Source organism: Nocardia iowensis, from assembly GCF_019222765.1.
Lineage (GTDB): Bacteria > Actinomycetota > Actinomycetes > Mycobacteriales > Mycobacteriaceae > Nocardia > Nocardia iowensis.
In genome coordinates this window covers 2,348,653-2,462,114 of record NZ_CP078145.1, presented here as the reverse complement: position 1 = coordinate 2,462,114, position 113,462 = coordinate 2,348,653, and the positions used below count along the sequence as shown (strand labels likewise).

At 67.4% G+C, this 113,462-nt stretch carries 111 protein-coding genes, 1 tRNA gene, 1 other RNA gene and 1 pseudogene (2 of these 114 only partly in view); 55 read left to right on the top strand and 59 right to left on the bottom strand.

The window, feature by feature from the left end; translation table 11 throughout:
* Nucleotides 1-144 carry the beginning of a GNAT family N-acetyltransferase gene (locus KV110_RS11320; protein ID WP_218475732.1) on the bottom strand. The gene continues 462 nt to the left of window position 1, outside the view, so the window shows 144 of its 606 coding nt (coding positions 1-144); the start codon lies at nt 142-144; the stop codon falls past the left edge of the window.
* 112 nt (nt 145-256) lie between these two features.
* Here KV110_RS11320 and KV110_RS11315 point away from each other — a divergent pair, with 112 nt between their 5' ends.
* Entirely contained in the window at nt 257-1,057 is an 801-nt protein-coding gene (locus tag KV110_RS11315; protein WP_218475730.1) for a TetR/AcrR family transcriptional regulator C-terminal domain-containing protein, read from the top strand.
* Nucleotides 1,054-2,565, top strand: coding sequence for a leucyl aminopeptidase (locus tag KV110_RS11310; RefSeq protein WP_218475728.1), 1,512 nt, complete (start codon nt 1,054-1,056; stop codon nt 2,563-2,565). Before KV110_RS11315 ends, KV110_RS11310 begins: the two co-directional genes overlap by 4 nt.
* 181 nt (nt 2,566-2,746) lie before the next feature.
* On the opposite strand, the gene KV110_RS11305 is transcribed toward KV110_RS11310, so the two are convergent.
* Nucleotides 2,747-3,109 carry an oxidoreductase gene (locus tag KV110_RS11305; protein ID WP_218475726.1) on the bottom strand — a complete coding sequence of 121 codons (363 nt, stop codon included), beginning with the start codon at nt 3,107-3,109 and terminating at the stop codon, nt 2,747-2,749.
* A gap of 261 nt (nt 3,110-3,370) precedes the next feature.
* Here KV110_RS11305 and sucB point away from each other — a divergent pair, with 261 nt between their 5' ends.
* From sucB to KV110_RS11275, 6 genes are all read left to right on the top strand, one after another.
* Entirely contained in the window at nt 3,371-5,161 is a 1,791-nt protein-coding gene (gene sucB / locus KV110_RS11300; protein ID WP_218475724.1) for a 2-oxoglutarate dehydrogenase, E2 component, dihydrolipoamide succinyltransferase, read from the top strand.
* 38 nt (nt 5,162-5,199) lie between these two features.
* Nucleotides 5,200-6,108 (top strand): TIGR01777 family oxidoreductase, encoded by a 909-nt coding sequence (locus KV110_RS11295; protein WP_218475722.1) that lies wholly within the window; start codon nt 5,200-5,202, stop codon nt 6,106-6,108.
* Nucleotides 6,105-6,641, top strand: a complete 537-nt coding sequence (locus KV110_RS11290; protein WP_218475720.1) for a GNAT family N-acetyltransferase — start codon at nt 6,105-6,107, stop codon at nt 6,639-6,641. The genes KV110_RS11295 and KV110_RS11290 overlap by 4 nt, the downstream gene beginning before the upstream one ends.
* 81 nt (nt 6,642-6,722) lie before the next feature.
* Nucleotides 6,723-7,457, top strand: a complete 735-nt coding sequence (gene lipB / locus KV110_RS11285; protein WP_218475719.1) for a lipoyl(octanoyl) transferase LipB — start codon at nt 6,723-6,725, stop codon at nt 7,455-7,457.
* A gap of 78 nt (nt 7,458-7,535) precedes the next feature.
* On the top strand, nt 7,536-8,552 hold the full coding sequence (lipA, locus tag KV110_RS11280; RefSeq protein ID WP_218475717.1) for a lipoyl synthase: 1,017 nt from the start codon (nt 7,536-7,538) through the stop codon (nt 8,550-8,552).
* A gap of 179 nt (nt 8,553-8,731) precedes the next feature.
* Nucleotides 8,732-10,282, top strand: a complete 1,551-nt coding sequence (locus KV110_RS11275; RefSeq protein ID WP_218475715.1) for a serine hydrolase domain-containing protein — start codon at nt 8,732-8,734, stop codon at nt 10,280-10,282.
* 15 nt (nt 10,283-10,297) lie between these two features.
* Here KV110_RS11275 and KV110_RS11270 read toward each other — a convergent pair whose 3' ends face one another.
* Nucleotides 10,298-11,623, bottom strand: coding sequence for an MFS transporter (locus KV110_RS11270; RefSeq protein WP_218475714.1), 1,326 nt, complete (start codon nt 11,621-11,623; stop codon nt 10,298-10,300).
* A gap of 436 nt (nt 11,624-12,059) precedes the next feature.
* On the opposite strand from KV110_RS11270, the gene KV110_RS11265 reads away from it, so the two are divergent.
* Nucleotides 12,060-14,264: an elongation factor G-like protein EF-G2 gene (locus KV110_RS11265; RefSeq protein WP_218475713.1), complete on the top strand. Its 2,205-nt coding sequence runs from the start codon at nt 12,060-12,062 to the stop codon at nt 14,262-14,264.
* Between the two features lie 56 nt (nt 14,265-14,320).
* Here KV110_RS11265 and KV110_RS11260 read toward each other — a convergent pair whose 3' ends face one another.
* Entirely contained in the window at nt 14,321-15,217 is an 897-nt protein-coding gene (locus tag KV110_RS11260) for a tyrosine-protein phosphatase (protein ID WP_218475711.1), read from the bottom strand.
* A 369-nt stretch (nt 15,218-15,586) separates the two neighbouring features.
* Between KV110_RS11260 and guaD the strand changes: the two genes are divergently transcribed.
* Together guaD and KV110_RS11250 are read left to right on the top strand one after the other, a co-directional pair.
* A complete protein-coding gene (gene guaD, locus KV110_RS11255) occupies nt 15,587-17,035 on the top strand; it encodes a guanine deaminase (RefSeq protein ID WP_218475710.1) in 1,449 nt (482 codons plus the stop codon).
* 76 nt (nt 17,036-17,111) lie between these two features.
* A complete protein-coding gene (locus tag KV110_RS11250; protein WP_218475708.1) occupies nt 17,112-17,627 on the top strand; it encodes a cupin domain-containing protein in 516 nt (171 codons plus the stop codon).
* Nucleotides 17,628-17,707: 80 nt separating this feature from the next.
* Here the strand turns inward: KV110_RS11250 and KV110_RS11245 are convergent, their stop codons facing one another.
* From KV110_RS11245 to glnA, 3 genes are all read right to left on the bottom strand, one after another.
* Nucleotides 17,708-18,088, bottom strand: coding sequence for a DNA-binding protein (locus KV110_RS11245; RefSeq protein WP_246634473.1), 381 nt, complete (start codon nt 18,086-18,088; stop codon nt 17,708-17,710).
* A gap of 44 nt (nt 18,089-18,132) precedes the next feature.
* The gene (locus KV110_RS11240) at nt 18,133-18,420 is read right to left on the bottom strand and encodes a hypothetical protein (RefSeq protein WP_246634472.1); all 288 of its coding nucleotides are present in this window, start codon (nt 18,418-18,420) and stop codon (nt 18,133-18,135) included.
* A 108-nt stretch (nt 18,421-18,528) separates the two neighbouring features.
* Nucleotides 18,529-19,965, bottom strand: coding sequence for a type I glutamate--ammonia ligase (gene glnA / locus KV110_RS11235; RefSeq protein WP_218475706.1), 1,437 nt, complete (start codon nt 19,963-19,965; stop codon nt 18,529-18,531).
* A 287-nt stretch (nt 19,966-20,252) separates the two neighbouring features.
* Here glnA and KV110_RS11230 point away from each other — a divergent pair, with 287 nt between their 5' ends.
* The gene (locus KV110_RS11230) at nt 20,253-20,675 is read left to right on the top strand and encodes an RDD family protein (RefSeq protein WP_218475705.1); all 423 of its coding nucleotides are present in this window, start codon (nt 20,253-20,255) and stop codon (nt 20,673-20,675) included.
* Nucleotides 20,676-20,742: 67 nt separating this feature from the next.
* Complete coding sequence (locus KV110_RS11225) at nt 20,743-21,111, top strand: YrdB family protein (RefSeq protein ID WP_246634471.1); 369 nt, start codon at nt 20,743-20,745, stop codon at nt 21,109-21,111.
* A gap of 135 nt (nt 21,112-21,246) precedes the next feature.
* Here the strand turns inward: KV110_RS11225 and KV110_RS11220 are convergent, their stop codons facing one another.
* Both KV110_RS11220 and KV110_RS11215 read right to left on the bottom strand, forming a co-directional pair.
* Nucleotides 21,247-21,981, bottom strand: a complete 735-nt coding sequence (locus tag KV110_RS11220; RefSeq protein WP_218475703.1) for a DUF4191 domain-containing protein — start codon at nt 21,979-21,981, stop codon at nt 21,247-21,249.
* Between the two features lie 77 nt (nt 21,982-22,058).
* Complete coding sequence (locus KV110_RS11215; protein ID WP_218475701.1) at nt 22,059-22,508, bottom strand: TY-Chap domain-containing protein; 450 nt, start codon at nt 22,506-22,508, stop codon at nt 22,059-22,061.
* Between the two features lie 311 nt (nt 22,509-22,819).
* On the opposite strand from KV110_RS11215, the gene KV110_RS11210 reads away from it, so the two are divergent.
* Nucleotides 22,820-23,560, top strand: coding sequence for a DUF2334 domain-containing protein (locus tag KV110_RS11210; protein ID WP_246634470.1), 741 nt, complete (start codon nt 22,820-22,822; stop codon nt 23,558-23,560).
* Nucleotides 23,560-24,678: a glycosyltransferase gene (locus KV110_RS11205; RefSeq protein WP_218475700.1), complete on the top strand. Its 1,119-nt coding sequence runs from the start codon at nt 23,560-23,562 to the stop codon at nt 24,676-24,678. Before KV110_RS11210 ends, KV110_RS11205 begins: the two co-directional genes overlap by 1 nt.
* A gap of 16 nt (nt 24,679-24,694) precedes the next feature.
* On the opposite strand, the gene KV110_RS11200 is transcribed toward KV110_RS11205, so the two are convergent.
* Nucleotides 24,695-25,609: a DMT family transporter gene (locus KV110_RS11200; protein WP_246634469.1), complete on the bottom strand. Its 915-nt coding sequence runs from the start codon at nt 25,607-25,609 to the stop codon at nt 24,695-24,697.
* 163 nt (nt 25,610-25,772) lie between these two features.
* Here KV110_RS11200 and KV110_RS11195 point away from each other — a divergent pair, with 163 nt between their 5' ends.
* The 4 genes from KV110_RS11195 to KV110_RS11180 are packed head-to-tail and all read left to right on the top strand — an operon-like array spanning nt 25,773 to nt 30,159.
* The gene (locus KV110_RS11195; RefSeq protein ID WP_218475696.1) at nt 25,773-27,443 is read left to right on the top strand and encodes a CocE/NonD family hydrolase; all 1,671 of its coding nucleotides are present in this window, start codon (nt 25,773-25,775) and stop codon (nt 27,441-27,443) included.
* Nucleotides 27,440-28,816: a M20 family peptidase gene (locus KV110_RS11190; protein ID WP_218475694.1), complete on the top strand. Its 1,377-nt coding sequence runs from the start codon at nt 27,440-27,442 to the stop codon at nt 28,814-28,816. Before KV110_RS11195 ends, KV110_RS11190 begins: the two co-directional genes overlap by 4 nt.
* On the top strand, nt 28,813-29,697 hold the full coding sequence (locus KV110_RS11185; protein WP_218475692.1) for an alpha/beta hydrolase: 885 nt from the start codon (nt 28,813-28,815) through the stop codon (nt 29,695-29,697). Before KV110_RS11190 ends, KV110_RS11185 begins: the two co-directional genes overlap by 4 nt.
* A gap of 9 nt (nt 29,698-29,706) precedes the next feature.
* Nucleotides 29,707-30,159, top strand: coding sequence for a 6,7-dimethyl-8-ribityllumazine synthase (locus tag KV110_RS11180; protein ID WP_218475691.1), 453 nt, complete (start codon nt 29,707-29,709; stop codon nt 30,157-30,159).
* On the opposite strand, the gene KV110_RS11175 is transcribed toward KV110_RS11180, so the two are convergent.
* Nucleotides 30,160-31,614: a neutral zinc metallopeptidase gene (locus tag KV110_RS11175; protein WP_246634468.1), complete on the bottom strand. Its 1,455-nt coding sequence runs from the start codon at nt 31,612-31,614 to the stop codon at nt 30,160-30,162.
* A 162-nt stretch (nt 31,615-31,776) separates the two neighbouring features.
* Nucleotides 31,777-32,667 (bottom strand): endonuclease/exonuclease/phosphatase family protein, encoded by an 891-nt coding sequence (locus tag KV110_RS11170; RefSeq protein ID WP_246634467.1) that lies wholly within the window; start codon nt 32,665-32,667, stop codon nt 31,777-31,779.
* A gap of 282 nt (nt 32,668-32,949) precedes the next feature.
* Between KV110_RS11170 and KV110_RS11165 the strand changes: the two genes are divergently transcribed.
* Nucleotides 32,950-33,228 (top strand): hypothetical protein, encoded by a 279-nt coding sequence (locus KV110_RS11165; RefSeq protein ID WP_218475687.1) that lies wholly within the window; start codon nt 32,950-32,952, stop codon nt 33,226-33,228.
* A gap of 81 nt (nt 33,229-33,309) precedes the next feature.
* On the opposite strand, the gene KV110_RS11160 is transcribed toward KV110_RS11165, so the two are convergent.
* The 3 genes from KV110_RS11160 to KV110_RS11150 all read right to left on the bottom strand — a co-directional run bounded on the left by KV110_RS11160 (nt 33,310) and on the right by KV110_RS11150 (nt 39,370).
* Nucleotides 33,310-36,321 (bottom strand): bifunctional [glutamine synthetase] adenylyltransferase/[glutamine synthetase]-adenylyl-L-tyrosine phosphorylase, encoded by a 3,012-nt coding sequence (locus KV110_RS11160; protein WP_218475686.1) that lies wholly within the window; start codon nt 36,319-36,321, stop codon nt 33,310-33,312.
* A 77-nt stretch (nt 36,322-36,398) separates the two neighbouring features.
* A complete protein-coding gene (locus tag KV110_RS11155; protein ID WP_218475684.1) occupies nt 36,399-37,739 on the bottom strand; it encodes a glutamine synthetase family protein in 1,341 nt (446 codons plus the stop codon).
* Between the two features lie 80 nt (nt 37,740-37,819).
* Nucleotides 37,820-39,370, bottom strand: coding sequence for an alpha/beta hydrolase (locus tag KV110_RS11150; protein WP_218475682.1), 1,551 nt, complete (start codon nt 39,368-39,370; stop codon nt 37,820-37,822).
* 218 nt (nt 39,371-39,588) lie between these two features.
* On the opposite strand from KV110_RS11150, the gene panB reads away from it, so the two are divergent.
* The 4 genes from panB to KV110_RS11130 all read left to right on the top strand — a co-directional run bounded on the left by panB (nt 39,589) and on the right by KV110_RS11130 (nt 42,891).
* Nucleotides 39,589-40,443 carry a 3-methyl-2-oxobutanoate hydroxymethyltransferase gene (panB, locus tag KV110_RS11145; RefSeq protein ID WP_218478358.1) on the top strand — a complete coding sequence of 285 codons (855 nt, stop codon included), beginning with the start codon at nt 39,589-39,591 and terminating at the stop codon, nt 40,441-40,443.
* A gap of 134 nt (nt 40,444-40,577) precedes the next feature.
* Nucleotides 40,578-41,030, top strand: coding sequence for a hypothetical protein (locus tag KV110_RS11140; RefSeq protein WP_218475680.1), 453 nt, complete (start codon nt 40,578-40,580; stop codon nt 41,028-41,030).
* Nucleotides 41,030-42,007, top strand: coding sequence for a prolyl aminopeptidase (gene pip / locus KV110_RS11135; RefSeq protein WP_218475678.1), 978 nt, complete (start codon nt 41,030-41,032; stop codon nt 42,005-42,007). Before KV110_RS11140 ends, pip begins: the two co-directional genes overlap by 1 nt.
* A 2-nt stretch (nt 42,008-42,009) precedes the next feature.
* Nucleotides 42,010-42,891, top strand: coding sequence for a CHAD domain-containing protein (locus tag KV110_RS11130; protein WP_218475676.1), 882 nt, complete (start codon nt 42,010-42,012; stop codon nt 42,889-42,891).
* A gap of 84 nt (nt 42,892-42,975) precedes the next feature.
* On the opposite strand, the gene KV110_RS11125 is transcribed toward KV110_RS11130, so the two are convergent.
* Together KV110_RS11125 and KV110_RS11120 are read right to left on the bottom strand one after the other, a co-directional pair.
* Nucleotides 42,976-44,409 (bottom strand): RNB domain-containing ribonuclease, encoded by a 1,434-nt coding sequence (locus tag KV110_RS11125; RefSeq protein ID WP_218475674.1) that lies wholly within the window; start codon nt 44,407-44,409, stop codon nt 42,976-42,978.
* 16 nt (nt 44,410-44,425) lie between these two features.
* Complete coding sequence (locus KV110_RS11120; protein WP_218475672.1) at nt 44,426-44,755, bottom strand: hypothetical protein; 330 nt, start codon at nt 44,753-44,755, stop codon at nt 44,426-44,428.
* 429 nt (nt 44,756-45,184) lie between these two features.
* On the opposite strand from KV110_RS11120, the gene KV110_RS11115 reads away from it, so the two are divergent.
* Entirely contained in the window at nt 45,185-45,565 is a 381-nt protein-coding gene (locus KV110_RS11115; RefSeq protein WP_218475670.1) for a hypothetical protein, read from the top strand.
* Between the two features lie 191 nt (nt 45,566-45,756).
* On the opposite strand, the gene KV110_RS11110 is transcribed toward KV110_RS11115, so the two are convergent.
* Complete coding sequence (locus KV110_RS11110; RefSeq protein ID WP_218475668.1) at nt 45,757-46,692, bottom strand: slipin family protein; 936 nt, start codon at nt 46,690-46,692, stop codon at nt 45,757-45,759.
* 188 nt (nt 46,693-46,880) lie between these two features.
* Between KV110_RS11110 and KV110_RS11105 the strand changes: the two genes are divergently transcribed.
* Complete coding sequence (locus tag KV110_RS11105) at nt 46,881-47,417, top strand: hypothetical protein (RefSeq protein ID WP_218475666.1); 537 nt, start codon at nt 46,881-46,883, stop codon at nt 47,415-47,417.
* Between the two features lie 8 nt (nt 47,418-47,425).
* Here KV110_RS11105 and KV110_RS11100 read toward each other — a convergent pair whose 3' ends face one another.
* The gene (locus tag KV110_RS11100) at nt 47,426-47,857 is read right to left on the bottom strand and encodes a hypothetical protein (protein WP_218475664.1); all 432 of its coding nucleotides are present in this window, start codon (nt 47,855-47,857) and stop codon (nt 47,426-47,428) included.
* Between the two features lie 220 nt (nt 47,858-48,077).
* Nucleotides 48,078-48,491: RNase P RNA component class A (gene rnpB, locus KV110_RS11095), an RNA gene on the bottom strand.
* 76 nt (nt 48,492-48,567) lie between these two features.
* On the opposite strand from rnpB, the gene KV110_RS11090 reads away from it, so the two are divergent.
* Nucleotides 48,568-49,455 carry an alpha/beta hydrolase gene (locus tag KV110_RS11090; RefSeq protein WP_218475663.1) on the top strand — a complete coding sequence of 296 codons (888 nt, stop codon included), beginning with the start codon at nt 48,568-48,570 and terminating at the stop codon, nt 49,453-49,455.
* Between the two features lie 21 nt (nt 49,456-49,476).
* Here the strand turns inward: KV110_RS11090 and KV110_RS11085 are convergent, their stop codons facing one another.
* Nucleotides 49,477-50,133, bottom strand: coding sequence for a TetR/AcrR family transcriptional regulator (locus KV110_RS11085; RefSeq protein ID WP_246634466.1), 657 nt, complete (start codon nt 50,131-50,133; stop codon nt 49,477-49,479).
* A gap of 16 nt (nt 50,134-50,149) precedes the next feature.
* Here KV110_RS11085 and KV110_RS11080 point away from each other — a divergent pair, with 16 nt between their 5' ends.
* Nucleotides 50,150-50,848, top strand: a complete 699-nt coding sequence (locus KV110_RS11080; RefSeq protein WP_218475661.1) for a hypothetical protein — start codon at nt 50,150-50,152, stop codon at nt 50,846-50,848.
* 156 nt (nt 50,849-51,004) lie between these two features.
* Nucleotides 51,005-51,565, top strand: a complete 561-nt coding sequence (locus KV110_RS11075) for an NUDIX hydrolase (RefSeq protein WP_218475660.1) — start codon at nt 51,005-51,007, stop codon at nt 51,563-51,565.
* A gap of 10 nt (nt 51,566-51,575) precedes the next feature.
* Here KV110_RS11075 and KV110_RS11070 read toward each other — a convergent pair whose 3' ends face one another.
* The 4 genes from KV110_RS11070 to KV110_RS11055 all read right to left on the bottom strand — a co-directional run bounded on the left by KV110_RS11070 (nt 51,576) and on the right by KV110_RS11055 (nt 54,850).
* Entirely contained in the window at nt 51,576-52,718 is a 1,143-nt protein-coding gene (locus KV110_RS11070; RefSeq protein ID WP_218475659.1) for a hypothetical protein, read from the bottom strand.
* Nucleotides 52,719-52,753: 35 nt separating this feature from the next.
* A complete protein-coding gene (locus KV110_RS11065) occupies nt 52,754-53,788 on the bottom strand; it encodes a YihY/virulence factor BrkB family protein (protein ID WP_218475657.1) in 1,035 nt (344 codons plus the stop codon).
* A 60-nt stretch (nt 53,789-53,848) separates the two neighbouring features.
* Nucleotides 53,849-54,337: a GNAT family N-acetyltransferase gene (locus KV110_RS11060; RefSeq protein WP_218475656.1), complete on the bottom strand. Its 489-nt coding sequence runs from the start codon at nt 54,335-54,337 to the stop codon at nt 53,849-53,851.
* 102 nt (nt 54,338-54,439) lie between these two features.
* Nucleotides 54,440-54,850, bottom strand: a complete 411-nt coding sequence (locus KV110_RS11055) for a hypothetical protein (RefSeq protein ID WP_218475654.1) — start codon at nt 54,848-54,850, stop codon at nt 54,440-54,442.
* Nucleotides 54,851-55,021: 171 nt separating this feature from the next.
* Here KV110_RS11055 and KV110_RS11050 point away from each other — a divergent pair, with 171 nt between their 5' ends.
* Entirely contained in the window at nt 55,022-55,807 is a 786-nt protein-coding gene (locus KV110_RS11050; RefSeq protein ID WP_218478355.1) for a helix-turn-helix domain-containing protein, read from the top strand.
* A gap of 20 nt (nt 55,808-55,827) precedes the next feature.
* On the opposite strand, the gene KV110_RS11045 is transcribed toward KV110_RS11050, so the two are convergent.
* From KV110_RS11045 to KV110_RS11030, 4 genes are all read right to left on the bottom strand, one after another.
* Nucleotides 55,828-56,532 carry a S1 family peptidase gene (locus tag KV110_RS11045; protein WP_218475652.1) on the bottom strand — a complete coding sequence of 235 codons (705 nt, stop codon included), beginning with the start codon at nt 56,530-56,532 and terminating at the stop codon, nt 55,828-55,830.
* Between the two features lie 559 nt (nt 56,533-57,091).
* Nucleotides 57,092-58,237 carry a bifunctional RNase H/acid phosphatase gene (locus KV110_RS11040; RefSeq protein ID WP_218475650.1) on the bottom strand — a complete coding sequence of 382 codons (1,146 nt, stop codon included), beginning with the start codon at nt 58,235-58,237 and terminating at the stop codon, nt 57,092-57,094.
* A 43-nt stretch (nt 58,238-58,280) separates the two neighbouring features.
* A complete protein-coding gene (locus KV110_RS11035; RefSeq protein ID WP_218478352.1) occupies nt 58,281-59,018 on the bottom strand; it encodes a zinc ribbon domain-containing protein in 738 nt (245 codons plus the stop codon).
* 108 nt (nt 59,019-59,126) lie between these two features.
* Nucleotides 59,127-59,768, bottom strand: a complete 642-nt coding sequence (locus KV110_RS11030) for a hypothetical protein (RefSeq protein ID WP_218475648.1) — start codon at nt 59,766-59,768, stop codon at nt 59,127-59,129.
* A gap of 236 nt (nt 59,769-60,004) precedes the next feature.
* Here KV110_RS11030 and KV110_RS11025 point away from each other — a divergent pair, with 236 nt between their 5' ends.
* The gene (locus KV110_RS11025) at nt 60,005-60,205 is read left to right on the top strand and encodes a hypothetical protein (RefSeq protein WP_218475646.1); all 201 of its coding nucleotides are present in this window, start codon (nt 60,005-60,007) and stop codon (nt 60,203-60,205) included.
* Between the two features lie 86 nt (nt 60,206-60,291).
* Here KV110_RS11025 and KV110_RS11020 read toward each other — a convergent pair whose 3' ends face one another.
* Nucleotides 60,292-61,413, bottom strand: coding sequence for a Nif3-like dinuclear metal center hexameric protein (locus KV110_RS11020; RefSeq protein WP_218475644.1), 1,122 nt, complete (start codon nt 61,411-61,413; stop codon nt 60,292-60,294).
* A 58-nt stretch (nt 61,414-61,471) separates the two neighbouring features.
* Nucleotides 61,472-62,509: an Rv2231c family histidinol phosphate aminotransferase CobC gene (gene cobC, locus KV110_RS11015; protein ID WP_218475642.1), complete on the bottom strand. Its 1,038-nt coding sequence runs from the start codon at nt 62,507-62,509 to the stop codon at nt 61,472-61,474.
* Between the two features lie 44 nt (nt 62,510-62,553).
* On the opposite strand from cobC, the gene KV110_RS11010 reads away from it, so the two are divergent.
* The gene (locus KV110_RS11010; RefSeq protein WP_218475640.1) at nt 62,554-63,075 is read left to right on the top strand and encodes a low molecular weight protein-tyrosine-phosphatase; all 522 of its coding nucleotides are present in this window, start codon (nt 62,554-62,556) and stop codon (nt 63,073-63,075) included.
* A 106-nt stretch (nt 63,076-63,181) separates the two neighbouring features.
* The gene (locus tag KV110_RS11005; protein WP_218478350.1) at nt 63,182-64,081 is read left to right on the top strand and encodes an SURF1 family cytochrome oxidase biogenesis protein; all 900 of its coding nucleotides are present in this window, start codon (nt 63,182-63,184) and stop codon (nt 64,079-64,081) included.
* On the opposite strand, the gene KV110_RS11000 is transcribed toward KV110_RS11005, so the two are convergent.
* Nucleotides 64,060-65,001, bottom strand: a complete 942-nt coding sequence (locus KV110_RS11000; RefSeq protein WP_218475638.1) for a cobalamin biosynthesis protein — start codon at nt 64,999-65,001, stop codon at nt 64,060-64,062. The genes KV110_RS11005 and KV110_RS11000 overlap by 22 nt on opposite strands.
* Nucleotides 65,002-65,243: 242 nt before the next feature.
* Here KV110_RS11000 and sigJ point away from each other — a divergent pair, with 242 nt between their 5' ends.
* Nucleotides 65,244-66,203, top strand: coding sequence for an RNA polymerase sigma factor SigJ (gene sigJ, locus KV110_RS10995; protein ID WP_218475636.1), 960 nt, complete (start codon nt 65,244-65,246; stop codon nt 66,201-66,203).
* A 175-nt stretch (nt 66,204-66,378) separates the two neighbouring features.
* Here sigJ and ald read toward each other — a convergent pair whose 3' ends face one another.
* Both ald and KV110_RS10985 read right to left on the bottom strand, forming a co-directional pair.
* Nucleotides 66,379-67,494 carry an alanine dehydrogenase gene (gene ald, locus KV110_RS10990; RefSeq protein WP_218475635.1) on the bottom strand — a complete coding sequence of 372 codons (1,116 nt, stop codon included), beginning with the start codon at nt 67,492-67,494 and terminating at the stop codon, nt 66,379-66,381.
* 240 nt (nt 67,495-67,734) lie between these two features.
* A complete protein-coding gene (locus tag KV110_RS10985) occupies nt 67,735-68,505 on the bottom strand; it encodes an MBL fold metallo-hydrolase (RefSeq protein WP_218475633.1) in 771 nt (256 codons plus the stop codon).
* A 71-nt stretch (nt 68,506-68,576) separates the two neighbouring features.
* Here KV110_RS10985 and KV110_RS10980 point away from each other — a divergent pair, with 71 nt between their 5' ends.
* The 3 genes from KV110_RS10980 (at nt 68,577) to KV110_RS10970 (ending at nt 70,579) form a co-directional block, all read left to right on the top strand.
* On the top strand, nt 68,577-69,527 hold the full coding sequence (locus KV110_RS10980) for a GlxA family transcriptional regulator (RefSeq protein WP_218475632.1): 951 nt from the start codon (nt 68,577-68,579) through the stop codon (nt 69,525-69,527).
* A 100-nt stretch (nt 69,528-69,627) separates the two neighbouring features.
* Nucleotides 69,628-70,143, top strand: coding sequence for a gamma carbonic anhydrase family protein (locus KV110_RS10975; RefSeq protein WP_218475630.1), 516 nt, complete (start codon nt 69,628-69,630; stop codon nt 70,141-70,143).
* A 220-nt stretch (nt 70,144-70,363) separates the two neighbouring features.
* Nucleotides 70,364-70,579 (top strand): hypothetical protein, encoded by a 216-nt coding sequence (locus KV110_RS10970; RefSeq protein ID WP_246634465.1) that lies wholly within the window; start codon nt 70,364-70,366, stop codon nt 70,577-70,579.
* Nucleotides 70,580-70,602: 23 nt separating this feature from the next.
* Here the strand turns inward: KV110_RS10970 and KV110_RS10965 are convergent, their stop codons facing one another.
* Both KV110_RS10965 and KV110_RS10960 read right to left on the bottom strand, forming a co-directional pair.
* Entirely contained in the window at nt 70,603-71,598 is a 996-nt protein-coding gene (locus KV110_RS10965; protein ID WP_246634464.1) for a GAF domain-containing protein, read from the bottom strand.
* 110 nt (nt 71,599-71,708) lie between these two features.
* Nucleotides 71,709-72,521: an SDR family NAD(P)-dependent oxidoreductase gene (locus KV110_RS10960; protein ID WP_218475627.1), complete on the bottom strand. Its 813-nt coding sequence runs from the start codon at nt 72,519-72,521 to the stop codon at nt 71,709-71,711.
* Nucleotides 72,522-72,651: 130 nt separating this feature from the next.
* Between KV110_RS10960 and KV110_RS41395 the strand changes: the two are divergent.
* Nucleotides 72,652-73,242: pseudogene (locus tag KV110_RS41395) on the top strand (TetR/AcrR family transcriptional regulator); the annotation flags it as partial.
* Here KV110_RS41395 and KV110_RS41390 read toward each other — a convergent pair.
* Nucleotides 73,168-75,201, bottom strand: coding sequence for an Eco57I restriction-modification methylase domain-containing protein (locus KV110_RS41390; protein ID WP_246634463.1), 2,034 nt, complete (start codon nt 75,199-75,201; stop codon nt 73,168-73,170). The pseudogene KV110_RS41395 and the gene KV110_RS41390 sit on opposite strands and share 75 nt — an antisense overlap.
* Before the next feature lie 164 nt (nt 75,202-75,365).
* Here KV110_RS41390 and KV110_RS10950 point away from each other — a divergent pair, with 164 nt between their 5' ends.
* Nucleotides 75,366-76,061, top strand: a complete 696-nt coding sequence (locus tag KV110_RS10950; RefSeq protein WP_218475624.1) for a nitroreductase — start codon at nt 75,366-75,368, stop codon at nt 76,059-76,061.
* On the opposite strand, the gene KV110_RS10945 is transcribed toward KV110_RS10950, so the two are convergent.
* The 7 genes from KV110_RS10945 to aceE form a co-directional block, all read right to left on the bottom strand.
* The gene (locus KV110_RS10945; RefSeq protein ID WP_218475622.1) at nt 76,034-76,522 is read right to left on the bottom strand and encodes a winged helix-turn-helix transcriptional regulator; all 489 of its coding nucleotides are present in this window, start codon (nt 76,520-76,522) and stop codon (nt 76,034-76,036) included. The genes KV110_RS10950 and KV110_RS10945 overlap by 28 nt on opposite strands.
* A gap of 138 nt (nt 76,523-76,660) precedes the next feature.
* Nucleotides 76,661-78,094 (bottom strand): acyl-CoA carboxylase subunit beta, encoded by a 1,434-nt coding sequence (locus KV110_RS10940; RefSeq protein WP_218475620.1) that lies wholly within the window; start codon nt 78,092-78,094, stop codon nt 76,661-76,663.
* A gap of 118 nt (nt 78,095-78,212) precedes the next feature.
* The gene (locus KV110_RS10935; RefSeq protein WP_218475619.1) at nt 78,213-79,463 is read right to left on the bottom strand and encodes a KasA/KasB family beta-ketoacyl-ACP synthase; all 1,251 of its coding nucleotides are present in this window, start codon (nt 79,461-79,463) and stop codon (nt 78,213-78,215) included.
* Nucleotides 79,464-79,473: 10 nt separating this feature from the next.
* Nucleotides 79,474-79,776, bottom strand: coding sequence for a meromycolate extension acyl carrier protein AcpM (gene acpM / locus KV110_RS10930; protein WP_218475618.1), 303 nt, complete (start codon nt 79,774-79,776; stop codon nt 79,474-79,476).
* A 117-nt stretch (nt 79,777-79,893) separates the two neighbouring features.
* Nucleotides 79,894-80,808 carry an ACP S-malonyltransferase gene (locus KV110_RS10925; protein ID WP_218475616.1) on the bottom strand — a complete coding sequence of 305 codons (915 nt, stop codon included), beginning with the start codon at nt 80,806-80,808 and terminating at the stop codon, nt 79,894-79,896.
* A 128-nt stretch (nt 80,809-80,936) separates the two neighbouring features.
* Complete coding sequence (locus KV110_RS10920; protein ID WP_246634462.1) at nt 80,937-82,271, bottom strand: PucR family transcriptional regulator; 1,335 nt, start codon at nt 82,269-82,271, stop codon at nt 80,937-80,939.
* Nucleotides 82,272-82,282: 11 nt separating this feature from the next.
* The gene (gene aceE, locus KV110_RS10915; protein WP_393538823.1) at nt 82,283-85,195 is read right to left on the bottom strand and encodes a pyruvate dehydrogenase (acetyl-transferring), homodimeric type; all 2,913 of its coding nucleotides are present in this window, start codon (nt 85,193-85,195) and stop codon (nt 82,283-82,285) included.
* Nucleotides 85,196-85,429: 234 nt separating this feature from the next.
* Between aceE and KV110_RS10910 the strand changes: the two genes are divergently transcribed.
* The 4 genes from KV110_RS10910 (at nt 85,430) to KV110_RS10895 (ending at nt 87,166) form a co-directional block, all read left to right on the top strand.
* Nucleotides 85,430-85,987, top strand: coding sequence for a hypothetical protein (locus tag KV110_RS10910; protein ID WP_218475614.1), 558 nt, complete (start codon nt 85,430-85,432; stop codon nt 85,985-85,987).
* Between the two features lie 126 nt (nt 85,988-86,113).
* Nucleotides 86,114-86,536, top strand: coding sequence for a DUF3052 domain-containing protein (locus tag KV110_RS10905; RefSeq protein ID WP_218478338.1), 423 nt, complete (start codon nt 86,114-86,116; stop codon nt 86,534-86,536).
* A gap of 75 nt (nt 86,537-86,611) precedes the next feature.
* Nucleotides 86,612-87,076, top strand: coding sequence for a peroxiredoxin (locus KV110_RS10900; protein WP_218475613.1), 465 nt, complete (start codon nt 86,612-86,614; stop codon nt 87,074-87,076).
* An 18-nt stretch (nt 87,077-87,094) separates the two neighbouring features.
* Nucleotides 87,095-87,166, top strand: a tRNA-Val gene (locus KV110_RS10895).
* A 190-nt stretch (nt 87,167-87,356) separates the two neighbouring features.
* Here KV110_RS10895 and KV110_RS10890 read toward each other — a convergent pair.
* On the bottom strand, nt 87,357-89,063 hold the full coding sequence (locus KV110_RS10890; protein WP_478359938.1) for a phosphorothioated DNA-binding restriction endonuclease family protein: 1,707 nt from the start codon (nt 89,061-89,063) through the stop codon (nt 87,357-87,359).
* Nucleotides 89,064-89,215: 152 nt separating this feature from the next.
* On the opposite strand from KV110_RS10890, the gene KV110_RS10885 reads away from it, so the two are divergent.
* The 3 genes from KV110_RS10885 to KV110_RS10875 all read left to right on the top strand — a co-directional run bounded on the left by KV110_RS10885 (nt 89,216) and on the right by KV110_RS10875 (nt 90,488).
* Nucleotides 89,216-89,722, top strand: a complete 507-nt coding sequence (locus KV110_RS10885) for a DUF5753 domain-containing protein (RefSeq protein ID WP_218475610.1) — start codon at nt 89,216-89,218, stop codon at nt 89,720-89,722.
* Nucleotides 89,689-89,853, top strand: coding sequence for a hypothetical protein (locus tag KV110_RS10880; protein ID WP_218475608.1), 165 nt, complete (start codon nt 89,689-89,691; stop codon nt 89,851-89,853). Before KV110_RS10885 ends, KV110_RS10880 begins: the two co-directional genes overlap by 34 nt.
* Nucleotides 89,854-89,948: 95 nt before the next feature.
* A complete protein-coding gene (locus tag KV110_RS10875; protein ID WP_218475607.1) occupies nt 89,949-90,488 on the top strand; it encodes a DUF4352 domain-containing protein in 540 nt (179 codons plus the stop codon).
* Between the two features lie 111 nt (nt 90,489-90,599).
* Here KV110_RS10875 and KV110_RS10870 read toward each other — a convergent pair whose 3' ends face one another.
* Both KV110_RS10870 and KV110_RS10865 read right to left on the bottom strand, forming a co-directional pair.
* Nucleotides 90,600-91,133 carry a DUF3145 domain-containing protein gene (locus KV110_RS10870; protein WP_107654989.1) on the bottom strand — a complete coding sequence of 178 codons (534 nt, stop codon included), beginning with the start codon at nt 91,131-91,133 and terminating at the stop codon, nt 90,600-90,602.
* Nucleotides 91,134-91,227: 94 nt separating this feature from the next.
* The gene (locus KV110_RS10865; protein WP_218475605.1) at nt 91,228-92,061 is read right to left on the bottom strand and encodes a serine hydrolase domain-containing protein; all 834 of its coding nucleotides are present in this window, start codon (nt 92,059-92,061) and stop codon (nt 91,228-91,230) included.
* A gap of 42 nt (nt 92,062-92,103) precedes the next feature.
* On the opposite strand from KV110_RS10865, the gene KV110_RS10860 reads away from it, so the two are divergent.
* The 3 genes from KV110_RS10860 to KV110_RS10850 all read left to right on the top strand — a co-directional run bounded on the left by KV110_RS10860 (nt 92,104) and on the right by KV110_RS10850 (nt 94,278).
* Entirely contained in the window at nt 92,104-93,297 is a 1,194-nt protein-coding gene (locus KV110_RS10860; protein WP_218475603.1) for a serine hydrolase domain-containing protein, read from the top strand.
* 35 nt (nt 93,298-93,332) lie between these two features.
* Nucleotides 93,333-93,833: a GNAT family N-acetyltransferase gene (locus KV110_RS10855; protein WP_218475602.1), complete on the top strand. Its 501-nt coding sequence runs from the start codon at nt 93,333-93,335 to the stop codon at nt 93,831-93,833.
* 85 nt (nt 93,834-93,918) lie between these two features.
* A complete protein-coding gene (locus KV110_RS10850; RefSeq protein ID WP_218475600.1) occupies nt 93,919-94,278 on the top strand; it encodes an iron chaperone in 360 nt (119 codons plus the stop codon).
* Between the two features lie 59 nt (nt 94,279-94,337).
* On the opposite strand, the gene KV110_RS10845 is transcribed toward KV110_RS10850, so the two are convergent.
* The 3 genes from KV110_RS10845 to KV110_RS10835 form a co-directional block, all read right to left on the bottom strand.
* Complete coding sequence (locus KV110_RS10845) at nt 94,338-95,468, bottom strand: NDMA-dependent alcohol dehydrogenase (protein ID WP_218475599.1); 1,131 nt, start codon at nt 95,466-95,468, stop codon at nt 94,338-94,340.
* Nucleotides 95,469-95,614: 146 nt separating this feature from the next.
* Nucleotides 95,615-96,145, bottom strand: coding sequence for a DinB family protein (locus tag KV110_RS10840; RefSeq protein WP_218475597.1), 531 nt, complete (start codon nt 96,143-96,145; stop codon nt 95,615-95,617).
* 71 nt (nt 96,146-96,216) lie between these two features.
* Complete coding sequence (locus KV110_RS10835) at nt 96,217-97,281, bottom strand: phosphotransferase family protein (protein ID WP_218475596.1); 1,065 nt, start codon at nt 97,279-97,281, stop codon at nt 96,217-96,219.
* An 80-nt stretch (nt 97,282-97,361) separates the two neighbouring features.
* Here KV110_RS10835 and pabB point away from each other — a divergent pair, with 80 nt between their 5' ends.
* Complete coding sequence (pabB, locus tag KV110_RS10830; RefSeq protein WP_218475594.1) at nt 97,362-99,629, top strand: aminodeoxychorismate synthase component I; 2,268 nt, start codon at nt 97,362-97,364, stop codon at nt 99,627-99,629.
* 169 nt (nt 99,630-99,798) lie between these two features.
* Complete coding sequence (locus KV110_RS10825) at nt 99,799-101,811, top strand: TerD family protein (RefSeq protein WP_218475592.1); 2,013 nt, start codon at nt 99,799-99,801, stop codon at nt 101,809-101,811.
* Nucleotide 101,812: 1 nt separating this feature from the next.
* Here KV110_RS10825 and KV110_RS10820 read toward each other — a convergent pair whose 3' ends face one another.
* From KV110_RS10820 to KV110_RS10795, 6 genes are all read right to left on the bottom strand, one after another.
* A complete protein-coding gene (locus KV110_RS10820) occupies nt 101,813-102,538 on the bottom strand; it encodes a TetR/AcrR family transcriptional regulator (RefSeq protein ID WP_218475590.1) in 726 nt (241 codons plus the stop codon).
* An 8-nt stretch (nt 102,539-102,546) separates the two neighbouring features.
* The gene (locus KV110_RS10815) at nt 102,547-103,776 is read right to left on the bottom strand and encodes a cytochrome P450 (RefSeq protein WP_218478336.1); all 1,230 of its coding nucleotides are present in this window, start codon (nt 103,774-103,776) and stop codon (nt 102,547-102,549) included.
* Between the two features lie 119 nt (nt 103,777-103,895).
* Nucleotides 103,896-105,209 carry an epoxide hydrolase family protein gene (locus KV110_RS10810; RefSeq protein ID WP_218475588.1) on the bottom strand — a complete coding sequence of 438 codons (1,314 nt, stop codon included), beginning with the start codon at nt 105,207-105,209 and terminating at the stop codon, nt 103,896-103,898.
* A 109-nt stretch (nt 105,210-105,318) separates the two neighbouring features.
* Nucleotides 105,319-106,113, bottom strand: coding sequence for a phytanoyl-CoA dioxygenase family protein (locus tag KV110_RS10805; RefSeq protein ID WP_218475586.1), 795 nt, complete (start codon nt 106,111-106,113; stop codon nt 105,319-105,321).
* A 65-nt stretch (nt 106,114-106,178) separates the two neighbouring features.
* On the bottom strand, nt 106,179-107,600 hold the full coding sequence (locus tag KV110_RS10800) for a DUF1254 domain-containing protein (protein ID WP_218475585.1): 1,422 nt from the start codon (nt 107,598-107,600) through the stop codon (nt 106,179-106,181).
* A gap of 207 nt (nt 107,601-107,807) precedes the next feature.
* Nucleotides 107,808-108,101 (bottom strand): hypothetical protein, encoded by a 294-nt coding sequence (locus KV110_RS10795; RefSeq protein WP_218475583.1) that lies wholly within the window; start codon nt 108,099-108,101, stop codon nt 107,808-107,810.
* Nucleotides 108,102-108,382: 281 nt separating this feature from the next.
* Here KV110_RS10795 and KV110_RS10790 point away from each other — a divergent pair, with 281 nt between their 5' ends.
* Nucleotides 108,383-108,661, top strand: a complete 279-nt coding sequence (locus KV110_RS10790; protein ID WP_014982884.1) for a hypothetical protein — start codon at nt 108,383-108,385, stop codon at nt 108,659-108,661.
* Nucleotides 108,662-108,724: 63 nt separating this feature from the next.
* On the opposite strand, the gene KV110_RS10785 is transcribed toward KV110_RS10790, so the two are convergent.
* Nucleotides 108,725-110,029 carry a carotenoid oxygenase family protein gene (locus KV110_RS10785; protein ID WP_218475581.1) on the bottom strand — a complete coding sequence of 435 codons (1,305 nt, stop codon included), beginning with the start codon at nt 110,027-110,029 and terminating at the stop codon, nt 108,725-108,727.
* A gap of 141 nt (nt 110,030-110,170) precedes the next feature.
* On the opposite strand from KV110_RS10785, the gene KV110_RS10780 reads away from it, so the two are divergent.
* Nucleotides 110,171-110,737, top strand: coding sequence for a PadR family transcriptional regulator (locus KV110_RS10780; protein WP_218475579.1), 567 nt, complete (start codon nt 110,171-110,173; stop codon nt 110,735-110,737).
* Nucleotides 110,738-110,745: 8 nt separating this feature from the next.
* On the opposite strand, the gene KV110_RS10775 is transcribed toward KV110_RS10780, so the two are convergent.
* Nucleotides 110,746-111,288, bottom strand: a complete 543-nt coding sequence (locus tag KV110_RS10775; RefSeq protein WP_218475577.1) for an ATPase — start codon at nt 111,286-111,288, stop codon at nt 110,746-110,748.
* Between the two features lie 81 nt (nt 111,289-111,369).
* On the opposite strand from KV110_RS10775, the gene KV110_RS10770 reads away from it, so the two are divergent.
* Nucleotides 111,370-112,746 carry an MFS transporter gene (locus tag KV110_RS10770; RefSeq protein ID WP_246634460.1) on the top strand — a complete coding sequence of 459 codons (1,377 nt, stop codon included), beginning with the start codon at nt 111,370-111,372 and terminating at the stop codon, nt 112,744-112,746.
* Entirely contained in the window at nt 112,736-113,155 is a 420-nt protein-coding gene (locus tag KV110_RS10765; protein WP_218475575.1) for a MarR family winged helix-turn-helix transcriptional regulator, read from the top strand. The genes KV110_RS10770 and KV110_RS10765 overlap by 11 nt, the downstream gene beginning before the upstream one ends.
* A 24-nt stretch (nt 113,156-113,179) precedes the next feature.
* On the opposite strand, the gene KV110_RS10760 is transcribed toward KV110_RS10765, so the two are convergent.
* Nucleotides 113,180-113,462: the 3' end of a hypothetical protein gene (locus KV110_RS10760; protein ID WP_246634459.1), read on the bottom strand. The gene runs 401 nt beyond the window's last position; the window shows 283 of its 684 coding nt (coding positions 402-684); the start codon falls outside the window, past its right edge; its stop codon occupies nt 113,180-113,182.

The following is a 113,462-nucleotide window of genomic DNA, read 5'->3' as shown; positions in this document are numbered from 1 at the left end:
GGGCACGTACCGGGGACGGAACTCGTCGACGGGATATCCCGCCAATACCCACGCGGTGACCGCCTCGTCCACGCTGGCCACACCGAACGCCTCGATGACGGCGTCGCGATCCTGCTCGCTCGCCTGCCGAACTGTGAGCTCCATCCGTTGACCTTTCCCGAAGTGAACACTGTGTGCCCTCGCCAATCTAGGTACCCCACACAGGCGTTGCTAGAATTTCGTCACACGTGTTCGTGTGTCGAAATGGAGGCCCGGCATGACGTGCGAGCTCTGTGGAAGCGCCCTTGCCCAGCCGTCCCGCGGCCGCAAGCGCCGGTACTGTTCACGCTCCTGCCAGGCACGCGCCTATCGGGCTCGCCGCGACGAAGTGACCCCGCCACCGCGCACCGTCCGCCCGACCCGGCTCACCACGATCGGCATCCTGCGCGCCGCCGTCGACCTGGCCGACCGCGACGGCATCGACGGGCTGTCCATGCGTCGCCTGGCCAGCGAGCTCGGCGCGGCCACCGCCGCGCTGTACCGCCATTTCCCCGATCGCGAAGCACTGCTCGGCGAAATGGCCGAACTGGTGCTCGCCGAAATCCGCCCGCCCGCTACCGAACTCGCCGACTGGCGGGCCAGACTCGAACACGAGGCTCGCGAGGAATGGGCTCTGTACCAGCGCCACCCGTGGATGCTGCCGATCCTGGCACGCACCCGCCCACCGGTGGGTCCCGCACTCTTGGACATCCTCGAACGCTCCTTCGCCGCCTTGGACGAGCGCGGCCTGAGCCGGGAGGCCATGCTCGCGATCTACCTGTCGTTCTCCGGCTTGGTTCAGGGCCTGGCCTTGCTGTGGAGCTCGGAACGCGCCGACCGGATCCGCACCCCCGGACCGCGCGACCTACCCGCCGACTTCACCGAGCAGATCGACCCGGCCATCCGACCCGTCCTGCACCGCCTGTTCGCCGATGGCCCGCCCGGACCCGAGCTGGATTTCGATCGATTGATGCAGGCCGGACTCGCGCTGCTCCTCGACGGAATAGCGATCCGGCAGCCCAGTAACCTGTGGCCATGACCGCTGTTGCAGATCGCTCACTCGGACCGGAACTCGCCCGCACGCAGACCATCGGCGCGGACACCGATGTGCTCGTCCTCGGATTGACCTCGTCCGAGAACGGTCCCGCCATCGTGCCCGAGGACCTGTTCGGCGACGTACTCACCGCGGAGATCCGGGCGGAACTGCTGGACCAGCTCGGCGCGGTCGGCGCGAAGGGCAAGGCCGAGGAACTGACCAGGGTCCCCGCCCCCGCCGCCCTCGACGGTGTGACGAGCGTGCTCGCGGTCGGCCTCGGCGCCGCCGACAAGATCGACGCCGAGCAGATCCGCCGCTCCGCCGGCGTCGCCGCCCGCTCGCTGTCCGGCACCGAACTCGTGGTGACCACGCTGTCGGGTCTCGACCTCGGCGCCGCCGCGGAGGGTTTCTACCTCGGCGCCTACACGTTCACGCCGTTCAAGTCGGACAAGTCCGCACCGAAGCCGGACGAGCGCCCGGTGGTCAAGGTCGAATTGCTCGTGCCCGAGCCGGAATTCGGTGCGGAAGAATTGTTCCGCGCGCAGCTGATCGCCGAAGCCGTCGCTACCGCACGGGATTTCGTCAACACCCCGCCCAGCCACCTCTACCCCGCCGAATTCGCTTCCCGCGCGCAGGAACTGGCCGAGGCGGCCGGGCTGGAAGTCGAGGTGCTCGACGAAAATGCCCTGGAGGCAGGCGGTTACGGCGGCGTGCTCGGCGTGGGCAAGGGTTCCTCGCGGCCGCCGCGGCTGGTCCGGATCACCTACTCGGGCGGACCGAAGAAGGTCGCGCTGGTCGGCAAGGGCATCACCTTCGACACCGGCGGCATCTCCATCAAGCCCGCGCAGAACATGGAGAACATGACCTCGGACATGGCGGGCGCCGCCGCGGTCGTCGCCGCCACCTTGCTCGCCGCCCGGCTGAGCCTGCCGGTCACCGTCACCGCGACCGTTCCGATGGCGGAGAACATGCCGTCGGCCACCGCGCAGCGCCCGGGTGACGTGCTCACCCAGTACGGCGGCACCACCGTCGAGGTGCTCAACACCGACGCCGAGGGCCGCCTCATCCTGGCCGACGCGATGGTGCGGGCGAGCGAGGACGAGCCCGACTACCTGATCGACGTCGCCACCCTGACCGGCGCCCAGCTGGTGGCACTCGGCACCCGCACCCCGGGCGTGATGGGCACCGACGAGTTCCGCGACCGGGTCGCCCGGATCTCCCGCGAGATCGGCGAAAACGGCTGGGCCATGCCGCTGCCCGCCGAACTGCGCGCCGATCTGAACTCCAAGATCGCCGACCTGGCCAACGTCACCCCGCACCGGTGGGGCGGCATGCTCGCAGCCGGACTGTTCCTGAAGGAGTTCGTCCCGGAGGGCGTCCAGTGGGCCCACCTGGACGTCGCGGGCCCGGCCTACAACACCGGCGGTCCGTTCGGCTACATCGGCAAGGGCGGCACCGGCGTCCCGGTCCGCACCCTCATCGCCGTCATCGAGGACATCGCAGCGGAATAAGCCGCACGCGCCGTCCGGAGCCCTGCGCCCCGGACGGCGCACTCACCGACCACCTAGCCCCGCACACGTTCCAGCCGACGCCCCGGCGCGCTCAACGGCAAGCCGCTGCGCACCACGCCAATCGGTGCGCGGGACTCCGCCTACGGGCGATGCCGACCGGGTACCGCGAGCCTCGCAACGCCTACAGGTCGCGGAGTTCGGCTTCGAACGCGCGTTGCCGTTCGATGCGCTTGCGAGCGTCGTAGTCGCGCATCCGTTGTGGATATCCGGTCTTGCCGACGTCGTAGACCGGAATCCGCAAATCCTTGGCAAGCCGCTGTGCCCCGCGCTCGCCGACGATCCGGCGGGTCCACTCGCCGTCAGCGGCGATCAGCACAACAGTGACATCGGTCACGGTTGTTTTCGGCTCCAGATAGCCTTCGACGCCGGTGTGCGTGCGTACCCACTCGGCGAGATAGCGGGCGTCATCGCGACCCCCGGAAACCGCACGTCCCGCGCCACCACCCCGGGCCGCGCCGCCTCGGAAACGATCCAGCAAACCCAACGACGCGCACCTCCTTTCCAACCCCGGCGCATCGCTCGCGCCGGTCTCCCCATCTTGCCAGGTCAATTAAGTTCACTGCCCTTGTGCTACGCGCCGCACGGACGAGTGCAAGGATGGATCGCGGTACAAGAACCACACAGATCTCCGGTGCCACGCACAATGATCGGTGGCTTTCGGACTCGCGCCGCAACCCGCGACGGGTGTCCGCCGAGAGATCAACTGTTGTAGAAACCCGTCGAGCAGTCAGAGGAGTCAGAGGACATGGCCTTCTCCGTCCAGATGCCAGCTCTTGGTGAGAGCGTCACCGAGGGAACGGTCACCCGGTGGCTGAAGCAGGAAGGAGACACGGTCGAGGTCGACGAGCCGCTGCTCGAGGTCTCCACCGACAAGGTCGACACCGAAATCCCGTCCCCCCAGGCGGGCGTGCTGTCGAAGATCGTCGCCCAAGAAGATGATGTGGTCGAGGTCGGTGGCGAGCTCGGTGTGATCAGCGAGGCCGGTGAGGCGTCCGAGTCCAGCTCGGCTCCCGCCCCCGAAGCCGAGGCGCCCGCACAGGAAGCTCCCGCCGAGGAAGCGCCTGCCGCCGAACCCGAGCCGGAACCCGCCGCTCAGGAAGAACCGGCCAAGGCCCCCGCCGCCGAAGCCGCGCCCGCGTCGTCCGGCGACGGCACCCCGGTGAAGATGCCCGAACTGGGCGAGTCGGTCACCGAGGGCACCGTGACCCGGTGGCTCAAGGCCGTCGGTGACGACGTCGCCGTCGACGAGCCGCTGCTCGAGGTCTCCACCGACAAGGTCGACACCGAAATCCCCTCCCCGGTCGCGGGCAAGCTGCTCGAAATCACCGCGCAGGAAGACGATGTCGTCGCTGTGGGTGGACAGCTCGGCGTGATCGGCAGCGGCTCCCCCGCGAAGGCCGAGCAGGCGCCCGCGCCCAAGCCGAAGCCGGAACCCAAGCCTGAGCCCAAGCAGGAAGCAGCCCCTGAGCCCAAGCAGGGTCCCGCGCCGGAACCGGCCGCCAAGCCCGCGGCACCCAAGGCTCCGGCGCCCGCCGCGGCCAAGGCTCCCGCCGCCACCGCCACCGAGACGGATTCCGGCGGCAACGGCGCCACCCCGTACGTCACCCCGCTCGTCCGCAAGCTGGCCGACGAGAACGGCGTCGACCTGTCCTCGCTCACCGGTTCCGGTGTCGGCGGACGCATCCGCAAGCAGGACGTGCTCGCCGCCGCCGAGGCCAAGAAGGCACCGGCCCCGGCAGCCGCCGCTCCGGCCGCGCCCGCCGCCAAGAAGGCACCGGCCGCCCCCGCGGCCGCGCGCCCGCAGCTGGCACACCTGCGCGGCACCGTGCAGAAGGCGAACCGCATCCGTCAGATCACCGCGACCAAGACCCTGGAATCGCTGCGCACCACCGCACAGCTGACCCAGGTGCACGAGGCCGACATCACCAAGATCGCGGCGCTGCGCGCCCAGGCCAAGGCGGCGTTCAAGGAGCGCGAGGGCGTCAACCTGACGTTCCTGCCGTTCTTCGCCAAGGCCGTCGTCGAGGCGCTCGGCGTGCACCCGAACGTCAACGCCAGCTACGACGACTCGTCCAAGGAAGTCACCTACCACGCCGCGGTGCACCTCGGCATCGCCGTGGACACCGAGCAGGGCCTGCTCTCCCCGGTGATCCACAACGCGAGCGACCTGTCGCTGGCCGGCCTGGCACGCGCCATCGCCGACATCGCCAACCGCGCGCGCAACGGTGGCCTGAAGCCGGACGAGCTGGCCGGTGGCACCTTCACCATCACCAACATCGGCAGCCAGGGCGCCCTGTTCGACACCCCGATCCTGCTTCCGCCGCAGGCGGGCATGCTCGGCACGGGTGCGATCGTCAAGCGCCCGGTGGTGGTCACCGACGAGACCGGCGGTGAGTCCATCGGCGTCCGTTCGATGTGCTACCTGCCGCTCACCTACGACCACCGCCTGATCGACGGCGCCGACGCGGGGCGTTTCCTCACCACGATCCGGCACCGGCTCGAGGAAGCGGCGTTCGAGGCCGACCTCGGCCTCTGACCGCGGGCCGGACACCGCAGGAAGGTCATCATGCTCGCATGAAGGTCGTGATCGCCGGTTCGTCCGGACTGATCGGGACAGCGCTCGTCGCGGCACTGCGCCGCGACGGGCACGACGTCGCCCGCCTGGTACGCAGGCGGGCGGCGGGCCCGGACGAATTCGCCTGGGACCCCGTCCGTGCCGAACTGGACGAGCGGGCACTGCGCGGCGCGGACGCGGTAGTAAACCTGTGCGGCGCGAGCATCGGGCGGCGCCGCTGGAACGGCGGCTTCAAACAGGAGCTGCGCGACAGCCGGATCACCCCGACCGACGTGCTGGCCGATGCGGTCGTCAAAGCGGGTGTGCCGACATTGCTGAATGCCAGCGGCGTGCACTACTACGGCGGCGACACCGGCGACCGGGTGGTGGACGAAACCTCGCCCGCCGGTTCGGGTTTCCTCGCCACGCTGTGCGGCGACTGGGAGGCCGCGGCTCGCCCGGCCGCCGACGCGGGCGTGCGTACGGTGCTATTGCGCAGCGCCGTCGTGCTGTCCCGGCACGGTGGCCTGCTCAGCATGCTGCACCCGCTGTATTCGCTCGGCCTCGGTGGCCGCCTCGGCAGTGGACGCCAGTACACGCCGTGGATCTCCCTGGCCGACGAGGTCGGCGCGATCGTCTTCGCGCTCGGCCACGACACCCTCACCGGCCCGGTCAATGTGGTCGGCCCGGCACCGGTCACCAACGCCGAGTTCAGCCGCGCGCTCGGCCGGTCCCTGCACCGGCCGACGCCGCTGGTGGTCCCGGCCTTCGCGCTGCGGGCCCTGATCGGTGAATTCGCGCAGGAGGCGATTCTGCGCGGCCCGCGCGCAATACCCACGGCCCTCGAGGAGGCGGGCTATGAGTTCCAACACCCCACCATCGGCGCCGCACTGGCCGCGACGGTGGGACGACCCGGAGACGATCGATGACCGACCAACTCGACACCCGCACCGACACCCTCATCCGGGACGCGCACCGCGACGACCTGCCCGCCATCCTGGCGATCCACAACGCGAATATCGCCACCTCCACCGCGATTTGGGATCTGGAGCAGGTCGGCCTCGACGATCGCCTCGCCTGGTTCGAGGAGCGCACCGCCGCTGGCCTGCCGATCCTGGTGGCCGAGATCGACGGTGTGGTAGCGGGCTACGCAAGCTACGGTCCGTGGCGGCCCAAGGCGGGTTACCGCTTCACCGTGGAGAATTCGGTGTACGTCGACGAACGCTTCCAGCGCCGCGGCATCGCTACCGCCCTGCTCACCGAGCTGATCGAACGGGCGCGGCGGTCCGGCGACGTGCACGCGATCATCGCGGGCATCGAATCGGGTAACTCCGGGTCGATCCAGCTGCACGAGCGCTTCGGCTTCCGGACCGTCGGCGAGTTCCCCGAGGTCGGCCACAAGTTCGGGCGTTGGATGGATCTGACGCTCATGCAGCTGATGCTGCCCGTGCACGCGCGCTAGCCCGCCGCCCCCGCTAACCTGTGGCACTCACCACAGGACACTGCTGGATCAGCAGAACCCGCCCGGCGTACCGTCAAGGACGTGAACGACACGCGCACCACGTGGTCCGCCCGATTCGATACGACCCCGATCGTGGTCGAGGATCTCGGACTCATCGACTACCACAGCGCCTGGGATCGGCAGCGGACCATCGCCGCCGAGCGGGCCCAAGGCATCGGATCCGATCGCCTGCTGCTGCTCGAGCACCCCTCGGTCTACACGGCGGGCCGCCGGACCGAGGCCGAGGATCTGCCGATCGATGGCAGCCCGGTGGTCGAGGTGGACCGCGGCGGCAAGATCACCTGGCACGGACCCGGCCAGCTCGTCGGCTACCCGATCGTGCGGCTCGCCGAGCCGGTGGACGTCGTCCACTACGTGCGCCGCCTCGAGGAAGCCCTGATCACCGTCTGCACCGATCTCGGTCTCGGCTGCGGCCGGATCGAGGGCCGCTCCGGTGTCTGGCTGCCCGCGACCGACCTGTTCGCCGAGCGCAAGATCGCCGCGATCGGTGTGCGGGTGCAGCGGGGCGTTGCGCTGCACGGCATCTCGCTCAACTGCAATTCCGCCATGGACGGCTTCCAGGCGATCGTGCCCTGCGGCATCCGCGATGCCGGCGTGACCACGCTGACGCGCGAGCTCGGTCGCGAGGTGACGGTGGCGGAAGTGAAGCCGCTCGTCGCCGACGCGATCGCCAGAGCACTGAACGGTGAGCTCCCGGTGACCGACCACGATGTGCGCCAGCCGTCGGCTCTGCCGCGGCCCGAGACGGTCGAGTGACGGCGGGCCGGTATAGCGCGCGTCACACCGGCAGGAGGGGCGGCGAGCGCGCAACCCGGTAGGCGTAATGTCGATCTAGTGACCTCAGCTCAAGCACCGGCAGGACGCAAACTGCTACGCATCGAGGCGCGCAACGCGGAGACCCCGATCGAGCGCAAGCCTCAATGGATTCGTACGAAGGCCAAGATGGGCCCGGAGTATTCCGAGCTCAAGGGCCTCGTCAAACGCGAGGGCTTGCACACGGTGTGTGAGGAGGCGGGCTGTCCCAACATCTTCGAATGCTGGGAAGACCGTGAGGCCACCTTCCTGATCGGCGGCGAGCAGTGCACCCGCCGCTGCGACTTCTGCCAGATCGACACCGGCAAACCGGCCGCACTCGATCGGGACGAGCCGCGCCGGGTCGCCGAGAGCGTGCAGGCGATGGGTCTGCGCTACTCGACCATCACCGGCGTCGCCCGCGACGATCTGGACGACGGCGGCGCCTGGCTCTACGCCGAAACCGTGCGCGCCATCAAGCAACTCAACCCGAACACCGGCGTCGAGCTGCTCATCCCGGACTTCAACGCCGACCCCGACCAGCTGGCCGAGGTGTTCTCGTCGCGCCCGGAAGTGCTGGCGCACAACCTGGAAACGGTGCCGCGCATCTTCAAGCGCATCCGCCCCGCCTTCCGCTACGAGCGCTCCCTCTCCGTGCTCACCGCGGCGCGCGAGGCAGGCCTGGTCACCAAGTCCAACCTGATTCTCGGCATGGGTGAGACCCCGGAAGAGGTCACCCAGGCCATGCGCGACCTGCACGAAGCAGGCTGCGACATCCTCACCATCACCCAGTACCTGCGCCCATCCCCCCGGCACCATCCCGTCGATCGCTGGGTGAAGCCGGAGGAGTTCGTCGAGCACTCGAAGATGGCCGAGGAAATCGGCTTCGCCGGAGTGATGGCCGGACCGCTGGTCCGCTCCTCGTACCGCGCGGGCCGCCTGTACACGCAGGCAATGGCCTTCCACGGCCGCGAAATCGCCCCCGCCATGGCGCATCTCGCCAAGGAAGGCACCGCCTCCCAGGAGGCCTCGGCCGTCCTGGCTCGCTTCGGCAGCTGACCACGGTCGCACCCGGACCAGGCGGCACCCGCGCTGACGGGCACGCCTGGTCCCGGTGTGCGACGCCACGCGGACTGGTGGCAGACAGGTCCGCCCCTCTCCACGCTTCGTCGGTAAACGCGACCGGTAGCTCCGCCGGTACACAGATGTGCAGATTCGCAGAACGCGGGGATCGAAATATGCTCGGCAGTAACACCTTCGCTCGGCGCGTGCGCGCCGGTGCCGGTGCGCTCGCCGTCGCGGTGGTCGCCACCGTGCTGGTCGGCTGCGCTCCTGATGAATGCGGGTCCGGTGACAGCTGCGCCGTCTCCTTTCCGGCGGACGCGAAGAGCAAGATCGATGAGACCGTCCGCAAGAACATGGACGCGGGCTTGATTCCGGGTGCGCTGGTTACCGTGCACGCCCCCGGCCGCGGCACCTACACCCAGGCGTACGGCGTCGCCGATCTAGCGACCGGACGTCCGATGACCGTCGACGATCACGTCCGAATCGGCAGCATCACCAAAACATTCACCGCGACCGCGATCCTCCGGGCCGCCGACGAAGGCAAGCTTGCGCTCGACGATGTGCTGAGTAAATACGTGCCCGGCGTGCCCAACGGCGACACCATCACCCTGCGCGATCTGCTCGGCATGCGCGGCGGCGTCTGGGATCTGGTTGGCGACAGCGATTTCGCCGCTCAGCTGGTAACGAAGACACCGGGCGAATGGCGCGACGGCGATCGGCTGCGCGCGATCACCGCGCACCCGGAGCACGCCAAACCGCCACGCACCAACACGGAATACTCCAACTCCGAATTCGTCCTGCTCGGTCTGGTGCTGGAGAAGGTGATCGGCAAGCCGGTGCACGAGGTCCTCGACGAGCTCGCGCGAGCACACGGGCTTCAGGAAACCTCCTACCCCGTCGATGCCACCATCCCTTCGCCCGCAAGCCAGGGCTACACCTACTTCGACGACGCCGCCACGAATGTCACCAGCCGCAACAGTCCGGCGATCTTCGGCGCCGCGGGCACGATGGTCTCGACGATCTCCGACCTCGCCACCTACGCGCCCCTGCTCGCCAAGGGTGACCTGCTGAAGCCCGAAACCTCGCAGGCCAGACAGCAATTCACCAGCGGAACCGCGGGCGGCGCTCCCTTCGACTACGGCCTCGGACTGCAGCGCTTCGGCCCGTGGCTCGGTCACGCGGGCGGCGTGCTCGGGTACACCACGCACGTCGGTTACCTCCCGGACACCGGGGCCGCCGTCGCGGTCGCGGTCAACCAGTACACGGTTCCGCCCACCCTCCTGCGCATCACCGCGTCCGACATCTGGGGTTCCATCGTCGAGCAGCTGTACCCGGAATCGCTACCCGGCGACCGGCCGACACCCACGATTCCGTCCCCGCAACTGCCCGCTCCCGCGGACCTGAGCACCCACCTGCAGCAGGCCTTCGACACCACGCTCGCGCCCACCCAAAAAACCTTGCGCGTCGCAGCCGACGACAAAGACCCCGAGCTGATCACCAAGCTCGCGAAGGTCTACGCCGGATACTCCATGACATTCCGAGTAGACAAGCTCACCGATTTCGACGGCACCACCCTCCTCGCCACCACAACAGTCAGCTCCCCCGACAGCAAACGCCCCATGGTCATCCCCTTCACCGCCCACGACAACACCTGGCGCCTAGACACCAACTGGGTCTGCGAAAGCCTCCTCCTCGGCGGCGAATCCTCCCCCGCCTGCACCTGATCGCCTGGGTCTAGGTCAGTTGGAGGAATCCTTCTGTGCGCGAATGTCGGCCCGCTTCCACAACGCCAACACACCCGCGGCTGAGGCCACCATGCAGAAGCCGACGACCCACAGGCCCGCGCGTTGGGTGCCGGTCCAATCCTTCAGTCCGCCGGTGATATACGGTGCCGCGAAACCGCTGAGGTTGCCGATCGAGTTGATCAGGGCGATGCCGCCCGCCGCGGCGGCGCCGGTGAGGAAGGCGCTCGGCAGGGCCCAGAAGGTGGGGAGGGCGGCGAGTACGCCGACCGCGCAGACGGTGACCGCGACCATGGCCGCGAGCGGGTTTCCGAGGTAGAGCGCCACGGGGATGGCGAGGCCGCCGAGCAGGGCGGGGATGGCGACGTGCCAGGGGCGTTCCCCGCTGCGGTCGCCGTGCCTGCTCCACCACACCATCACCACCGCGCCGATGAGGTAGGGCACCGCGTTGATCAGGCCGCGCTGCACCACCGAATAGTGCGTGTCGTACTGCTGCTCGAAACCCTTGATGATCGTCGGCAGGAAGAACCCCAGCGCATACAACCCGTAAACGATCCCGCCGTAGACGAAGGCCAGGCCGAGCACCCGCGAGTCGGTGAGGGCTTTACGCAAAGTCCACTGCTCCGCCTTTTCCATCGCAGCCTGCTCGGCGGCGAGTTCGGTACTGAGCCACTGCCGTTCGGCGCGGGTCAGCCAGCGGGCCTGCGCCGGACTGTCGGTGAGGTAGAACCAGGTCACCACCGCGAGCACGACCGCGGGCAAGCCCTCGACGAGGAACATGAACCGCCAGCCACTGAGGCCGAACACCCCGTCGCCGTATTCGATGATCAGACTCGACACGGTCGAGCCGAGCGCGGTGGACAGCGGAATGGCGACCATGAACAGCGCCACCACTTTCGCCCGCTGGTTCTGCGGGAACCAATACGTGAGGTACAGCAGGATCCCGGGAAAGAAGCCCGCCTCCGCCACGCCGAGCGCGAATCGCAGGATGTACAGCACGGTTTCGTTGGGCACGAACGCCATCGCGGTCGCGACCACACCCCAACTGGCCAGGATCCGGGCAATCCACCGCCGCGCCCCGAACTTGTGCAGCGCCAGATTGCTCGGCACCTCGAGCACCAGGTATCCGATGAAGAAGATCCCCGATGCCAGCCCGAACGCCGTCTCGGTGAGCCCGAGGTCGGTCTTCATCCCACTTGGCCCGGCGAAACTGATATTGACCCGGTCCAGATAGTTCACGAAATACAGCAGTCCGAGATACGGCACCAGTCGAAGGGTGACCTTGCGCAGCGTCGCGCGAGACACATCGGATGTGACAACCATCCGCGCACTCTCGTCCCGCAGGCGCCCACCGGTCAAGTCCCGCGCCCGTCCAGGCGCACCACCTCGCAAGTCGTAGCGGGACTACACGTTTCGACATCTCCTCGACGGAAGCGCCCTGCCGTCCGGCCACACGCAGATCATCGAACGCTTCCCCGGCGTGCTCCATGCGCCCGGCCCCACCGACTCGCTGCTCCGCGTGCTGGAATGTTCCGACCGGCCATACGTCGGCTATCAGCACCCAGTCATCTCGCGCAGCCCGGCGAGGCCGCGGCAAGTCGTTTCGGCGCAGCTCCCGCCCGCCAGGTCGCCGAACGCGCCCGACGACGAACCGCGCAGTCCGCGGCATCGGATCTCGCGATCCGTGGACGCGCGGCGACCGCCGGTGGGAAGCTCGGAGTACCGCACGTGTCGGGGCGCGAGGGAAGCGAGACGCACAGTGGACAAGTCGAGTGGAACTGCTGGGGGCAACGGCAGAGTAGTTACGGCCGAACGGCCGGATCAAATACGCAATGTGGTGCTGGTCGGGCACAGCGGGTCGGGGAAGACGACACTGGTCGAGGCGATGGCGCTGACCACGGGGACGGTGAATCGGGCCGGACGGGTCGAGGACGGAACCTCCCTGTCGGACTACGACGAGATCGAACATCGGCAGCACCGTTCGGTGCAGCTGTCGGTGGTGCCGCTGGCCTGGGCCGGGATGAAGATCAACTTGGTGGATACCCCCGGTTACGCGGACTTCGTCGGTGAGTTGCGGGCGGGACTGCGTGCCGCCGACGCGGCACTGTTCGTCATCTCGGCGGCCGAGGGCGCGGAGAGCGTCAGCGGGGCGACCCGTGCGTTGTGGGAGGAATGCGCGGCGGTCGGGATGCCGCGCGCGATCGTGCTCACCCACCTGGACACCGCGCGAGCGGACTTCGACGAGATGACCGAGACCTGCCGCACCGTCCTCGGCGGCGGTGCGTCGGAAAACATTCTGCCGCTACATCTTCCGGTGTACGGCCCGAAGAGCCCGGACGGCCATCGCCCGGTCACCGGACTGATCGAGCTGCTACCGAACTGCGTGGTCGACTACTCCTCCGGCGAGCGGGTGGAGACCGAGCCGTCGCCCGAGCAGCTGCCCATGCTGGCGGAGGCGCGCAACCGGCTGATCGAGGGCATCATCGCCGAAAGCGAAGACGAAACACTGATGGACCGCTATCTCGGCGGCGAGGAAATCGACCACGCCACCCTCCTCACCGATCTCGAGCGGGCGGTGGCCCGGGGTAGCTTCCATCCGGTCCTGTTCGGCGCGCCCGCGCCCGAAGGGGCCAAGCAGGGCCTTGGCACCGTCGAACTGCTCGACCTGATCACCGGCGGGTTCCCGACGCCGGCGGAGCACATCGTCTCCGCCGTCACCGCCGTCGGCGGCAACACCCGACGCCAACTCGACTGCGACCCGGACGGCGTGCTCGCGGCGGAGGTGATCCGCACCTCCTCGGATCCGTACGTCGGCCGGGTATCCCTGGTCCGCGTCTTCTCCGGCACGCTGCGCGCCGACGACACGGTGCACGTCTGCGGTCACGGTCTGGAAGACCGCGGCCACGAGAGCCACGACGTCGACGAACGGGTCGGCGCGGTCTCCGCACCGTTCGGCAAGGGCCAACGCCCGCTCGGCCAGGCCATCGCGGGCGACATCGTCTACGTGACCAAGCTCAGTCGCGCGGAAACCGGCGACACCCTGTCGGGCACCGATAAACCGCTGGTCATCGAACCGTGGCAGATGCCGGATCCGTTGCTGCCCATCGCGATTACCGCACACAGCAAGGCCGACGAGGACAAACTCTCGCAGAGCCTGGCCCGGCTGGCGGCCGAGGATCCGGCCGTGCGGCTCGAGCACAACGCGCAAACCCATCAGCTGGTCCTGTGGTGTCTCGGCGAGGCGCACCGCGACGTCGCGCTGGAACGGTTGCGGACCAGGTTCGGCGTGCAGGTCGATGTCGTCGAGCATCGGGTAGCACTGCGGGAAACGTTCGCGGGCAAGGCAACCGGGCGCGGCAGGCATGTCAAGCAGTCCGGCGGGCACGGGCAGTACGCCGTCTGCGAGATCGAGGTCGAGCCGCTGCCCGGCGGTTCCGGTATCGAGTTCGTGGACAAGGTGGTGGGCGGAGTCGTTCCGCGCCAGTTCATTCCGTCGGTGGAGAAAGGTGTGCGGGCACAGGCGGCCCGCGGCGTGGCCGCAGGATATCCGCTGGTCGATGTGCGGGTCACGCTCTTCGACGGCAAGGCGCATTCGGTCGACTCCTCCGACGCCGCCTTCCAGACCGCGGGCGCCCTCGCGCTGCGCGAAGCCGCCGCGGGCGCGGGCGTCGCCCTGCTGGAGCCGATCGCCGACGTGTGGGTCCTGGTCTCCGACGACTACGTAGGTCCGGTTCTGAGCGATCTGTCCGGTCGGCGTGGGCGCGTGCTCGGCACCGAACCGCACGGCAGCGGCCGCACCAGGATCCATGCCGAAGTACCGGAACTCGAACTCAGCCGCTACGCCATCGATCTGCGCTCCCTCTCGCACGGCACCGGTGACTTCACCCGCTCCTACACCCGCCACGAACCGATGCCGGGCCAGCTGGCCGCCACGATCCGCGAGCAGGCCAAAAAGCAGTCCTAGCACCGGCATTCGGGCCCATCCACCGGAAGCGGATGGGCCCGAACACCTTTTCTCGACTAGGTGACCAGGTTCCTGCGCAGCTTCAAGATGGATCCGCCGTCCAGACCGAGACCCTGGGTCAGGTACTTGCCGAAATCGCCATAGTCCTGCTCCATCTTCTGGATTGCGGCGTCCAAGTATTCGTTACGAACTTCCTGAAGCGGGATCAACAGGTCCGGGTTCTGCATATAACCGGCTTGCTTCACCTGCTGCCGAAGCGCGGCGTCCGCGGCGGCGCGATACTGGTTCGACAGCAGATAGTCCTGCCGCGCAGTGCCTTCCGGCACGCCGACGGCGCGCAGCAGCACGTAGGTCAGCCAACCGGTGCGATCCTTACCCGCGGTGCAGTGGTACAGCGTGACCTTGTCGGTATTGGCGACATCCTTGATCGTCTGTCCGAACGCGGCACGGGACTGCTGGCTGCTGATGAACGTGGTGTACATGTTCAGCATGATCTGCTCGGCCTTGCCGTTGCCGAGTGCTTCCTCCTGCTTCTGCGGATCACGGGTCTGGATCACGGCCAGCATCCGCTGGAACAGGCCGGTGTCGTCGACCGGCCGGGCCACCGCCTGAGCGCCGGGAATCGGCTTATCCGCACCGGCGAACTGCACCTCGCCCGGTGTGCGCATGTCGATCACGGTCTTGACATTCAGGCCTGCCAACTTCTGCACATCGGCTTCGGTCAGCTTTTCCAGCGAGTCGGACCGAATGGCCTTGCCCGACTTCGTCCTGGCTCCGTCATAGGTGCGATATCCGCCGATATCGCGGGCGTTCACCGCCCCCTGCAAATCTATTCGGGCGGCGACGGCGGCCTCCGCTTCCGGTTGCGCGGTAGCGAGCGGTGGAGCGGCGGTCATCGTCAGGGCAAAGGTCGCCAGAGCGGCGGTAATCAGCGAAAGAACTGTAGTCTTCATGGCGCGGGACAGTAGAACTCGTTCCAGGTCGTGTGTCGCGGTTCCACCCAACTCGCCGCATCTGCCCCGCTCAGCGGGATTGATTTGGCAGTCAATGGGATTCGCGCTGGACTATTGGGGCGAATTGCCTAGCCTCCGCGGCTGTCGGAGCAAATTGCCGTCTTTTTGTCGGCGGTTTCGGCCATCGCGGGAGTGCAGCAACGGCCGAATAAGCGATCTTCTTTTCGATCATGGCGGTGTTCGCGCTCTTTGCCAAATCCACCGCCTGCGGTCGCGCCTAACCCGCTGACGGCGAGTGTGTCGGTGCTACCGCATCCTGATCCGGCGGGTTGGTTGGTTCGCACGGTTGCTAGTCGATAGCGTCGGAACATGGCCGAACGCACAGAATCGACGGAGAGTGCAGAAACGCCACGACTGGCTGACCGGACCGCGGGCAGGCCAGCCGTCAGAGCAACGACTCAACGGGACCCGGCGACAGGTGAGCTCCCCGCCGTTTTCCGCGGCACCATCTTGCACTTCTTGCGCGACCCCGGTGCCGACGACGACCCCGACGCGTGGGAGCTGTTCGAGGACGGCGCGCTCGCGGTCGGGGCGGACGGAACGGTGCGGTGGGCGGGCGAATGGTCGGCGCTGCCGGAACAGCATCGCGGCACCGTCATCGACCATCGGGGCAAGCTGATCGTCCCGGGTTTCGTGGACGCGCACATCCACTACAGCCAGTACGACATGATCGCGAGCTTCGGTGCGCAACTGGAGGATTGGCTGCAGGAATACGTGTTTCCGGCCGAGCGGCGGTTCGCCGACAAGGACTACGCCGAGCGGGTATCCGGGCTCTTCCTCGACACGTTGCTGGCCTGCGGGACCACCACCGCCAGCGTGTTCCCCAGCGTGCACGCGACCTCGGTGGACGCGTTCTGCGCGCAGGCGCGCCGCCGCGGCATGCGGATGACGTGCGGCAAAGTGCTCATGGACAAGCAGCCGGAGGCGCCGGACTTCCTGTCCGATGCCAGTCTCGCGCAAGCCGAGGAGCAGACCCGTCAACTCATCGCCCGCTGGCACGGAACCGACCGGCTGACGTACGCGATCACCCCGCGATTCGCGCTGTCCTCCACCGACGAGCAGCTGGCCATGGCCGCCCGGCTGTTCCACGAGTTTCCCGGTGTGGCGTTGCAGACCCATGCCGCGGAGAGCCTGCCGGAGACCGCGAGCGTGCTGGATCGGTTCACCGATGCCCGCTCGTACTTGGACGTGTACGACCGGGCGGGCATGCTCGACGCCCGATCCCTGTTCGATCACTGCGTGCACATCGACGACCAGGACCGGTCACGGATGGCCGCCACCGGCGCGGCCATCGCCTTCTGCCCGACTTCGAACCTGTTTCTCGGCAGCGGCCTCTTCGACCTCGCCGCCGCCCGCGACGCCGGTATCCGCGTTGGTCTCGGCACCGATTGCGGTGGCGGAACCAGCTATTCGCTGCTGCGCACCCTCAACGAGGCATACAAGGTGGTCATGCTGAAGGAGTCGACCAAGCCCGAAGACCAGCGCACCAGCCTCTCCGCCCGCCGCGGCTTCTACCTGGCCACCCTCGGCGGCGCCGAAGCCCTCTACCTGGACGACCACATCGGCAATTTCCGCCCCGGCAAAGAAGCCGACTTCGTCATCCTGGACTGGGCCGCCACCCCGGTCCTGGCGCGGCGCACCGAGGTGGCCCGCGACTTCCAAGAGCGCCTGTTCGCTCAGATGATCCTCGGCGACGACCGCTCGGTCGTAGCCACCTACGTCATGGGCCGCCGCGCGTACGCCCGCACCGCGGAGTAGCCGAGTCAATTCCCCTCCACTACTGCGCAACTCGGCAACCGAAACCTGTCGGACCCCCGCCGTAACGTAGACCGCTGTGCAGAATTTCGACATACCCGCGCTGCTGGCCGTGCTTCCCGGTGAGGGCGAGACCGTACACATTCCGGGCTTCGGCGCCACCTACAAGCTCTACGGCCACCAGACCAACGGTGCGATGTCCATCGTGGAGCACCCATTCGACGTCGGCACCATCACCCCGCCGCACATGCACAGCAGGGAAGACGAGTACTCGATCGTCCTGGCAGGCCGAATCGGCTTCCGCTCCGACGACACCGAGGTGGTCCTCGACCCCGGCGGGTACATCATCAAACCGCGCGGCGAAATGCACGCCATGTGGAACGCGGGTGACGTTCCAGGCCGCATCATCGAAGTCATCATCCCTGGCGGTTTCGAAACCTACTTCCGCGACCTGGCCGACCTGATCGCCGACACCAGCACCCCCGCCGAATCTTTCACCGAGCTCGCCTCCGACTACGGCCTGACCTACGGCCACCCCGACTGGCTCGACGACGTCATCGAGCGCTACCACCTCAACCCGCTCCCCCAACGCTGACCGCCGCTACTCTGCGTTGTCGAGCTCAGGGCGACCGCATCGTCCAGCCGGGCTGAGGTGTCCATTCGGACTGAATGCGGTCAGGTCGCGATCAGGCGCACCGATGCGCCACACAACTTACGCATGTCATCGACGTCGCTGGTGAGCATGACCACCGGGGCCTGCTGGCGCAGCGCCATTTCCGCGACAACGGCGTCGATCGCATACTTGTGGCCGTGCAGTCCTGCCTCGATGAGCAGTGCCGACGCGCACTTCGCGGCCGCATCGGCGACGGGCTCGACGCGCAGAGCGGACAGCAGCCAAGCAAGGCGGGCCCGGTCGGTCTTGCGGTGGGTGGCCTCGATGATGGTGAGCGCACTGATCACGACTTCCATGCCGCGGGACCGCGCTTCGGCGACGAGCGCGACCATCGACACCGAGTCATCGACGAGCCGGGACAGTCCGTCACAGTCCAGGACCAACGTTCCCTGGTTCAGCGTTGTCGAAGTATGGCGCGCAGGTCGAGTCAACTTGCTGTGTGCCACTGGCCCGACTCACCGAGTGCGTGATCGAACATCTCCCTAGCGCGTTGACGTTCCGCCTCGGGCAACGGCCCCATACGCCGTTCATGGTCGGCGATGTACTCGTCGAGCAGCATCCCGCGAAGTTCGCGCTCCACGGCGGAGGTGATGAAGGACGAGAATTCGCGCTTGCCCACTCGGCGCCGGATCGCTTCGGCGGTGCCTTCCGGCAGCGACAGACTGACCCGGGTCGCGGGGCCTTCCCCGATCCGATGCTCCGGCTCGTCGCTCATCTCGCAAGTTTATCAATTGAAGTAGGAAATCTCAATGATCGGCCGAAACGAGACGAGCCCTTCCGCACCGGGTGCGGAAGGGCTCGAAACCTCTTGCGGTACTGCGACTTACACGTCGAAGTACAGCTCGAACTCGTAGGGGTGCGGGCGCAGGTTCACCGGGGCGATTTCCTGCTCGCGCTTGATGTTGATCCAGGTCTCGATCAGGTCGTCGGTGAAGACGTTGCCTTCGGTCAGGTAGTCGTGATCCTGCTCGAGGCGGTCGATGACGGTGGCCAGGCTGGTGGGGGCCTGCGGGATGTTCTTGGCCTCCTCCGGCGGGAGCTCGTAGAGGTCCTTGTCGACCGGGGCCAGCGGCTCGATCTTGTTCTTGATGCCGTCCAGGCCCGCCATCATCATGGCGGCGAAGGCCAGGTACGGGTTGCCCGAGGAGTCCGGCGCGCGGAACTCGATGCGCTTGGCCTTCGGGTTGTTACCGGTGACCGGGATACGCACGGCCGCGGACCGGTTGCGCTGCGAGTACACCAGGTTGATCGGCGCCTCGTAACCCGGAACCAGGCGGTGGTAGGAGTTCACGGTCGGGTTGGTGAACGCCAGCAGCGACGGCGCGTGGTGCAGGATGCCGCCGATGTAGTGCCGCGCCAGATCCGAGAGCCCGCCGTAGCCGGCCTCGTCGTGGAACAGCGGCTTGCCGTCCTTCCACAGCGACTGGTGCACGTGCATGCCCGAGCCGTTGTCACCGAAGAGCGGCTTCGGCATGAACGTGACGGTCTTGCCTTCCTGCCACGCGGTGTTCTTCACGATGTACTTGAACAGCTGCAGATCATCGGCCGCACCGAGCAGGGTGTTGAACTTGTAGTTGATCTCGGCCTGACCGGCGGTGCCGACCTCGTGGTGGCCGCGCTCGAGCTCGAAGCCCGCGTTCTGCAGGTTGGTCGAGATCTTGTCGCGCAGGTCGACGTAGTGGTCGTACGGCGCGACCGGGAAGTAGCCGCCCTTGTTGCGAACCTTGTAGCCACGGTTCAGGGTGCCGTCCGGGTTGAACTGCGCGCCGGTGTTCCAGGAACCCGAGATCGACTCGATCTCGTAGAAGGCGCCGTTCATCTTCGAGTCGTAGCGGATCGAGTCGAAGATGTAGAACTCCGCCTCGGCACCGAAGTACGCGGTGTCGGCGATGCCGGTGCTCTTCAGGTACTCCTCCGCCTTACGCGCGATGTTGCGCGGGTCGCGGCTGTACGCCTCCCGAGTGAACGGGTCGTGCACGAAGAAGTTGAGGTTCAGCGTCTTGGCGGCACGGAACGGGTCCAGTCGCGCGGTGCTGAAGTCGGGCAGCAGCAGCATGTCCGACTCGTCGATCGACTGGAAGCCACGGACGGAGGAGCCGTCGAACGCTAGCCCTTCCTCTGCGAGGTCAGTGGTGAAAGCCTTCGCCGGGATCGAGAAGTGCTGCTGCACACCGGGAAGATCGCTGAAGCGGATGTCGACATACTCGACCTCTTCATCAGCGAGGTATTTGATGACCTCGTCGGCCGTGCTGAACGTCACTTGTTCTCCTTACGGATCGGTTCCCAGCCAGTGTTGATTGCTGGCCTTTTCGAGCGACCTGCAAGCAGGCGCTACGGTCGGGTTCGTCGCGTCCAGACGCTATGGACGCGGTGTTTCCCTGCAGTCAAGGCTGTGTTTCGCCAGTGTTACACGTGCCGCTGGCCGGGTGACTAGGCCCACCCAGGCTCCACCAGCATCGTAATCCTGCCATTCGACCAGGTGCGCACCGACGTGAACTCCCCTCATGCGGTGCCCGTCGGCCGGTCGCGCCCGCTTATTGTGGGGGCATGGCACCCATCGCGGACGAGCAGGCAAACCCCGAGTTCCCCGGGCAACATCTCGGCCTGCCGAAGTCCGGCGCCGGTTCGCTGGCCGGGATGGGCCGCCGGATCGCCGCGCTCTTCGTGGATTGGTTGATCGCGCTCGGCATCGCGGCGATGATCGTGCGCAGCGGCCAGGCCTCCAGCCTGACCCTGCTGATCTGGTTCGTGATCGGGGTCGGTGCGGTGACGCTGTTCGGCTTCACGCCGGGGCAGTACTTCCTGCGCCTGCGGACCGTCCGGATCGATGCGCCGGTGACCGTCGGTTTCGTGCGCGCGCTGGCCAGGCAGGCGCTGCTGGTGTTCGTGGTGCCCGCGCTGTTCACCGACGCCGATGGTCGCGGCATGCACGACCGGGCGACCGGCACCGCGCTCGTCCACTCCCGCTGAGGTCGGGCGCCTGGCCAGCCGCGGTTCGCGGACCGACGCTGTCGGTTCGACCGGTTACGCTCCGGCGGTGTCACTCAATCCGGCGATGCTCGCGATCCGGTTTCTGCTCGAGCTCGTCGCCATTTGTTCCTTTGGCGTCTATGGCTGGCGGGCCTTCGATTCGCCGTGGAAATTCCTGCTCGTAGCGGTGTTGCCGCTGGCCACCGCGACCCTGTGGGGCACCTTTGCCGTCCCCGACGACCCGAGCCGCGATGGCAACGCCACGGTCGCCGTCCCCGGCGCCCTGCGTCTGGCGCTCGAATTGGCGATCTTCGGCGGCGGCGCCGCGGCCCTCTGGGCGGCCGGCCTGCCCAAGTGGGCCCTGGCCTCGCTCGCCGTCATAGTCGTCTATCTAGCTCTCGCCTACGACCGCTTCGCCTGGCTCCTCAAAGCCTGAATCAACGGCACCTGGCGCCGAATAGGGCTCATCATCATGTGCCGTTGACCATGAAGCCGATCTGGCAGGCAGAACAACCCACACAGCAAAAGGCCCACATCCCATCAACTGGGATGCGGGCCTCTTGGGGCTGGTTCAGCGCCTGCGGATGGTCCGCTGGACGCCGCGCATCTTGGCGCCCGCGGGCATCGGACCCTTGGGCAGGGCCGGGCCGGTGCGGGAGCTGAGGGCGGTCAACCTGCCCTCGATGAGGTCCATGCGCTTGGTGTCGATGTTGCGAGGCAGCTTGGTCAGGTAGCGCTGCAGCTCCTTCAGCGGCACCTGGCCTTCGTCGTTGCCGATGACGATGTCGTAGATCGGGGTGTCGCCGATCAGCCGGGCGGTGCGCTTCTTTTCCTGCGCGAGCAGCGATTTCACCCGCTGCGGGGAGCCCTCGGCGACCAGCACCACGCCGGGCAGGCCGATCACGCGGTGCACCGCGTCGAGTTGGGTGGTCGCGGCGATGCCGTTGGTCACCCGCCACTTGCCCTGCAGGTTGTCCAGCACCCAGGCCGCGGCGCCCGCCTGACCCTCGGCCTTGCCGTAGACGCTCTTCTGCACCCGGCGGCCGAAGATGATGAACGCGGCCAGTGCACCGAGCACCACGCCCAACGGGACGAGGAACCAGGTCAGCCCGAAAATCAGGCCGATCACCAGGAAGACGGCGGTGATGCCGAGCAGCGCGCCGATCATCAGCGGCAGCAGCAGCTTGTCATCCTTGCGCTGCATCTGGAACGCCTGCCAGAGCTGCTGCCTGCGCTCTTTCGACTGCTGCTTGCGGGCCGCTTTCGCCGCGGCCTTCGCTTCCTTGGTGGGCTTACCTGCTGCCATGTCACTCAGGATAGTGCCCACGTGGGGCCGGTTCCGCCACGCCCGTCCCGGCGGGGACCATTGCCGCCGCTGCGGCGTCAATTCCAACCGCGGCGCGCCATCGAGCCGAGCACGGTGAGATCCAGATCACCGGACGCCTCGGTCCAGCCCATGGCGCGTAATTCCACCGGAGTCGCCACGCCGAGCGCGTCGCGGAAGCCGATGGCGACCGAGCGGGCGAACTCGACCAGGCCGCGCGGGGAGATGGGCCAGAACATGGTCCTGGTCCAGTTGTCGATCTCGCGCCGCAATACCGGCTCGTTCCAGCCGAGTTCACGTAGTTCTTGTGCGGCGGCATCCGGAATGGGCTGCGCCAGATAATGATCCCCCGCCAGCTCAGCGGACAATTTGATGTCGTACTGCATGAACTGGACAAACCGATTACCAGGCGCCGCGATGATCAACGTCGCCCGCGAAGGTAACTCGGACAGACATTGCGCCAGCGCTTGAACGAACTGCTCCCAGTCCGCGGTCACCGGCTCGCTCATTCTTCCCCCGGGCACTCGCACTGGCCCGATCATACGCCGCCCCGCCTGAGACACCAGGCGAATTACGTTGTCGGCCACACACTTCGCGTACTCCCGTTGAACGGGACATGACGGGGGCAAATAGCGAGTAAGCACACAAAGATGTCCCGCTCGGCGAGCAATGCAGCACGGGTCGGTGGATCGGGGGGTGCACAGGGTTCGTTCGGGCGGGGAATCAGGGTGTCGGGTGGGGGCGTTGGATCGCTGATCCGTCGGGTACCGGCACCGTGCTGTTCAGCTGGTGGCTACCGGGCGGTGTTAGCTTGCGGTGCGTGTGTGCGCGGTTGGTGGTGAGCGTCCATGACGTCGCACCCGCTAGTGCGGCGGCGACGGCGCGGTGGTGTGCCGATGCCGATGGGTTCGGGATTCCGGTGTCGCTGTTGGTCATTCCCGGTCCGTGGCGCGGTGCGGCGCTGGCTGAGCGGCCGGACTACGCGAGTTTTCTGCGGGAACGCCGCGCCGGGGGTGACGAGATCATGATGCACGGCTGGTCGCATCGGGCGGGACCGGAAGGGCGGTGGCCGCGACGAGCACTCGGCCGGGTCGTGGCACGCGGAGCCGCCGAGTTCGCCGCACTCGGTGCGGACGAGGCAGCCGCCAAGCTGCGCGCCGCCACCGCGGTGATGACCGAATCCGGGCTGTCCACAACGGGTTTCACTCCGCCGGGCTGGCTGGCCTCGCCCGCGGCCGAACGCGCCCTCCGCGCGGCAGGCTTCTCCCACACCACCGACCACTTCGGCGCGAAGGATCTGCGGACCGGTCGACGGCACCGTGGTTTCGCCCTCTCCCACCGCCCCGGCGGCGGCTGGTCCGAACACTTCGCCGCCACCATGCTGGTCACCATGGCCCGCCACAACGCGGCCCGCGGCGCCCTGGTGCGCCTCGCACTCCACCCCGACGACCTGCACCGCCCCGGCCTACGCGACGCCACCCTCCGCGCCATCGACGCGGCCCTGCACGCGGGCGCCCAGGCAACCACCTACGCCGACCTGGTCGGATCGGCGGTTCGCTAGTGCGCATCGTGCAGATCGCCAACTTCTATACGCCCGCCTCAGGTGGGCTGCGGACGTGTCTCGATGAGATCGGCCGCGGCTACCTCGCGAGCGGGCACGACCGGGTATTGGTAGTGCCTGGTCCTACCGACAGCGACGAGCAGACCGCGTCGGGGCGCCGAATTACGGTGCAGAGTCCTAAGTTCGGTGCGGGCGGGTACCACGTGCTGACTGCTCGCCGCACCCGCGGCGTTCTCGACCGACTGCGCCCCGATGTCCTGGAGTGCAGCGACAAGCTGAGCGTCCGCTGGCTCGCGCCGTGGGCGCGCGGCACCGGGGTGCCGCTCGTGCTGTTCTCCCACGAACGCATCGACGCCATCCTGCGCACCCGCGTCCCACCCGGCTTCCCGTTGAGCGCGGCCGCCGACCTGGCCAACCGCCGCCTCTGCGTGCGGGCTGACAAGGTGGTGGTCACGTCGAGCTTCGCGACGGCGGAGTTCGCCCGCATCGGAGCGACGAACGTGCGGCGGGTCCCGCTCGGCGTCGACCTGACCACCTTCCGACCAGCAGAACCGGGCGAGGCACCTCGGCCCGCAAGCGCTCCGGCCCGTCTGGTGCTGGTGAGCAGACTGTCGAAGGAGAAGCGCGCCGAACGCGCCATCGAAGCAGTGCGCGTACTGGTCGAGTCCGGCTCGGACTGCGAACTGGCCGTCATCGGCGACGGCCCCCTGCGACCGCGACTGCAACGCCTGGCCGCCGGGCTACCGGTGACCTTCCACGGCCACCTCACCGACCGCGCCGCCATGGCCGCCCTGGTCGCCGCCGCCGACATCGCGGTGTTTCCCTCCCCCGCCGAAACTTTCGGCCTCGCCGTCTTGGAGGCCCTGGCCTGCGGCACCCCGGTCGTCGTCCCCGCCGCCGGTGCCGCAGGCGAACTCGTCGACGCCCCCGGCTCCGGCATCGTCTCCGACGGCACCCCCCACGGCCTGGCCGACGGCGTCCGCGAACTCCTCGCCGTCCCCGCCCACCACCGCCGCCACGCCGCCCGCACCGCGGCCGAACGCTTCCCCTGGGCGGCCACCGTCACCGGCATGCTCGCCCTCTACGCCGACTACGAATCCCCGGTCCGTTCAGCCTGATCAGGGGCTGGGCCTGCTAGGAAACGCTCTCGCACGCTGGTCGGTTCGGAGGTTTCGAGAGCTGGTCCCGTTCGTCGTGCAGGGTGGGTGAGTTCGCCAGTAGCGCGATTCCGGCGATCACCAGTGCGGCAGCGAGGGTGAGCAGTAACGGGCGGGGGTGGACGGTGACCGCGAAGAGGGTGAGACCGGCCGTGTAGCTGAGGACCGGGTCGGTGATCGTCATCGCGGTGAGTGCGGTGGGTAGCGAACCGCGGGCGTAGGCCTCCTGGGTCAGCAGGCCGCCGAGGACGGTGGAGAGCGGGATGCCGAGCAGCGCCAAGCTCAGGTCGGGCAGCGCGGTGGTCGCGATGACCACCAGCACCGCGGTGGTCGAGAAACAACAGCCCGCCGCGACCGCCACCAGCGCCGAGCGCAGCTGAGTGGAGCGCGTCAGCCGGGACACCGCGGTCAACGCGACGATCGCGACGAAGACACCGATGCCGACGCCGGGCAGCAGGTGCGGGCGCACGTCCGCGTGGCCGGGCGCGCTCTGCCCGACGAGCAGGATCAGCCCGCCGCACACGAAAACGGTCCCCACCCAATCCCGCCCGAGCAACGTACGCCTGCGCCGCGCCGCCGCGAACGGCAACGCGAACAGCAGTTGCACCACCAACAGCGCCTGCACCACCGCGATCGCCCCGAGCCGCAACGCGACCGCGTGCACGACGAACCCCGCCACATTGGCACCTTGTCCGGCCAGCCACCGACGATCGGTGACCAGCCGACGAGCAATGCCAACGATCACCAGGAACCGCCCCTGCCCCGCTTCGGTCGCGGCCGCCCGCGCGGCCCCCTGTTGCAGCGCCGCCGACACCGCGAACAGCAGCGCCGCCAGCAAGGCGAGAGATATCGTCCCCACCGCGAACGCGTCGACAGGCGCGACATCCGGCATACCGCACATGCTCGCGGTCCGGAGTGAACACCGGGTGGCATCCGTCCGGCGGCTCGGCAACAGCTCTGCGGGCAACCTCGCTGATCACGCGGCTCCATGCGGTCGGCGAACACCACCCCGGTTCCATGGGCTGGACGGTCGTCCATGCACACTCGATAGTCCTATGGTGAGCGAACGAACCGTCCCGTTGCGGGCCCTGTGCGGACTGCTGCTACTGCTTGCCGTGATCACCCCGGTGACCGCGGGAGCCGAGCCGCTTTCGGTGCCGTTCCAGTGGAAGCAGGCGTTCATCGACGCGCCCGACGGCACGCGGTTGCACGCGGACATCTTGCGACCGCAAGGCATCGCCGACGACGTTCGCACTCCGGTGGTCCTCACCGTCAGTCCATACCGCGCCCACTTGGCTTACCTCAGCGAGCCGCGACTCAACGGCGGCCCGTCCACGGACAATCTGCAAGCGGACATGTTCCTGCGCGCGGGCTACACCTACGTCGTCGTGGATCTGCGTGGTTTCGGCGGCTCGTCCGGCTGCCCGGATTTCGGCGGCCCCGGCGAGCGCTCCGATGTCGCGACCGCGGTGGAGTGGGCCGCGAACCAGTCGTGGTCCACCGGCAAGGTCGGCATGTTCGGCGTCTCCTATGAGGGGTGGACCGGGTTGATGGGCCTGGCGACCAAGCCGAAGGGGTTGGCGGCGGTCGCGTCGTTCGAACCCGTGGTCGACCCGTACTCCTACCTGTATATGCAAGGTGTCTCGTGGAAGTTCTCCGGCAAGCCGATCACCGAGAGCGGTGTGCGCCCAGCGGATTTCGCGGGATTCGAGCACTTGCTGATCGCGTCCACCCCGGCCCGCCCGGACGATTCGCCCGAATACCAGGCCGCCGCAGCGCAATTGCCGATGCAGTGCTATCAGCAGTACCTGGCCGACACGACCGACCACGACGGCAATTCCGCCTTCTGGCGCGACCGTGATCTGGTTGCCCCGTTGCGCGGCAACACGATCCCGCTGTTCCTCGGACAGGGCTTCGTCGACTACAACACCCGCGCCTACCGGGTGTTCGATCTGTGGAACGGCCTCGGCCCCGGCGACCACCGGGCATGGTTCGGCCAGTGGGGTCACCGCACCTGCCACGACAAGTGCGGCACACCGCATTTCGACACCGAGCTGCTCGCGTTCTTCGACAAGCACGTCGCGGGCCGCGACGTCGAGATCCCCGGACCACGGATCACGGTAGGCCAGTTCGACGGCCGCTGGCGCGCCGAAACAGCGTGGCCGCCCGCCGATGCCGCTCGGGTGCCAGTCGAGCTGCGTCCCGGCGGCTACACCGACCGTGGCCTGCTGCCCGGACCCGACCGTGAATTCTGGTCGGTCTCCGAACCGTTGGCGCAGGATCAGCACCTGTCCGGCATACCGACCGCTTCCTTGAGCCTGAGCGGGCCCCCAACTGCCACGGTCACCGTCGAGCTCTACGACATCGCCCCGGACCACAAGGCCACCGTCATCACCCGTGGCATCGCGCCGGTCGGCGACGGCACCGCCGAAGTCCGCCTGCTGGGCCAGGATTGGCCGATCCCGGCGGGCCACCGGATCGGCGTGCGCGTCACCGACGTGGTCGACGACGTGTGGTCGCACACCCCGATCTTCGCCTCGGTCACCGTTACCCGGGCTCGCGTCGAACTCCCGATGCTGACTTCGCCGCGCACCCCCGACCTGCCAGGCAGCGTTACCGAGGGCATCGTGAAGTGGCGAAACGAGAAGACCATCATCCTGCCCCCCGGCGTGCTGAACAATGCGACAGTGTCCATGAATCTGCCGAACCGCACCGGTGACCGATGACCGAACCGGTTGACGACCGCACCGCCGAGCGCCTTGCCGCCGCATTGCGCTGCGTCACCGTGTCCACCGACGATCCGGACCAGGTCGACGACCACGCCTTCGCTCAGCTCTCCGCACATCTCGAGCAATCCTTCCCGCTGGTGCACGCCGAACTCGAACTCGAACGATTCGGCCACAGCAGGCTCTACCGCTGGCCGGGCGCCGAGCCCGAGCGCGTCGGCGCGATCCTGCTCGCGCACCAGGATGTGGTGCCCGTCGACGACCCGCAGCGCTGGACGCATCCACCGTTCGCGGGCGTGGTCGACGACGAATTCATCTGGGGCCGTGGCGCTATCGACGACAAGAGCCGGGTGCTGGCCATCCTGGAAGCGGTCGAGTCGGCGCTGGCCGCCGGAATCCGCCCGCGGCACACCATATTTCTGGCCTTCGGGCACGACGAGGAGGTGTTCGGCGACACCGGTGCGGTGCACATGGCGCAGCGGCTGCGCCGGCTCGGTGTGCACGCCGACCTGCTGCTCGATGAGGGCGGCATGATCACCGAGGGCGTCGCCGCCGAGGTCGCGCAGCCGGTCGCCAACATCATGGTCGGCGAGAAAGGCTATGTCACAGTTCGTCTTTCGGTTGACGAGCGGGGCGGGCATTCGTCCATGCCCGGCAAGCAGACCGCGGTCGGCCGGATCGCCCGCGCGGTGAGCCGGGTGCAGGACCATCCGATGCCGTTGCGGATGACGCCGGTGACCGCCGACATGCTGGCCAGGTTGCGCCAGGCGATGCCCGCCTCGCGCCGCCGACTGCTCGGCCTGGCCGGAATAGCCGGACCACTGATCACCCGGGTGATGGCGATGCGGCCGCAGACCGAATCCATGGTGCGCACCACCACGGCCCCCACAGTGATCAGGGGCGGAGTGAAGGCGAACGTGTTGCCCCAGCACGCCGAGGCGTTCGTCAATTTCCGCATCCTGCCCGGCGATTCGGTGCGCTCCGTGCTGGCTCACTGTCGGAAGGTGGTGCGCGACAACGGTGTTCGGATCGAACCGACAGGCGTGTCGTCCGAGCCCTCGGTGAACACCGATCCGGGCCCGGCGTTCGAGCTGATCGCGGATATCGCCAGAGCCATCGTGCCCGGCATCGTGGTCACCACCGGCATCGTCCCCGGCGCCACCGACTCCAGGCACTACCACGATCTCGCCGACACCCGCTGCAACTTCGCCCCGATCGTCCTGGGCGAACGCGATCTGGCCTCGATCCACGGAACCGACGAGCGGCTCTCCCGGGTCAACTACGCTCGACTCATCGAGTTCAACCGGCGGCTGATCGCGCAGTTCGCTCAGTCGTCGAACACCGCGCCGCAGACGTCAGGAGCCGATGCATGACCGAGCCGAAGGCCAGTGGGGACCCAGAGCCGACCGGACCGCGGATCCGCACGCAGACCGGCCAGTTCGACGGTACGGGCAGCGGGATCGCCTGGCGCGCATGGCTTCCCGACGCACCCGCGCGCGGCGTCATCGTTCTGGTGCACGGTGTCGCCGAGCACTCCGGCCGCTACACCCACGTCGGCCAGCGCCTCGCCGGCGCCGAGTTCGCGGTCTACGCGCTCGACCACATCGGTCACGGCAAGTCCGCGGGCGGCAAGGCCAATATCGGCTCGATCGACGGCGCCGCCGACAATGTGGCCGCCATGCTCGACATCGCGACCCGCGAACACCCCGACGCGCCCCGGTTCCTGATCGGCCACTCGATGGGCAGCCTCATCGTGCTGCACCTGGCCACCCGCGCACCGATCAAGGTCACCGGCATCGTGCTGTCCGCGCCGCCGCTGGACATCTCGGCGGGCAATCCGGTGCAACGCGCACTCGCCCCGCTACTCAGCAGGCTCACCCCGAATCTCGGTGTGCTCAAACTGGATTCGTCGCAGATCAGCCGCGACCCTGCGGTGGTCCGCGCCTACGACAACGACCCGCTGGTGTACCGCGGCAAGCTGCCCGCCCGCACCGCCACCGAGATCCTGAACACCACCTTCCTCGTCAAAGATCGGCTGGCCAGGCTCACCGTGCCGCTGCTGGTGCTGCACGGCACCGCCGACGCCATCGCCGCACCGTCCAGCTCCGATCGAATCGAGCAAGGCGCGGGCTCGAAGGATCTGACCGTGCTCCGCTACGACGGTCTCTACCACGAGGTCTTCAACGAACCCGAGCAGGGCAAGGTGCTCGGCGACGTCGTCGACTGGCTGGAGGCGCACGTTACCGGGAAGTAGGATTCGGGGATGGGAACCACCGGATCCGTCGCGTTCATCCGCGCCAGCTGGCACAGCTCGATCGTCGGCAAAGCCTACGAGGGCTTCACCTCCGAATACGCGGGTCTCGGCTACGACCCGGCTTCCATCGAGGTCTTCGAAGTGCCCGGCGCGTTCGAGATCCCGCTGCACGCACAGCGTCTCGCGCGTTCGGGCAAGTACGCGGCGATCGTCGCGGCGGCGCTGGTCGTGGACGGCGGGATCTACCGGCACGATTTCGTCGCGGCCGCGGTGATCGACGGCCTGATGCGGGTGCAGCTGGACACGGAGGTTCCGGTGTTCTCGGTCGTGCTCACCCCGCACCACTTCCATGAGCACAGTGAGCATGTCACGTACTTCACCGAGCACTTCGTGACCAAGGGAGCCGAGGCCGCCCGCGCGCTGGCGACGACGATCGACTCGCTGCGGTCGCTGCCCGTCTGATCACCGGTACCGGGCCGAGCAGGCTTGCTCGCCATTGAGGACGCCGGTGCGGAAGGCCTCCAGGCGCTGGTAGCCGCTCGGCACGGTCTCGCCGTTCACGTCGCTGGCGGCGAGTCCGTCGGTGAGCAGCCCGGAGACGGCCTCGTCGAGGTCACCGGCGGACAGGCGCGGATTGCTGTCCGGCTCACTCAGTTCGGTCGTCACCACGCCGGACAAGCACGCGGTGCGTAACCCGGCCGTGTCGGGGCCGGTCACGCTCAGCTTGCGGTCCTGTTGCACCGCAAGGACATACCGCGACACGAAGACGATGAAGGCGTTGTAGTCACCGTCCACCGCCGCCGAGAGCGGTTCCACTTCACCCCACATCTGCCCGGCCCGCCGCGCCAGGCCCGGTACGTCGGCACCGATCGTGTTCGAGTTCGGGCAGTACGACACCGGTTGAGTCGCAGTGACATTCGGGCAGTTGCGCACCACTCCGGAATAGTCGAACCGCGGCGGTCGGCTGGTCGGGAAGATCTCGAGCAGCGCCCGGCCCACCATGGTCAACGATTCGGCATCGACCGGAAGCTGGGCGAACTCCTCGCCGGGCAGGAACGAAACGGGCAGGGTGCCGCGGCGCTCCGCGATGTCGGTCGGGGTGATCTTCTTGCAGCCTTGCGCGCCGTCGGCGTAACCGATCTGCACCGCCGTCACCCGTTCGAACGCCGAACCGTGTGCGTTCTGTGGATCGCTCGGATCCTGGTCGCGAATGGCCACCGTGGCGGCCAATACGGCGTTGAGTCCGTCGGTGGTATTCAGCGTGAAGTGCGCCGAATCCCCTTCGGCCACATGGCGCAGGAACACACCGGCGAGACAGTCCGCCTGCTGCTCCAGAACGATTGTCGGCGTGCGCATTCCGGCAATCTTGGCTTGCCCCTGGATGGCGTGACCGTACTCGTGCGCGAGCACCATCACCACCGCCATCTCGCCGAACTTCGCCACCACCTGCGGCAGCAGCACCCCGCGGTCCCAGCCGATGGTGTGGTCGAGGCTGCAGTAGGCGGCATTCACCACGTGGTAGGTGTGCTCTCCGCAGAATTGAATCGCTTGCTGCCTGGGCGCCCGCGCGTCCCAGGAGTAGAACGTGGTCACCGGCGTGAAGCGGCCGGGGAAGTGCTCCGGATACACCGCCGTCCAGAATTCCTGCAGGTCGGCGAGGGAATTGAGCGCGAGCTTGTCGTACTTTCCGCCGTCACCGTTCACGGCTTCCAGCGGCGCGTCCGGCACACCCTGGCGCGGTCCGTTCGGCCCGTCGGCCGTCATCGATCCGGCGACCTCCCAGTCGGTCTCGGTAGTCGGCGCCGTAGCGTTCGGTGCGCTCGGGTTCTCCGTTCCCACACCGCATCCGGCCAGTGCCAGACCGAATACCGCTAGCACGGCGACCGCGCCGAACCGTAGCCGTTGTGTCCTCATCATCGCGTCTCCCCGACTAACCGGTGCGCTCTCGTCGCGCACGAGGGCCCGGAGCGAGTCATACCCGTGCGCCGAGCGTTCACACGGTCGTCGCCGCGCCACGGGTGCGGATCGAGAAGACCGGGAAACCCACGCGCGCTGCCGGTTTCGACCGTGCCTGCGAGATCAGTTCAACCGTACCCGGGCGATCAAGGCGCGATGGTCCGATCCGGGGACGCTGAGGGTGCGCACCTCCTGCGCCGTGGCATCGGCGAGCAACACGTGGTCGATGCCGATGATCGGTCCCCACCGCCGGTCGTTCGGGAACGTCGGCAACAGGCCCGCACCCACTTGGTCGGCCGCGGCGGCGAAGCGGCCGCGCAGCAGGTCGCGATACGCCGCGTGGTCGCGCGTCGCGTTGAAATCCGCGCCGACGATCGCGGGACCCTGTTGCGCGTCCAGGATTTCGCGGATCCTGCGCATCTCCACCAGCCAGTCCGCGAAATTGAACGGCGGCGGGATCGGGTGGAAGGCGAATACCGCGATCGGGCCGCGTTCCGGATGGTCCATCGTCGCGGATACCTGATTCAGGATGAAGCCGTCGTATTTCTTGGTGTCGCGCAACGGGTATCGGCTGTAGATCCCGGTGCCGCCACCGCCGTCGGCGGTGGGCTGGAGGTACGAATACGGCAGCACCGCACCGATATCCGCCGCCGCGAGCCGATCGACCGCGGCATCGGTGAGTTCGTTCACGGTCAGCACGTCGATCCGGTTGTCCCGCACCGCCTGCAACACCGCACCCACATCCGCCTGCCCGAACAGCAGATTCGACTGCATCACCCCGACTTCGGGCCCGCTCGCCGCCCGCCCTTCGGGCACGAACGCCGGAGCCAACGTCCACAACACCACACCCACCAGCACCCCGGCGACACCCGCACTGCGCCAGCCCCGCGCGATCAGGAAGAACACCAGCCCGACGATCGCGCCGACCATCAAGTACGACGCCCCCGACGCCAGCAGGGCCAGCGGCCGCCACTGCCACGCCCCGAAATGCAGCACGACCCCGACCGCTCCCATCGCCAGAGCGCACCATCCCACCCCGAGCGCTACTCTCTCCAACCATTTAGGCATGTCCCCGAGCCTATGTGCCGTGTGTGGAGACAATGTGTGCCCACCGTGAAGTTCCCGCGCGCACCCCTCTCATGATCAGCGGACGCATCCGCCGAGAATGGCTCGCCCCCATGTCCCGTTGATCATGAAGTCGACAAGGTGGGCCGACCCCTGCCGGGTAGCTGTCGACGGGAGGGGCATCGACCTAGACTCGGTCGCACGCGACGCGAAGCAGCGGGAGGTGGGCTGGTGTACATCGAAGAGTTCCGCGCAGCCGGTGCGCTCACCACCGAGAGCGCCGAAGAGCTGGCAGCAATGGCGGGCCGGTACACCTCGCGAATCGCCGTCAGCAGCAACGATCGCAGCGTGCACGCCCTCATCCTGCCGTGGTGCTGGGAGGAGCTGCGGCTACGCGCTGGCAGCCCCGTGACGGTGACCGCCGAGCAAGGCCACCGCCCCGACCTCGGCGAAGACCGGCAGGCGATCCGCGCTTTCGTCGACCGCTTTCAGGAACTCGTCGGCACGTAACCGCACAACTCACAGACGCTCCGCGCGCCCCACAGGTGATACACCATCTGTGCCCCGTGCAAAGTGTCTGTGAGATCGGCCCTATTGCCCGAAGACGCGCTCCACCACCGCTTTCGCTCTGCGGGTGACCCGCATGTAGTGGTCGAGGAATTCGCTGCCGTCGTCGTTGGGCCAGCCCGCGACGCGGGCGACGGCGGAGAGCAGGCGACCGGGGCCGGGCAGCTGGTCGGCGGGTTTGCCGCGCACCAGGACCAGTGCGTTGCGAGCCTTGGTCGCGGTGAGCCAGGCGTCCCTGAGCAGGGCGACGTCGGCGGCGGCGAGGAGTTCGTGCTGCTCGATGACGTTCAGCGACTCCAGCGTCGAGGTGTTGTGCAAGCCGATGACGTCGTGCGCGTAGCGCAACTGCATCAGCTGAACGGTCCATTCGATGTCGGCGAGACCGCCGCGACCGAGCTTGGTGTGGGTGGCGGGGTTGGCCCCGCGCGGTAGTCGTTCGGCGTCGACGCGAGCCTTGATCCGGCGGATCTCGCGCACCGCTTCGGCCGACACGCCACCCGCCGGGTAGCGCACCTTGTCGATGGTGTGCAGGAAACGCAGTCCGAGCTGCTGATCGCCCGCGACCTGGTGCGCCCGCAGCAACGCCTGCACCTCCCACGGCTGTGCCCACTGCTGGTAGTAGGCGGCATAGGCGGCCAGCGTGCGGACCAGCGCGCCGTTGCGCCCCTCGGGGCGCAGCCCGGCATCCACGTGCAGCGGCGGGTCGGTGCTCGGTGCGCCGAGCAATTGCTGCACCTTGTCGGCGACGTTGATCGCCCACTTCACGGCCTTGGTCTCGTCCTCACCCGGGCGCGGATCGCAGACGAACAGCACGTCGGCATCGGACCCGTAGCCGAGCTCCATGCCGCCGAGTCTGCCCATGCCGATCACCGCGAGGTCGGCGGGTGCGGGGGCGCTCAATTCGGCCTCGCTCGCCCGGATCACCGCCGCGAGTGAGGCTTCCAGCACCGCGACCCACACCGAGGACAGCGCCCGGCAGACCTGTTGCACGTCGAGCATCCCGAGCAAATCGGCCGAGGCGACCCGGGCCAGCTCGTGCCTGCGCAGCGAACGTGCCGCGGCCACAGCACGTTTCGGATCGTCGTAGCGGGCCGCGGCGGTCATGATGCCGCGCGCGACGTCTTCCGGCTGCGGGCTGAGCAGCAGCGGACCGCCGGGCCCGTCGGCGTACATCCGGATGGTGTCCGGCGCGTTGATCAGCAAGTCGGGCAGGTACTCCGAGGAGCCGAGCACGATCATCAGCCGCTGCGCTATCGCGCCCTCGTCGCGCAGTTCGCGCAGGAACCAGATCTGGTCGTCGAGCCCCTCGGACACCCGCCGGTAGGCGAGCAGCCCCGCGTCGGGATTCGGTGTCTCGCCGAGCCATTCGAGCAGGGTCGGCAGCAGCAGCGCCTGGATTCGGCCCTTGCGCGACACCCCGCCGGTGAGTGCTTTCAGGTGCCCGAGCGCGTGCTGGGGCGCCTGGTAACCCAGCGCGGCCAACTGCCGGATCGCCGCGTCGGGACTGAGCCGCAACGCGTCCGGCTCCATCTTGACCACCGATTCGAGCAGCGGCCGGTAGAACAGCTTGGCGTGTAATCGCCGCACCCGCACCGCATTTCGGCGGATCTCGGCGGCCAGCACGCCGACCGCGTCCTGCCTGCCGTCCGGCCGGATGTGCGCGGCGCGGGCCAGCCAGCGCATGCCCTCCTCGTCATCCGCGGCGGGCAGGGTGTGCGTGCGCCGCAACCGCTGCAGCTGGAGCCGATGTTCGAGCAGACGCAGGAACTCATAGGACGCGGTGAGATTCGCGGCGTCGTCGCGGCCGATGTAGCCACCGGCGGCCAATGCGGTCAACGCCTCGACGGTGCCCTGCACGTGCAGCGACTCGTCGACCCGTCCGTGCACCAATTGCAGGAGCTGGACGGCGAATTCGACGTCACGCAGGCTGCCGTGTCCGAGCTTCAGCTCGCGCTCGCGTAGATCGGCGGGGACCAGGTCTTCCACCCGTCGCCGCATCGCCTGCACGTCGGCCACGAAGTCGGGGCGCTCGGAGGCAGTCCACACCATCGGCATCAGCGCGTCCCGGTACTTCTCCCCCAGTTCCAGGTCGCCGGTCATCGGCCGGTTCTTCAACAGCGCCTGGAACTCCCAGGTCCGCGCCCACCGCTTGTAGTAGGCGACATGCGATTCCAGCGTGCGCACCAGCGCGCCCGCCTTGCCCTCCGGTCGCAGCGCCGCGTCGACCTCGAAAAAGGCAGCGCTGGCGACGCTCATCATTTCGGCGGCCAACCGGGTCGCGGTGGCGTCGGCGGGCTCGGCGACGAACACCACGTCGACATCGCTGACGTAGTTCAACTCGCACGCGCCGCTCTTGCCCATGGCGATCACCGCGAGCCGCACCGGCACCGGCCCGTCCCTGCAGACCCGGGCCACCGCCACCGCGAGCGCCGCGGTCAGCGCCGCGTCCGCCAAGGCCGTAAGGTGCCGCCCGACTACCTGGTACGGAAGTACCGGCTCGTTTTCGACGGTGGCGGCGAGGTCGAGCGCCGCGAGCAGCATCAGCTGATCGCGATACCGCTTGCGCAGCAGCGCGACCACCTCGGGACCCGACTGACCGGCCCGGAACAGCAACGGCCCCGCATTGGGTCCCTGCTCCGGCACCGCGTCGACCGTGTCGAGCAGGTCCGCGATCAACTCGTCGCGCGTCGGCAGGCCCTTGCGGCGCAGGATCTGCCAGGCCGCCGGGTCGGCGACCAGGTGATCGGCGAACGCGCTGGACGAGCCGAGCAAGGCGAACAGCCTGCCCCGCAACGAGGTTTCCGCCCGGATCGCCGAATCCAGTGTCGCCCAATCGGTCCCGAGCTGCTCGCGCAGTTTGATCAGGGTGTTCAGCGCGAGGTCGGCGTCGGGTGCGCGCGACAACGCCCAGAGCACGGGAATACCTTCGACGTTGTCCCAGCCCAATTCGCGCAATGAGGCTGCGGCGGAGGGCTCGAGCAAGCCGAGCCGTCCGACGCTGGGGACAGCCGAGCGAGCAGACGGTGGCCGGACCATAGGTCTCAAATTACATGCTCGACGCTAAGGACTCGCCGCCGCGGAAACATACCTTCGGTACCAGAATTGCCCCGTGCTCAGAGGCCGAGGTACTCCTTGAGCTCGTACGGCGTCACCTGGCTGCGGTAGTCCGCCCACTCCCGGCGCTTGTTGCGCAGGAAGAAGTCGAACACGTGCTCGCCGAGCGTCTCGGCGACCAGTTCGGAGCGCTCCATCGCCTGCAGCGCCTCGTCCAGCGTGCCGGGCAGCTCACGGAAGCCCATCGCGCGCCGCTCGGCCACGGTCAGCGACCACACGTCGTCCTCGGCCTCCGGCGGCAGCGTGTAGCCCTTCTCGATGCCCCGCAGACCGGCCGCCAGCAGCACGGCGAAGGTCAGGTAGGGGTTGCATGCGGAATCTGGGCTGCGGATCTCGACGCGGCGCGAGGAGGACTTGTTCGGCGTATACATCGGCACCCGGACCAGCGCGGAGCGGTTCGACCGGCCCCACGAGGCCGCGGTCGGCGCTTCGCCGCCGTGGATGAGCCGCTTGTAGGAGTTCACCCACTGGTTGCTGATCGCGCTGATCTCCGGCGCGTGCTCGAGGATGCCCGCGATGAACGCCCGCGCGGTGTCCGACAGGTTGATCGGGTCGTCCGGATCGTGGAAGGCGTTCGCCTCGCCCTCGAACAGGCTCATGTGCGTGTGCATCGCCGAGCCGGGGTACTGGGCGAACGGCTTGGGCATGAACGTCGCGCGCACGCCCTCGTCGATGGCCACTTCCTTGATCAGGTAGCGGAAGGTCATCACGTTGTCGGCCATGGACAGCGCGTCGGCGTAGCGCAGGTCGATCTCCTGCTGGCCCGGCGCACCCTCGTGGTGGCTGAACTCCACCGAGATGCCCATCGACTCGAGCGCGTCGATGGCGTGGCGGCGGAAATTGGGGGCCGAATCGTGCACGGCCTGGTCGAAGAACCCGCCCGAATCGGCCGGGGTCGGCTGCGAGCCGTCCTGCGGACCATTCTCCAGCAGGAAGAACTCGATTTCCGGGTGCACGTAGCAGCTGAAGCCGACGTCGCCGGCTTTGTTCAGCTGACGGCGCAGCACGTGGCGCGGGTCGGCCCAGGACGGCGAGCCGTCGGGCATGGTGATGTCGCAGAACATCCGTGCGGAGTGCTGGTGGCCCTTGCTGGTGGCCCACGGCAGCACCTGGAAGGTGGACGGATCCGGCCGAGCGACCATGTCGGCCTCGGACACTCTGGCGAAGCCTTCGATGGCCGAGCCGTCGAAGCCGATGCCCTCCTCGAAAGCACCCTCCAGCTCGGCGGGAGCGATCGCGACGGACTTCAGGTAACCCAAGACGTCGGTGAACCAGAGACGTACGAAGCGGATATCCCGCTCTTCGAGCGTCCGCAGCACGAATTCCTTCTGGCGATCCATGTCCGCGAGAGTAAGCACCCGGCGTTAAATCCGTGTTACATACACGCTGAGTGTGCTGTGCTTGTTGCGGGAAAAAGATTTCACCGCCCGTTCGGCGCGCAGGTGAGGCCCGGTGCCGGTTCCTTCAGGTCGACCAGATAGTCGATCACCGCGCGGTCCACGCACGATGAGCCGCCGGACAACGCGATCGTATGCCGGTTGCCCTGGTAGGTCACCAGCGAGGCGCCGAGCTGTGCGGCCAGCTCGACACCGGCCTGGTACGGCGTCGCCGGGTCGTCGGTGGTCGACACGACCACCGTCTTCGGCAGCCCGGTCACCGAAATACGGTGCGGGTCACTGGTGTTCGGCACCGGCCAGACGGTGCACTGGTCCAGCGGGGCCGCGCCGGTGCCGCGGCCGTCATCCAGGAACGGCGCCGCCTTGCGGTATTCGGCGTCCTGCTTGGCGGTGATCTCCCGGTCACTGATGCGCGGATCGTCCACGCAGCGAATGGCATTGAACGCGTCGGTGGTGTTGCTATAGGTGCCGTCGTCACGGCGGCCGTCGTAGAGGTCGGCCAGTTGCAGCAGGGTGTCGCCGCGACCGTCGCGCAGTTCGGACAGGCCGAGGGTGAGCACGGGCCACATATCGTTGCTGTAGAGCGCCTGCCGCACGCCGGTGAGCGCGTCACCGTAGTTGAGGCCGCGCGGATCGGTGGTCGATACGGGCTTGTCCCACAACGGATTCACCAGCTCACGGAATCGCTGCACCGCCTGTGCCCGGTCGGTGCCGAGCGGGCACTCGCCCTTGCTCACGCAGTCCGCCGCGTAGGCGTCGAACACCTTCTGGAAACCCTCCGCCTGGCGCAGTGACTCCTGCACCGGGTCCTGCGAGGAGTCGATGGCGCCGTCCAGTACCAGAGCGCGCACGTGGTCGGGGAACTTCTCGGCGTACGCCGAACCGATCTTGGTTCCGTACGAGTAACCCAGGTAGCTGAGCTTCGCGTCGCCGAGCGCCGCCCGCATCACGTCCAGATCCCGCACCACCTCGCGGGTGCCGACGTGGGCGAGGAATTCCTTGCCGGTGCGTTCGGTGCAGCGCTGCGCGTACTCCCGGTTCTCGTCCTCCGCCTCGGCGATGCCATGAGGCGTGTTGTCCTTCGGCGGTTCGGCCCGCTCGGCGTCCTGTTCCTGCGCAGTTTCGCAGACGATGGCCGGGGTCGACGAGCCGACGCCGCGCGGGTCGAAACCGACCCGATCGAAGTGTTCGGCCAGCGGGGTCTTGTTGCCGAGCGCCGACATGGTCAGGCCCGACTCCCCCGGCCCGCCGGGGTTCATCAGCAGCGAACCGATTCGTTTCCCGGTCGCTTTGATCCGGGACACCGCGATCTGCGCGGTCGCCCCGTCCGGCGCGGCATAGTCGATCGGAACGTTGATCCGCGCGCATTCCGCGTTGGGTGCGAAGCGGTCGTCCTGGGCGCCGAAGCCTCGGCAACCGCCCCACTGGATCGTCTGCGTGTAGAACTTGGTCAGCTCGGCGGGCGGTGTCGGCATCGGCCCCTGCGGCTCGTCCGTGGTGAGCGTGCACCCCGCCGCCACCACCGCCAGCACCGCCACCATCAGCGCACCGCGCCCATTCCGAACCAAAGCCATGCTCTGATAGTGGCAGCTCGCCCGCTCGGCACGGTCAACGCACCGGTCAGACGCGCCAAACCGGCCCAGATGACCCGCGCGGACCGCCCGGTCGTGTGACCAATTGCATCGGTCGCGGGGGTTAATGCGGCCCGGTGAGAGCTGGCACACTGGAATTCGTCAGACGAACCCGGGGACCCGGATGGGCCCCGAGGAGACACCAGACGAAAGGGACGATGATGTCCGTATCCGATTCGGAAACCCCTGCCTACGGTGCGGCACCCACCCAGCCCAAGAAGGCGCGCAAGACCAGGGTGCACCATCTGCAGCAGATGAAGGCCGACGGCGAGCGCTGGGCCATGCTCACCGCTTACGACTATTCCTCGGCCCGGCTGTTCGAAGAAGCAGGCATTCCGGTGCTGCTGGTCGGCGATTCCGCGGCCAACGTGGTCTACGGCTACGACACCACCGTGCCGATCACCGTCGAAGAACTCGTCCCGCTGGTGCGCGGCGTTGTGCGCGGCGCACCGCACGCGCTGGTGGTGGCCGATCTGCCGTTCGGCACCTACGAGTCCTCGCCACAGCAGGCACTGGCCACCGCGACCCGGTTCATGAAGGAAGGCCAGGCCCACGCGGTGAAGCTGGAAGGCGGCGAGCGGGTCGCCGAGCAGATCGCCATGATCACCTCGGCGGGCATTCCGGTGATGGCGCACATCGGTTTCACCCCGCAGAGCGTCAATACCTTGGGCGGGTTCCGCGTGCAGGGCCGCGGCGACGGCGCCGAGCAGCTCATCGCCGACGCGATCGCGGTGCAGGAAGCGGGTGCGTTCTCGGTAGTCATGGAGATGGTGCCCGCCGAGCTGGCCGCCCAGGTCACCCGCAAGCTGACCATTCCGACCGTCGGCATCGGCGCGGGCGCGGAAACCGATGCGCAGGTGCTGGTTTGGCAGGACATGGCGGGTTACACCAGCGGCAAGACCGCCAAGTTCGTCAAGCGGTTCGGCAATGTCGGTGACGAACTGCGCACCGCCGCGGCCGCTTACGCCGAAGAAGTGCGCCGGGGCACCTACCCGGGTCCCGAGCACAGCTTCTAGAACCTCGGCGTAACGAGGATCGGCCGGGCGGTGCGCGCCTACCGCACTGCTCGGCCCAGCCGATCGAAACGGGCCGGGTCGGCAAAACAATGGCAGACTCGATGCGGACATTGACGTTACGAGCAGAGGTACCGATGCCGCACAGCCGTTGGATTTCACGCAGCACCCTGCTGCTGGCAGGCGTTTTCGCCGCCGCAGCACTGACCGCATGTGGAAGCGAGTCGAACCCGGCTCCGACCGGGAGCGCGAGCTCGACGACGTCGGCACCGGCGACCAGCAAGCCGGGCGGAACCGCGGGCACCAGCAAACCGGGCACCCCGGAGATCTCCGACGCTGCGGCCGCCCAGCTCTGCGACATGATCAGGCCGGAGCTGTCGAACTGGCGGGTGCAGGGTCCGACGCTCGGCAAGATCGGGCTCAACGCGCTGGTGCACGAATGGGCGCTGCGCAACGGCGGCATCAACGGCGCGGTGCTCGCCGACAAGCCGGTCGTCGACCGCCTCACCACCAAGAGCTGTGCCGACGTGCACAAGCAGGCGATCGAAGCGCTGGAACTGCCGGACCTCGCCGCCGGACTCGCGTTCTGATGGGCGACGCACCGCGGCGGACGCTGTACCCCGAGATCGAGCCCTACGACACCGGCAAGCTCGACGTCGGTGACGGCCAGTCGGTGTACTGGGAGGTCAGTGGCAACCCCGACGGTAAACCGGTGGTGTTCCTGCACGGCGGCCCCGGCGGCGGCACCTCGCCGTACCACCGGCAGTTCTTCGACCCGGCGGCCTACCGGATCGTGTTGCTCGATCAGCGCGGCTGCGGACGTTCCACGCCACACCTGGCCGAGGGCGCGAGCCTGGCGACCAACACCACCCAGCACCTGATCGCCGACATCGAGGCGCTGCGTGCGCATCTCGGCGTCGAGCGCTGGCAGGTGTTCGGCGGCTCGTGGGGTTCCACCCTCGCGCTCGCCTATGCCGAGACGCACCCGGACCGGGTGACCGAGCTGGTGCTGCGCGGCATCTTCCTGTTGCGCCGCAAGGAAATCGACTGGTATTACAACGGCCCCGCGGGCTGCGTGTACCCCGACGAGTGGGAGAAGTTCCTCGCGCCGGTGCCGGAAGCCGAGCGTGGTGCGGATCTGGTCGAGGTCTATCACCGGTTGCTGCACTCCCCCGACGAAGAGGTCGCGCTCGCGGCCGCCATCGCCTGGTCCACCTGGGAGGGAGCGACCAGTACCCTGCTGCCGCAACCGGATCGGGTCGCCGAGACCGCCGAACCGCGGTTCGCGCTCGCGTTCGCGCGGATCGAGAACCACTACTTCCGCAACGGCGGCTTCCTCGACGAAGGCCAGCTACTGCGCGACATCGGCACCATCTCGCACATCCCGACGGTGATCGTCCAGGGCCGCCACGACATCGTCTGCCCCGCGGTGAGCGCCTGGGATCTGCACAAAGCGCTGCCGGGCTCGGAATTGCACATCGTGGACGACGCCGGGCACGCGGCCAACGAACCGGGCATCACCCATCATCTGGTCGAAGCCACCGACCGATTCGCGAAGGCGGGTTAACCATGACGGCCACAGCGGGCGAGGCGATTGTCGAGGCACTGCGCGACAATGTGGACCGGCTGCTGGCCGCCGAACCCGAGGTGCGCGCCGACGAACCCGATTCGGTGCATCAGATGCGGGTGGCGACGCGCAGGCTGCGCAGCGTGCTGCGGTCCTATCGCGGGCTGTTCGACCGCGCGCGGGCCAAGGCGATGGGCGATGAGCTCAAGTGGCTGGCCGGTGTCCTCGGCGTCGCCCGCGATGCCGAGGTGCGCGCCGAAAGGTTCGAGGCGCTGCTCGCCGAACACGGCGAGCAGTCGGATCATTCGGCCGAGGAAATCAAAGCGGTGACCGCCCGGCTGGTCACGGCCGAACACGACCGGTACTCCGCCGCCCACGCCGACGTACTGCTGGCGGTAGACAGCGTGCGCTACCGCGAGCTGCGCGACGAACTCACCAAGTGGCGCACCGATCCGCCCCTGCGTTCCTCGCGGGCCAAGGTACCGGCGGCGGACTTCTTCGGCGTAGTACTGGAACGCGACCGCGAACGCGTCGAAGAGCTCATCGAGCAGGAAACCACCGTGACCCCGGCCGACCGGGTGGAGCTGCTGCACGATATCCGCAAGAGCGCCAAGCGATTACGGTATTCATGTGAAGCCGCCGAACCGGTCCTCGGCGAAGACGCAGGCGAACGCGGCAGCCGGGCGAAACGCTTACAAACCGTCCTTGGCGATCATCGCGACGCCGTCGAATCCCAACACGCCATCTACGGCACCGCCGCGGACGCGGGCGCCGCGGGCGAGGAAACCGCCCTCTATCGAGTACTCGCCGGCGCCGAAGACGCGGCCGCCCGCAAGGCGCTCACCCGCTACCCCGAGGCGGCCGCGGCCGTAACCGCCGACTAATCCACCCCTGTTTCTGTTGGCTGCACATCCCGTGCACTGGGTGTGTGGCACATACAGGGGGTGCGCCGGGCGGTGGGTGGCGGCTTACACCGGATAGGCGAAGTTGATCTTGCGAGTGGCCGGGTCGGCTGAGAGCAGGCGGACCCGGACGGTCGCGCCTTCCGGTGGTTCGCCCGCGCACGGGCCGAGAACCGGCGGGTCGGCGACGAAGATCTCCGCGGGGCGGTTGCTGTTGGCTTCGCGCACCACCACCGCATCGAACTCGCTGCCCGCCCGCTCCGCGAGCAGGGTCGACTCGGTGAGGTCGATGCAGGCCCGTTCCACCTTGCCCGCGATCGCGTCGCTGCGCCGCATGGTGTCGGCGGTGGCCGCCAGCCCCTCGGTAACCCATTGCGGCACTTCGGTTCCCGCGCAGCGGGCCAGACAGATCTCGGTGCTGAACCGGTCGGTCAGCCTGCGTAGCGGCGCGGTGACATGGGCGTACGGCGCGCGGATCGCGCTGTGCTGCAAGCTTTCCGGGGTGACCGACGCGGTGTCCCCGGCCAGCACGGTGTAGGACGCGCCGCGCAGCAGGCTCGTCGCCTCCGACATCAGGACGAGCGCGGCGGGGGTGTTCGGGTCCAGCCCGGCCAGCATCTGCCCGACCGACTGCTCCTCCGGCCACTGCACACCCAATGCCGCCGCGGTACGGCGCATGGACGCGATCGCCGATTCGGCGGGTGGCGGCATGGTGCGCAGCAGCGCGGGCGCGCCCGCGTCGATCATGATGCGTGCCGCGCACATCCCGGTCAGCAGCGAGACCTGCTCGTTCCAGTCGTCCGCCGCGGTCCGTGGTTCGACGATCAGGCGCCAGTGACCATCCGAGTTACCGGACCGGACGATGGCTTGCGCGGGCAACCGCAGCCCGATCGCGCCGCGCACCAGCCCGGCCTCGATGCGCCGCGTACCGAATTCCGGCAGGGCCGCGATCGAGGGGTGTAGCCGGTCGGCGTCGGCGTCGGCCTGCACGCCGGCGTAGTCGAGCCTGGCCCGCGAACGGACCAGCGCCCGCTGTACCGAAAAGTGTTGGGGTTCAGCGTTTTCGTCGAGCTCGATGGTCCACAGCGCGGCGGGCCGCTGCTGTTCGGGCAGCAGGCTCGCGGTGCCTTCCGAGAGCACCGGCGGGTGCAGCGGGACGGTGCCGTCGGGCAGGTAGAAGGTTTGCCCCCGGGCGCTCGACTGCTTGGCCAGCGCGCCGTCGGGATCGATCACGGCACCGACATCGGCGATGGCGTAATGCAGGAGAAAGCCGGTGCCGGTGCGCTCGAGATGCAGGGCCTGGTCCAGATCCATGGCCCCCGGCGGGTCGATCGTCACGAACGGGATATCGGTGCGATCGGCCCGGTCGCCCGCGAACGCGTCGGACGCGTCGCGGGCTTCCGCGGTGGCCTCGGCGGGATACGCCGAGGCCAGGCCGAATTCAGAACGGATGGCGCCGAAATCTACCGGCGCCGAGACGATCCGTTGATGCAATTCCACGCTGTCGGTGCCAGACCTACTGCAGCGCCAGCATGGTGCCGTTCAACGAATCCAGCGGACCGTACACAGTGAAGGTGACACGTCCGCCGACCGATGACGACACAGTCGCCGCCGCGTCCAGCGCTTGACCGAACGACGGCGCCGACGGATGGGGCAGGCGGCCGATGGTCTGTCCGAAATGGTTCTGGGCGACCCAGGCCGTATCAGCGGGGCTGAGGTCGACCTGAACCCCACCCGGCAGCGGCGTCACCGCTACGGCACCGGCGGAACCGGCACCCATCATGGCGAAAACCGAAGCAGCCCCGGCGATCAACGCGCCGGCGACCAGTGAGCGAACAATCCGCATATGAGTTGAGACCTGCTTTCCCGCATTCGAAGTGTGAAGGGCTCGTCGCGCCCAGCAACGGGCCTTGCCAACGCGCACTACTTTATGACGTCGATCACGGTCCGGCTAGTTACCTGCGGATCGGCCCGGCGAGTTCACCGAACCGGCAGGCCCGCGACGTGGCTGCTAACGTTGCCCGCCGTAGCGGGTCTCACATTTCGCCCGCACATTCCGAAATGTCCCGTACGTCGACAATTGGGAGTTCCACAGCTATGTCAACGATTCTGTTCGACTACCTGATGCCGCTCATCGGTGCGGACCAGGCCGCCCACTGGGCCCAGATCTTCGTCATCGCGCCGGTCTGACCCACAAGTCTTCCGCCACAACCTGTCGCCTCCCGTTCACCTGACGGGAGGCGACTTTGGTCCTGGGCAGCTAGCATCCCGCTCCGTGATCAGAACTACCGCCGCTCTCGCGGCCAGCGCCACCCTCTGTGCCCTGCTCCTCACCGGCTGCGGAGACGACAAAGCCTCCAGTGCCGCCCCCTCGTCCTCGGCTCCCGCGGCGCAGTCGAGCGGCGACGCGCAAGTCGTCGACAATGTGAAGGCCGGTGCGTTCGTCGTCAGCTTCCGCGGCGCGTTCCCGAAACTTGCCGACGGCAAGGACGACACGAAGATCGCCACCATCCTCAGCGACAGCTGCAAGGAGCTCAAGGCGGGCAAGTCCGAGGACGAGATCGTCAACAGCATCGTCAAGCGGGCGTCCGGCAAGGTCGAGGCGTCGCCCGAGGAGGCGAAGGCCGTCTACCAGATGGCCAAGATGATGTGCTGAACTAACGCTCCTTCAACCACGGCAGGTAGCCGGGCAGGTATTTCAGCAGATAGCCGATCGCGATCATGCTGATTATGGCGATGACGGGGATGAGCACGGACATCGCTCGGTCCTTACGTTGTGCCGATGCGGGTCGTACGGCGCCGTTGAAAACGCGTCGGCCGTACCCGTATCGGTATACGCCGGTTGGGTCACTCGCGGGTGCTGTTTCCCTTCGCGCTCGGCGCGTCGTCCGGCGGATCGAGTTGGCGCTGCTCCGGCGTGGCGGGTATCGCCGCCGGTTCTGCCGTCGCGGGTTTCGCTACCGCCGCCTGTTCCGATGGCTTCGTACTGGCCTGTGCCTGCTGGTCACCGCTCTGGGCCGGCTGCGTACTGCGCTCGAGGAAGCGCAACAACTCCACCGGGAACGGCAGCACCAAGGTCGAATTCTTCTCCGCGGCAACCTGAACGACAGTCTCCAACAACCGCAATTGCAGCGCGGCAGGCGACTCCGACATCTGCGCACCAGCCTGTGCCAGCATCTCGGAGGCCTGCAACTCGCCCTCGGCCGAGATGACGCGGGCCCGGCGTTCGCGTTCCGCCTCGGCCTGCCGCGACATCGAGCGCTTCAGCGAATCCGGTATCGACACATCCTTGATCTCCACCCGATCGATGTGGATGCCCCAGCCGAGTGCCGGACTGTCGATCATGATCTCCAGCCCCTTGTTCAGCTCCTCCCGGTTGGCGAGCAAGCTGTCCAGATCGCTCTTGCCGATGATCGAGCGCAATGAGGTCTGCGCGACCTGCCCGACGGCGAACAGATAGTTCTGCACCTCCACCACCGCGAGCACCGGGTCGAACACCCGGAAGTACACGACGGCGTCCACCCGCACCGTCACGTTGTCGCGGGTGATGCCATCCTGCGCCGGGACCGGCATGGTGACGATCTGCATCGACACCTTGCGCATCTTGTCGACGAACGGAATCAGCAAGCGCAGCCCGGGTTCTCGCGTCCCGATCACCCTGCCGAACCGGAATATCAGCCCCTTCTCGAATTGCGCGACCACCCGCGCACTTTTGGCTGTCAGCACCCCGACGGCCACCGCGCCCGCACCGATGATGCCGCCGAGAACAATGAGAATGTCCATGCCAGGCCCCGCTACCCGAGTCGCGCCCGTATGCGACACCGAGCGGGCGCCCGGGCGCTCCGGCCCCGCGGCTACCTCCATCATGGCACCGCGCGAGCGCTCCCGACAGGCAGACAAACGAGTATGCCGACCGGGCCTGAGCCGTACGATCGTGTTCTGTACCAATGTGATCGGGGGAAGGACTCACCGTGGATCAGCCCGAATCGAACGCGCAATCATCGGGCGTGCCCGCCGCACCTGCGCCGCGAGCAGCGTCGGCGCCGCCTGGACCAGTACCCCCACGGCCGTCGGCCGGACCAACGCCGACCGGGATCCCCGCCCCAGGGGGTATACCCGATTACATTCTGAATTGGTCGGCATTCACCGCACTGGCTCCGCTGGCCGCGGTCTACGGCAAGGCGTTCCTGGAAAGACTGGCCGAACGCACCGCGGACGGCGTAATGGACGCGCCGGGAAAGCTGCGCCGACGCTGGCTGCAGCGCCGTCGACCGGGCAGCCGAACCCCCGACATCGCCGCAGTGCTGGAGACCGAGGACGGGCGCGGCGCCGCCATCCTGGTGACCGCCGACCTGCCGGACGAGGCGCGGTTGGCCCTACTCGATCTGGATCCCGCCGATCCGGCCCTACAGGGCCGGATTCTGGGGTGGGACAACAGCCTTCGGCAATGGGTTCCCATCGATCCGGACGGTGACCCGATCACTCCGCCCGAGCACCTTCAGGACTGAGACCGTCGCTATTTGATGGTCAGCCTTCGGACGGCTGTTCCGCCCTCGATGCTCTCGTGGCCTTCGCCTATCAAAGATGCGAAGACCCGCACGTTCTGACCGGCGCTAGGCGTGAAGGGCGCGGACTCGGCGATCTTCGCAGCGGTGAGGACGACCTCGTGGCGTTTCGAATCGCAGGTCGCCGCGGCCTTGGCGCCGAGCATCTGCTCCGCTTCGCCGGTGCCGCGCACGAATACCTCGAGCGTCACGGCTTTGTCGACCGGTTCGCAGTTGTAGGTCACCGAAACATCCACGTCGGCGGCGCCGTTCAGCTTGGCGCCGTTGATGTCGACGGTGGTCTTCGGAGCGGTGCTGAAGGTGGGCGCGGCCGCGGCGAGACCGGTACCGGTCACGGCGACCAGTGCTGTCGCGGAAGCGAATACACCCGCGCGGCGCAGCATGGGGTGAACGTTGATGACGATCTCCTAGCAGTCGATCCTGCGGCCACTCCGAATCGGACACACCGCACAAAACCTCGACCGACAATGTACTGGCTTGCCGCGCGTCCCGGTCGGCCCAATCAACTGACCGCGGAGTGGATCTCAACCGTTAACGCCGAGTTCGCCACGGCGACAACCCGACGCAACCAACCGCGACCGACGACAGGAGCCGACCCAAGGGCGGACGAGTTGGCCTGTAAGCCGGATCCTGTCCCCGGTTCGCACCGGGGGGCGACCATCCATCTGGACACACCGTCGCCGGGTGCCTCGAGCGGTCCACCCGCAGGCTCGGGCGAGCAACCCTCGAACGCCTGCGCAGCCGCACCGCGAACGGTGCGACCTTCGACCTTGCTCCGGGCGGGGTTTACCTAGCCGCCCCGGTCACCCGGGGCGCTGGTGCGCTCTTACCGCACCGTTTCACCCTCACCACACGACCCGAAGGCCGTGGGCGGTCTGTTTTCTGTGGCACTGTCCCGCGGGTCACCCCGGGTTGCCGTTAGCAACCGCCCTGCTCTGTGGAGTCCGGACTTTCCTCGGCGCCGGGCAGTGACACAACAGTGCCCGTTCCCGATGCCGCGGTCGCCCGGCCAACTCGTCCGCCGTACCAGAGTACTGGTCACCGCGCACTCCGCCAGGGTGCGGGGCCCGCCAACGCAGTACGGTTGGGTGCCATGGAACGTGTGGAGGTCGGCTTCCCCTCCGGAAGCGAGCAGTGCGCCGCCTGGCTCTACCGCCCGGACGGCGCGCCGAAGCCCCGCCCGCTCGTGGTCATGGGACACGGCCTGGGGGCGAACCGAGAGATGGGACTCGACCGGTACGCGCGGCGCTTCGCCGCCGCTGGCATGGCGGTCCTGGTATTCGACTACCGGCATTTCGGCGCCAGCCAAGGCGAGCCGCGCCAGGTGATCCGGATCGGCCGCCAGCGCGAGGACTGGCATTCCGCCATTGCCTTCGCGCGCACCATCCGCGGTATCGACGCGACCCGGATCGCCTTGTGGGGCACCTCGTTCAGCGGCGGTCACGTGCTTTCGGTGGCGCCCGACGACGCGTATCTGGCCGCGGTGGTCGCGCAGGTTCCGTTCACCAGCGGGCTGGCGTGCGCGTTGGCGAAGGGCCCGATCAGCATGACCAAGGTCACCGCCATCGCCGCCACCGATCTGCTGATCGGCCCGATCCGGCGTAAGCACGTCGGTATCCGGCTGGCGGGGCGCAAACGGTCGGCGGCGCTGATGAGCGCGGCCGACGTGCCGGAGGGCAACGGCAGGCTGGCCGAGGAGAGCGAAAACTACAAGCCGAAGGTAGCTGCGCGCGTTGCTTTTTCGGCGCTGTTCGATTCGCCGGGCAAGCGGGCCAAGGCACTGAAGATGCCGGTGCTGTACGCGTTGTGCGACAACGACTCGATCACTCCGGTCAAATCCGCGCTGCGGGCGGCCGAACGAACCAAGCACGCGGTGGTTAAGCGTTACCCCGCTGGGCATTTCGACATCTACTTCGACGACGTGTTCGAGAAGGCCGTCTACGACCAGACCGAGTTCCTGGTTTCGGTGCTGCGACCGTAAGCAGCTCTGTCGACGAAGCCGTCACCGTGCCTCGCCGAGCAGCTCGCGGACGAGCACACTCCCCCACCATGTTTCGACCCGCTCCGGCGACCAGCCGCGCTCGACGGTGAGTTCTGTGTAGACGTCGATGTTGCAGATCGCCGCGTAGATGTCGAGGGCGGTCGCCACATCCAGGTCGCGCCGCAACGTGCCGGGTGGCCATGCGGCCAGCACCTGCCGGTGCGCGTCGTCGGCGCGGGCGCGGGCGGCGCGATAGGCCTGCGCCAGTTCGGATTCCGTGCGCCCGGCCTCGCGCAGCAGCATGATCACGTCGCCTGCACGCTCGAACAACCTGCGGTCGTATCCCGCCATCGCCGCCAGTTGCCGCCGTGGATCGACCGTTGTCTCCAGGTCGGTGAGCAAGCGCGGCAGGTCAGCGGACAGATCCGCGGCGTCGGCCAACGCCATGATCAGCCCGGTCTTGTTGCCGTAGGCCGCGTAGACCGTCGGTACCGAGACACCGGCCTCGCGGGCCACGTCGCGCACCGTCGTGGCGGCCCAGCCCTTGGCCACGAACAAAGTGCGTGCGGCGCGGGCGATTTCCGCGCTCGTCTGCTGCGCCTGGGCAATGCGACGCAACGAGTCGTAGCGGCGCCGGGTCGGCTCCTCGGCCAATGGGGTTCCCCTTTCACTTTTCACTGCCTATATTCAATATATGACAGCTACAACAGAGCGCGCAGGCGCCTGGCCCTTCTCCCGCATCGGCGGGTTCGCCGCCCTTGGCTTCGCTTTCGTCATCGTCGGCGCGAACCTCATCATCGAACCGGCGGGCATGCCCGTGGTCGGCGCCGACATCGACGAGGTCAACACCTTCTTCACCACGAAAGCCGGACTCGCCGAATTCGCTATGGCTCTCACACCCATCGCCTGGGTGTGCGCGACCGTATTCGGCGCCGCCGCCGTCGCCGTCCTCTGGCCGCGCGAACGCGCCGCGGGCTCGGGCTGGTCACTGCTCGGCTTCGCAGGGCTGCTCCTGCAGAACGCCACCTTCGCAGGCATCGTCGCGATCCGCCTCGCCCTCAGTGCCACCACCGATCACACCGCCACGGCCACCGCCGGACTGTGGGCCTTTCACAATGCGCTGTTCGCCCTCAACGGCACCTTCCTGGCCACCGCGCTGCTCGGCCTGTCACTCGGCGGCTTTCGCACCGGCCTCATCCGCCGCTGGCACGCCGTTCTCGGCTTGACCTCGGCCACCGGCCTGTTCACCTCCGCACTCCTCACCCCTGCGATCATCGACCATGCGGGACCGCTCGCCCTGCTCAGCCTCGTCAGCTGGCTGCTGTGGGTAGTCTGGCTCGTCACCTACGGGGTCACCCTCCTCCGCCTACGACACGCACCCATCCCCGCCTGACTCCCCGGCCGCGGGACGTTCCGCACACCCTTTGTGGCAGCCGCACACCCGGTGAACAGGGTGTGCGACTGCCACAGTCGGTGTGGGTCCGACCGGTGGACATGGACCGGTGCGACGGTCGGATCTTGTCGGTGGGCGGCGCTACAGTGCGCGGCTATGGAAGCTGCGACTGCTGTTGTCGCCGAGATCGTGAGTGGGATCGCACCTTTCGATGGGCTCGAGCGGGAGCACATCGAGGAGACCTTGGCGTGGCTGGCGTCGACCGACGATGTGTTCCGCCGCGTGAAACCGGCGACACCGCGCCGGCATCTGGTCTGCTACGCCGTGCTCGTCGATCCGGAGGCGCGGGCGGTGCTGCTCGGCCGCCATCGCCTCGCCGGACTGTGGTTGCCGACCGGCGGGCATGTCGACCCCGGCGAGCATCCGCTCGAGGCCGCGCGGCGCGAGGCAACCGAGGAGATCGGCATTCGCGCCGATTTCACGGTGACCGGCACCGATCCGCTGTTCCTCACGATCACCACCACCGTCGGTATGGACAGCGGCCATGAGGACGTCAGCCTCTGGTACCTCATCCGAGGCACCCGCTCGCATCCCTACACCCTCGACCCGCGCGAGTTCAGCACCGAACACTGGTGGGACATCGATAGATTCGCGATCCCGGAGTCCGATCCCCACTTCGGTCGTTTCCTAGGCAAACTGGAATCCGCGCTCGGCTGACCGGGTCCGCTCAGCGGCGGCGCAATACCCGCCACAGGACGAACACGACCAGCGCGGCGAGCGCGGCAAGTGCCCCGGGCTGTCGGCGCGCGACGTCCAGTGGACGGCTTTCGTCGGCCACGAGGTCCGAGACAGCCGACGCGGCAGTCTTGTCGGGCACCGCTGACTCGGCGCTCTTGTCGGGCACCGCCGACGCGGCACTCTTGTCGGGCACCGCTGACTCGGCGCTCTTGTCGGGCACCGCCGACGCGGCACTCTTGTCGGGCACCGCCGACGCGGCACTCTTGTCGGACACCGCCGACTCGGCACCCTTGTCGGACACCGCCGACTCGGCACCCGCGTCCGGCACCGCCGACTCGACGCTCTTGCCCGGCACCGCCGACTCGGCGCCCGCGTCCGGCACCGCCGACCCGACACCCGCGTCCGGCACCGCCGACTCGGCACTCTTGTCGGACACCGCCGACTCGGCACTCGCGTCCGGCACCGCCGACTCGACGCTCTTGCCCGGCACCGCCGACTCGACACCCGCGTCCGGCACAGCTGACTCGGCACTCTTGCTAGGTACCGCTGGCTCGGCGCCTGTGTCGGGCCCTGCCGATTCAACGCCCGTGTCCGGCACTGCTGACTCGGCACCCTTGTCCGGCGTTGCTGACTCGACACTCTTGTCAGGTACCGCGGACTTGGCACTCTTGCCCGGCACTGCTGACTCAGCACCCTTGTCCGGCACCGCTGACTCGACACCCGCGTTCGGTACCACTGGCTCCGCGCCCGTGTCCGGCGCTGCCGACTCGGCGCCCTTCCCCGGCGCAGCGGATTCGACACCCGCACCGACAACGGGCGCCTGCCCTGGCGCCGCATCACTTCGTTCGGCGGCGCGCCGGATCGCTTCGGCGGCCTTTTTCTTTGCCGCCGCCTTCTTTGCCTCGGCCTTCCGCCGTGCCTCGGCAGCAGCGGCCTCGTTTTGGCGGGCTTCCTCAGCAGCCTTCTCTTCCGCCTTTCGCGCGACTTCGGCGGCCTTCTGCTCCGCCGTTCGACGCAGTTCCGCGGCCTTCTCCGCAGCGCGTTGTTCGGCTTCGGCCGCTTTTCCGCGGGCGGCCTCGGCTACCTCGTGGAACTTGTCCGTCTCGTGCTCCGGGGGTTTTGCCGGGCTCATGATTGCCTCCTGTCTGCTGCGGAATCGGCAGCTGACTATTTTGCTTCGCCCTTTTTCTCAGTGGCACCGTTTTTTTCGACAGCACCGTGTTTTTCGGCGTCCTCATCCGACATGGCGCGGGTATCGCGCGGCGGCAGGAATGGCTCCTCGCCCGGCGGCAGTCCTTGTTCGATGCGGCGGCCGCGGGCTAGTTCGGCATCGAATTCCGCGCCGAGCAGCACCGCGACATTGGAGAGCCACAGCCACACCAGGAAGACGGCGACACCGCCCAGCGAGCCGTAAACCTTGTTGTAGGAGCCGAAATTGGCGACATACACCGCGAATCCGGCCGAGGCGGCGATCCACAAAACCACGGCGAGCACGCTGCCGGGGCTCAACCACCGGAAGCCCGGCTGCTGCGCGTTCGGCGCGGCCCAGTACAACAGCGCGAACGCCAAACTGACCAGCACCGCGAGCACCGGCCATTTCGCGATATCCCACACCAGCACCCCGGCCGATCCGACGCCGAGCCACCGGCCGAGGCGTTCGGCGATCGTGCCCGTGGCCACGACACCGATGACGCATAACGCGATCAACACCACCATTGTCGCGGTCAATGCGATGCGCACCGGAACGGTCTTCCAGATCGGCCGCCCCTCTTCGATGTCATAGATCGCGTTGGATGCCCGCATAAAGGCCCCGATATATCCGGACGCCGTCCACAGCGCGGTACCGAGACCGATAAGGGCCAATGGCCCCGCTATTTGCCGCGATCCCTGTAGCTGTTCGAGTGCGTCGACGAGCAACGCGGTTCCGCTACCCGGTCCGATCTCCTGAATGGTGTCGATCAGCGACTGTGTCGCGGACGGGCCGAGCGCACCCAGAATGGCGGTGAGCACGATGAGTCCGGGAAAGATCGACAGCACGCTGTAATACGTCAGCGCCGCAGCCCAATCCGTGACGTTGTCGTCCAAAAATTCCGATACGGTCCGCCGTAACACTCCCCACCACGACCGCCAGCGGAGCACCGATGGCCCCCGAGACCAATCCACCAAACGGTGTCCGTGCCGCGCCATGGCCTGCTCCGGCATGCCCGTCACCTCCCGATCGACGGGCGAATACCCGGCGGACGAGCAGGCAAACGCGGCGCGCTAAAGGTTGTGCACCATCTCGTATTCCAGTCGCGGATCGCCCGGCCTGATCGGTCCGCTCACCCCGGTCCGCACGAATCCATTGCGGATATACAGCCGTTCGGCCACCGGGTTCCCGTCCGCAACCTCCAGCCGAATCACCGTATGCCCACCCGCGGCGGCCCAATCGATGACCGCACGCACGAGCAGATCGGACACCCCGGTACCCCGTGCCTCCGGCGCCACCCACATCGAAATCAGATGCACACCACCACGTTCGGGCTCGGGCAACCCCGCAACGGTGCCCAGCTCGGCGCCATCGGCGGTGGCCACGAACTGCGCTCGATCCAGCAGCGCCGCTCGCCAATCCTGCTCGGTGCGCGCCTGCGCTTCCGCCAGTGTCGACCCGAAGAACTGCGGCGTGTCGGCCAGCGCCCGCAATCGCACCCGCCGGAAAACGGCCCACTCGTCGGCGGTCAACAGCCGGATGTCGATCGTCGATATGTTCACTTGAAATATCTACTCATCCGCGCCGCAACCTGCGCAAACCCTTTTGTCGCTACGACGAAAGTCGTTGCCTACGTGAGCTATCCGCAGCCGCGCCGGTCCTGGTCAGTAGCCGGCGCGGCGCACACCGGTGAACTCGACCACGGCGAAGGCCGCGACCACCGTCGCGCCGATGAACAGGAACGCGACGCCGAGACCGGTCAGCTCGATCAGACCGGACAACGCGAGAGCTACCATCCCCACCGCCGACAGCGCGTTCACCGCGACGACGGCGCACGCGTGACGGAACGGGATCTCGGGCATTCCCACGATGAGCAGCAGCGCGAGCGCGCCACCGAGCATCGCGACGCCGATCGGGATGGACCAGGTGGTCGGCAGGCCGAGCGGATCACGCAGGGGTGCCGCCCCGGCCAGCATGACGATCCCGAAGGCGCCGGTGCTCCACCCGTCCACGCGCAGGGTGGTACGGAGCAAGTCGATCCGGTAGGTCGGTTCGGGGGCCAGGAAGGTGTTCATGTCCAACTCCGGTGGGTCGATTCGGCGGAGCCGATCGGCTCCCGGGACCCCACCTTGGCGGGCATGAGGTGAGCGTCTCAATAACCTCTGAGGTCATGGCGGCCAGGCACGGTCGATGATTAGCCTGGTCAGGTGGCACAATCCCAGCTGGAAACCCGGTCGCGCGTCGGCATGCTGCTGCGCGAGTGGCGGCAGCGGCGCAGGCTCAGCCAGCTCGACCTGGCGTTGGCGGCGGACACCTCGGCCCGGCATCTGTCCTATGTGGAGACCGGACGCGCCAAACCGAGCCGGACGATGGTGCTGCGGCTGTGCGAGACGCTCGACGTACCGTTGCGCGAACGCAACACCCTGCTGCTCGCCGCCGACTACGCACCGGCCTACCGGGAGAGCAGTCTCGATGACGCCGGTCTGACCTCGGTGCGGACCGCGCTGCGCACGATGCTGACCGCGCACGAACCGTATCCGGCGGTCGTCGTCGACCGGCTGTGGAACGTGGTCACCGGCAATGCCGCGATGGGCGTGCTGATGCACGGAATTCCGGAGCATCTATTGCTGCCGCAGCCCAACGTATATCGCCTGGTGCTGCATCCAGACGGATTGGCCGCACGGCTGGCCAACCTGGGCCAGGTTCGCGAGTTGTTCGAACAGCGCCTTGCCCGGCAGGTCGGCGCGAGCGGCGACCCGCAGCTGACGGCGCTGTACGACGAGGTGAGCCGTTATCCGCGGCTGCCGGATCCGCCGGACGAACCGAAAGTTGGTGCGGGCCCGCCGAGCCCGTTCGAGGTGCCGATCCGGATCCGCACGCCGATGGGCGAGATGTCGATGTTCAGCACGATGGCCACCTTCGGCGCGCCCGCCGACGTCACCCTCTCCGAGCTGGCCATCGAATTGTTCTATCCGCTGGACGAATTCACCGCGGCCGCGCTGCGCGAGCTGGCGGCCGCGGCGAATTCCTGACGCCGCGAGGCGATTTCGTGTCAGATGGGCTGGAAGCCCGCGCCGACGCCACCCTGGGCGTTGATGGCGGCGAGGATCACCGCGATCGGCTGGAAGAAGGCGGGCGAGTGCAGCGGATTGGCGGCCGTGGTGCACGGCACGTCGAACCCGATCGGGCCGATGCCGGTGAGCCTGCCCTGATTCATCCCTACCAGCTGATCGCCGACGACGACCGGACCGCCGGAATCGCCTGGCTTCGAGCAGTATTGGTTGATGCTGGTGCCGTCCAGCTCGCCCCATACGACGCCACAGTCGCTACCGCTGGTGCGCCCGCTCGCGCATACGGTGGCGCCGGGACCGGGCGCGGCGCCGAATCCGGCAATGGTGGTCGGGCCGACGCTGCGCACCGGCGTGACCCGCTCCGGATCGAGCTCCAGTACCGCGTAGTCCAGGCCCTTACCGTCGTCGGAGAACGCGACAACGCCGACCACACCGGCTTCCGGCGTGCGCTCCGCGATCATCCTGGCGCCGGTGGGTGCGCAGTGGCCCGCGGTGATGCCGACGAGCCTGCCCGCGCTGTCGTGGCCGATCGCGGTCAGCGAGCACGCCGAATTGTTGTCGAAGACGATGCCGGAGCTGCCGCCGAGTACCGCGCTCGGTGCCGCCGACGCGGTGCCCGCGCCGCCGATGACGGCCGTCGCGATGGCGGCCGTAGCGACCGCCACCGTGCTGAATTTCGTTGCCACTTCTCTCCTTATTCGAAAAAGCGAGCCACGGAACTGCTGCCGTGCTCGCCCGGACCGGGGAGGGAACCGCCCCCGACAGAATCTGCGACCGCCCTGGTTACCTTCTGGCTAACACAGCATCGACGGGGAGGGGTCGGATCCGCAACACACCTGTGCGCCGCGCCACAATGTGGACATCAGTGAGACCCATGCCACATGGTTCGATATCGGCTCTGAAAACGGTTCGCCCGAACTGACTTTCACCCTCACTCAACCCAGCCGCGGCCGAGTTGTCCGGCCGACGAGACTCAACTGTTATACGCTGCCCGGCGGTCGCACCGCGAATTCGCACGGAAACTGCCAGGCAGTCGACCAGACCACGACTTCCTCATCCTCGGCAGATGTTCGCAGGGCACGGATGACCGTTGTCGAGCATCCGGCGACGGGTAGGTGAACATGTGCGGTCGAATCGCCGCCAGGGAACGCGCCGTCACAATCCGACGACCTGCGAATAACACTGCCAAAGAGCAACATTCGGGACGCATCGACTGAAACGTGTTGGAGCCGAGGCACTTCGCCGCTAAGACAGGTACGACGTGTCGTTCACCAAGCGCACCGACGACCCGCCGTCGGGATAGAACTCCGCGATCGACAGCGACGCCAGATCCAGATGCAACCGGTACAGCAGGGACGGCCCAACACCGAGCGCGAGCTGCAACAACGTCTTGATCGGCGTCACATGGCTGACCAGCACCAGGTTCGCACCGGGATACCGCGAGACCAGGTCGCGACGGACCGTGTCCACCCGCTCGCGCACCGCGTCGAAACTCTCCCCGCCCGGGGCGGGCAGCGAAGGATCGCCGAGCCAGCGGGCGTGCAACTCCGGGTCGCGCTGCGCCGCCTCCAGGAAGGTCAAGCCCTCCCAGTCACCGAAATCGGTCTCGATGAGGCCGTCCAGCACGGTGAGCGGTGCGTCCAGCGCGGTGGCGGCGGCCTCGGCGGTGTCGCGGGCCCGGCTCAGCGGCGAGGACAGCACAGCGGTGATATCGCCTTTGGCGGCAAGCATTTTCGCGGCCCGCGCGGCCTGTTCCCGGCCGAGCTCGGTCAGTGGCGGGTTGCCGCGGCCCGAATAGCGGCGTTGCACAGAGAGTTCGGTCTGACCGTGCCGTAAGAGCAACAACCGGGTCGGGCGGCCGGTGGCGCCGGTCCAGCCGGGAGCGGGTTGCGCGGCGACCGCGGAGACGACCGGATCCTCCGGAATCGTTGTGGCCAACGGTGTTTCGGTATCACGGGCGGCACGTACCTCGTCGACGAGGGTGGCGTCGTCCATGGCCGCGTTAGCCAGTTGGTCGGCATGCGAATTCTCGGCCCGCGGTATCCAGGTGAAGCTCACCCGCTCGAAACCGGCGACCAACCTGCGGGCCCGGTCGGCGAGCGGAACCATGGCCGCGTGCTTGACCTTCCAGCGACCGGACATCTGCTCGACGACCAGCTTGGAATCCATCCGCACCGTGACGATGCGGGCGCCGAGTTCGGCGGCCGCCTCCAAACCGGCGATGAGGCCGCGATATTCGGCGACATTGTTGGTGGCGATGCCGATGAATTCACGGCGTTCGGCGAGGACGCGCACATGATCGGCGGAGTAGACGACGGCGCCGTAGCCCGCCGGTCCGGGATTGCCCCGCGAACCGCCGTCGGCCTCGACGATCACCTCGGGCTCACTCACCGCAGCCCCCGCCGCGCGCGCGTGGTCACCCGCACAGCCGAGCTCACAGCCCCGATTCCTTGGTGCGCACGAGGATCGCGCCACACTCCGGGCAACGCACGACCACGTCCGGCGCGGTCTTCGCGATCCGGGCGATCTCGCCGCGGTCCAGTTCGATCCGGCACGCGCCACAGCGACGGGCCTGCAACAGCGCCGCACCGACGCCGTGCTGGGCGGTCTGCCGGTCGTAGATCGCCATCAGGTCGGCCGGGAACAGCGAGATCAGCTTGGCCCGGTCGGCGTCGCAACGACCCTGTGCCACCTCGAGATCGGCCAGGGCCTCGTCCCGCTGGGTTTGCGCGTCGGCCAGTTGCTGCTCGGTCTTGTCCAGCCGGGCGCCCGCGTGCTGGTAGTCGTCGGCGGAGGCTTCGCGGCGCTCCATCACCTCGAGCAGTTCGTCCTCCAGCACCGAGCGCCTGCGTTCCAGGCTGCCCAGTTCGTGCTGGATCTCCGAAAGCTGTTTGGCGTTCACCGTTCCGGCGGTCAGCATGCTCTTGTCGCGTTCCTCGCGCTTGCGGACGGCGTCGACTTCGCCTTCCAGCTTGCGGATGTCGCGGTCGAGGTCGTCGAGCATGATCTGTACGGCGACGGCGGCATCCTTGTGCGCGTTACGCTCGGCCTCCAGCCGGGCCACCTCCTGCTGTTCGGGCAGCACGGTGCGGCGGTGCGCGATCCGATTCAGCTCGGCGTCGACAGCGGCCAGCTGGAGCAGCTTGGCCTGGATCGGTGGTTCGACATTCAACGCGGACAAACTCCTGGACGCTATGGATGGGTCGGTGTTCAACCGTACCCCGCCTGCCTGCCCGCGCTGACCGATGCCGCACCAATCGGTGCGGCCGAGCCGGGCCCGCTAGGCCGGCGCGCGGGTCTTGATGGCGTCCCGGGAGACGAAGACGTCGTATTCACCGGGGACGGCGATCACCGCGTTGCCGTAGGCGGAGCGCACGAACGGCTCCGTCCACCATCGACCCTTCCGCATGTCGTCGAAGAAGTCCCGGTCGCCGCCGTTGAGGAAGATCTGGTTCTGCGTAGTGGCAACGCCGTCCAAACGCTGGCCGTACAACCTGCTGATCTTGTACCCGGAGTGGAAGCCGAGCGCGTTCACCCAGGGCTCCAACTCGACGATCCCTGCCTGGAGCACCCAGGTGTCGCCCTCGACCTGGTACTTCAGGCGCTGCTCATCCTGCTGGTCGTCGCCGAAGAGGGTGAGTTCGATATCGAGCAGATGCTCCTGGCCCTCCACCTGCTTGGCCACCACATGCGCCGCCTTGATTTCGCCGGTCAACCCGAGGTAGGTCTGCATCAGCGTCGCCACCCACAGCAGCAGCACCGCGGCCAGCACCAGCACCAGCCCGCTGCCGCCGCGCAGGATCAGCGCCCGCATCCCGACCCGGCGCGCCAGCACCAGTCCGGAGATGAGCAGCGCGAGCCCGACCACGATGAGCAGGATCAACCCGATCTGGACGAAGCCGAAGTTCACCGGGAAATTCATGCGGTAGTTGTACCCCCGGAACGCCGGTCGACTCGCGGAAACCGCCCCGCGCACAAACCAATCCGGCAGACACGCCGAGACACGCCGCAGCGGCGGTAAGGTTTAGGCATAAGAGTTCGATTTTCCGGGGGTATTCCGTGTTGATCTTTGGTTGGCGTCGAGATGTGCAGCGGCTCGCCGTGCTCACATTGGTGTGCGGGAATTGCGGCAATCCGGCGGCCCATGTACTGCACAAAATGGTCACCAAATTCACGCTGTTCTTCGTACCGCTGATTCCGTTGAGCACCAAGCATTCCCTGCAGTGCACATGGTGCGGTACCGAGTCGAGCATCGCGGCGCAGCAGGTCGACGAGTTGCTGGGGCGGGCACAGGCCGAGAACATGCCGGGCTGGCAGCAGCCCGCGGCCACCGGTGGCGATAAGCAGTGGCCGGCGTAACCGCCGCGACTACGACGTCGGCTGGCCGCGCTGACAGACCGGATTGACCAGGCGCGCTGACAGACCGGAGACGCTGACAAGCCGAATCAGCTGGGCGCGCTGACGGTCCACGGATCGGTACGCAGCGTCGAAACTCGCGTCTCCAGCTCGGGCAGCCCGGCTCGGACAACTCGTTCCGCCTGTGCGCACCAAGGGAATTCGGTTGCCCAGTGGGCGGCGTCGACCAGAGCTGGACCGCCATTGCGGAGGTGCTCGTCGACCGGATGATGGCGCAGATCCGCGGTGACGTAGGCGTCGACGCCGCGGCGGGCCACCGCGTTCAGGTAGGAATCGCCCGCGCCGCCGCAGACGGCAACCGTGTAGATGGTGCGGTCCGGGTCGCCTGCCGCACGGACACCCCATGCGGTAGGCGGTAAGGCGGCGGCCACCCGATCGGTGAACGCGCGCAACGACTCCGGCGCCGCCAAGGTGCCGACGCGGCCGATGCCGACGGCCGACGGCAACAGGGCCCGTTCGGTGATGTGGTAAGCGGGATCCTCGTAGGGGTGGGCGGCGCGCAGGGCGGACAGGATGGCGGCGCGCGCGCCAGGCGGGGCGATCACCTCGACGCGTTCCTCGTCGACATGCTGGAGTTCGCCGAGCGCGCCGACCGATGGATTAGCTTGCGACATCGGCCGGAACTGACCCACCGCGGGCACCCGCAGTGCGCAGTCGCGGTAGTCGCCGCTGCCGCCCGCGCCAGCGGCGAACAAGGCCGCCAGCACCGCGTCGGTGTGCGAACGGGGCACCTGGACCACCCAGTTGTCCACCGGAGCTTCGGGTTTCGCATCGATCGGACCGGTGACGGTGAGGCCGAGCGCTGCGGCCAGCGCATCGGAGACACCAGGGTCGGCGGAATCCGCGTTGGTGTGCGCGGTGAACAAGGCGCAGCCGGAACGGATGAGCCGGTGCAGCAGTGCACCTTTGGGAGTGTCGGCCGCGACGGTGTCGACGCCGCGCAACAGCAGCGGGTGGTGCACGACCAAAGCCTGTGCCCGCCAGTCGATCGCCTCATCGACGACGCCCGCCGTCGCGTCGACCGCGAACAGCACCCGGGTCACCTCGTCGGCCGGATCACCGGCGACCAGCCCGACCGAGTCCCACGACTCGGCCAGCTGTGGCGGGTAGGCCGCGTCGAGCACTTCGATGAGATCTGCCAGCGTGGTCATCGTTCACCCTCCTCTGATCCGCTCATGCACTGTCGCAACGCTTTTCTGTTCTCCATCGCTAAAGGCCCGCCGTCCGGATCCCCTCGATCAGCTGATCCACCTCCGTGCCGCCGCGCACCGCGACGCGCAGGTGGTTCGGCCCCAGGCCGGGGAAGGTATCGGCGCGGCGGACGGCAATGCCCTTGTCCACCAGGTGTTTCCGAAGCAGCTCACCGTCGGGGACACGGAGCAGCAGGAACGGCGCGGCGGCCGGAGTGTGCACGTGCACGCCGAGTTCGGTCAGCCGGGCGATCATCGCGGCCCGTTCGGTGGCGATGCCGAGGGCGCGCCGCTGTTCCTCCGCGACCGCCGCGGGTTCGGCGGTGGCGGTGATCGCCTCCAGTTGCAGGGTGCCGAGTGGCCAGTGGGCCCGGCCGCGGTTCAGGCGGGACAGGAGTTCCGGGTCGCCGAGGAAATAGCCGCAGCGGAGCCCGGCGAGGGCCCAGGTCTTGGTGAGGCTGCGCAGGACCAGCAGGTCGGGTGCGGTGAATCCGGCGAGCGACTCGGGTTCGCCCGGCACCGCGTCGGCGAAGGCCTCGTCCACCACGATGATCCGGCCTGGTCGGCGCAGCGCGTGGATCGCTCCGGCGGGGTGCAGGACCGAGGTGGGATTGGTCGGGTTGCCGAGCACTACGAGGTCGGCGTCGGCGGGAACGGTTTCCGGGTCGAGTGTGTAGGGCGGTTCGAGCAGCACTCGCGTCACCGCAACATCGGCCGCACGCAATGCCAGTTCCGGTTCGGTGAACGACGGGTGGAGCACGGCGGCCAGGCGCGGGGCGAGTCTGGGCAGCATGGCGAAACCCTCGGCCGCCCCGGCCAGCAGCAGCACCTCCTCCGGGCGGCGACCGTGCCGGGCCGCGACGGCACGGCGGGCCGCGTCCGCTTCCTCGGCGCTCGGATACCGGCCGAGCCCGTCCAGCCGGGCCGCCAGTCGCTGCCGCAACCAGTCCGGCGGCGCGCTGCCCTGCACGTTCACCGCGAAGTCGAGCATGCCAGGGCGCGCGTCCACGTCGCCGTGGTGGCGCAGTAAAGCGCGATCGACGCTGTCCTCGGGCACGAGATCACACCCTACGTGGCGGCCCCGTAGGACGACCGGCCAGAATGGCTGTCGTGGGTGAGCTGCACGTGTCGTTCGTCTGTACCGGCAATATCTGCCGTTCTCCGATGGCGGAGAAGATCTTCGCGATGCACCTGTCCCGGGCCGGACTGGCCGATCGGGTGCGGGTGAGCAGCGCGGGCACCGGTGCATGGCATGTCGGCGACGACGCCGACTCGCGCACCAACGCCACGTTGCGCAAATACGGCTACGCGACCAGGCACATCGCCGCTGCCCTCGGCGCCGACCATCACGACGCCGACCTGCTGATCGCCCTGGACACCTCGCACGAGCGCGAACTCGCCCGCCTCGGTGTGCCGTCGGATCGGCGCAGGCTGCTACGCAGTTTCGACCCGGCCGCCGACGGGCCCGACGTGCCGGACCCGTACTACGGCGACACCGCGGACTTCGAATTGGTCCGCGATCAGATCGAGGCGGCAATGCCCGGACTGCTCGACTGGGTGCGCGACGCGCTCGGCGAACCGGCCGCTGAGCCGCCCGATCCCACCCGGCACAGGCGCGCATGATGCGACCCTTCTCGATACACCCCAGCTGGATGCTCCTGACGGTGCACTCCACCCACCGGCCCGGCCTCCGCACCGCGACCGAACCTGCTTGCGACGGACTCCGATGATGCGCCGACTCACTTTTCTGCTGCGTCCCAGTTGGGTGATCCTCGCGGTGCTGGTCGCCGCGTTCGCGTACCTGTGTTTCACGGTGCTCGCGCCGTGGCAGCTCGGCAAGAACACGAGCACCTCGCATCGCAACCAGTTGATCGCCGACTCGGTGCGCGCCGACCCGGTCGACATCACCACCGTCCTCGCCGGGCCAAGCACGGACGACGCGCACACCGAATGGCGCAAGGTCACCGCCTCCGGCACCTACCTGCCGGACTCGACGATGCTGGTCCGGCTGCGCCACCTCGACGGCGCCCCGGGCTACTCTGTGCTCGGTGTGTTCCGGCTGGACGACGGGCGACTCCTGCTCATCGATCGAGGGCTGGTGTCGGCGGTAGACGGCTCCCGTCCGCCGCAGATCCCCGACCCGCCCGCCGGATCACAGCGCCTCGAGGCCCGCGTCCGGATGTCGGAAGGCGTGACGCCCGGCAAGGATCCGTCCGTCCAAGACGGCTACCGGCAGGTGTACTCGATCGACACCACCCAGGCAGCGGCGGTCCTGCAACAGCCACTCACCCCCATCCCCACCGGCGAACGTGGCGGCTACCTCCAATTGGACAAGGACCAGCCCGGCGCCTTCACCCCCACCCCCCTCCCCCAACTCGACGCGGGCCCCTACCTCTCCTACGGCCTCCAATGGCTGGCCTTCGGCATCATGGCCCCCCTCGGCCTCGGCTACTTCGTCTACGCCGAAATCCGCGAGCGCCGGAGAGAAAAGGCCGGTGCCACAACCAAACCCGCCGAGCCGGTGACCACAAGCGAACCAGCTGACGACCAGGCGGCCCAACCCACTCCCACCGCCACCAAGACAACCGAAGCGCGCCTAGCCGACCGCTACGGCCGCGGCCGCGACTGACCCGCGAAACCCGTGATCGACCAGAGCGCCGCGACCGCGAGCGATGCCCATTGCACCGACTCCGACATCCGTACGGCGCGATGGAGATCCGCGACTGTCGGGGCGGGGCCGTCGCCGAGAGTTGGGCGCAGTTCGGTGCCGTGGCGGTACTGGGTGCGACCGCCGAGGCGAACACCGAGGGCACCTGCCATGGATGCCTCGACCACCCCGGCGTTGGGGCTGGGGTGTTTCGCGGCGTCGCGGCGCCACGCGCGCAGGGCGGTGGCGGGGCGGCCGCCGACGAGCGGGGCGAGCGCGGCCGTGAGCAGTCCGGTCAGGCGAGCGGGCAGCAGGTTGGCCAGGTCGTCGATGCGGGCGGCGGCCCAGCCGAACTGGCGGTAGCGGTCGTTGCGGTAGCCGATCATGGCGTCGAGGGTGTTGATCGCCCGGTAGCCGAGCAGGCCGGGCACTCCCGCGATCGCGCCCCACACCAGCGGTGCCACCGTTGCGTCGGAGGTGTTCTCGGCAATGGATTCCAGTGCGGCGCGGGCCAATCCGTCCGCGTCGAGCGCTTCGGGGTCACGCCCGCACAGCGAAGGCAACAGAGCCCGCGCACCGGTCAGGTCCCCGACCTCGAGCCGATCGGCCATCTCCCTGCCCGCGCGCGCGAGGCTGCGTCCGCCGAGCACAGTCCAGGTCGCCAACGCGGTCACCGGTATCCCACCCCCACGAACCCCGACTCCGAGACCGATCACCGCCCCCACCAACACCACCTCGTGCACCACCCCGGCGCTTCGCCGATCGGCATACGTTACCGATTCGAGCGCACCTGCCGCCGAACCGAATCCAGCCACCGGATGCCACCGACGCGGATCCCCCACCACCCGATCGAGCACAAACCCCAGCACCAGACCAGCCGCGGTCGAGGTCCCCTTCTGCACCCGCCGAGACTATCGGGTGTCCCCGACTCCCACTCCGTTCGCCCGCCCATCGCCTACACCTTCCGTGATCAACCGCGCATAGCTGCGGACCTCTCGGCCGATCCCCCAACCCCACCTGATGGCGGGCGTGGAAGGAGGAGGGGTCGCAGCGTGTCACACTCTGAGGTCCTGCGTCGTCAACCTGGTGACGTACCCATGACTCGCGCCCCCGGCGGGGCGGAACGACCGAACGGCGAACAGCAGTGACATCCGAACAGCCTTCTACCTCTGAACCCCTCGACCAGGCCGAACTGGCTCGGCGGTTCGAGGAGCACCGGCCGTATCTGCGCAGACTCGCCTACAGCACGCTGGGCAGCCTCACGGACGCGGACGACGTGGTGCAGGAGGCGTGGCTGCGGCTGCAGCGCCAGCACGAGGCGGGGACCGCGGGCCAGATCGAGAACCTGCGCGCCTGGCTCAGCACGGTCACCGGGCGCCTGGCGCTGGACCAGCTCGGGTCGGCGCGCGCCCGCCGTGAGCAGTATGTCGGCGAATGGCTGCCGGAGCCTGAGGTCACCAGCTGGGACGACCCCGCGGACCGGATCACCCAGGACGAGCGGGTCACCACCGCGCTGCTGGTGGTCCTCGAATCGCTGTCACCGGCCGAGCGCACCGCGTTCGTCCTCCAGGACGTATTCGGCATGACCGGCCCGGAGGTCGCCGAGGTGGTCGGCCGCACTCCGGCGGCCGTGCGGCAGCTCGCCTCGCGCGCCCGCAAGCGCGTCGAAGACGGCACGCCCCGCTTCCCCGCCTCGCCGGACGAGCAGGAGAAGGTCGTCTCCGCCTTCGCGGTCGCTTGGCGCTCCGGCGATCTCAGCGCGCTGCTCGGCGTGCTCGACGCCAATGTCAGCCTCACCGCCGACGGTGGCGGCAAGGTCCCCGCGATCCGGCAGCCGGTGCACGGCGCGGAGCTCATCGCGAAGATGCTGCTCGGCTGGTACCACGCACCGTCCGCGGCTGGCGCGTGGGGCCGCGCCGTGCTGGTCAACGGCACCCCCGGCCTCGTCGTCTTCGACGGAAACCACACCGGCGTCTTCTCTTTCACCATCGACGACGGACGCATCGTCGCCATCAATGTCGTCCGCAACCCTGACAAACTGCACGACCTCCCTACCACCGGCGAGCCCGACTGGTACCTCGGCGAGGGCCGCACCGACAACTAACTCCACCCGCTCCGCTCGCGCACCCAACACGTGTTGGGTGCCAATTCGCCAAGACGGGGCGGCGCGCCAACCTGTGGTTGGGGTCGCGCACCCGTGCACTACAGCCGCCTCCGCCGTGGCAACCGGTTGACGCAGCCGGAAGCCTTGTGCGAGTTGCGGACTCGCAGAGCGGATGTCAGCCCGCGAGTCCGACGGGCTTGGGGTTCGTGTATCCGTGTGCCGCAGCGACTTCCGGCGACAGCAGTCGGCCCGCATCAGCGGTCAGGCCGTGGGCGAGGTCGGGGTTGGTGGCGCAGGCTTGTTTCCAGCCGTTGGCGGCGATGGCACGGACGTACGGCAGCGTGGCGTTCGTGAGGGCGATGGTTGAGGTGTGCGGCACCGCGCCCGGCATGTTCGCCACGCAGTAGAACAGCGAATTGTGTACGCGAAAGGTGGGGTTCGCGTGGGTGGTGGGGTGGGAGCCGGCGAAGCAGCCGCCTTGGTCGATGGCGATGTCGACGAGTACCGAGCCGGGGCGCATCTCGGCGACGAGGTCGTCGGAGACGAGCTTCGGGGCACGGGCACCCGGCACCAGGACCGAACCGATGACGAGATCGGCGTTCGCGACGGCGCGCTGGACCTCGGCGGCGTTCGAGGCGACGGTGGCGATCCGGCCGGCGAACCGCGCGTCCAACTCGCGCAGGCGGTGCAAGTTGGTGTCCAGCACGGTGACTCGCGCGCCCATGCCCGAAGCGACCGCCGCCGCGTTGGACCCGGCAACACCGCCGCCGAGCACCACCACATCGGCCGGTGGCACTCCCGGCACGCCACCGAGCAGCCTTCCCGCACCGCCCAGCGGTGCCATCAGATGGTAAGCGCCGACCTGCGCGCCGAGCTTGCCCGCCACCTCACTCATCGGAGCGAGCAACGGCAGCGAACCATCGGCCGCGCGCACGGTTTCATAGGCGATTGCGGTGGTCCCGGAACCGAGGATGGCGTCGGTGCATTCGCGGGACGCGGCCAGATGCAGGTAGGTGAAGAGCACCTGCCCGCGCCGCAGCCGCGGATACTCCTCGGCAATCGGTTCCTTCACCTTCAATACCAGCTCTGCCTCCCGCCACAGCTGATCGACGCCGGGCACCAGGCGCGCCCCCGCGGCGGCGTAGTCGGCGTCCGCGAACGCGGACCCGACGCCCGCGCCTGCCTGGATCAGCACCTCGTGTCCCTGCGCGGCCAACTCCCTGGCACCCGCCGGAGTGAGCGCCACCCGGAACTCTTGCTCCTTGACCTCCCGTGGAACTCCGATCCTCATAACGCCATCGTGGACCCCGCGTGGGGCTCCCGCCACGAACGACGCGCGGGTCTCACACGATGATCACGAGAACGCTCGCTGACCGGCAGTTTCTGCGCAGGTTGATCAGCACGCCGACGGCAGCCGAGACAATCGGCGCTGCTCGGAGCGCATTCCGCCCATCGGCGCGGCTGGACCGAAGGCCGCAGACTCCTCACCCGGCAGCCAGGTGCCCCGCCTACGGCATCGGCCCACCGCTCATCACACAGCGATCTCTTTCCCCAGCGGCGGAATCCGCAGCTGGTGCGCACGCCCCGCGTACTCGAATACCCGGCCCAAGTGATCCAGGGTCTCGCTGAAGTGCGCCCACCCTTCGCCGTGCACCGGCACGATCACCGCGTCGCCGAGTAGCTCGGCCGCCTGCACCGCGGTGCGGGCGTTGAGCGTGACATCGGCGTCGCCGAACAGGCCGATGTTCGCGGCCCCGACGAACAGCACGGCGATGTCGATTCGACCGATCCGCTCGACGATCCGCGCGACCAGATCGACGGACGCGTTGTCACCGGAGACGTACACCGTCGGCTGCCCGTCGGCCTGCAGTACGAATCCGGTGACGATCCCGGTGATCGGTTCGCAGCCTTCCGGCCCGTGCAGCGCGGGTACCGCGGTGATCCGGATCCCGTCCAGCGTTACGGTCTCCCAATTGTCCAGTCCCCGAACGCCCTTGATCCGTTCCGCGGCACCCGGCGTGGACAGCACGGTCGGCACCGTCTTCAGGAATTCGCGCCCGGAGTTGTCCAGGTTGTCCGCGTGCTCGTCGTGCGAGAGCAATACGACGTCCACCGAACCGACCTCTTCCACGGACACCGCGGGACCGCTGAGCTTGTGCAGCGTGGCCCGACCCGGGTAGTCGCCGGGCGCGTCGAAGGTGGGGTCGGTCAGGAAGGTGCGACCCGCGTACCGGAGGCGCAGCGTGGGTCCGCCGATGTGCAGGGCTTCGAGCTGGGTGGTGCGTTCGATCGTTTCGGTCATGCGATTGATCTTGTCAACGCCCCAGCAAGCCCAACAGTGGCCCGCGAGCCGCCTATCGCTAAGATCGGGCCATGCGCACCGTGGCCGTTCTCGCCTATGACGGCATCAGCCCGTTCCACCTGTCCGTGCCCAGCCTCGTCTTCGGCCGGGTCGGCATCGGCGGCTCGGGGCCATACCAGGTGGACGTGTGCGCCGAGCGGCCCGGAAGCCTGCGCACCCCAGCCGGTTTCGATATCGACGTGCGGCACGGACTCGACCGGCTGATGCGCGCGGACACCGTCGTGGTCCCGAGTTGGGAATACGACATGCCACTGTCCGACGACCTGCGCGCCGCCCTGCATCAGGCACACGCCGCTGGCGCCCGAATCGTCGGCCTCTGCCTCGGCTCGTGGGCGGTGGCGGCGAGTGGGCTGGCCGACGGCCGCGAGGTGATCACCCACTGGGCGGGCGCCTCCCGCCTGGCCCGCGCTTACCCCGCGGTCCGGGTGCGCGCGGACACCCTGTGGTCGGACCTGGGCGATGTGGTCACCTCCGCGGGCGTCGCCGCCGCCCTCGACTGCTGCCTGCACCTGGTGCGCAACGACCTCGGCAGCCGTGCCGCCACCGAGTTGGCCAGGGAACTGGTGACCGCCCCGCACCGCAGCGGCTCGCAAGCCCAGTACATCCCGATCGCCGTCCCCGAGTCCGCCGACGACGACCCCATCGAACGCGCGATGGTCTGGGCCCGAACACATCTCGGCGATCCGATCGATCTGGACAGCTGGGCACGAGTAGCCCTGATGTCGCGGCGCACCTTCACCCGCCGTTTCCGCGACCGCACCGGAAACAGCCCTCAACAATGGCTGCTACACCAGCGCGCCGACCGCGCCCGGCTGCTCCTCGAAACCACCGACGACACCATGGACCGCATCGCCGCCGAAACCGGTTTCGGCACCGCCGTCAGCCTCCGCCACCACTTCCACCGCATCCTCGGCACCACCCCCGCCGCCCACCGCGCCCTCTTCACCCCCACCCGCCCATGACGGCGGCATCGGCCGAGTAGAGCCACCAGCATGTCCCGTTGATCATGAAGGCGGTGGACCGGCGGGCCGGTCGGGGGTGGGGGCGGCTACGTTTCCAGTTATGAGGATTCAGATCGGTGAGTTCGTTCCGGAGATCGATGAGGGTGCGTGGGTCGCGCCCAACGCGACGGTGGTCGGGCGGGTGCGGCTCGCGGCCGACGTGAGTGTTTGGTACGGCGCGGTGATTCGCGGGGATCTCGAGGAGATCAGTGTCGGCGAGCGGACCAACATCCAAGACGGCTGTGTGCTGCATGCCGACCCCGGTTTCCCGCTCACCGTTGGCAGCGGAGTATCGGTGGGGCACAACGCGATCCTGCACGGCTGCACGGTCGGCGACGATGTGCTGGTCGGCATGGGCGCCACCGTGCTCAACGGCGCGGTGGTCGGCGCCGGTTCGCTGATCGCCGCCAACGCCCTGATTCCGGAGGGCGCGCAGATTCCGCCGGGGTCGCTGGTCGCCGGGGTGCCGGGTAAAGTTCGCCGCGAGCTCAGCGAGGCCGAACAGGACGGCATCAGACTGAATGGGGCTGTGTACCTGCACAACACGGCCAATCACCGGTCCGCCAAAGAGGTGTGAGACAGCGCACACTGATCAAGCGTCCAGTAGGAATCGCTGATAACATTTTCCCAGCGTGCCCGGTGACCCGGGGTCTCCTGCCGAAACGGTAGTCGTGCGGCTTGTAGCGCAGTGGTGAACCCACCCGGGTCGGTGGGACCGTCAGCGAGCGTCAGCGAGCGAACCATAGACACAGCGCGCTGACGCGTACGACGAAGCCGAGCGTCAGCGAGGCGTAGTCGTGAGCGTGCAGGCAGGAGGTATCACGATGGTGGCGTACGTGCAGTCGAGTATGCACCGGCCGATGGGGCGGATCAGCGTAGCCGATATCGCGGCCCAGCCGGGCGGCATCGAGGCATTACAGCGGCGAGTCCACGAATTGCGTTCCAGCGGTGTCGACTTCGCCGCGAACGCGATCGAGCGGGAAATGGCCGCGCTGGACTTACCCAGTCAGTGAGCGCGAGCCACGGTCATCGCGCTTCACGATACCGCGGTGACCGTGGCAAGCCCCGCCGTGGTGTGCTGGTCCAACGCCATCAGCGCGCCCCGCACATGCACGAGCTGCCACCCACCATCCAGCCGGCGCAGCCGCACCTTCCCCTCGGTCCGATGGCGCGCCAACTCCCGTGACATTGCCTTCGCGGCCGCTAAATCGTCCGGATGAATCCGCGGCGTGGGCTGGCCGGGCAGATCCGCCCAGGCGATGCCCGGCATGGGCGGCCCGATCCAGCGAATCAGTTGCAACGAACGCAGATTCACGATCGCGCGGTACTCCCCCGGCGCGGTGGCCGCTTCCAACAGCTGGTACTCCAAAATCATCGGCGGCGGCGCGGCCGGTACCGCCGTCGCGGCACCGATGTCCTGCGTCACCCCGCGGAACAGCACCTCCCTGCGCCCGGTGACATCGAACTCGATACTGATCCGGCAGGCGAAATGCCCCGCGCGCAAGGCATTGTCGTCGCGCCGGATGGTCCACACCGCCTGATGTTCGGTGCCCGGCGCCGAGTTCACGATCTTCGCCAACGCCTCGCTCTCGTCCCGATTGGTGACCAGCCGAGTGAACGCACCCGCGATGGCCAACTCCGCCTCCCGGTCCTCGGGCGCGACGCCGTACAGGTCGAGCAGATCGACACTGCGCACCGACCGATTGGTCGAGAGGTTGAAGTACCACGCGCCCACCGGTTCTCGCGGTGGTAACGGCTCCTGTACCGGCCCGACCCACAATCGCACGGCGTGCGCCCGCTCCGGCGAGATCAGCAGCGGTTCGGCGCGCACGGTGCGCCGCCCGTCCGAGGACACGTGCGCGACCAGGGCACAGGTCCGACATGCCTGCGCGAGGGCCGCCTCCGCATCCGCCAGCGAGAGCGGGTTACGAAGAATATTGCGCAGCGGCACGAAGGATTTCGGCGCCGCGCCGAACGCGATCACCCGGCCCGGCACACCCGAGAAGCACTCGACCAGAATCCATTTCGCCATCAGCCGCACCCCGCCGATCGCACCCGACCGGGCGCTGCCGTGAGAAGCGTTCGACCAGTTGCCATTTCGTCATCCGTTCCGGACCGATCAGCCCGCGCGGAGCAGCGCGGTCAGGAACGAAATACCATGTCCAGCACCCGTTCGTGATAAGAGCCGGTGAACCTTGTGACCAGATCCACAAGCAGGGCGTCCAGTCCGACGAGCACCTTCGCCTCACCCCGCGCCGCCCCGCGCAGGATCGTCCTGGCCGCCGCGGCCGGGCTGGTCCGCGCGACCTGCCCCTCGAAGCGCCGCGCGACCGCCGCCGCGTCGATGCCGGGCGCGACACTCGCCGAACGCGCGATGGAGGTGAGCACCCCGCCCGGATACACCCCGGTCACCCGCACCTTCCCGCCCGCCGCACGCATATCCTGGCGCAGCGAGTCGGTGAATCCGCGGACGGCGAACTTCGCCGCGTTGTACGGCGCGTGCTGCGCCACCCCGACCAAGCCGAGCGCCGAGGACATGTTCACCACATGCGCCCGCTCGGCGGCCAGCAGATGCGGCAGAAAAGCCTTGGTGCCGTTGACGACTCCCCAGAAATCCACGTCCATCACGTGCTCGAAATCACTGAACGGCGACTCCGCCACCCCGCCGATGTGCAGAATCCCGGCATTGTTGAACAGCGCCTCGACCCGCCCGTACCGCGCGACGGTCGCCGCGGCATGGGCAAGCACCGCCGCCCGATCGGTGACGTCGAGCCTGGTCACCGTGGGTGTGGCGCCCACCGCCGCGCAGAGTTCCCCGGTCTCGTCGATGGCGTCCGCCGACTTGTCCGACAGCGCGAGCGCGGCGCCGTCACGGGCAAGCGCCAGCGCCAGCTCGCGGCCGATCCCGGAGCCCGCACCCGTGATCGCCACCACCCGGTTCGCGAAATAAGCCATGGCTCAACCCTTTCCACCTCAGCCGACATCCAAATCGGATCTCCAAGGAGGCTAGCCAGGCCAAGCTGGACACGTGACCTATACGCCATTCCGGCCATCCTCGACCGCGCCACCGCACGCCGGTGAAATAATGAAGGTCCATCACCCGCACCGTCGCGACCCCATCCCGCACGCCCGGCGTTCGCGCGAATCGACTGGAGACCAGATGCCAACTGTCCCGCCCATGTTGCAGCGCATCCTGGACAAGCCCGTCGCCGATGGCGAGAAGCTACTGGAAAGCGCGCTCTCGGCCTTCCTGGACTTCGGCATCAAACGGACCAGCATGGGCGAGATCGCCCGCCGGGCCGGCATCAGCCCCGCCACCCTGTACCGCCGCTTCGAATCGAAGAACGACCTGGTCGAGGCGGTGAGCGTGCGGGAGGCCCAGCGCTTCGTCGCGATGATCGACAAGCAGGTGCAGGCCGTCTCCGGCTCCGAGGACCAGCTGGTGGAGATCTTCGTCGCATTCATCACCGCGATCGCGAACAACGAGCTGCTGCGCCGCCTGCTGCGCACCGAACCGGACCTGATCCTGCCCCGGCTGACCACCGACGCGGGCCCCATCGTCGCTGTCGGCCGCAGCTACCTGGCGGAGAAGCTGCGCGAACTACGGGACACCGAGAACACCCACGATTTCGACGCCGACCTGGTCGCCGAGATCATGGCCCGCCTCGCGCTCTCGCTGGCCCTCACCCCCGACGGGCTCATCCCGGTGGCCGACCGGGACGCCGCCCGCGAGTTCGCCCGCCGGACCCTGCTGCCCATGGTCGGCGTGCACGTCCGCGCCTGACGCCATCCCGAACGCCGCGGCCACTCGCTCGTCCAGATCGGCCCGTGCTGTCTCGTCCAAAGTCCGGCCGTCGACGAACTCACGCGCCAGCTCGATGACGTCCGCCGAGCGTGCCGATTCCGGATCCGGCAGCGGCAACCGCGATACGTACTGGGTGATCCACCGCCGCCTGCCCGAGTACAGCCGGTTACCGCACACCGCGTCGTAGAACCGCAGGCCGAGCGCCGAATTCGCCACGCCCATCAGCAGATACGCAAGTTGTTCCGCATCGCCCGGTGCATTAGCCAAATCGGGCAGCGAAATCCAGTAGCAGTCGCCGTTCACTACCGCCCCCGACCGATCGAGCGCGAACCTGGGGCGTTCACTGATATCCGGAAACACCAGCTTCGGCTCGCACCACAGGTGCGGACGCTGCGGCACCCAGATCTCGAACCACTCGCGGCCGCTCGCGCCGAGATAGTGGCGGGCGGCCAATGTGTCCTTGTGGGAACGCAAGTATTCAGCGGCGCACGGGAATTCGGCCAGATCGATCGGCGTGCGGTTCGGCCGGGTGCGGTCGTAGGGGTACAGGACGCGGGTGTCGTGTAATCGGGCGATGCGCCACGGTGCGAGGTCGTGATGAGTGATGAGATCGAGCAGCAGTTCCGGCTCGGGCGCGGGCTCGACCTCCGACCACCGGTCGGAGATGAACACCCGGTCGGCAGTTGTCTTGATACCCACCCGGATTCGGGCAACCTCGCCGAAGGTCCGCCAGGTCGCCGCGGCGATCCCGGCGAGCCAGGCGTCGACACCCGCGTTCGACATGCGCCATGCCGCCTCCGGCTCCTGTGTTCGCCGCAATACTGTTCGGGCAGGCGTGGACTGCGGTTCGCTCGGGTGTCGCGGCACGGAGGCAGACCCGATTCCGCCCTGTTGCAGCACACTCTCGGTCAGGTCGCCCGAGCCCTGCCGGCCACTCCCTACCCACTCCCCGACCGACGCTGCCCCGACGTCCGAAGGCATCTGCGTGACTGCGACTTCTGCGTGACTGGTCACCAACGTGCCCACCGCCACCGCGAAAGTCCGCCCGTTATGCGCGACGAGGCAACCACCCTCGCCGGTCAACGCCTCGAAAAGATCTGTCTCCGATGCCTTTTCGTCACCCTCGGTCTCGTACGCCGAGACGTATCGACATCCGCCACCACCCGCGCCACGGGTCGCGATGGTGATCGCGGGCAGTACCGCCGCCTCGAACAGCTTCGTGTCCCCCAGGTCGTACAGCTCGACCGGCGTCAGCTCGGCGAGCAGCAACCGCCGAATATTCGCGCCTGCCTTGGTTGTCAGAAACCGATTGGCGCACAACAACCCCAGCACACCACCCGAGCACAGCAGTCGCGGCAGCGTCGCGACGAACGGGTGCGTCAGATCGATCCGCCCGCGCAACCCGAACTGCTTACTGAGCAGCTGCGCGGTGACCCCACCCAATTGCTGGGTCCGCACATACGGCGGGTTCGTGATCACCGCATCGAACGAACCCGCCCGCAGCTCCGCCGCCACCGTGAGGAAGTCGCCGGCGTGCCAGTCGACGCCGATCCCTTCGGGGCGCCCGCGCGCCACCGCGAGGGCCGTCGCGTCCAGGTCGTACCCGGTCAGCTCGACCCGGATCCCCGGCAGCCGACGCGCGACCTCGTCCCGCAACGCGAACAGCAGCTCCCCGTCACCGCAGGCCGGATCGAGCACCCGCAGCACCCCCGCTTCCGGTCGCGGCACATGCGCGAGCAGCCGCCCGGCCAGGAAGCGTGCGAGCACCGGCGGCGTGTAGTGCCTGCCGTGCCGCTTGCGATCCCGCGCGGCTGGGGCTTCGGAAGCCATGCGTGGGATTCTGCCTTGTCACAGCGCTGTATTCCCGGCAATGCGAGCACTCGACTCGGCCACCCGCCCTGCGATTACGCGGACCCCGGGTCTTGGGCCGTTTCGCGCTGCCTCTTCCGATGCTAGCGTTCAGTCTCGTAATGGAACTGAATTGAGGAGCGGGCATGCCGGTTGCCGATGTGGATACAGCACAGCACACACTGTTGGCTCGGATGCTCGACGAACGCTGGACCTGTCGGCAGTTCCTGGCCGACCCCGTCCCGCGGGGGACCATCGAAGCGCTGCTGCGACTGGCCCAGCGCAGCGCCTCCTGGTGCAACACCCAACCGTGGCAGCTCGTGGTGACCGAGGGCGCGGGCACCGATCGGTTCCGTGACGAATTGCTGGCCCACATCCAAACCGCAACTCCTGAACCGGATTTCGCGTTCCCCGCGCAGTACACCGGGGTGTTCCGGGACCGTCGCCGCGAGTGCGGGATGCGACTGTACGACAGCGTCGGGATCGCCAAAGGGGACCACGAGAAAACTATGCGGCAGGCCGTGCGCAATTTCGAACTGTTCGACGCACCCCATGTGGCGATCGTGACGACGGAGGCCGACCTGGGCTTCTACGGTGGCGTCGACTGCGGCCTCTATATCGGCAACTTCCTGCTCGGCGCCCAGAGCCTCGGGCTCGGCGCGGCGCCGCAGGCCGCGCTCGCCTCGTACGCGCCGTTCGTACGCGCCTACTTCGGCATCCCCGATCACCGCCGGGTTGTCGCCGGAATATCCTTCGGTTACCCGGACACCGAGCATCCGGTGAACGGGTTCCGCACCTCGCGCGCGGACCTGGATCAGGTCGCGACCTGGTTCACCGACTGAGCCGATTCGACCGGCTCGAGCAAGCCCGGCCCGGCTTCAGGGAGAACGTCGCGTGCGGTCAATTCGCTTCCGCAGCCGTCACATTCGAGCTTCGCGTGCGCCTCACCAGAGCAGCCTTGATGGGCGTAACGCACGGGCGGCCCTGCGGGTGCCATATAGGTATCACCCCAGTCCCGGATGGCCATGAGGATCGGATAGATGTCATGGCCCTTCTGCGTGAGCCGGTACTCCTCGTGCGCGCCGACCGCGGCCTTCCGCTTCACCAGGATGCCGTGTTCGATCAGCCGGTCCAGCCGGTCCTGTAGGCGGCTACGAGAGATGCCGAGCGAACTCTGGAAACCGTTGAAGCGGCGGATACCGGAGAACGCGAACTTCAGGATCAGCAGGGTCCAGCGGTCGCCGAAGATCACGAGCGGGCGCGTGATCGAACACGGCACGTCGGCAAGTTCTTCGTAGCGCACCTCTCGATGCTACCGAGCCGGTCCTTGGTTCCGGCCGAGCACGGCGTCCCAGCTGGCTGCCCAGATGCGGGAAGCCTTGCCCGACAACAACAGTGGGCCCCGGGATCACCCCGGGGCCCACTGTTTCGGTCTTCGGAATCAGAGCGGAATGTTCTTCAGGTGGCTGGCCCGCGCCGGTGCGGCAGCCAGCGCGGCGGCGATGGTGCTGCGCGTCTTGGCCGGGTCGATCACCTGATCCACCACGCCGATCGCGATGGCCCGCTCGACCCCGCCCGCGATGCGCTCGTGCTCGGCGGTCAGGCGCTCGTGCAGGGCTTCCCGCTCATCGTCGGGGGCGGCCGCCAATGCCTTCTTGTGCAGGATGCCGACGGCGGCCTTGGCACCCATCACCGCGACCTCCGACCCGGGCCACGCGTAGACCGCGGTCGCACCCAGAGCGCGGGCGTTCATCGCGATGTAGGCGCCACCGTAGATCTTGCGGGTGACCAGGGTGACGCGCGGTACCCGTGCCTCGGCGAACGCGTGCAGCAACTTGGCGCCGCGCCGCACCACGCCTTCCCACTCCATGCTGACGCCGGGCAGGTAACCCGGCACGTCGGTGAGCACGATCAGCGGGATGCCGAACGAGTTGCACAGCCGCACGAAACGCGCTGCCTTCTCGGCACTTTCGGAGTTGAGGCAGCCGCCGAGCCGGATCGGATTGTTGGCGAGCACGCCGACGGTGCGGCCACCGAGCCGGCCGAGACCGGTGACGATGCTGCGCGCGTAACCGCCCTGCAACTCCTCGAACGAGCTTTCCCCGTCGACGTTGTCGAGCAGCTCGTGAATGATCGGCTTCACGTCGTAGGCGCGCTTGGCCGATTCCGGCAGCATCGCCTTCAGGTCGACGTCGCCGTGCTCGGCCGCCACCAGATCGAACTCGCCTTGCTCGGCAAACATCGACACCAGCCGACGTGCGCGATGCATCGCGTCCGACTCGTCGTCGGCGACGATGTGGGTGACGCCGGACTTCTTGCCGTGTGTCACCGGTCCGCCCAGGGTGGCCATATCGACCTGCTCGCCGGTCACGCTGCGCACGACGTCGGGGCCGGTGACGAAGATCCGCCCCTCGGGCGCCATGATCACGATGTCGGTCAGTGCCGGACCGTAGGCGGCGCCACCGGCGGCGAAGCCGACGACCACGGAAATCTGCGGCACCAGGCCCGACGCGCGGACCATGGCCTCGAAGACCAGGCCGACCGCGTGCAGCGCCTCGACGCCCTCGGCCAGCCGAGCGCCGCCGGAATGCCAGATGCCGACGACCGGAATGCCGGAGTCGATGGCGGTGTCGATCGCGTCGACGATGTGCTTGCAACCCTCGACACCCATCGCGCCGCCCATGACGGTGGCGTCGGAGCAGTAGGCAACGGTGCGGACACCGTCGACCTCGCCGATGGCGGCGAGCACACCGGCCTTGTTGCGCGGGTGGAGTGGAAGAACGGTGCCGGGATCGAAGAAACGCTGTAGTCGACCGAGTGGATCACGCGGGTCGATCGCGGTCTCTGGTGGCAACGCGGGAGCCATAATTGTCATCGCGCTTTCTCCTCACCTCGATGAGTACGCCGCAGCGCGGCTGCGAATGTCGAACCGGCGGGCATCGAGCCAAGTGCCCGATGCCCGCCGGGGATCGTTGTGCAGTCGATCGGTACGGCTATGCCCGACCGAAGGCGAGCGCGACATTGTGCCCACCGAAACCGAAGGAGTTGTTGATCGCGTACTCGATCTCCTGACGACGCGCCTCGCCGTGCACCACGTCGAGGTCGATCGCCGGATCCTGGTTCTCCAGGTTCAGCGTGGGCGGCACGATGCCGTCCCGGATGCTGAGCACCGTGAGGACCGACTCGAGCGCGCCGACAGCGCCGATCGAGTGTCCGAGCGCGGATTTCGGAGCATAGACCGAGGCGTGGTTGCCCACGGCCAAGGTGATCGCGTTCGCCTCGGCGGTGTCACCGATCGGCGTCGCGGTCGCGTGCGCGTTGACGTGGGTGATGTCCTTCGCGGTCAGACCCGCGGTCTGCATCGCCCGCTTCATCGCGCGTGCGGCGCCCACCCCATCCGGGGCGGGAGCAACGAGGTGGAAGCCGTCCGAGGTGATACCGGCACCCATCAGGCGAGCGTGGATGGTGGCCCCACGAGCCTTGGCGTGCTCCTCGGTCTCCACGACCATCAGAGCGCCCGCCTCACCGAAGACGAAACCGTCGCGATCCTTGTCGAACGGACGCGAGGCACCCTTCGGATCGTCGTTGCGGGTGCTCATGGCACGCATCATGCTGAACGCCGCGATCGGCACCGAGTCGATGTAACCCTCGACGCCACCGGTGACGACGATGTCCGCATCGCCCATGACGATCATCCGCCACGCGTTCGCGATGGCCTCGGAGCCGGACGAGCATGCCGAGACCGGAGTGACCACTCCTGCCCTGGCCTTCAGTTCGAGGCCGACAACGGCCGAAGGACCGTTCGGCATGACCATCTGCACTGCCAACGGCGAAATCTTGCGATAGCCACCGTTCTTCAGCTTGTCGACCGAGTCGATGAGGGCGTCGCCGCCACCCAACCCGGTGCCGATGGCCACACCCAACCGCTCCGGGTCGACCTCCGGGCTGCCCGCGTTACGCCAGACTTCGCGACCGAGCACGGTCGCGAGCTGCTCGACGTACGCCATGCGCCGGCACTCGACTCGGGTGAGCAGGGTCTCGGGCCGAACCTTCAGGTGGCCGCCGATGCGGACCGGAAGGTCGTATTCCTCGACGAAGGAATCCTCGAGAACGTCGATACCGCTCTCGCCGTTGAGGAGTCCCTTCCACGTCGCATCGACGTCACCAGCGATCGACGTGGTCGCCGCCAGGCTAGTGACGACGACGTTGGGGAAATTCCCGTTCAAGGTGGAAGGAGTGGTCACAGTGTCGGCCCTACTCGGCGTTGTCGAACTTGGCCTTGAGCTCCGCGGCGGCTTCGCTGTTCTCCGCCTCGAGCTTCTGGATGTAGGCGACCGCGTCGCCGACCGTCTTCAGGCTGGCCAGATCCTCGTCCGGGATCTTCACGCCGTACTTGTCCTCGGTCTGCACCGCGATCTCGACCATGGACAGCGAGTCGATGTCCAGGTCATCGACGAAGGACTTCTCGATCGTCACCTCGGAGGGTTCGATACCCGTCACCTCTTCGATGATCTTGCCGAGTTCCTCGACGATTTGTTCCTGGGTCAGAGCGGCCACTTCGTGGCTCCCTTCTTATTCTTTGTAGGGCTCGTACTGTTTTCGGATCGAGACGGCCGATGGTTACGTCCGTCTTGATCACAGCCGTGCATATCGATGCATGGCCGCGGGGGAAAGCTAGCCGGAGATGCTGAGCCCGGCCAACGCGGGGATGTCTTCCGGGGTCTTCAGGGCCAGCGTTCGAGTGCCCTTCATCTCCCGTTTCGCCATGTTGACGAGGGTGCCGGCGGGCGGCAACTCCGCCACCATGGAAACCTCTGCCTGCCTGACAGTTTCGGTGCACAGGTCCCATCGGACGGGCCGGGTGACCTGCGCGGCGAGCTTGTTGACCGCGTCGCGTCCCGAGGTGACCGGCTTGCCGTCGAAGTTCGACAGCAGCGTCCGGGTCGGGTCTTTCGGCACGATCTGCGCTATGGCTTCGGTCACAGCGTCCTGTGCCGGGGCCATGAACTCGGTGTGGAAGGCACCCGCGACGGGCAGCGCGCGAACCCTTGCCTTCTCCGGCGGGTTCGCGGCGAGTTCCGCCAGCGCGTCCAACCGACCCGCGGCCACGATCTGGCCCGCCGCGTTGCGGTTGGCCGGAACGAGGTCGAGTTCCGCGAGCCGTGCGAGCACGGTGGCCTCATCGCCACCGAGCACCGCGGACATGCCGGTCGGTTCCAACGCGCACGCCTTGGCCATCTCCGCTCCGCGGATGGCGGCCAACAACACTGCCTCGTCCGGAGAGATCACTCCGGCGACTGCGGCAGCGGCGAGTTCACCGACCGAGTGTCCGGCGACGATGGTAGCGGTCGGAAGTGAATCCGTGGGGATTTCCGCATGGGCGAGCAACGCGGCGGCCACCACGAGTGGCTGGGTCACGGCAGTGTCGGTGATCTCCTCCGCCGTCGCGGTGGTTCCGAGACGAACCAGATCCAGGCCGGAGGCCATGGACCAGAGAGTGAGCCGATCGGTCGCGCCGGGGAGATCGAGCCAAGGCGCGAGCATGCCGGGAGTCTGGGACCCCTGTCCAGGGGCGAACAAAGCGATCACACCCCTAAGAGAACACCGTTAGGTGGCTCGCGGGAGATGTCGACGCGAATGAAGCTTGCCTCCGCGTTTTGTGGAAGTCCCACAAAAGGCCACGTGGGTCGTCCGGATCGAACGACCCACGGATTCCGTTACAGACCCTCGTGGCCCAGTGCGAAGGGAGTGGCCTCTGGGGTAGGTGTTGACGGTTCGTTACGGGTTCGTGTCAAACGACCTACTGTGGCGGCGATCCGGAGCACATACGCGTCCCGCGGATTCATCGGATCGCGACCCGTGATCTCGGCAATCCGTTTGAGGCGGTAGCGAACGGTATTTGGATGGACGTACAACTGGCGTGCACACGTCTCGACAGCGCCACCGCAATCCAGATAGGCCTCGAGTGTGTCCGCCAGTGACGATCCCGCCGAGGCCAACGGAAGGACAAGATACTCGTTCAACGCGTCGATCGCAGCTCGATCGCCGAGCAATGCGCGTTCCGGCAGCAATTCGGTCGCATGCACCGGGCGTGGCGCGCCGCGCCAGCCCACCACGGCCTCCATCCCCGCCAGCGCCTCGACCGCGCTGGCGTGCGCGGCGCCGAGCGTGCGGGTGGTCGGGCCGATCACCACGGGTCCGTCGGAGAAGACCTCCGCCAGCAGATCCGCCAGGAACGGCGATATATAAGAGGAGTCGCCGAGATGGCCGCTGACCACCATCACCAGCCGGGTGCCCTGCACCACGGCCAGCGCGGCCCGGCCGTGCCTGGCGGCGATGGCGTGCACCGAGCCCACCGACGACACGCCCTGCTCGCCGGGCGGGGTGCCGACCAGCACGGTCGCCGGCGCGGTGGCATCCCAGTTCAGCGTGGCGGCCCGGGACAGCATGTCCGGACCGGTGTCGCCGCGCACCACGGCGTCGACGACGAGCGCTTCCAGGCGGGTGTCCCACGCGCCGCGCGATTCGGCGGCGCTGGCGTACACCGAGGCGGCGGCGAACCCGAGCTCACGCCCGTACCGCAACACCGCCTCGGTGAGCGCGACCAACTGCCGGTCGTTGCGCGCGAGCGCGGGCAGCCACTGTTCGAAGAACTCCATGGCCACCCGGACCATGTCCACGGTCTGGCGCAGCGTCAGCCGCCGCGCCAGATCCTGCGGAATCACCTGGAACGCATCGAGACTGAACCGGATGTCGCTGTCCGGGTCCTGTAGCCATTCCAGGAAGTTCACCACCGCGGTCTGCACCAGCATCTGGACACCGGCGCGCTGCGCGGCGTCCAGATCGGCGAAGAACGGCAACCGATCCTGCATCGACCCGACCGCCTCCGTCGAGAGGCGTCCTGAGAACTGCTTCACGCGTTTGAGCAGCGTGTCCGGGAGTGGGTCGCGGGTTTGCCGGTTCGGGGAGAGCGCGCCCGTCGGCAGATACACCTCGTGCTCGGAAGAGCCCTCGGAGATCCGTCGCGGCCGCGGCGGTTTACGGTCCACCATCCAATCGTCCGCTACTCGCCGTCCCCATCGGAACTCGACGCGTTCTTCGGCGCGGCGTCGACGTCATCGATGCGGTACTTGTTCGCGGCCTCGATCACCTTGGCAGTGTCGATCTTTCCGGCCTTTGCGAGCCCGGACAGCGCTGCTACCACGATCGATTGCGCGTCGACATTGAAAACGCGCCGGGCGGCGGCCCTGGTGTCGGAGAAGCCGAAGCCGTCCGTGCCGAGTGTGATGAAGTCGCCGGGTACCCACTTGCGCACCTGATCCGGCACCGCGCGCATCCAGTCCGTCGCGGCGACGTACGGGCCATCGACCCGCGACAACGCCTCGGTGACGTACGGGGTGCCGTGGTCCTCGTCCGGGAAACGCAGCGCGGCGATTTCCTTGTTCAGCGCCTCCTTGCGGAGCTCACCCCACGAGGTGACCGACCAGACATCGGCCTGCACGCCCCAGTCCTCGGCCAGCAGCGCCTGCGCCCGCAGGCCGTCCGGCACGGTGACGCCGGAGACCAGGATCTGCGCCCGCACCTCCCCTTCGCCACCGGGCTTGTACAGGTAGATGCCCTTGAGCAGACCGGCGATGTCGACATCTTCCGGCTCGGCGGGCTGCTGGTACGGCTCGTTGTAGAGGGTGATGTAGTAGAAAACGTCCTCGCCGCCGAAGCCGCCGTCCGCCTTGCGGGTGTCGGTACCGGGCAGCGCGTACGGCGCCGGTTCCGGGGTGCCGCCGCCGAACATCCGGCGCAGGCCGTCCCGCACGATGTGCGCGATCTCGAAGGCGAATGCCGGGTCGTAGGTGACCACGGCTGGGTTGGTGGCGGCGAGCAGCAGCGAGTGGCCGTCGTTGTGCTGCAGACCCTCACCGGTCAGCGTGGTTCGCCCGGCGGTTGCTCCGAGCACGAAGCCGCGGGCGAGCTGGTCCGCCGCCGCCCACAGTCCGTCGCCGGTGCGCTGGAAGCCGAACATCGAGTAGAAGATGTACAGCGGGATCATCGGCTCGCCGTGGGTGGCGTACGAGGTGCCCGCCGCGGTGAACGAGGCGGTCGATCCGGCCTCGTTGATGCCCTCGTGCAGGATCTGCCCGACGGTGCTCTCTTTGTAGGCAAGCATCAACTCGGCGTCGACCGATGTGTACAACTGGCCGTTCCGGTTGTAGATCTTCAACGAAGGGAACCACGAGTCCATACCGAAGGTACGGGCCTCGTCCGGGATGATCGGGACGATCCGCTTGCCGATCTCCTTGTCCCGCAGCAGCTCCTTCATCAGCCGGACCAGCGCCATGGTGGTGGCCACGTTCTGCTTGCCCGAACCCTTGCGCACCGACTTGTACGCCTCGTCGCCGGGTAGTTGCAGCGGCTTTGCCGTGGTGCGCCGCTCGGGCAGGAATCCGCCGAGCGCCCGACGGCGATCCAGCATGTACTGGATCTCACGCGACTCCATGCCCGGGTGGTAGTACGGGGGCAGGTACGGATCCTTCTCCAACTCGGCGTCGGTGATCGGAATCCGCTGCAGGTCACGGAAGTCCTTGAGGTCCTGCAGGGTCAGCTTCTTCATCTGGTGCGTGGCGTTGCGGCCCTCGAAGTGCTTGCCGAGGGTGTAGCCCTTGATGGTCTTGGCCAGGATCACCGTCGGCTGACCCTTGTGCGCCATCGCGGCCGCGTAGGCGGCGTACACCTTGCGGTAGTCGTGACCGCCCCGCTTGAGGTTCCAGATGTCCTGGTCGGACAGGTCCTGCACGAGTGCCTTGGTGCGCGGGTCGCGCCCGAAGAAGTGGTCACGGACGTAGGCGCCGTCGTTGGCCTTGTAGGTCTGGTAGTCGCCGTCGGCCGTGGTGTTCATCAGATTCACCAGCGCGCCATCGCGATCGGCGCCGAGCAGCGCGTCCCACTCGCGACCCCAGATCACCTTGATGACGTTCCAGCCCGCGCCGCGGAAGAACGACTCCAGCTCCTGGATGATCTTGCCGTTGCCGCGCACCGGGCCGTCCAGTCGCTGCAAGTTGCAGTTGACCACGAAGGTCAGATTGTCCAGGCCTTCGAGCGCCGCGACGTGCGCGAGACCGCGCGACTCCGGCTCGTCCATCTCACCGTCGCCGAGGAACGCCCACACGTGCTGATCGGAGGTGTCCTTGATGCCGCGATCGTGCAAGTAGTGGTTGAACCGCGCCTGATAGATGGCGTTCATCGGGCCCAGACCCATGGAGACGGTGGGGTACTCCCAGAAGTCCGACATCAGCCGCGGGTGCGGGTACGACGGCACACCGTGGCCGGGGCCGCCGTGGCTGTATTCCTGCCGGAAGCCGTCGAGCCGGTCGGTGCCGAGCCTGCCCTCCAGGAACGCGCGTGCGTAGATGCCCGGCGAAGCGTGACCCTGGATGAAGATCGAATCGCCGCCGCCGGAGTGGTCCTTGCCGCGGAAAAAGTGGTTGAAGCCGACCTCGTACAGCGCCGCCGAGGACGCGTAGGTCGAAATATGGCCGCCGACACCGATTCCCGGGCGCTGCGCGCGATGCACCATGATCGCGGCATTCCACCGGATCCAGGCGCGGAAGCGCCGCTCCACCTCCTCGTCGCCGGGGAACCACGGTTCGTTTTCGGTGGGGATGGTATTGACGTAATCGGTGGACGTCAACGCGGGGATGGCGACACGGCGTTCACCGGCCCGCTCCAACAGACGGAGCATGAGGTAACGCGCTCGGCCGGGGCCTTCACGGTCGAGCATCTCATCGAACGACTCGAGCCATTCGCTGGTTTCCTCCGGGTCGATGTCCGGTAGGTAGGACGCCACCCCTTCGCGGATAACCCGCACGCGCTCGGTCGGCTGGGCCGGCGATCCGTTCGGATCGCGGCCGGCGGCGGGAGCGGCGGCGGCATCGGATCCAGCGGGTTGCGCTGGAGCGGAAGAGTGGATCAGGTCGGTCAAATCTGCTCCTCGTACAGGGGTGGACATGCGGATGGCGTCGGTATCCCCGAGTAGTAGCGCGTGGGTTTGCGTACCACCCGTTTTACGAAAGGTTCGGGCGCACCCTCCATCCTTACCGATGGTGTGCCCCAGGTCATCATGTCAGCAGGAAATCCAGTACCGTGCGCTGGGCAACATGAGCCCAGGCCGCTGTAGTTTTCGACGCCCGACGAGGCGCAGGCATACGGGAGGACGATGAAGACGCTGGACCCACGCGGGTTCGGATTGATGTGCGCGACCGGAGCGGTCGTCGTCGGCTTGGTCGTCGCGGGATGCGCGAACCGGGTCGAGGGCACGGCGAATCCCAATACCGCTGATCTAGCGGCCTACAAGACGGAGGCGGCGGCCTCCTCGGCGGCGGCTACCTCATCCAAGCGCGCTGCGGCGCAGTCGAAGGCGATCACCGACAACTGTGCTCAGTTCCCGACCACTACCGGTGTCGGGGTCGCCAAGTACAACGAATTCGTCGACGCGCACGACGCCAACGCTCCCGACTACGCCGACAAGCGGGAGCTGGCCGCGTCAACCCTGGATGACGCCGCGAACAAGGTGGAGGCCGGCGTGAGCACCGCCAAGGACGCGCTGCCCGAAGATCTCGCCGGAAAATTTACCGACTACGTCACAGCGGCACGCGCACTGGCCGCCGAGACCCGCAAGATGACCTACACCGCACCCGTCGGGCCGCTCAACGAGGCAAGCAGGCGGGTCAACGACGCGCGCAACGCCGTCCGCGACGCCTGCCCGAAGCGCTGAAACGGTCCATGACGCGACAATGTCACGCGACATTCCGGGCCTATTTCTCCGGATCGGCTTGCGCTGGAGGCCATAACCATGTTCGCTTGCAACTACCTATTGTCGGGAGTTGAGGAGGACACCACCGTGGTCGCCGCGGCGGACGCGCAGAACTACGCTCAGAAGCTTGGCATTACACACGGCTTGGTTGTCCAGGAATTGGGCTGGGACGAGGACGTCGACGACGACTTGCGAGCCGACGTCGAGGAGTCCATCGGCAGCGAAATTGTCGACGAGGAATCCGATGAAGTAGTCGACGTCGTGCTGCTGTGGTGGCGCGACGGGGACGGTGATCTGGTCGACGCGCTGATGGATGCGATCGGTCCGCTTGCCGACGAGGGCTTCGTCTGGGTACTCACGCCCAAGACCGGACAGCCGGGTCACGTCGATCCAAGCGAAATCGCTGAATCCGCACCCACCGCCGGTCTGACGCAGACCTCGGCGATCAGCCTGGGTACCTGGGCGGGCAGCCGCCTGGTCCAACCGAAGGCGCCCTCGAAGCAGCGCTGACCTACCTTTCGCTATGGTGTCGCCGGGCGGTGATCGCGCCGCCCGGCGGAAACCCGACACGATGGAGGATTTGCGATGCCGCTCGAAGTTGGCACTGTCGCGCCGGATTTCACGCTGAAGGACCAGAACAACCAGGACGTCAGCCTGTCGGACTATCGCGGCAAGAAGAACGTGCTGATCGTTTTCTACCCGCTCGCCTTCACCGGCATCTGCCAAGGTGAGCTGTGCAAGGTGCGCGACGAACTCCCGAAGTTCCAGAACGACAACGCCGAGATCCTCGCCATCTCCGTCGGCCCACCGCCCACCCATAAGATCTGGGCCGCCGAACAGGGCTACACCTTCCCCCTGCTCTCCGACTTCTGGCCGCACGGCGCGGTAGCCCAGGCCTACGACGTCTTCAACCAAAAATCCGGCTACCCCAACCGCGGCACCTTCGTCGTAGACCGCGAAGGACTCATCCGTTTCTCCGAGATGAACGGCCCCGGCGAGCCCCGTGACCAGGCGGCTTGGGAGAAAGCGCTCGCCGCGCTAGATTCATGACCGGCCGGTAACGGTCAAGGGCGTATAGCTCAGCGGTAGAGCACTGGTTTTACACACCAGCGGTCCGCGGTTCGATCCCGCGTGCGCCCACAGATCCCATCAGATCCCGATAGTTGCGATGAGGTTACCTACGAGGTCTTTGGGTCCGCTCTTGATACGGGTCGCGCAGGTAGAGAAAGGATGGCCGTCGGACAATACTGCTGCTAGGACCACGACCAGCGTAGTCCCTGCGCGAGGCGACAGGCCGAGCATTCGACAATCGCTCGACCCGTCACCGGCTTCAGACTGCAGGTCGCGAATCACCCACGGGGACAAGCCCATCGCGCGTGGCGGAAAGTGAGCCGTGCCAGGTATCGAGGTGACGCCAAACTGAGCTGATACCCTGCGCTTCCAGGAACCCGACGCATGCGTCGCCGATCGGTTCGTTGAAGACCGCGACGAGTCCGACGTCGCCAGTTGGCGGGTAGAGGAAGTGCCGATACTGCAGCAGCTGTCCTACCACAGCTCGGACCGCCTCGACGGCATTGCCGCGGTAAATCATCTTGACTTCAACGAGCCAGTGCCGACGATCTCGTGTCAATGTCAAGTCGCGCGGATGCACATTGGTGGCGGGGGTGAACCCGAGCGCGCGAGCTGCTAGCCCGTACTCGTGAACGAGACGCTCGTGGTGACGGTTCTTAGTCTGGACCTGCGCTTTGATCGCGGCAACGTAGGCGGTGTCACTCTTCGGCTTGAACTGGGCAAAAACGTTTCCTGCGACTACGCCCGCAGGCTGTTGGGTTGTCGTAGGAGCGTTCTGCTGTTCGATAGTCGCCCCGGGTCCGCTAGCTTGCCCACGAATCTGTTCGGCTAACGAACGCATCTCGTCGGGCCGATCGACGAACGCCGCGACAACCTCGTGATCCAGCGCGCCGCGGTTGCTGGCTCTCCGAGTCGAATTCGGATGGCAATGTGCGAGGTTGGCCATCTTCCGGCGAACCGACGCCGCGGTTCGGAAGCCATCGCCGCGAACAGACTCCGCATGAATTGGCAGGCTCTGCAACAGAGCAGACAGCTCGATCACCCGAGGATCGTTGACATCCAGTTCATGCCAGTCGTTATCGGCCGTCAGTGCGCACGCAAGCACCAGCTCATTCCACGTCCACAGCGGAGGACGCTTCTTGGCATCAGGCACGGCAGTCCCCACGGCAGCACCCGACCCGGTACCGACAACCGGGATGTCTATCTGCACAGCACTGAGTAGATCGTCGGGCTGCTCACCGGCGAAGAACCGGTCCAGTAGGGCAAGTGTTACCTCGGCAAGATTGTTATGGCTGGATGTCAGCCTGTCGTAAACAGCTGCTGTAAGGCCACCGAGGGGGTTGACCGCGTTGAGCCAGCGCAGCACACCGCTGCCGTGCGCAGATGGTACTTCACCATCGGCGTCGGGCAATTCCCACCACTCGGTGTGCGCAAGCGCCACGAATGGGTACTCTGGTGTCGCGGCGCTCTCGGGAAGCCCGAAAACATCCAGCAGGCTTCGCAATTCATTCTGCGCCTCGGTCCAGCGCACCAGCCGGGGAAGACCACGCCCGGCGCGACCGATCGCCCACAACAACAGCAGAGCCTGATGACGCACCGGCCGCTCCGGCCGTCCGGCCGGGCGCAGGTGATCGACCAACTCGATGAGATCAACGCCGTTGACGTTCGATCCAGGTTGAAGCGCACGACTTGGGCTCGACACTGCAAAACCCAGCGAACGCAGGTGGCTAGCGACGGTGTCTTCACCGCCGCTGAAGTCCTTTGCTGGCAACGGATTCATGCCTGAAACGAACCCGTGGGCAGCCCCCACAATCGCCTTCGAGTCATACTGACGGCCGTCGACCTCGACGAAATAGGACCGAGCTCGCCCAAATCCAAACCTGGCCAGGAAAGCATCACGACCTAGCCGATCGAACTCACCCATCGCCGCAAGCACGGCGGGCCTCGTGACCTCCCTAAGTCCCACGGCCCGGACTTTAGCGCGATGGACTGACAGGCTATAAGGGTTGGAGGGCTCACACTGATCCGCCTGCAAGACCAGGACGCGAACACGGCCGACAGACACCGACCGAGGCCGACATTCACGACTGGTGCCGCCGGTGCCACGCCGATTACGCGGTGCCGGACTTGATAGCCACGCTGCGCAATCTCACTGCCGCCTATATGGAGTGGCGACGCGTCGTCGTGTCCGGAAACGCACACCGCCAACGCCAAGCGATCACCCTGGAGTCGGGCACCCGGTCGATACGCGGCTATCACCCCCGCGTCATTCCGGGTTTGGTGCAGACCCGCAACAACGCCACCGCGATCTTCCGGCGCACAGCCAAGTTCTACCGGGCACCCGACGACGTACAGACGGCAGTGGACACCCGGATGCAGCGGCAAGACGTACTCCACCGTGGAGACCACCGCATTCAATATCTGATCGAAGAACAGGCGCTCTACACCACGGTCGGCAGCGATGATGTGATGGCCGGGCAACTGCACCACCTGCTCGTCGCGATACGCCTGCCGCGTCTGGCTCTGGCGATTCTTCCCCGAACCACCGAGTATCACGCACCCGCAACGAACTTCGTGATTCATGACCGCAAATGGCCTTGGTCGAAGCCGTTGCCGCAGAGCTAACCATCACGCGGCCGTCCGAGATCGCGCTGTATGAGAAGTCCTTCGCGCTGCTGGCCGCCCAAGCCGTCCACGGTGACACGGCCCGCGCGTTGATCACGACAGCGCTGGCGCAGCGCGGTGGGAGCGCGTGAGGCCGATACCGACATCACGCAGTAGAAGCAGGTAACGAGTTACCTGGTGGCGACGATTTAATGTCACAACGAAATGCCAGGTCAAGGCGGACAGAATGGCCTACAACCTATCTCCCTACGGACCTGATGGTTACCAGCCCCGGCGGAAGAAACCGATTTGGCCGTGGATTGTCGGCGCGGTGGCCGTCGTGTTCCTGCTGATCGTTGGGAGCTGCGGATTGCTTATCAGCGAGATATCCAGTGACATCGAGGCCAGCGAAAAGGAACGTGAGGCCGTGGCTGTCGCCGGCAGTGAAGTACGGGACGGCAAGCTTGCGTTCCGGGTGACCGATATCGACCTACCAGTGCGGGTGCTGTCCGGCAACGAGGCCCGTGGCGTCTGGCGCGTGGTCCGGTTCGATGTAACCAACATCAGCGACCGGCCATATTCCTTCCTCAGCACGGACCAGTACCTGTACGACGACCAGGAAAGGCGATTTGCGGCCGCACTATCTGTCGAGGGCTACGTCGAACTGAATCCGGGCATCACCGTGTCGGCGGTACTGGCGTTCGATATGCCAGAGCACGTGAGGCCCGTATTCATCGAGTTCCACGATTCGATGTTTTCAGGCGGCGCACGGGTCGCACTCCACTAGCTTGCGCATGTGGAATGGACCACCGCAAAAGTGAAGTAGGCAAGGTTGATTCGGATCGGCGCAGGAAAAACGGCGGATTGGTGGCGGCTGTCCGCGCAGGATGTTCGGATGCTAACCCACGTCCCGTCGCAACCAGGTGACCTCTGCACCGGATTCGGTGCCGTAGCGGTAGATCTCTAAATCTTCGTCCCACGGCGTACCGAGCGCCCGGTCGATTTCGGCGGCCAAGTCGTAGGTGGTGTATTTGCCGAGTTCGCCTGCGGCTTGGAGCATTGCCCGTAAGCGCATTTCACCCAGCGTCACATCACCGTTGGCGCTGGTGGACCCGTGCCATAACCCGAGCCCGGGAACGAAACAGTAGCGTTCCCCATCGACGCCCTCGCTGGGATCCTCGGTGACCTCGAACCGCAGTACCGGCCAGGATCGCAAGGATTGAGCAATGCGGGCGGCGGTTCCGACTGGTCCCATCCACTCGCTGGTCGCGCGCAATTGACCGTCCGCGGGCTGCGCGGTCCAGCGCAGCTTTGCCGGGGCGGCGAGAGCCGAGGTGAGCGCCCACTCGACGTGCGGGCACAGCGCGGCGGGCGACGAGTGGATATACACCACACCCGCCGTCACGTCCGCGAACTGACTCGATGCGCGCACCACTAACACCTCCAGCGTCGACGGGGGACGTCTTCCCCAACGACCCGTCTGCTGGTGTTGCCTGAGTGTACTGGAGTGTCCGAAGTTACATGTGTTACTTCACCGCCGTGTTGCGTGCGAGTGTCGCCTCCGCAATAACGGCATCACTGAGAGGTGGCCAGGCCGCTCTCGCCCAATCGCCGAAATTCTGGTCGGTCAATGCCAGACACGCCAACGACGACGCGGGGTCGACCCACAGAAACGTGCCGGATTGTCCGAAATGGCCATATGTCCCCCGTGAATTCGATCTTCCCGTCCAGTGCGGAGTCTTCCCGTCGCGAATCTCGAAACCCAGCCCCCAGTCATTGGGGCGCTGCGACCCATAACCGGGCAGGACACCGTTGAGGCCGGGAAATTGGACGGAGGAGGCGTCGGCGTGTGTCTGTGCGGAGATCAACCGCGGGTTCAGCAATTCCGCCGCGAAACGGGCCAGATCGGCGGCGGTCGACCGGGCTGCGTGCCCGGCCGACCCGACCAGCTCCGACCGGGTCATGCCGAGTGGTTCGAACACCGCGTCATGCAGGTACTCCTCGAACGCGATGCCAGTCTGCTCGGTGATGAATCGGGCGAGCACCTCGAACCCAGCACTTGAATAAATTCGGCGCTTGCCTGGTTCGGCTTGAATGTCGGTGGTGTCGAAGGCGAGCCCTGAGGTGTGGGCGAGCAGGTGCCGCACCGTCGACCCCGGCGGACCCGCGGGCTGATCGAGTTCGACCGCGCCCTCCTCCACCGCGACCAGCACCGCATAGGCCACCAGCGGCTTGGTCACCGACGCGAGCGGGAAGACCCGATCCACGTCGCCCTCGCTCGCCGTCGCGCCGTCGCGGGTGACGACCGCGGCCGCCGCGTGCCGGACCGGCCAATCCCTGATCTGCTCGAGTGAACGCACTCAGCGAGCGTACGAGAAGAACGCCGTTACGATCGAATGACCATGAGTGAACACCTGATGATCCACGGCGAAGTCGAGTCCGGTTTCGGGCCCGTCGCCGACGCGTTCCGGCGCAATTTCGCGCAGCACGGCGAAATCGGCGCCGCGGTCGCGGTGTACGCGGGCGACCGACCGGTCGTTGACTTGTGGGCGGGCTACCGCGATCGGCACCGGACATTGCCGTGGGAGCGCGACACGATCGTTCCGGTGTTCTCCTCGACCAAGGGCATGGCCGCGTTCACGCTCGCCTCGGCGGTGTCGCAGGGTCTGCTCGATTACGAGGAGCCGGTGGCGAAGTACTGGCCGGAGTTCGCGGCGCACGGCAAGGGCGCGGTGACCGTCCGGCAGCTGATCGATCATCAGGCGGGCCTTTCGGGTTTGGACCCGGTGGTGAAACTGAAACAGATCGCGGATCTCGACGGGCTCGCGCCGATCCTGGCCGCGCAGAAACCGGCGTGGAAACCGGGCACCCGGCACGGCTATCACGCGATCACCCTCGGCCTGTATCAAGGCGAGTTGCTGCGCCGGGTCGACCCGCGGCACCGCACCCTCGGCCGAATCTTCGCCGAGGACATCGCGAAACCGCTCGGCGTGGATTTCTTCATCGGCCTACCCGCCGACCAAGGACTGGAGCGCATCGCCACCATGGCCGCCACCCGCGGCCTCGACGCGCTGCGCTACGAACGCGACTTCCCGCTGCGGATCGGCGCGGAGGTCGCCGCCAAGCGCGGCCTGTCCTACGCGGCCCTGACCAATCCGCGCACCGGCAGCCCCGCCCGAGCGACCCGACGCGAATTCCTCGAAGTCGAACTACCCGGCTCCAACGGTGTCGGCAACGCCCGCGCGCTCGCCCGCGTCTACGGTGCCGCAGCGGGCCGCACCGGCGTACTCCCCATCGAGGAAACCGTGCTCGACCAGCTGGCAACCGGAGACATCGCCACCGACGTCCCCGCCGGAGATCTGGTGCTGCACATCAAGACTCGATACCACCTGGGCTTCCGAAAGTCCGGTGGCGAGTTCCGCTTCGGCTCCGACAAACGCGCCTACGGCACCACCGGCCTCGGCGGTTCCTTCGGCTTCGCCGACCCCACAACAGGTCTCGGCTTCGGCTACACCATGAACCGCCTAGGGCTCGCCGTCCTGGACGACATCCGCAGCCGCAACCTCCGCAAGGCCCTACTCCGCTGCGCCATTTGAGCTTGTGTGACCGACTACCCGAGACAATGGTCGGCATGAGTATCTCGGGCACTTGGACCATCGCCCCGGAACAGTTCGACTCCCCCGCCGCCGCCATGCTGTGGCGCGCCTATTACACCGAAGTCAGCGATCGCTGGTACCAGTTGCGTGAGGGGCGTGCGACCGATCCCGCGGAGCTCGAGCGGGAGGTTGCGGCGGTGTCGGGGGCGGAGTTCGCGCCGCCGCGTGGGGTGCTGCTGGTTGCTCGGTTCGGGGGCGAAGCGGTGGGGACGGCGGGGGTGCGTCTGCTCGATGACGGGACTGCGGAGTTGAAGCGCGTGTTCGTGCGGAAGGACATGCGGGGGAAGGGGGGTGCGGTGCTTCTTGCCGAGGCCGCCGAGGACGCGGCGCGTGCGCTCGGCGCCGAACGGATGGTCCTCGATACCCGCCTGGACCTGGTGGAGGCCAGGGCGCTGTATGCCCGGCTCGGATACGTGGAGTCGCCACCGCACAACGACGAGATGTACGCGGAGTGCTGGTACCGCAAGCAGCTGTGATCAGGGCTCGGGCGTGCCTACACTGACGATGCTCGACCAGCTTCAGCGATTCGATCGACAGCAGCTCACGGAATCGAGGGACGTCGTGACAGAGCAGCCCGCAACCATCGACGCGTACATCGCCGCCTTCCCCGAGGACGTGCGGGGCATCCTCGAGGAAATCCGCCGGACCATCCAGCGCGTCCTGCCGGACGCGACGGAAGCCATCAGCTACGACATCCCCACCTTCGAGGTGAACGGCCACAACACCGTCCACTTCGCAGGCTGGAAGAAGCACGTCAGCCTCTACCCGATCCCGCACGGCGACAAGGCTTTCGAACGCGCCATCGAGCCCTACCAAGCCGGCAAGGGAACGCTGAAATTTCCCCTGGCCAAGCCCATCCCCTACGACCTCATCGCGCAAATCGCCACGAAGCTCGCCGCCAGCCGCTCCTCGCTGGCGTGAGTGGCACACCATGGAGAGGCGTGTCGCCGCAGCCGTGTGCCACTCACGGACGAGTGGGGTTACCAGTCGGCTTCGGTGTATTTGATGATGCCGCGGATGTTCTTGCCGTCGAGCATGTCTTGGTAGCCCTGGTTGATTTCTTCCAGGGAGTAGGTACGGGTGACCATGTCGTCGAGGTTGAGTTGCCCTGCCTTGTACAGGCGGAGGAGGTTGGGGGCGTCTTGGCGGGCGTTGCCGCCGCCGAAGATGCAGCCTTTCACCGTCTTTTGCAGCATGGACAGCAGGAAGCTGTTCATCTTGACGTCGCCCGCGTCCATCCGGCCCATCGAGGTGACCACCAGGGTGCCTGCCTTGGCGGTAAGGATCAGGCCCTCTTCGACGTAGTCGCCGTGCATTTCGCCCATGGTGAGAATGACCTTCTCGGCCATCCGTCCCTCGGTGGCGTCCATCAGCGGCATGATCGCGGCGGCCATGCTCTCGTAGGTGTGCGTGGCGCCGAACTTCTGCGCCTGCTCCCGCTTCCATGGATTCGGGTCGATGGCAACGACTTTCGAGGCACCGGAGAGCACCGCGCCCTGCAGTGCGCTCATGCCGACACCGCCGATGCCCGCGATCACCACGGTCTCACCCGGCGCGACCTGCGCGACGTGGGTGGAGGACCCGAAGCCGGTGGGCACCCCGCAGCCGACCAGGCAGGCCACCTCGAACGGGACGCTCGGGTCGATCTTCACCACCGACGTGTGGTGCACCGTCATGTACGGCGAGAACGTGCCGAGTAGGCACATCGGGATGACGTTCTCGCCGCGTGCCTGGATCCGGTAGGTGCCGTCGCTGATCGCCTGGCCCATCAGCAGGCCCGCGCCGAGATCGCACAGCGCCATATTGCCGCTCACGCAGGACGGACAACGCCCGCACGCGGGGATGAACGACAGGATGACGTGGTCACCCACCTGCAGGTCGGCGGGGCAGTTGGGCCCGAGCTTGGTGATCACGCCCGCACCCTCGTGGCCGCCCATGACGGGGAAGGCTGGCATCGGCGTCGCGCCGGTCACAATGTGATGGTCCGAGTGGCACATGCCCGCCGTCTCCAACCGGATCTGCACCTCACCGGAGACCGGATCGCCGACCTCGATCTCTTCTACCGACCACGGTTGGTCGATCCCCCACAGGATCGCGCCCTTCGTCTTCATTCCTGTCGACCCTCTCGCATGCACGTGCTTATATGTGACTGCACCCACACTACGAGAAAAGTGGAACGCGTTCTAGTGTCGAGTCGAAAATTCAGCTATATCAGTCAGCTGAGCTTCTGAACACGTTCTAGTACTGGCGGCGGAACTCAGCCGCGCACGTCGTGCACGTGATGGACGAGGTCGTGGACGAAGTACCGCGCGAACGAGTCCACCGTGAACGTCGCGCCATCGCTACGCTCGCCGCGCCGGTCGCGCTGAGCCAGCGGCACCGACTCGAAAGAACGCGCGACCACCTCGGCAGCCTCGACGAGTTCGGCGGCTACTCGTGCCGGATCCTGCTCGTTGTAGCGGTCGGCCACGGCCGTCTCGTCCTGGTCCCAATTCGAGAAGCGCGGCACCGAGCCATCCGCCGAGCCGGTCAGCACCAGCTCGAGCCGCCTGTCGAAGAGGCGGCACACGTCGCGGACATGCGCGGCGTACTCCAGCGGCGACCAGGTCGAGTCGTTGGGACGGACCCGCACATCGGGGCGGTCGAGCACCGTGACGAAGCGAGCCGCGCTGTCGAGCACCAGCGCTGGCACGGCCTCGTAGGCGGTCGCGTTGGGATCGAAACCGCAATCGGGACAAGCGCGTTCGACGACCCAGGTCCAGTTCTTCACATCAGGAACGATCGGCATGCGCTCAACCTAACGTGGCTGAATATCGTCAGCGATATATATTCAGCCAAGTATCGGCAACATCCCGACAATCACTCCATCAGGCGGTGCGCGCGCTCGAACAGCTCCAGCGTGATGGCATGCAGGAAGTCGCCGACCTGCTTGGGCGCCTTGCCCGCGAACGCACGCGCGTGCGTGCCCTCGAGCACGATGCCGAGCTTGAAGCAGGCGAGCACGGTGTACCAGGGGACGGCGCTGAGGTCGCGGTCGGAGAACTGGCCGTAGTGAGCAACCATTTCGTCCGGGGTCGGCAAGCCGCCCGCGGCGCCCAGCTTGCCGACCAGCGCGGCGCCGGTGGTGCCCGGTTCCGGCCGGGTCGCGATCTGCCAGCCCAGATCGAGCAGCGGATCGCCGATGGTCGACATCTCCCAGTCGACCATGGCCGCGACCTGCGGGCCGTCGAAGGCGAACATCATGTTCGCGAGGTGGCAGTCACCGTGCAGGATGCCCGGTGTCCACTGCGCTGGCCGGTTGCGGTCCAGCCACTCGCCGGTCTGCTGCACGCCGGGGATTTCCGGGCCCGGGTAGCCCTCGTTGGCCGAATACGACTCGAGTTCGCCCAGCCAGCGCGGCACCTGACGTTCCAGGAAACCGTCGGGCTTGCCGTAGTCGGCGAGGCCGAGCGCCTGATAGTCGAGCGCGCCGAGCCGGGCGATGGCCTCGACCGCGGACAGACCCATCTGCTTGCGGATCGCCGGATCGCCCGCGTGCAATTCCGGCAGCTCGTTGGCCGGATTGAAGCCGTCGATCGGTTCCATCAGATAGAAGACCGCGCCGATCACCGACTCGTCCGGGCAGGCCGCGATCACCCGCGGGGCGCGCACGTCGGTGCCGTTGATCGCGGCGAGCAGGCGGGCCTCGCGCCGGATCACCTCGTTGCTCTTGGCGCGCAGATGCTTCGGGCCGCGGCGCAGCACGTAGTCCCGGCCGCCGCGGCCGAACCGCAGCATGACGTTCTGCGTGCCGCCGCCCAGCGTGGTCACATCCTCGAATTCCCCTGCGGGCAGGCCCTGCTCATCCATCCACTTGCCGACGAGGGCGAAGTCGACGAGTTCACGATCCACGCCGACCGGTTGCGCAACAGACATGCCCAACATTGTGCACCACCCGCCGAACTGAACTGACGGCACACGACAACAGTTGGGCTCACATGGCGCGGCGTAGGGTTTCGGGCACCATGCGCACGTTGTTGATCGACAATTACGACTCGTTCACCTACAACCTGTATCAGCTGATCAGCGAGGTGAACGGCAGCGAGCCGATTGTCGTGCGCAATGACGAGGCCGGCGAGCTGGAACTGGCCCGATTCGACAACATCGTCATCTCGCCCGGGCCGGGCCGTCCGGACGTCGCCCGCGATGTCGGGATCTCGGCGGCCGTGATCCGCGAGGCGGGACTGCCGTTGCTCGGCGTGTGCCTCGGGCATCAGGGCATCGTGGTCGCGGCGGGCGGGATCGTCGCCGCCGCACCCGACGCGCGACACGGCTACCTCGACCGAATCGAGCACGACGACCGCGACCTGTTCGCCGGCCTGCCGCAAGGCTTCACCGCTGTCCGCTATCACTCGCTGTGCGCTCAGCGGCCGCTGCCGGACAGCTTGGAGATCACCGCGACGGCTGCCGACGGGGTGATCATGGGGGTGCGGCATCGCAGTCGGCCGCAGTGGGGCGTGCAGTTCCATCCCGAGTCGATCGCCAGCGAGTTCGGCATAGCGCTGCTGCGCAACTTCGCGAATCTGACTGCGGCACATTGGGCGCGGCCGGTCGGGTCGGCTCCGACCGCGGGTTCCCTCGCGGGGCGATCGGAGCCGGTGACCATGCGGTTGCGCCCCGTCTCTCCTACTCCACGACCGGAACCCGCGCAATCTCATTCGGAGACACCGCGACCCACCACCTCCGCGCTGGCGCCCGAGCAATTCCCCGCGCTGGTGGAGCAATTCGGCGAGGCGGGTGGCGGTGGTCCCGCCGTGCCGAGAGCCGACACCTTGGATCGCTACGGCGGGCCGCCGAGAAGGTGGCAGTTACAGCACGCCGTGATCGAGCGGGCGATCGATACCGAGAGTGCGTTCGTCCGGTTGTACGGCAACTCCCCCACCGCGTTCTGGCTCGACAGCGAGCATGTCGAGCCCGGGCTGGATCGGTTCTCGTTCCTTGGTGACGCGAGCGGGCCGCTGGCGGAGGTGGTGCGCTATCGAGTCGGCGCGGGTGCGGTGACCGTCGAATCGTCGGACGGGCATCGGCGCGTTGTCGCCGGTGGGGTGCTCGATTACCTGGCCGCCGAATTGCGGCTGCGCCAGCTCGAACTTCCTGATCTGCCTTTCGATTTCGTGGGCGGGTACGTCGGATATCTGGGTTACGAGGTGAAGGCCGATTGCGGCGGGCATGCGGTCCATCGGGCGCCGACACCGGACGCGCAATGGGTCTTCGCGGACCGGACCGTGGTGGTCGATCATGTCGGCGGCCGCACTCATCTACTTTCCCTGACGGATTCGACGGCGGAGACGCTGCGCGCGGGCGCCGACTGGCTGCGCGACACCGGGGAAACCCTCGAATCCCTTCCGACATGGGCGAATCCACCGACGCTCGACGTGCCGTCGGACGGCGACGCCGTCGAGCCGCTGCTGACCCGCGGCCGGGAACGCTACCTCGCCGACATCGCCGTCTGCCGGGGGCGATTGCTGGCGGGCGAATCCTACGAAATCTGCCTCACCGACAGCGCGACCGTGCCCGCCGCCGAGGCGGACGGCCTGGACTTCTACCGCACGCTGCGGCGCTGCAATCCGGCCCCCTACGCGGCATACCTACGGTTCGACGACCTGGAAATCGCCTGCTCCTCGCCGGAACGCTTCCTGAAGATCGACCGGCGCCGCACGGTGGAGAGCAAGCCGATCAAGGGCACCGCGCCGCGCGGCGCCACCCCCGCCGACGACGACCGGCTGGCCCGCGCACTGGCCGACAGTCCGAAGACCAGGGCCGAGAATCTGATGATCGTCGACCTGTTGCGCAACGACCTCGGCCGAGTGTGCGAGATCGGCAGCGTGCATGTGCCGAAGCTGATGGCCATCGAGTCGTACATGACCATGCACCAGTTGGTGTCCACGGTGCGCGGCACGCTGCGCCCCGGCGTCGGCGTGATCGACTGTCTGCGGGCATGTTTCCCCGGTGGCTCGATGACCGGCGCACCCAAGCTGCGCACCATGGAGATCATCGACGAGCTGGAAACCGAAGCACGCGGCGTCTATTCGGGCACCATCGGCTTCCTCGGCCTCGGTGGCACCGCCGACCTCAACATCGTCATCCGCACCGCCGTGCGTTATGCCGGTCGCTGGCGGATCGGCGCGGGCGGCGCCATCGTGCTCGACTCCGACGCCGAAGACGAGTACCACGAGATGGTGCTCAAGGCCGCGGCCACTTTGCGCGCGGCAACCGACCACGCGGCGCACTGACCGGTCCGCACTTCGATCGACCGTCGAGGTACCCACAGATCCTGCACTTCGCACAGGGCTTGGACCCCTGTGAGACGTAGGGAAACTCGGTGGACTCCCGGTGCGGCTTGCCGAACAGAGGGGTCGGCGGAGTCGGCGTGTCGGAGGGTCGTGGCATAGTTCGAGCACGATGAAACTCAGCAAAGGCGCCAATGCAGCGGTACCGACATCCCTTCTTGCCGTGGTTGTTTCGTGGCAGTCGGAGCATGCGGTGGACGCGCATGCCCTTTTGCTCGGCGCATCGGGCACGGTCCGCACGGATCGGGATCTGGTGTTCTACAACGCCCCGCGGCATGTTTCCCAAGCGGTGACGCTCGCTCAAGAGCCAGCTCCGCGAACCGCCCGGCTGAGTGTTTCGCTGCCGCGCACCGAGGCGGACGTGGATCGGATCGTGATCGCCGGGTCGGTAGACGAGGGCACCTTCGCCGACATCACCGGCTTGACCCTGACCATCCACGACGCCAACGGGCCGATGACCGAATTCGAGATCGCGAATGCCGACCCGGTCACCGCGCTGATGTTCGGCGAGTTCTACCGCAGGGACGGACAGTGGCGGTTCCGCGCCATCGCCCAGGGCTGGTCCACCGGCCTGCCCGGGCTGGTCACCGAATTCGGGGTCAGCGTGGACGATCCGGCCGACCGCGCCCGGACGCCGCGCGTGGTCGAACCCTTCGGTGCGCCCACGCCTTCCCGAAACCTGAACGCTCGCATGGCTCTGGACGGCGAAAGCCCGCTCGACCGGTCCAGCGCCTCCCGCACGCCGACGGTGCCTACCGCAGGCGATCCGCACGAACCACAGACACCGACGCTCCGCGCAGCAGGCGAACACCCGCGCACACCGATGCTCCGCGCATCAAGCGACTCGACGCTCCGCCCTCAACAGCGTGACCGCCTACCGCACACGGCGCAGACGGACTTGCTCGACCAGAGCCAAGGAGGCGCGGCAGACACAACCGACCTCTCCACTGTCGCCGAAACAGGCTCAGCCGCACCACACTCCACAACCCGACCGCACAACACCCGCCCCGTCGATCTCGCCCGACGCCTGGCCGACCCGCAGCCCGCCCCCGCCCCGCCACCGAACCCCGATCTGGCCGACTGGCATCCGGACCCCGAACATCCGGCACGCCTGCGCTGGTGGGACGGCACCGAATGGACCAGCGCCACCTACCAGCGCAGCCAGCCGAGCAACCGGCATTGCGCACGCTGCGGAAACCTCCGGCGCCGCAAGCTGTTCGGCGGTCTCGCCGCCTGCCAGTCCTGCGATTCCGAGATCGAGGAATTCCTGACGCACTGGCACACCCAGGCCTGGCGGGTGCTCACCGCCCACGGGCCGCGCGGACCCGAGTGGGCGGCACTGTGGGCGTCGCTGCGCTATCAGCGAATCGAGGAGAACGCGGGCCGCGACGCGTTGCGCGATGCGGCACTCAGCTACGTGGAACGGCTGGTCACCTTCACCTTCGCCGACGGGGAGGTGGAGCAAGGCGAGTTGGCGGCGTTCGAGCACGCGGTCACCGAACTGGGGTTGGCCGGGCCGCTGATCGAGGACCTGCGTCGGCGAATGCATCGCGGCCGCACGCTGTCCCGGCTGCGGGGCGGCGATCTGCCGGTGATGCGGATACCGGGCCTGCACCTCGACCCGGAAGAGAAGGTGCACCTCGACCTGCCCGCGGTACACGTACGCCAACTGGCCCGCGGCCCGCGACTGACCGAGGGCAGACTGATCGTGAGCAATAAGAAGCTGCGCTTCGTCGGCGACGGCACCGGCACCGAATTGCTCTGGACCCGAGTGGTTTCCGTGCACACCGAACAGAACGCGGTGGTGCTCGCGGCGACTTCGTCCCGCGGCGGCGCCACCTTCACCGTGGCCGACCCGGACTACGTCGCCGCCGCGCTGGAGGGTGCGCTACGGGTCGCCAAACGTCTGATCCTCACCCCGGGTCAGCGTGACACCCGCAGCATCCCGCAGGAGGTGAAAGCCGAAGTGTGGCAACGCGACGGCGGCAAATGCGTCGAATGCGGCGACAGCCACTACCTCGAGTTCGACCACATCATCCCGCTCAGCCGCGGCGGCGCCACCAGCGCGATGAACCTGCAAATCCTGTGCCGCTCGTGCAATCGCGCGAAGGGCGCCCGCATCTGAGTCAGCCGTGGATCAGGCCCGCCGTGCGCCCGAGTTCGGCGAGCATCGCATCGAACAAGACTTCCGGATTCGACAGCGGGATCGGGTAGTTGCCGAAGACCTCGAGCGTGACGTGGCCGTAGAGGCGGGCCCACATCTGGATCATCAGGTACATCACGCCCAGGTCGAGCTTTTCCGCCGGGAACTTCTGGCCGGTCTCCGACAGCGCCGCCAGCAGCTCGGTTTGGAAATGCACCAGGTCTTCGCGCAGTTCCGGCGGGATGACGTCGGTGGGTGGCGTCACGATGTCGTAGTTGGCCAGCAGCCGTCCCGCCGCGGCGAGGAAGATCCGCCCGAACGGCTCGTCGAACCGCCGCAGCGCGCGGGCCTCCCCACCGCCGGGCGAGGCGAACACCAGGGTGAACTCCCTGGAGTGGGCCAGCGCCCAGCGGCGGAATCCTTTGCAGATGGCGAAGAACTGCACGACGCCGTCGTCCGGCAGCGTCGCGATCTCGGCGGACAACTCGTCGGCGAGATCGGCACAGAAGTCCAGGCGCAGCCGTTCCAGCAGATCGTCCAGCGATCCGTAGTAGCGGTACAGCGCGGGCGCGGTGATGCCGAGTGCACGCGCGATCGCACGCAGGCTCACTGCATCGGGTCCATGGTCGACCAGCAGTGTCCTGGCCACCCGCCGGATCTCGGCGTCGGTCACGACCGGCGAGCGCCCCCGGGGTCTGGGGTTACTCATCCCTTGATTCAAGCGTATTCGACATCCCACCGCTTGATCCCGTTCAGCCAGCCCGAGCGCAGCCGCACCGGCTCGGCGACCTGACGCAGGTTCGGCATCGCGTCGGCAATGGCGTTGAACATCAGATCGATCTGCAACCTGGCCAGGTTGGCGCCGACGCAGTAGTGGGTGCCGGTGCCGCCGAAACCGACATGCGGGTTGGGGTTGCGCAGCACGTCGAAGCTGAATGGGTCCTGGAACGCGTCTTCGTCGAAATTGGCCGAGCTGTAGAACAATCCGAGCCGCTGACCCTTCTTGATCTGCTGGCCGCCGAGCTCGAGGTCCTGGGTCGCGGTGCGCTGGAACGCGGTCACCGGAGTGGCCCAGCGGACGATCTCGTCCGGCGCGGTGCGCGGCCGCTGCTCCTTGTACAGCTCCCACTGTTCGGGGTTGTCCACGAACGCCTTCATGCCGTGGGTGATCGAATTGCGGGTGGTTTCGTTGCCCGCCACCGAGAGCAGGATGACGAAAAAAGCGAATTCGTCGGAGGCCAGGCCGTCCCCGTCGATATCCGCATTGACCAACTGGGTGACGATGTCCTCGGCGGGACACTTGCGGCGGTCCTCCGCCATATTCCACGCGTAGCCCATCACCTCGGCGGTGGCGGCCTGGTGATCGCCCTCGAATTCCGGATCGTCGTAGGAGATCATCTGATTGGACCAGTCGAAGATCTTCTTTCGATCCTCCTGCGGAATGCCGATGAGCTCGGCGATCGCCTGCAGTGGCAGCTCACAGGCGACCTGCTCGACGAAGTCGCCGCTACCGGCCTTCTTCGCCTCGTGCACGATCTTGGCCGCCCGCTCGGTCAGCGCCGCGCGCAGGCTCTCGATCGCGCGCGGCGTGAAGCCCTTGGAAATGATGCGGCGCAGCTTGGTGTGCTTGGGCGGATCGAGGTTGATCAGCAGCATGTCGCCGAGCATGCCGATCTGCTCGGGGGTGACGTCCTCGTTGAACCGGATGATGGAGCCGTTCTCGTGCGAGGAGAACAGCTCCGGGTTCTTCGAGATCTCTTTGATGTGGGCGAGTTTGGAGACGACCCAGTAGCCGCCGTCGTCGAAGCCGCTGGCCCGGCCGGACTGCGCGCACCACCACACGGGGGAAGTGCGGCGCAGCTCGGCGAATTCCTGGACGGGCAGTCGGGTGGCGAGCACATTGGGGTCGGTGAAGTCGAATCCTGCGGGGATCGAGGGCGTGGTCACGGTCACGGCTATCTCCTACCGGTCTGGGCTGCAGACCTCACAACATTGTGTGGAACACGTTCCAGAAAGAGATACAACCACAGGACGCGGTCTGGTGAACAGTGTTTAGTAAAACCCGTTTACTCGATTTCGCCCCAGGCAAGCTTTCGGAAGAAGAGGCGCAGGTCGCCCACCACCGCCTGCGGCTGCTCCATGGCGAGGAAGTGCCCGCCGCGGCCCAACTCGGTCCACTGCACGATGTGGTGGTCGCGCTCGGCCCAGCGGCGAATGGTCACATCGTGGGCCGAAACCAGCACGCCGGTCGGCACCGTCCCGCGCTCGGTGGCTGTCCAGCCCACTTCACCGGCACCCCAATCGCTGCCCGATTGCTCAGTGGCACCGTCGCTGTCCGACTGCCCAGTATTCCAGTTGCTGTCCGACTGCTCAGCACTCCAGTCCCCGGCCTCTGCTGCCGCATCGGCGGACCATTCGGCGCCGCTCCAATCGTTCGCGGTGATCTCCTCGTAGTAGATCTGCGCCGCCGAGGCCGCGGTGCCGGTCAGCCAGTACAGCGACACGTCGAGGAGCATGCGGTCCCGATCGATGCTGTCCTCGGGCAGACCGTCCTCGGGCATGGTCAGCTCCTTGAACTTCTCCACGATCCACGCCAGCTGGCCGACCGGTGAATCGTGCAGGCCGTAGGCAACCGTCTGCGGCCGTTTCGCATTGCATTGCAGATAGGCGTCATTGAAGGTCTGCATCCGCTGCCAGCGCTGCTGCTCGACCTCGCTGAGTCCGTCCATCTCCCCCTCGACGCCCATCGGGAAGGTGATCATGGCGTTGACATGAACGCCGACCACCCGCTCCGGCGCGAGCTTGCCCAGGTGCGGGGCGACCCACGAACCGGTGTCGTAACCGTGCACGCCGTACCGGTCGTACCCGAGCCTGGCCATCACTTCCACGAACGCCGCCGCCATCTTGGCCGCGTTCATCCCGGGCCCGGCCAGCGGCATGGAGAACCCGAACCCGGGCAGCGACGGAACCACCAGGTGGAAGGCGTCGGCCGGATCACCGCCGTGCGCACGAGGATCGGCGAGCGGACCTATCACGTCGAGGAAGTCGCCGACCCCGCCGGGCCAGCCGTGCAGCAGCAGCAACGGCGTCGCGCCCGGCTCCGGCGAGCGCACATGCAGGAAGTGAATGTTCTGTCCATCGACGGTGGTGACGAACTGCGGATGAGCGTTGAGGATCGATTCCTGTGCGCGCCAATCGAAACCGGTGCGCCAGTACTCGGCCAGTTCCTTCAGGTAGCCGACCGGAACGCCTCGGCTCCACCCCACACCCGACAGCTCGTCCGGCCAGCGCGTATCGGCCAACCTCGCATGTAGATCATCGAGCTGGGTCTGCGGAATCTCGATGCGGAAAGGGCGGATGCTCTGCGCTGTGTTCGTCATGAAGGCAACGGTATGAGGGCCTTAGGACAGGATCATTCCTAAGCTATTTTTCATCTTCAGCGCAGAACGCCGCCCCCCGCCGGCGGCACGGGGGCGGCGTTCGAATCGATCAGCTGGACAGGCCGACTCGCGGATAGCGGTCCGTGTCGAGCGGTTGTCCCGGCTCGATGCCGACCACCTCGTCCTGATAAGTCGGCTCCGACCCCGCCGGAGCCGGGTGGTAGGTGGCCGCGGCATCCATGTAAACCGTCGCCAAACTGATTCTGGCCGTATCGGTTTCATTCGCCCCGGCCATGTGCACGATCCGCGAATGATGGAAGGTGCAGTCGCCCGCGCGCAGTGGCACGGTGACCCGCGGCCACCACCGCAGCTCAGGACGAGCCTCGAACGGTTCGCCGAACGGCGCGTCGGTGCCCTCCGGCCAAACCTGCGAGCCGGGTATGAAGGTCATGCATCCCCGCTCCACCGGTACGTCGACCAGGGCGACCCAGGCGGTCAATGTCACGTCGGACCCGGCGACCGGAAACGCCGGATCGTCGGTGTGCAGGGGCGTTATCGTCCCGCCGGTGATTCGTTTACGCAGCAATTCGGTCTTGAACATGCGCAGCGGCCGACCAGCCAGCTTCTCCGCGATGCCGGTGATGCCCGGATGCAGGGCGAGCCTGCGCATGAGAGCGCTCTTGGCCTCCGGTTCGGCGACCCAGTCCATCACGTTGCCGTCACCTTCGGTGTCCCAGGAAAGTTTCTGCTGCCGCTCGAGCTGCTCCTGCGCGTCGGCGAGGTATGCCGCGACCTCTTCAGCACTGAGCACCCGCGGGATGTGCACGAAACCCTCGCTGCGGTACCGGTCCACCGTGTCGGACGAAAGCGTCTGAGGTGTAACGATATTCATCAGATTGGTCATGCAACCAAGCTACGGATCGGTTAGGACAGTGCGCTTCCTAATTCATTTCGAGCGAACGACCGATCTCAGGACACCGACGTCAACGGCGGCGGCTGCCACCGGCCTTGAATCGCTTCCTCTTTCGGCGCGTACAGCCGCATGGTGAGCGAAAACTGCCCCGACTCCGGGATGGGTAGCCAGTTGCCTGCCGGAACACTCGGTCCCGGGTCGGCATGTTGGATCGCGAGGTCGACCGAGCCGTCCGGATTGGGCACCACGGGACGCTGATGCCCGACCGCGTAGATCCCCGCCGGATTGGCCGTCAGATAGTTGTCCGCGTCGTAGGCGGTCAGCGACCAGAAGGCATCGACCGGTGGCAGCTGGCCGGGCGGGAAGTGCAGGCGGAAGCGGCCGGGGCCGCCATTGCCGTCGGCCGACGCGAACAGCGTCGGATAGATCGTGTCCTCAGCCAGGCTGGCGCCGATGCCTCGCCACGCGACGGCGGCGCGCTGCAGGTAATTGGTGCCGTAGGCGCCGATGGACGGGTCGAAGGTCCAGCCGTTCTCGTTCACCGACTTCGGATCGAGGTAGACCGGGATTTGTTGTCTCGCCGTGTCGGCCGCCGCAGCCAGATCGTCGTCGGACAGGCCGACGACCTCGCCACCAGGGGTGATGCCGATCGTCGCGAAGCGTCGCATGGCGGGTGCGTCGTCGGGTGCGGGCGGATTGATTGCCAGTACCGCACACATCCGATCGAAGAAGGTCCGCGCGTCCATGTGCGCGACCTGCTCGGCCGGGGGCACCGAATCGGCTTGCGGCGCAACGGGAGTGGTCTCCGCTGGCACGCGTCCCGCAGTCCGATCACTCAGCGGCACCAGCGTCAACTGTTTCTGGATCGCGCGCACGGCAGGCAGGTCCTCGGCGCCGTTGACCTGTATCCGGCCGAACAGCCACACCGTCGGCGTCGGCACGCGCAGCACGGTGACATCATCCGGAAGGCGGCCGGACCAATCGGGGCCGACGACGGCATAGGTGTACGGCGGCCCCGATTTCGCTTGCGGCCGAACGCTGCTCGGATTGTGCGCGGTGTTCGTCCAGGCGTCGAGCAGGTGCATCAGCCAGTACCGGCCACCCGCCATGGCGGGCACCTGCAGCACGATCGGCTCGGCCCGCAGGTCGAGCCACGCGATCGAGGACAGCGTGTCCAGGTTGAGCCGCACCACATCCCGCCGTGCGGGCGTCGGCAGCGCGGCGGCGTGCTGGAACCGATTGACCGGGGTGCTCGCCTCGGCCGCTCGCCGGCTGACGTCCATCAGCACCAAGGGGAAGCCGAAAATGTAGGCGTCCTTGGCGATCGACTCGGCCGCCCCTGGCGCGGTGGTCGCCGGCCCCGACGACGCGTCATCGGACCTGCCGCACGCCGACAATCCGGCCGCGGCCGCGGCCGCACCAGCCGCCAGCCCGAACACGGTTCGACGCGACACACCACCGTCGGTCTGGTCGCCCATAGGTTCTGCTCCTGCTTCCGATCCGATCGGACAGTGCGAGAGATCCGCACAGGAGTATAGCCAAATGTTTGCCGCCAAGCGCTGATTCCGACAGTGCGCGCCACAGGGCGATCAGCACCCCAACCGGTCCTCGATCAGCGCGCGCGGCTCGACCAGTAACCGCACCGCAGCACCCAACTCAGTTGCCGATAAGTAACCCGAAGACGCTCAGGTGCCCAGGACGGCGTTCATGATGGTGCCGGCACTGGTGGCTACGACACCGCCGATCATGGCTCCCGCGATCATCTTCGGCGATTGCAGCGCGCCACCCTGCCACTTCTCCCAGGCGAACTTGCCGCCCGCGAAGATGATGGCGAGGATGCCGGACAGCAGCGCGAACCAGGTGAGGTACCGAACCATCTGTAACAGCTTGTCCGACAAGGGCGGCGCTTCCGGGGTCGGGTTGCTGACCTGCGCCAATGTCGTGAAGGTATCTCCGACCGACGCCAGAATGATGCTCACCGTCTACTCCCTACGCTCCACTACAACTTTGCCGCCGCCGAGCTGCCACGCGAAAGTTGTTAGACCACCGATGGATTCGATCTTGAATGAGGATACGGGCCCGCCGATGGTCCAGTGGCCTCCGCTCCACCCATCATCCCGACCTTCGGTAACCCCGGCAAGGTCGCGCAACGCCGAACTTCGCTGCGCCGCACCGACCCGACTGCATGGCAGCGAACAAACCGATACCATCACTGTCAGCGAATCATGCCCTGTCCCGAATCCAGAATGAGCTGACCACGATGATCCTGGCCGCCGCGTACGACACTCTGCTTGCTCAGATCGGCAACCCCAGCCCCGAGGCTCCGCCGGTATCCGACAAGTTCCTTCAACTGGTCCGCTACTTCACCTGGTTCGTGCTCCTCGCGGGCATCGTCGCCATCATCTACGCGGGCGGCAAGTTCGCGTGGGAGAAGTGGACCGGGGGCGGGCTCGACTCCCCGAAGATGGTGGCGGGCGCCATGATCGGCGGCGTCGTCGCCACCAGCGCCGGCACCATCATGAACGCCGTCATCGGCTGACCCCCACCCCCGAGAACCCCGCTCCCCGACTACCTCTGCCGCACGTCGATCGGCGGACCCGAGTCACCTATCCGCGAGCCAACTTCCGTGGAACCCGAACGGGACCCGGCGCGGCAGGTGGATGGCGGCTACGGGCGGCGCGGCCAGGTCACTCGCATCCAGGATGACCAGGTCGCTGCGGTCGGTCTCGGCGTTGTAGACATAGGTCATGAGATAGCCGTGGCCACCGGGATTCTGGTCGGCGGGCGCGAAGGCGGCTTCGCCCGGGACTCGACCCGAGCCGAACTCGTGCGCGGTGCTGCTGCCGCTGTGCAGGTCGTAGCGGATCAGAGCGCCCGAATCCCCGGAAACCGCGACATGACCGAAGCGGGCATCCAGACCGACCAGGCGATCATCCACGCGCGGGAACTCGGCCGCCCGGTCGTCGAGCTGTTCCTCGGCGACGGTGCCCGCGGTCAGATCGATGGTCCAGCGCCAGAGACTCGCCTTGTCGAAGGTGTGGGATTCGGTGCGCCACAACTCCGGGTAGCGCATCACATACAAAACGATCTGCCCCGGCTCGTCGTGGGCATTGAGCGGGTGGAAGACGTAGCAGGGGTCGATGCCGAACCAGCGGACCTCCCCGTGCGGATCGTCGCGCCGGAGCACCCCGAGCCGCGCCTGATAGTCATCGCGCCAGCGAAACGGCATCCCCCCACCGGAAACCGCCGCCGCGGCGTCGAAAACAACCGGCAGATCCATGAATACGACGTGCTCGGCGGTGAGATTGAAGTCGTGCTGCATGGTCGCGGCGGGCACATCGATCGGGCGGCTGAGCAATAGATTGCCGTCGGCGTCGGCCCGGTGATAGGTCAGGAACGGTTCCCGGATCAGCTCGTAGCCGAAGAAGTGCAGCTCACCGGTGACCGGGCAGGTCTTGGGATGCGCGGTCATCGCTGTGCGCAGGCCGCCGTCGAAGTCGTAGGGACCGACGGTGTCCAGGTCGCAGGTCAATTCATACGGCAAGGACGATTCGACCAACGCCAGCGTCCGCCCGGCATGCCGGATGACGTGCGTGTTGGCGTTTCCGGCAGTCAGGTCGTGATTGCCCATCTCGTCGTAGACGCGGGCGCCGTCGGTGAACTTGGTGGTGCGTACCCAGCGATTGCGATAGGAGACCGCGCGACCGTTCTCGATCCGCACGCCGTGCACCATGCCGTCGCCGGCGAACCAGTGGTGCGAGGCGGCTTCGTGCGGATTCGGCCCGTTCCGCAGATACCAGCCGGTGAGCTCGGCCGGGATCTGCCCGGACACCGGGAGGTCGTAGGCGGTCAGTTCGTCGGAAACCGGTGCGTAGTTGCCGGTCAGGTGCGGAGCGGAAGTAGTCATGTGAGACAACCGATCTGATCGATAGGTCAGGCTGGCGGCGCAACCGCCTCGACTCGCGTTGGCGCGACATTCCAGTTGCGACATGTCAAAACTAGAGGCTGTGAATTCGACCTGTCAAGAGTGGAATGTAGAGTGACGGGCATGAGCCTCCGGTATGCCATGCTCGGACTGCTGGCCGACCGCCCGGCCAGCGGATACGACCTACTGCACCGGTTCAAGCACTCACTGGCCAACATCTGGTCCGCGACGCAGAGCCAGATCTACACCGAGCTCGCCAAACTCGCCGACGACGAGCTGATCGCCGTATCGGACGAAGGCCCGCGCGGCCGTAAGGAATACACGATCACCCCGGCGGGATTGGCCGACCTACGACGCTGGCTCACCGAGACCGAGCCGAAGGAGGTCAACCGCAACGAGATGCTGCTACGCGTCTTCTTCCTCGGCGTCGTACCGCAGTCGCAGGCCGAGGAGTACTTGAGCGGGATCGCGACCTGGGCCGCCGAACGCCATGCCGACCTGCTCGCGATCGAGGCGTCGATCGAGTGGGAGAGCAACGACTTCTCCCGGAACGGCCGTATCGCACTGGAGTGGGGCCAGCGCTTTTTCGCGATGAACGAAGAGTGGGCGGAATGGGCCCTCCAGCAACTGCCCGAACCCGCGCATAACGCCCCCGCAGCGGACCGGATCGGTCCCGAACGTCGGGGTTAGGGCAGCGCCTACGCGACCGCCGACGGATCCGCCTGCCAGCCGGTCAGCGCGATGAGCTCCGCGGCGATCTCCGCCGGTCCGCGATCGGTCGTGTCGACCACGTGCACCCATTCGGGCACCGCGTCGGCCAGCTCGCGCGACATCGCCAAGCTTCGCTCGATATGCCGTTGTAGCTCGATACCGTTCTCCCGCTGCGCAAGCCGTGCGCCGGCGGTCCGATCATCACAGGTCAGCAGCACAGCGGTGACCGAGGGCGTATCACCCATCGCCGCGGATAGTTCGCCGATCACCTCCGGGAACACGCTCGCCGTGTTGGTGTAGATCAACCTCCGGTAACCGAGCGCCCGGTAGTTGGTCCACATTGCCGCCAGGTTCTGCTCGGCGAGGCCGTGCTCCCAGGTCGGCGGGTAGGCCATGTCGAGGTAATCGCCCTCGATCAGTGCGTGCCGTACCCCGGAGTCCGCCAGCAGGGTATGCATCGCGAGACCGACGCGACTCTTGCCGACACCCGAACGTCCGCCGAGGAACAGCGCTTCCGTTTGCGAGATCACCTGCCCAGCATGCCAACCAGGCGGCTGCGACCGGCGTCACAGCCCTTGCATTCGGAACAGTTGTGACTCCACAATAGTTGTGTGACCACAACTGTCCAGCCGATGACCGATCGGCGGAAAACGCTCGTCCTGGCCACCTGTTGCCTGAGCCTGCTGATCGTGTCGATGGACGCGACCATCGTGAATGTCGCGATCCCGACCATCCAGGTGGATCTGCACGCACCGCTGTCCCGGATGCAATGGATCGTCGACGTCTACACGCTCACGCTGGCCAGCCTGCTGATGCTGGCGGGAGCCGCGGCGGACCGATTCGGCCGCCGCCGGGTATTCCGGATCGGCCTGGCCACCTTCGCGATCGGTTCGCTGCTGTGCAGCCTCGCGCCGACCATCGAGATCTTGATCGGCGCCCGGTTCCTGCAGGCGATCGGCGGCTCGATGCTCAACCCGGTGGCGATGTCGATCATCACCACCGTCTTTACCGGACGGGTGGAACGTGCTCGCGCGGTAGGGGTTTGGGGCGCGGTGGTCGGCATTTCGATGGCGCTCGGTCCGACCGTCGGCGGCGTGCTCATCGACACGCTCGGCTGGCCCGCGGTGTTCTGGATCAATCTGCCGATCTGCCTGCTCGCCCTGGTGCTCACGACAATCTTTGTGCCGGAATCGAAGTCGATGACGGTGCGCGGCATCGACCCGGTCGGGCAGGTACTGGCGGTCGTGTTCCTGTTCGCCACGGTGTTCGGGCTGATCGAGCGCAAGCCGGTGATCTTCGTGGTCGCGGCGGTCGCATTGGCGGGGTTCATCTGGTACGAAGCGCGGCGCGAGGACCCCTTCATCGACCTGCGCTTCTTCCGCAGCGTGCCGTTCGCCTCGGCGACGGTGATCGCCATCTTCTCGTTCACCGCCCTCGGCGCGTTCCTGTTCAGTTGCTCGCTGTATCTGCAGACGGTGCGGCACTATTCGGCGGTGCACACCGGGCTGCTGTACCTGGCGATGGCCGTCGCGATGGTGATCTTCTCGCCACTGTCCGGCCGACTGGTCGGCAAGCACGGGACGCGTCCGTCACTGATCGCGGCGGGACTGGCAATGACCGTGGCGGCCGTCCTGCTCAGCACCCTCGACCCGGACACCCCGGTGTGGGCGCTGGTGATCATGTTCGCGATCTTCGGCATCGGCTTCGGCATGGTGAACGCGCCGATCACCACCACCGCGGTCAGCGGGATGCCGCTGGACCGCGCGGGTGCCGCCGCCTCGGTGGCCTCGACCAGCCGTCAGGTGGGCACCAGCATCGGTGTCGCCCTGTGCGGCGCGCTGACCGGGGCGGGCCTGTGGTGGGTGATCGCGGTGCTGACCGCCGGTGTCGCCATACTCGGCATAGCCGCGAACACCCCGTGGGCCAAACGGTCGAGTGACCGCGTCGCCCCACTGCTCGAACAGAAGGTGCCGACCCATGCCGGATGACACCCCCACCGCCGACGAGGTGTGGGCCATGCTCACCCGCCTCGTGATGTACAGCCGCGACCCGTGGCGGCGAGCGGTGACCGAGCGAACGGGGTTGCCGTTCAGCCAGATTCGGGTGCTGCGCCGCCTGCGCAACGGTCCGATGACGGTCAAGGAGGTAGCGCACGCAGCGGCGATGGACGCGCCCGCCGCCACGGTCGCGGTCAACAAACTCGAGGAACTGGGTTTCGTCGTCCGGGAAGTGGATCCCACCAACCGGCGCAAGAAGCAGGTCTCCATCACCCTGGCCGGGCGGGCGGTGCTCGCCCAGGCACTGGCGACCCCGGATCCCGCGCCGAGCTCGGTCACCACCTTGCCCGACGATGATCTGCGCACCTTGCGCGACATCTTGAGCAAGATCGAGAACTAGCCTCGGTCGAACCGCCAGAAGTCGTCAGGCACTGACGAACTCACGGTCGCCATACTGCAGACTGGCCGAATCCCAAGCGCCACCAAGGCCGGTCACGAACCGTCGCGCCAACTCCATATCGGCGATATCGACCACCAGAATCAGCGCGTTCGCCTCGGTGACCGAACCGCCGACGAGCCGTTCGCGCGCGACCGCGTCGGCGGCCAGCCCGTCGCGGAACCGCCGCACATCGACCCCGGCGACCGTGACCGTGACCGCGTCCACCCCAGGCGAATTCGGCGCCAGCCGCTCGAAGGTCAGCACCGAT

Bases quoted from the DNA above. Each gene is read 5' to 3' on its own strand.
- KV110_RS11315 (WP_218475730.1), top strand. From the start codon at position 257: ATGACGTGCGAGCTCTGTGGAAGCGCCCTTGCCCAGCCGTCCCGCGGC.
- KV110_RS11310 (WP_218475728.1), top strand. From the start codon at position 1,054: ATGACCGCTGTTGCAGATCGCTCACTCGGACCGGAACTCGCCCGCACG.
- sucB (WP_218475724.1), top strand. From the start codon at position 3,371: ATGGCCTTCTCCGTCCAGATGCCAGCTCTTGGTGAGAGCGTCACCGAG.
- KV110_RS11295 (WP_218475722.1), top strand. From the start codon at position 5,200: ATGAAGGTCGTGATCGCCGGTTCGTCCGGACTGATCGGGACAGCGCTC.
- KV110_RS11290 (WP_218475720.1), top strand. From the start codon at position 6,105: ATGACCGACCAACTCGACACCCGCACCGACACCCTCATCCGGGACGCG.
- KV110_RS11275 (WP_218475715.1), top strand. From the start codon at position 8,732: ATGCTCGGCAGTAACACCTTCGCTCGGCGCGTGCGCGCCGGTGCCGGT.
- KV110_RS11270 (WP_218475714.1), bottom strand. From the start codon at position 11,623: ATGGTTGTCACATCCGATGTGTCTCGCGCGACGCTGCGCAAGGTCACC.
- KV110_RS11260 (WP_218475711.1), bottom strand. From the start codon at position 15,217: ATGAAGACTACAGTTCTTTCGCTGATTACCGCCGCTCTGGCGACCTTT.
- guaD (WP_218475710.1), top strand. From the start codon at position 15,587: ATGGCCGAACGCACAGAATCGACGGAGAGTGCAGAAACGCCACGACTG.
- KV110_RS11240 (WP_246634472.1), bottom strand. From the start codon at position 18,420: ATGAGCGACGAGCCGGAGCATCGGATCGGGGAAGGCCCCGCGACCCGG.
- KV110_RS11230 (WP_218475705.1), top strand. From the start codon at position 20,253: ATGGCACCCATCGCGGACGAGCAGGCAAACCCCGAGTTCCCCGGGCAA.
- KV110_RS11220 (WP_218475703.1), bottom strand. From the start codon at position 21,981: ATGGCAGCAGGTAAGCCCACCAAGGAAGCGAAGGCCGCGGCGAAAGCG.
- KV110_RS11215 (WP_218475701.1), bottom strand. From the start codon at position 22,508: ATGAGCGAGCCGGTGACCGCGGACTGGGAGCAGTTCGTTCAAGCGCTG.
- KV110_RS11200 (WP_246634469.1), bottom strand. From the start codon at position 25,609: ATGCCGGATGTCGCGCCTGTCGACGCGTTCGCGGTGGGGACGATATCT.
- KV110_RS11195 (WP_218475696.1), top strand. From the start codon at position 25,773: ATGGTGAGCGAACGAACCGTCCCGTTGCGGGCCCTGTGCGGACTGCTG.
- KV110_RS11190 (WP_218475694.1), top strand. From the start codon at position 27,440: ATGACCGAACCGGTTGACGACCGCACCGCCGAGCGCCTTGCCGCCGCA.
- KV110_RS11185 (WP_218475692.1), top strand. From the start codon at position 28,813: ATGACCGAGCCGAAGGCCAGTGGGGACCCAGAGCCGACCGGACCGCGG.
- KV110_RS11180 (WP_218475691.1), top strand. From the start codon at position 29,707: ATGGGAACCACCGGATCCGTCGCGTTCATCCGCGCCAGCTGGCACAGC.
- KV110_RS11175 (WP_246634468.1), bottom strand. From the start codon at position 31,614: ATGATGAGGACACAACGGCTACGGTTCGGCGCGGTCGCCGTGCTAGCG.
- KV110_RS11170 (WP_246634467.1), bottom strand. From the start codon at position 32,667: ATGGGAGCGGTCGGGGTCGTGCTGCATTTCGGGGCGTGGCAGTGGCGG.
- KV110_RS11160 (WP_218475686.1), bottom strand. From the start codon at position 36,321: ATGGTCCGGCCACCGTCTGCTCGCTCGGCTGTCCCCAGCGTCGGACGG.
- KV110_RS11155 (WP_218475684.1), bottom strand. From the start codon at position 37,739: ATGGATCGCCAGAAGGAATTCGTGCTGCGGACGCTCGAAGAGCGGGAT.
- KV110_RS11150 (WP_218475682.1), bottom strand. From the start codon at position 39,370: ATGGCTTTGGTTCGGAATGGGCGCGGTGCGCTGATGGTGGCGGTGCTG.
- panB (WP_218478358.1), top strand. From the start codon at position 39,589: ATGTCCGTATCCGATTCGGAAACCCCTGCCTACGGTGCGGCACCCACC.
- KV110_RS11140 (WP_218475680.1), top strand. From the start codon at position 40,578: ATGCCGCACAGCCGTTGGATTTCACGCAGCACCCTGCTGCTGGCAGGC.
- pip (WP_218475678.1), top strand. From the start codon at position 41,030: ATGGGCGACGCACCGCGGCGGACGCTGTACCCCGAGATCGAGCCCTAC.
- KV110_RS11130 (WP_218475676.1), top strand. From the start codon at position 42,010: ATGACGGCCACAGCGGGCGAGGCGATTGTCGAGGCACTGCGCGACAAT.
- KV110_RS11120 (WP_218475672.1), bottom strand. From the start codon at position 44,755: ATGCGGATTGTTCGCTCACTGGTCGCCGGCGCGTTGATCGCCGGGGCT.
- KV110_RS11110 (WP_218475668.1), bottom strand. From the start codon at position 46,692: ATGGACATTCTCATTGTTCTCGGCGGCATCATCGGTGCGGGCGCGGTG.
- KV110_RS11100 (WP_218475664.1), bottom strand. From the start codon at position 47,857: ATGCTGCGCCGCGCGGGTGTATTCGCTTCCGCGACAGCACTGGTCGCC.
- KV110_RS11090 (WP_218475663.1), top strand. From the start codon at position 48,568: ATGGAACGTGTGGAGGTCGGCTTCCCCTCCGGAAGCGAGCAGTGCGCC.
- KV110_RS11080 (WP_218475661.1), top strand. From the start codon at position 50,150: ATGACAGCTACAACAGAGCGCGCAGGCGCCTGGCCCTTCTCCCGCATC.
- KV110_RS11075 (WP_218475660.1), top strand. From the start codon at position 51,005: ATGGAAGCTGCGACTGCTGTTGTCGCCGAGATCGTGAGTGGGATCGCA.
- KV110_RS11070 (WP_218475659.1), bottom strand. From the start codon at position 52,718: ATGAGCCCGGCAAAACCCCCGGAGCACGAGACGGACAAGTTCCACGAG.
- KV110_RS11065 (WP_218475657.1), bottom strand. From the start codon at position 53,788: ATGCCGGAGCAGGCCATGGCGCGGCACGGACACCGTTTGGTGGATTGG.
- KV110_RS11055 (WP_218475654.1), bottom strand. From the start codon at position 54,850: ATGAACACCTTCCTGGCCCCCGAACCGACCTACCGGATCGACTTGCTC.
- KV110_RS11050 (WP_218478355.1), top strand. From the start codon at position 55,022: ATGCTGCTGCGCGAGTGGCGGCAGCGGCGCAGGCTCAGCCAGCTCGAC.
- KV110_RS11030 (WP_218475648.1), bottom strand. From the start codon at position 59,768: ATGAATTTCCCGGTGAACTTCGGCTTCGTCCAGATCGGGTTGATCCTG.
- KV110_RS11025 (WP_218475646.1), top strand. From the start codon at position 60,005: ATGGTCACCAAATTCACGCTGTTCTTCGTACCGCTGATTCCGTTGAGC.
- KV110_RS11020 (WP_218475644.1), bottom strand. From the start codon at position 61,413: ATGACCACGCTGGCAGATCTCATCGAAGTGCTCGACGCGGCCTACCCG.
- KV110_RS11010 (WP_218475640.1), top strand. From the start codon at position 62,554: ATGGCTGTCGTGGGTGAGCTGCACGTGTCGTTCGTCTGTACCGGCAAT.
- KV110_RS11005 (WP_218478350.1), top strand. From the start codon at position 63,182: ATGCGCCGACTCACTTTTCTGCTGCGTCCCAGTTGGGTGATCCTCGCG.
- ald (WP_218475635.1), bottom strand. From the start codon at position 67,494: ATGAGGATCGGAGTTCCACGGGAGGTCAAGGAGCAAGAGTTCCGGGTG.
- KV110_RS10985 (WP_218475633.1), bottom strand. From the start codon at position 68,505: ATGACCGAAACGATCGAACGCACCACCCAGCTCGAAGCCCTGCACATC.
- KV110_RS10980 (WP_218475632.1), top strand. From the start codon at position 68,577: ATGCGCACCGTGGCCGTTCTCGCCTATGACGGCATCAGCCCGTTCCAC.
- KV110_RS10975 (WP_218475630.1), top strand. From the start codon at position 69,628: ATGAGGATTCAGATCGGTGAGTTCGTTCCGGAGATCGATGAGGGTGCG.
- KV110_RS10965 (WP_246634464.1), bottom strand. From the start codon at position 71,598: ATGGCGAAATGGATTCTGGTCGAGTGCTTCTCGGGTGTGCCGGGCCGG.
- KV110_RS10960 (WP_218475627.1), bottom strand. From the start codon at position 72,521: ATGGCTTATTTCGCGAACCGGGTGGTGGCGATCACGGGTGCGGGCTCC.
- KV110_RS41390 (WP_246634463.1), bottom strand. From the start codon at position 75,201: ATGGCTTCCGAAGCCCCAGCCGCGCGGGATCGCAAGCGGCACGGCAGG.
- KV110_RS10950 (WP_218475624.1), top strand. From the start codon at position 75,366: ATGCCGGTTGCCGATGTGGATACAGCACAGCACACACTGTTGGCTCGG.
- KV110_RS10940 (WP_218475620.1), bottom strand. From the start codon at position 78,094: ATGACAATTATGGCTCCCGCGTTGCCACCAGAGACCGCGATCGACCCG.
- KV110_RS10920 (WP_246634462.1), bottom strand. From the start codon at position 82,271: ATGGTGGACCGTAAACCGCCGCGGCCGCGACGGATCTCCGAGGGCTCT.
- KV110_RS10910 (WP_218475614.1), top strand. From the start codon at position 85,430: ATGAAGACGCTGGACCCACGCGGGTTCGGATTGATGTGCGCGACCGGA.
- KV110_RS10900 (WP_218475613.1), top strand. From the start codon at position 86,612: ATGCCGCTCGAAGTTGGCACTGTCGCGCCGGATTTCACGCTGAAGGAC.
- KV110_RS10880 (WP_218475608.1), top strand. From the start codon at position 89,689: ATGGCCTTGGTCGAAGCCGTTGCCGCAGAGCTAACCATCACGCGGCCG.
- KV110_RS10875 (WP_218475607.1), top strand. From the start codon at position 89,949: ATGGCCTACAACCTATCTCCCTACGGACCTGATGGTTACCAGCCCCGG.
- KV110_RS10860 (WP_218475603.1), top strand. From the start codon at position 92,104: ATGAGTGAACACCTGATGATCCACGGCGAAGTCGAGTCCGGTTTCGGG.
- KV110_RS10855 (WP_218475602.1), top strand. From the start codon at position 93,333: ATGAGTATCTCGGGCACTTGGACCATCGCCCCGGAACAGTTCGACTCC.
- KV110_RS10845 (WP_218475599.1), bottom strand. From the start codon at position 95,468: ATGAAGACGAAGGGCGCGATCCTGTGGGGGATCGACCAACCGTGGTCG.
- KV110_RS10840 (WP_218475597.1), bottom strand. From the start codon at position 96,145: ATGCCGATCGTTCCTGATGTGAAGAACTGGACCTGGGTCGTCGAACGC.
- KV110_RS10835 (WP_218475596.1), bottom strand. From the start codon at position 97,281: ATGTTGGGCATGTCTGTTGCGCAACCGGTCGGCGTGGATCGTGAACTC.
- pabB (WP_218475594.1), top strand. From the start codon at position 97,362: ATGCGCACGTTGTTGATCGACAATTACGACTCGTTCACCTACAACCTG.
- KV110_RS10825 (WP_218475592.1), top strand. From the start codon at position 99,799: ATGAAACTCAGCAAAGGCGCCAATGCAGCGGTACCGACATCCCTTCTT.
- KV110_RS10820 (WP_218475590.1), bottom strand. From the start codon at position 102,538: ATGAGTAACCCCAGACCCCGGGGGCGCTCGCCGGTCGTGACCGACGCC.
- KV110_RS10810 (WP_218475588.1), bottom strand. From the start codon at position 105,209: ATGACGAACACAGCGCAGAGCATCCGCCCTTTCCGCATCGAGATTCCG.
- KV110_RS10805 (WP_218475586.1), bottom strand. From the start codon at position 106,113: ATGACCAATCTGATGAATATCGTTACACCTCAGACGCTTTCGTCCGAC.
- KV110_RS10800 (WP_218475585.1), bottom strand. From the start codon at position 107,600: ATGGGCGACCAGACCGACGGTGGTGTGTCGCGTCGAACCGTGTTCGGG.
- KV110_RS10790 (WP_014982884.1), top strand. From the start codon at position 108,383: ATGATCCTGGCCGCCGCGTACGACACTCTGCTTGCTCAGATCGGCAAC.
- KV110_RS10785 (WP_218475581.1), bottom strand. From the start codon at position 110,029: ATGACTACTTCCGCTCCGCACCTGACCGGCAACTACGCACCGGTTTCC.
- KV110_RS10780 (WP_218475579.1), top strand. From the start codon at position 110,171: ATGAGCCTCCGGTATGCCATGCTCGGACTGCTGGCCGACCGCCCGGCC.
- KV110_RS10765 (WP_218475575.1), top strand. From the start codon at position 112,736: ATGCCGGATGACACCCCCACCGCCGACGAGGTGTGGGCCATGCTCACC.